A 111,972-nucleotide genomic window follows, 5' to 3' on the forward strand; every position below is an offset into this window, starting at 1 on the left:
CCGATAAGGATTGACAGCAAGCCAACGTAGTGGCTTTGTATGAATTATAATTCTTAAATTCACAGGAGAGGGAAGCGTGGCACGTCCGGGTCCGAGGAGCGGAGCATGACTTACAACGCGGTCTCCTGGCTGCTCGACCGCAACGTCGATGAAGGCCGCGGCGACAAGGTCGTGTTCGACGATACGGTGTCGCAAATCACCTATGGCCAGTTGCAGCAGCAGACCCACCGCGTCGGCAACATGCTGCGCCGGCTCGGCGTCCGCCGCGAGGAGCGGGTCGCCATGATCATGCTGGACACGGTCGATTTCCCGATCGTGTTCCTCGGCGCGATCCGCGCCGGCGTGGTGCCGGTGCCGCTCAACACGCTGCTGACCGCGGAGCAGTATGCCTACATCCTCGGTGATTGCCGCGCCCGCGTGCTGTTCGTGTCGGAAGCGTTGCTGCCGGTCGTGAAGGACATCATCGCGCGGATGCCCGACCTCGAGCATGTCGTGGTCTCCGGCAAGGACGCGCATGGCCACAAGAAGCTGTCGGACGAGATCGTACGCGAGAGCGACGTGTTCGCCACCGCGCCGACCCATGCCGACGAGCCGGCATTCTGGCTCTATTCGTCGGGTTCGACCGGCATGCCGAAGGGCGTGCGCCATCTGCATTCCAATCTCGCGGCGACCGCGGAGACCTACGCGAAGCAGGTGCTCGGCATCCGCGAGGATGATGTCGGCCTGTCGGCGGCAAAGCTGTTCTTCGCCTACGGGCTCGGCAATGCGCTGACCTTCCCGATGTCGGTCGGCGCCACCACGGTGTTGAACTCCGAGCGGCCGACGCCGGCGGTGATGTTCGCGCTGATGAACAAATATCATCCGAGCATCTTCTTCGGCGTGCCGACCCTGTTCGCGGCGATGCTGAACGACGAGGCGACCAAGGCGCAGTCCGGCGGCAACCGTTTGCGCGTCTGCACCTCGGCCGGCGAGGCACTGCCGGAATCGGTCGGCAGTGCGTGGCGCGCACGGTTCGGCGTCGACATCCTCGACGGCGTCGGCTCGACCGAGCTGTTGCACATCTTCCTGTCGAATGCGCCCGGCGACATCAAATACGGCTCGTCCGGCCGTCCGGTGCCCGGCTACAAGGTGCGGCTGGTCAACGAGGCCGGCGCCGACGTCGCGGACGGCGAGGTCGGCGAGCTCCTGGTCGATGCGCCCTCGGCCGGCGAGAGCTACTGGAATCAGCGGGCCAAGAGCCGCGCCACCTTCGAGGGCGCCTGGACCCGCACCGGCGACAAATACACGCGCGATGCCGACGGCCGTTACACCTTCTGTGGCCGCGCCGACGACATGTTCAAGGTCTCCGGCATCTGGGTGTCGCCGTTCGAGGTCGAGAGCGCGCTGATCACCCATCCCGCGGTGCTGGAGGCGGCCGTCGTGCCGGAGGCCGATCCGGAAGGGCTCTTGAAGCCGAAGGCCTACGTGGTGCTGCGGCCCGAGAGCTCGGCCGAAGGTTTGCACGAGGCGCTGAAGGAGCACGTCAAGCAGAAGATCGGCCCGTGGAAATATCCGCGCTGGATCGATGTGGTCGACAATCTGCCGAAGACCGCGACCGGGAAGATCCAGCGCTTCAAATTGCGCGACGGTGCGCAATAGCGTTTTCGCATGTCGTCCCGGCGAAGGCCGGGACCCATACGCCGCGGCCTTTGTTCTAAGAGATGCTGTTCGACGGCTTTTGCGCAACAACTGAAGCCTGTGGTTATGGGTCCCGGCCTTCGCCGGGACGACGATGAGGAAGGTCGAGCATGCAGAACCTAAACCCCACAGGCTTCCTCAGCATCGACGGCGCCGAGCTCGAATACCGCATGATCGGTCCCCCGCCGGACGCGGCGCCGACCATCGTGATGCTGCATGAAGGCCTCGGCTCGGTCGGGCTGTGGGGCGACTTCCCCGAGAAGCTGCAGGCGGCGACCGGCGCCGGCGTGTTCGCGTATTCGCGCGCGGGCTATGGCTCCTCGTCGCCGGCGAAGCTGCCGCGTCCGGTCGACTACATGCATCGCGAGGCGCTCGACGTGCTGCCGAAGCTGCTCGATCGGATCGGCTTCCGCCGCGGCCTGCTGCTCGGTCATTCCGACGGCGCGTCGATTGCCGCGATCTATGCCGGCGCGCATCAGGATCATCGCCTGCGCGGCCTGGCGCTGCTGGCGCCGCACTTCGTCGTCGAGGACGTTTCGGTGAAGTCGATCGCCGAGATCAAGACGGCATACGAGACCACCAACCTGAAGGAGAAGCTGGCGCGCTGGCACAAGGACGTCGACAATGCCTTTTATGGCTGGAACGGCGCCTGGCTCGATCCGGCATTCCGCGACTGGGATATCTCCGACTATCTCGCCTATATCCGCGTCCCGGTGTTGATCGTGCAGGGCGCGGCCGACCAGTACGGCACGATGCGGCAGGTCGAGATCGCCCAGGAGGAGTGCTACTGCCCGGTCGATGTCACGGCCATCGATGGCGCCGGCCATTCGCCGCATCGCGAGGCGCCCGCGGTCACGCTCGAGGCGGTCGCCGAATTCGCCAAAGCGGCGCTGCGCGATGACCCGGCGCTGGCGGCCTGACCTTTGGTGCCGGTGCCAGGTCATTGGCCGAGCGAGTGAATTTCCCGAACATGAAACAAAATGCAGATTATAACCTTGACAAAGCAGACCGCCACCCGTAGTAATTCCGCCTGCTGGAATTATATCCAGATGGCGCGCCCGAGGTTGCGGTTTAGTTGCCTATGAGAGACGATGCCCGTCATGCGGGCACGGGAACTGATCGTTAAGAAGAAGACTATTATCAAGGCGGGGGAGTGGAAGTCGGGGCAAACGATGCCCAAAACGGCGTTCCCGCTTTCGCCGACGCGCAGCTACCGGCTTGGCCCAAGGTGGACGTGGCGAGTTGATGTGCTCGAATGTGCAGGCATTGAATGCCGTCTCGTCACCGCCTTTGAACCGATGAAACAGACTTGCGTGGCGTGGCTGTCTTGCAAGCGAGGTTCTGGCGGAGCGTATGCCTTGGTGGCGGCCTTGGAATTTCATGGCGATCATCCCGGTTGGCACTGCCACAGTGTTTGCGGAAAGATAGCCGATATTAAGATTGGTCCGACGCGACCACCGGGTAGCGTTCGTCTTCCAAAGGTCGGCGCGCATCACCGCAAGATGAATATTGTTTTCAATGAGAGAGAGGCTTTGGAGAAGGCGTTTTCTTTCTATAGAGTAGAGAGTGGCACGCCAGGAACGCTGTTATGAAGGAAGAGCTTTGCAGGGCGTTTTGCGACGACATCCGCATCCGTGAGGTGCCCGCTGGGTTGGCGGTCAGCACTGTGTTCGGTGCTGGCGACGGTGACCGCATCGGATTTTTCGTCGTGAAGAACGGCGCCAAGTTCCGCATTGAAGATGATGGATTGACGCTTCCTTCGCTTGAAGCGAGTGGCGTTGACTTCAAGTCCGGCACCAGAGCGCAAGCCTTAGATGAACTCAAATCCTCATACGGCGTAGCTATCGATCAAGAGAATCATGAGTTCTTCATTGATGGACTGGCGGAGGACGATCTTCCCGCAGCCGCACTGAGGTTTGTAGCCTTCTCACTGCGCGTTCGCGATTTCATGCTTATGGCTGAGCATCGCGTCGCAAGCACGTTTCGCGAGGATGCATCTAAGCTCATTCACGATGTTGTAGGCGCTCGCGCGGCCGTTGAAGAGAACGCGGTCATTCTGCCGGAATTGTCGGATTTCCCCGCAGACTTCGTGCTCCGTGCACCCGGAAGGCCGCCCGTTGGCGTTTACCTTGGCTACTCAGATCAGCGCGTGCTTGAGGCTATCTTCGTACACATGAGGGCAAGGTACGAGACTCACGAAAATTGTTCGATTGTGGCCTTGGTCGAAAGCGCTAAGGCGATCTCAGCTAAGGTAAGGCAGCAAGCCGCTAATAGGCTCGACGCCGTGCCAGAGTTTCGCGGAGCCGAAGTGGCTGCAATCGAACGAATTGCAGAAGAAGCGTTCGGTCCATCCGCGAGCCTGCACTGATGACTAAGCAGAAAGAGATTGAATTGCATCCCGATGCGATGGAGCGCTTTGAGCGGGCCGTCAATGTCGTGGCAAAAAGCCCGCCGCAGCATCGGGTGGCAGCCAAGGAAAAGAAGATCGCTAAAAAGGTGAAGAAGAAGACCGGGAAGTGAAACCGTTTAGGACGGCTTCTTCTTACTTGTTGGTTGGTCCAGCGCCTCTAAGGACTTGTGCAATTCGGCGATTAGATCGGTCGCCACTTGTCTGGTCATCACAAGAGGCAGGTGAAATCCAAGACACGTCACCACTACAGCACAATCGCCCATCATCGGTTCAAGCGAGTGAGCCTCAGAAATAGTTAGAGCCTGTCCAACTACAGTTGTCTCACTTGCTGACTTATCGAGCTTTTGAACCGCCTTGTGCAATAATAGCGAAAGAGCCGGGACATTGGCTGGCTGGAATCGGACGTATAAATCCTTCTCTTCTTCGTTCGGGTCGCCTTGAAAGCCAATCAAAATATCTCGACGCCTATCATCGGTTAGGACATCGATGACCGCTATCGACTCATATTCCATCGCTTGCCTTGTACTCATCGTTGCCCCTACGGTTTCGCTTCGAACGCCAGCGCAAAAAGCGCTTCGCCCTAAGCTTGAACGTTTTTGCTGTTAGGCCGTCGGTAGGTCAGTCGTTTGCCAACGATGCCCTTGGCGAGTTCGGTGGCGCGGTCCTTATCGTCTATGCCAAGAGCAACGCGGTTGTTATGGCGGAAATCGAATTCCGCGAGATAGCGATGTAAATGCTTCTCGCTGCAATGCTGATACGTGCCGAGCATGCCGCGCTTGAACACGCTGAAATAGCTTTCGATGGTGTTGGTGGTTATGACAGTGGTTTTGACAACCGGCTTGCCATCGGGGCGCTTTTCGTCGGTCACTTCGTTCCAATAGCGAACGTACTGATCCTCTTGATGGTTGACCGTATCGTGCTGCGCAAACTCGGCGCCAAGCTTCTGATAAATCTTCGCTTGGTCTGTCATAAGATGCGCCTCTTTGGAAATGTTGGCGCGAACGATGGGCGCAACCTCGTCAACGGTCGCAGTCGCAACATGGAAGCTGCGGACCTTGCCCGTGTCGCGATCAAGCAACGAGAGAACGGTATTCTTATGAGCGCCACCAGCGCGGGCTTTCTTAACGCCCTTGATGCGGCCAAAGTAGGTTTCGTCAACTTCCACCGCGCCGCCATTGCCGCCCATGTCGGGAAGCAGGCCGCCATCGCGCATCGCTTCACGCAGGCGGTGCATCAGGAACCAAGTCGATTTGTAGCTGATGCCCAGCATGCGGTGGACCTGATGCGCACTGATGCCCTTCTTGGAAGCGGTCATCAGGAACAGAGCGGCAAGCCACTTGGTCAGCGGGATTTTGGAGCGCTCGAAAACGGTGTTCACGGTGACGGTGAACTGCTGGCGGCATTGGGGCTCGTTGCACTGGTACACACCGGGACGGTGCGCCTTGCCCTCAAGCTTGGTGATCTTCTCCTGATCGGCATTGCCGCAATGCGGGCAGGTCCGCCCGTTCGCCCAGACGCGCGCCTCAAGCCATTCACGGGCTGCGGTTTCGTCAAGGAAGATCGGGTTTTTGAGAAGGTCGGTCATAGGGTTGCTCCAATGATGGAACTCTACCTATGGCGGTCTGCTTTGTCAAGGTTATAATCTGCAACAAAATGCATGTTTTTGCGTTTTGAACTAGACCAGATCGAAAACATGCATTATTGTGCATGAAGACCTCGACGACGAACCTTCGAACGAACAACGGCAAGACAACAGATAAGGGTGGCCCATGGCTGGTGACGATCGCGTCCTTGCAGGCGGGGCGAAGTACATCGACTTCCAGACCGACCCGTCGCGCTACCGGCACTGGAAGCTCGACGTCGCGGGCGACGTCGCGACGCTGACCATGGACGTCGACGAGAACGCCGGCCTGTTCGAGGGCTACCAGCTCAAGCTCAATTCCTACGACCTCGGCGTCGACATCGAGCTTGCGGACGCCGTGCAGCGGCTGCGCTTCGAACATCCAGAGGTCAAGGTCGTGGTGATGCGCTCGGGCAAGAACCGGGTGTTCTGCGCCGGCGCCAACATCCGCATGCTGGCGGGCTCGACCCACGCTCACAAGGTCAACTTCTGCAAGTTCACCAACGAGACCCGCAACGGCCTGGAAGACTCGAGCGAGAATTCCGGCCAGAGCTTCATCACCGTCGTCAACGGCACCGCGGCCGGCGGCGGCTATGAGCTGGCGCTCGCGACGGATCACATCATGATGGCCGACGACGGCGCCGCCGCCGTCGCGCTGCCGGAAGTGCCGCTGCTCGCGGTGCTGCCGGGCACCGGCGGGCTTACGCGCGTCGTCGACAAGCGCAAGGTGCGCCGCGACCATGCCGATTTCTTCTGCACCATCGAGGAAGGCATCAAGGGCAAGCGTGCCGTCTCCTGGCGCCTGGTCGACGAGATCGCGCCGAACTCCAAGCTCGAGGGCAAGCTGGCTGAGCGCGTCAAGGAGTTCGCCGCGAAGTCGAAGCGCAACGGTGCCGGCAAAGGCATCGCGCTGGCGCCGCTGACGCGCACCATCGACGACAGCGCCATCCGCTACGGCTTCGTCAGCGTCGACATCGATCGCGCGGCGCGCATCGCCACCATCTCGATCAAGGCGCCGGAAACCACGGCGCCCGCCGATATCGACGGCATGATCGCGCAGGGCGCTGCGTTCTGGCCGCTGCAGGTCGCCCGCGAGCTCGACGACGCGATCCTGCATCTGCGCATCAACGAGCTCGAGATCGCGATGCTGGTGTTCAAGAGCCACGGCGACCGCGCCAATGTCGTGTCCTATGACGCGTTCCTGGAGGCCAACAAGGCGCACTGGCTGGTCAACGAGGTCAGGCATTACTGGAAGCGCGTGCTCAAGCGCATCGACGTCACATCACGCACGCTGGTGACGCTGGTCGAGCCCGGCTCCTGCTTTGTCGGCACGCTGGCCGAGCTCGTGTTCGCCGCCGACCGCTCCTACATGCTGATCGGCCAGAAGCAGGGCGACAACCGCCCGCCGCCGGCGATCGAGCTGACGGCGATGAATTTCGGGCCCTATCCGATGAGCCACGGCCTGACCCGGCTGCAATCGCGCTTCCAGGCCGATCCGTCGGATATCGAGCGCGCGCAAGGCTCGATCGGCAAGGCGCTCGACGCGGAGGAGGCCGAAGAGCTCGGCCTCGTCACCTTCGCGCTCGACGACATCGACTGGGACGACGAGGTCCGCGTGTTCTTCGAGGAGCGCACCTCGTTCTCGCCCGACGGCCTCACCGGTATGGAAGCCAATCTTCGCTTCGTCGGTCCCGAGACCATGGAATCGAAGATCTTCTCCCGCCTCACGGCGTGGCAGAACTGGATCTTCCAGCGGCCGAACGCGGTCGGTGAGGACGGCGCGCTGCGCCGCTACGGCACCGGCCAGAAGGCGCAATTCGACATGACGCGAGTTTAAGGGAGCACGGCCATGAACATGAACATCATGAACGTCGATTACTCGACCAAGATTCCGAACAACGTGAATCTCGCCGAGGACCGCCAGGTGCTCAAGGCGCTGGAGGGCTGGCACCCCGGCTACATGGACTGGTGGAGCGACATGGGGCCAGACGGCTTCCAGGAATCGCTGGTCTATCTGCGCACCGCCTATTCGGTCGATCCGCGCGGCTGGGCCAAGTTCGACTACGTGCGGATGCCCGAATATCGCTGGGGCATCCTGCTCGCGCCGCAGGAAGAGAACCGCGTCATCCCGTTCGGCGAGGACTATGGCAAGCCGGCCTGGCAGGAAGTCCCCGGCGAGCATCGCGCGATGCTGCGCCGCCTGATCGTGATCCAGGGCGACACCGAGCCGGCCTCGGTCGAGCAGCAGCGCCATCTCGGCAAGACCGCGCCGTCGCTCTACGACATGCGCAACCTGTTCCAGGTCAATGTCGAGGAAGGCCGCCATCTCTGGGCGATGGTCTATCTGCTGCAGAAATATTTCGGCCGCGACGGCCGCGAGGAGGCGGACGATTTGTTGCGCCGCCGCTCGGGGGATGCGGATTCTCCGCGCATGCTCGGCGCCTTCAACGAAGCGACGCCAGACTGGCTGTCGTTCTTCATGTTCACCTACTTCACCGACCGCGACGGCAAGATGCAGCTGCACTCGCTGGCGCAGTCGGGCTTCGATCCGCTGTCGCGCACCTGCCGCTTCATGCTGACCGAGGAAGCCCACCACATGTTCGTCGGCGAGACCGGCATCACCCGCGTCGTGCAGCGCACCTGCGATGCGATGAAGGAAGCCGGCATCACCGATCCGAACGACATCGCCAGGATCCGCGCGCTTGGCGTGATCGACCTGCCGACCATCCAGAAGAAGCTGAACCTGCACTATTCGCTGTCGCTCGACCTGTTCGGCTCGGAAGTGTCGACCAACGCGGCCAATGCCTTCAATGCCGGCATCAAGGGCCGCTACAAGGAAACCACGATCGACGACGACCACCAGCTCAAGAGCTCGACCTATCCAGTCATGAAGATGGTGGACGGCCAGATCAAGATGGTCGACGAGCCGGCGCTGACCGCGCTCAACATGAGGCTGCGCGACGACTACACGCAGGATTGCGTCAAGGGCATGCTGCGCTGGAACAAGGTGATCTCGACCGCCGGCATCGACTACAAGCTAGCGGTGCCGAACACCGCCTTCCACCGCCAGATCGGCGAGTTCAAGGACGTCCATGCGACGCCCGATGGCCTCCTGATCGACGACGCCACCTGGGCCAAGCGCAAGAACGACTGGCTGCCGTCGACCGCGGACGGCGACTTCATCGCCTCGCTGATGAAGCCGGTGACAGAACCCGGCCAGTTCGCCTCCTGGATCTCGCCGCCCAAGGTCGGCATCGACAACAAGCCGGGCGACTTCGAGTATGTGAGGATTGAGAGCTGAGGGCGAGCTAGCAGTTCCTCTCCTCCCGGAGGGGCCGAAAAGGGGTAAGCCGAGAAGGTCCTGGCTTGCCCCTTTTCTTTTGCGTCGTGCGCTCATTCCGTCATCACCCGCGAAAGCGGTGATTCAGTATTCCAGAGACAGCAGAGCAGGATTGAGAGGCCGGCGTACTGGATGCCCCGGTCGAGCCGGGGCATGACAGCGATAGAATGGCGCCCAAAGTCGATCGTCGCGATACCGTGCTAGCCCGCAATCTCCAGCCCCGCGGTCGCATAGACCACGCCGCCGTCGACCGCGATGGTGTTGCCCACGACATAGTCGCCGGCGCGCGAGGCGAGATAGATCGCGGTACCCGCCATATCCTCGTCGCTGCCGACGCGCTTCGCCGGCACGCGCTTGGCGACCTCGTCGGCGTGGTCGCGCGCGGCGCGGTTCATGTCCGACTTGAAGGCGCCCGGTGCGATCGCGGTGACGTTGATGTTGTCCTTGATCAGCCGTGTCGCCATCCGGCGCGTCAGGTGGATCACCGCAGCCTTGCTGGCGGCATAGGAATAGGTCTCCATCGGGTTGACGAAGATGCCGTCGATCGAGGCGATGTTAATCACCTTGCCCGGCTTGTCGTGCGTCGCCGCCGCGCGCAGCGGCTTGGCCAGCGCCTTGGTCAGGAAGAAGATCGACTTGACGTTGAGGTTCATCACCTTGTCCCAGCCGCTCTCCGGAAATTCGTCGAAATCCGCGCCCCAGGCCGCGCCGGCATTGTTGACGAGGATGTCGAGCTTCGGCTCGCGCTTGATGATCTCGCCCGCGAGCTTGTCGCAGCCCTCGACGGTCGAGATGTCGATCGGCAGCGCGATGCATTCGCCGTCATAGGCGGCGGAAAGCTCCTGCGCGGTCGCCTCGCAGGGACCGGCCTTGCGCGCCGTGATGTAGACCCTGGCGGCACCCTGCGCGAGGAAGCCGGCCGCGATCATCTTGCCGATGCCGCGCGATCCCCCGGTCACCAATGCGACGCGGCCCTTCAGCGAAAACAGATCCTTGAACATGCGCTCCTCCATTGCGTTGCCACTGGTTCTGGGCGCGGCCGGGGAACGAGTCAAGGAGAGCTCGAAGGCGCAAGTGGGAGCATGGCTGCCACCTCCCCTTGAAAAGGGGAGGTGGCTTTGCTCGCAGAGCAAGGCGGGTGGGGATCTGCTGTCTCCACAGACGCCGTCGTCTGTGGCCGGACCCCCATCCCGACCTTCCCCCTTTCAGGGGGAAGGAGAAAACTGAAAATCCGCGGCGGTATCCTCCGCGCGCATCACGCCGCGTCGATGCGGCGAAAGCCGTTCCACACCGCGGTGGCGGCGCCTGATGTCAGCACCGGTAAGAGGCGCGCGTCCTGGTAATTGCCGTTCAGCGAGACCCGCTGCAAGGCGGTCAAATGGTCGGCGCTTTCGGGAAACAGCATGCCCGGCCGCGTCGTCACCGCGGTCCGAAAGCCGATCGACCGGGCGAGGGCGAATTCACGCTGCCCGGCGGCGATCCGGTCGCCATAGGGATAAGCGAGATGCAATGCCGGCCGCTGCAACGCATCCTCGATCCGCGCCCGGCTGGTCGCGAGCTCGAACGACGCGATGGTCTCGCTCTGCTTGGCGAGATTGCAATGGGTGATGGTGTGCGCGCCGATCGTCACCAGCGGGTCGTCGGCGAAGCCGCGCAACTCGTCCCATGACATGCAGAGCTCGCGCGCGATGCCGGTCTCGTCGACGCCGTGACGGGCGCACAGCGCTGATATCTCGGTCTGCATCTCCTGCTCGCCGGGCAGTGAACGCAGCCAGTTGTGGATGCGGCCGAAGGCAGTACGCTTGGCCTGCGGTGTCGCGGTGTCGATCCGCGTCATGGTGCCGTCGATCGGCACCTCGATCGCGGACGCCGCCGCGATCACCCGCTCCAGCGCGATCCACCACAATCTGCCGCAGCCCTCGGCGAAATCGCTCGCGACATAGACCGTGAACGGGGCGTCGAACTCGCGCATCACAGGCAGCGCGAAATCGCGGTTGTCGCGATAACCGTCGTCGAAGGTAAAGCAGGCGAAGCGCCGTGCGAAATTCCGTTCGGCGAGACGGCGATGCGCCTCGTCGATGCTGATCACGTCGACGTCGAGCGCGCGCAGATGCGTCAGCATCGCGCGCAGGAAGTCCGGCGTGACCTCGAGATGATGGTTCGGCTGGAACGCGTCGCCGCGCCGCGGGCGGACGTGGTGCAGCATGAAGATGGCGCCGACACCGGCGAAGATCGGCCGCAGCAGGATGTGCGCACCCGAGAAATACAACGCCTCCATGCCGGCACGGATCACGGTATTGCGGAGTTGTTTCATGAGGGCGCGGGCCGGCCGATTTGCATTCCGCGGCAAACTTAGCGAAAGACCACTGAAGAAACTGTTATCCCGGTCCGACATGGCGCCCCCGCCATGGCGCGTCATTTGGGGTTTGACAGTCAGCCAAGGGTTTGATTTCTCTCTGGTTCCCGACCCGCAGGACGCTGAATGCACGGACTTTTCAAGTGGAGTAGCAAGTGGTGGCCGGGGGTGATTCCACTGGTCGTGCTTTGGGGTCTTGCGGCCTGGACCAGCACTGCAACGGTCGAAGCGGACCTTGCCGCGCGCTCTAATGCCGCACTCAAGGATACCGTCCTCGACAAGCGCCGCATCAGCGTCGACGGCCGCGATGTGACGTTCGCGGCCAACGCCTTCTCCGAAGACGGCCGCCTCAGCGCGGTGGCGTCGGTCGAAGCCGTGCCCGGCGTGCGGCTGGTGAACGACGAGACCCGCCTTGTTCCCGAAGCCAAGCCCTTTGTCTGGTCCGCCGAACGCGACGTGGTGCGGGTCACGCTTGGTGGCAATGCGCCGCTGCCGTCGAGCAAGGGCAAGTTGACTGAGGCCGCGAAGGCCGGTCTCGGCGGCGTCGAGGTGGTGGATCAGATGGTGCTCGCCCGCGGCGCGCCGCTGCGGTTCGACGCGGCGGCGCTGCTGTTGCTCGACCAGATCGGCAAGCTGAAGGAAGGCAAGATCACGCTGACCGACAGCAAGGTCAATCTCGCCGGCATGGCGCGCGAGCTCGGCGGACGCGAAGCGGTCGCCGCGGCGCTGAAGAACCTACCGGAAGGCTATTCGATCGCCGCCAATGACATCAAGGCGCCGCCTTACGTGTTCCAGGCCTACAAGGACCCGGTCGCGGTGACGCTGACGCTGACCGGCTACGTCCCCGACAACAACGTGCACGCCGCGCTGGTCGCCGCCGCCGGCCGCAAGTTCTTCAGCGAGAAGGTGGTCGACAATCTCAAGGCCAGCATCGGCGCGCCGTCGGGTTTCGCGGCCGCGGTGGTGCCCGCGCTCGGCGCGCTGTCGCGGCTGTCGACCGGAACGCTGGTGGTATCGGACCGCGAGGTGAAGCTGTCGGGCGATGCGCTCTACGATGCCGCCGCCGGCCAGATCCGCGACGGGCTCGGCAAGGATTTTCCGCAGGGCTGGCAGTACAAGGCCGAGGTCACGGTCAAGCCGGCGGCTGCCCCGGTCGATCCCACGGTGTGCCAGCAGCTGTTTTCCGAAATTCTCTCGAAGGGCAAGATCCGCTTCGAGTCGGGGAAGGCCGACATCGTGCCGGATTCCGCGGGCCTGCTCGACCGCCTGATCGAGACCGCGTTGCGCTGCCCCAATGCGACGATCGAGATCGCCGGCCATACCGACAGCGACGGCGAGGAGGCCGCCAACCAGGCGCTGTCGGAGCGGCGCGCGCAGGCCGTGGTGGATTACCTCGTGCGCGCCGGGCTGCCCGCCAACCGCTTCACGCCGATCGGCTATGGCAGCACGCAGCCGCTCGCCGGCAACGAGAGTGAAGACGGCAAGGCGCAGAACCGCCGCATCGAATTCGTGGTGAAGTAGCGATGACCGTGCTCGCGACATTCTTCTGGGGTTGGCTGCTCGGCGCGGCGCTGCTCGGCTTTTGCATGGGCTGGATCGCGGTGGTGCATCGGGCGCAGGGCGTCTCGAAGGTCTGGATGCGCTGGCTGGCGCTGCTCGCCGCCGCGCTGGTGGCGACGTCGTTCGCGCGGATCGTGCCCGGCCGGTTCGGCTACTGGCTCGACCTCTTCCTGGTCATGTTCGCGCTCTATCTCGTCGGCTGCGCGATCGGCTCCTGGCTGCGCGACTGGGTGGTTTCGCGCAGCAAGCCCGCGAGCTGACCTCAACCTCTTGATCCGGCAGGCCTGAGCGGCGTCGCCAAGCGCAAGGGCGAGCCGCATTCGTCTTAGGGCTTGACATTAATACGTACGTACGTATTAAGTCACGGTCATGCCAAAACCCTCTCTCCGCGATGCCATCCTCGACGCCGGCCTGAAGGAAATGTTCCGGACCGGCTATCACGGCACCAGCGTGCGCGACGTCACCGCCGCCGCCGGCGCGCCGCAGGGCTCCTTCACCAACCATTTCCGCTCGAAGGAGCTGTTCGCGTCCGAGGTGCTGGACCGCTACTTCCTTTATGTGCGCGGCCTCGTCGCCGAGGCGCTGGGCGACCTGACGCTGACGCCGCGCGAAAGGCTGAGAAGCTATCTCGATCTGATCACCGGCAAGCTCGCGCATGACGGTTTCACCCGCGGTTGCCTGATCGGCGATTTCAGCCTCGAGGCGTCGGGCTCGAGCGAGGTGCTGCGCGAGCAGCTCGACGACATCTTCCGGGAATGGCGCGCGCCGTTTGCGGCCTGCATCGCCGAGGCTCAGGCCACAGGCGAGATCGCCTCCGACTTCGATCCCGATCAATTGGCCGATTTTCTGCTCGCATCCTGGCAGGGCGCGATGCTGCGCATGAAGGTCGAACGCAGCGAAGCTGCGCTGACGCGTTTCAAGACGATCGCATTCCAAACCGTGTTCAAGGAGTTGCCATGATCATATCCGCCGATATCAGCCTGCATCATCGCGCTGTGCTCGAGAGCACGATGACCTATCGCGAGACCCGCCGCAGTGACGCGCCGCATGTGCTGTTCCTGCACGGCAATCCGACGTCATCCTACATCTGGCGCAACATCATGCCGCTGGTCGCCCCCGTCGGGCACTGCATCGCGCCCGACCTGATCGGCTACGGCCAGTCCGGCAAGCCCGACATCGGCTATCGCTTCTTCGACCAGGCGGACTATCTCGACGCGCTGATCGACGAGCTCGGCATCGCCTCGGCCTATCTCGTCGCCCAGGATTGGGGCACGGCGCTCGCCTTCCACCTCGCGGCACGCCGTCCGCAACTGGTGCGCGGGCTCGCCTTCATGGAGTTCATCCGCCCAATGCGCGATTGGTCGGACTTCCACCAGCACGACGCCGCGCGGGAGACGTTCCGGAAATTCCGCACGCCGGGCGAGGGCGAAGCGATGATCCTCGACAACAATGCGTTTGTCGAACGCGTGCTGCCCGGCTCGATCCTGCGCACGCTCAGCGAGGAGGAGATGGCCGCCTACCGCGCGCCGTTTGCGACGCGAGAAAGCCGCAAGCCGACCTTGATGCTGCCGCGCGAGCTGCCGATCGCCGGCGAGCCGGCCGATGTCGCGGAGGCGCTCACGGTGGCGCATGCGGCGCTCGCGACATCGACCTATCCGAAGCTGCTGTTTGCGGGGTCGCCCGGGGCACTGGTGTCACCGGCCTTTGCCGCCGAATTCGCCAGGACGCTCAAGCATTGCGCGGTCATTCAACTCGGCGCGGGCGCGCACTATCTGCAGGAGGATCATCCGGAGGCGATCGGCCGTTCTGTGGCCGGCTGGATCGCCGGCGTCGAGGCCGCCTCCGCGCAGCGCCACGCCGCATGAGTGCACGGAGGGCGTGACATGAGGAATGTCTCGATCACCTATTGCCGGCCGTGCGGCTATGAGAAGCGTGCCAAAGAGGCCGCGGCGCTGTTGCGCGAGCGCCTTGGCGTCGATGCGACGCTGATCCCCGGCAAGGGCGGCATCTTCGAGGTCAAGCTTGGCGACGAGGTTGTCGCCAGGCGCGCCAAGGGACATTTTCCCGATGCCGCCGAGATCGTCGCCGCGGTCACGGCCGCGCGGGATTGCTGATCAGCGGAGCGCCTCTCGGCGGGTACGGAAGATCATTCTCTATTCGGCCGTGCCGGTACTTCACCGTAGTTTTCCGGATGGCCTTGCGGGCTGTTCGGCGGGCTAACTGCCGCACGCGCATGTCAAGTCTTGTCGAAGGCGGCGGGAAACGCGCATATTTGTGCATCCGCTGTCATGAATCATCCCTAATATCTTGAAGATGCGCGTTTTATTGTCTTTTGACGAATTCCACTCCGGTTTAAAACGCGCTACACGGGCCAGGGCACAGCGAAGCGCCGGCGAAGTTCGCCCGGGAGCCGTCGTCGCGGGATCGCAATTCGAGGTCTAGATGCTGGAAGCAATACGCAGGGCGATGGCGTTTCTGCGCCAGAAGCAAATCCTGCATCGGCTGGGTGTTGTCATCAGCATCGCCGTCATCGGCATCGCCTGCTACGTCCTGTATCACATGCTGCGCGGCATCGACACCAACGAGGTGCTCGAGGCCATCAAGAGCACCGAGCCGCGGCAGATTGCCTTGGCGGGACTGTTCGTCGCGGCGGGCTACTTCACGTTGACCTTCTACGATCTGTTCGCGGTGCGCGCGATCGGCCACGCCCATGTGCCCTATCGCATCAACGCGCTCGCGGCCTTCACCTCCTATTCGATCGGCCACAATGTCGGCGCCAGCGTGTTCACCGGCGGCGCGGTGCGCTACCGGATTTATTCGGCGTGGGGGTTGAACGCGATCGACGTCGCCAAGATCTGCTTTCTCGCCGGGCTCACCTTCTGGCTCGGCAATGCCGCGGTGCTCGGGCTCGGCATCGCCTACCACCCCGAGGCCGCCGCCAACATCGACCAGTTGCCGCCCTGGCTCAACCGGGCGCTGGCATTCGCGATCATCACCGCGCTGGTCGCCTATGTGGTCTGGGTCTGGACCCAGCCGCGGGTGGTCGGCCGCGGCCCCTGGACGGTGACGCTGCCGGGCGGCCCGCTGACGCTGCTGCAGATCGCGATCGGCATCCTCGACCTCGGCTTCTGCGCGCTGGCGATGTACGTGCTGGTGCCGGACGAGCCAAATCTCGGCTTCGTCGTGGTCGCGGTCATCTTCGTGTCGGCGACCCTGCTCGGCTTCGCCAGCCACTCCCCCGGCGGCCTCGGGGTGTTCGACGCCGCCATGCTGGTCGGCCTCTGGCAGATGGACCGCGAAGACCTGCTCGGCGGTATGCTGCTGTTCCGGCTCCTCTACTATATTGCGCCCTTCGTCATATCTGTAATCTTGCTGACGTTTCGGGAGGTTATCGTCGGCGCCCGACTCAAACGGCTGCCGCAGGCTGATTCGGGTCCCCGCGCCGAGCCGCACCATGAGGCGGTTCTGGTTCGCAAGCGCGGTGACTCCGGGGTCTGATGAAGCGGCCCGATGCCTCCCGAGGGAAGGTCGATGTGACCGCGCCTGGGCGAGACATGAACCGACGGGATGAAAGCCGCCGCGATGGCAATTGACGATTCGCATTCCTCCATCTTCTCGCCCTGGCCCGACCGGTTGCGCCATTCCGCGCTGATCCTGCTTGCCGCAGCGCTGGCCTTAAGCGTGGTGGTCGCGCTCGGCGAATTGTCGCTGGTGCGCGCCTGCGCGGTGTTCGTCTGCATCGCGGCCGCGGCGCTGGTGCCATGGCGGCTGCATGATGCCGGAACCTCGCGCGAGGATGTCCGCGGCGTCAATCCGGTCGAGGCCGCCGCCGTCAGCGCGGTCGTCGCCGGCATGCCGGATCCGGCCGTGCTGCTCGATCGCGCCGGCCGCGTCATTCATCTCAACGCCGCCGCGGCGCAGCTCGCGCCGGCGCTGCGCAAGAACGAACTGGCGCAATTTGCCCTGCGTTCGCCGGAGATCATCACCGCGCTGCGCGAGGCGATCGCGACCACCGAGCCGCGCCGCGCCACCTACACCGACCACGTTCCGGTCGATCGCTGGATGGAACTGGTGATCACGCCGGTGCCGGTGCCGACCCAGTTCGGCGGCACCGAGAAGTGCATGCTGATGACCTTCCACGACCTGACGCCTCTGCGCCGGGTCGAGGAGATGCGCGCCGACTTCGTCGCCAATGCCAGCCACGAGCTGCGCACGCCGCTCGCCGCCTTGTCCGGCTTCATCGACACGCTGCAGGGACCGGCGCGCGAGGACGCGCGGGCGCGCGAGCGCTTCCTCGGCATCATGCACACCCAGGCGACCCGCATGGCGCGGCTGATCGACGATTTGCTGTCGCTGTCGCGGGTCGAGCTGTCGGCCCATGTGCGGCCCGAGGCCTCGATCGACATCGTGCCGATCATCCGCCAGGTCGCCGACGGGCTCGAGGCACTGGCCAGCGAGCGCCAGGTCGAGATCGAGGTCGACCTGCCTCAGGCCCCGGTCATGATCGCCGGCGACCGCGAGGAACTGCTCCGCCTGTTCGAGAACCTGATCGAGAACGCCCTCAAATACGGCGCCTCCGGGGGCCGCGTCATAGTGTCGCTGAATCAGGCCGTTTCGGGCGCATCGGGCGAGGGGGCCCCCGAAATCCGTGTCATGGTACGGGATTTCGGCCCCGGCATCGCCCCGGAGCACCTGCCGCGGCTGACCGAGCGCTTCTACCGGGTCGACGTCGGCGACAGCCGCAACCAGGGCGGAACGGGCCTCGGATTATCGCTGGTGAAACATATTCTTAACCGTCATCGCGGGCGTCTTTTGATCGAGAGCGTGCCGAGGAACGGCGCCACTTTTACCGCGTGTTTTCCCCGGCCGAAGACCCCGTTACCAACTCAAAGCTAAGCGTTTTCAGAAGCTTAGCGCTGTCATCCAACTGTCATCCAACCTTCGTAAAAGCAGCACCGACCGCTCCTAGATGGACCGGCGTGAGCGCGATCGGGCGCATTCGGCGCTTCGCTCACAGGATGGAGACCACCCATGAATTTCATCAAAGCAATCGTCGCAGCCGGCATGATCGCCGCTTCGACGTCGGCCTTCGCTGCCGATATTACCGGCGCGGGCGCGACGTTTCCGTTCCCGATCTATTCGAAGTGGGCTGACGCATACAAGAAGGAGACCGGCAACGGTCTGAACTACCAGTCGATCGGCTCCGGCGCCGGCATCAAGCAGATCCAGGCCAAGACCGTGACCTTCGGCGCCACCGACGCGCCGCTCAAGCACGAGCAGCTCGAGAAGGACGGTCTCGTGCAGTGGCCGATGGTAATGGGCGCGATAGTCCCGGTCGTGAACCTCGAAGGCATCAAACCGGGTGACCTGGTCCTGTCGGGCGAAGTGCTCGGCGACATCTATCTCGGCAAGATCACCAAGTGGAATGACGCGGCGATCGCCAAGCTCAATCCGAAGCTGACCCTGCCGGGCGACGCGATCACCGTCGTGCGCCGTTCGGATGGTTCGGGCACCACCTTCAACTTCACCGACTATCTCTCAAAGTCGAACGCCGACTGGAAGTCCAAGGTCGGTTCCGGCACCGCGGTCGAGTGGCCGGTCGGCGTCGGCGCCAAGGGCAACGAAGGCGTCGCCGGCAACATCAGCCAGACCAAGAACGCGATCGGCTATGTCGAGTATGCCTACGCCAAGCAGAACAAGCTGACCTACACCGGGCTGGTCAACAAGGCCGGCAAGACCGTGCAGCCGACCATGGCTGCCTTCCAGGCTGCCGCCTCGAATGCCGACTGGGCCAAGGCTCCCGGCTACTACGTGATCCTCACCGACCAGCCGGGCGAGGCCTCCTGGCCGATCACCGCGGCGACCTTCATCCTGATGCACAAGGACTCGACCGACAAGGCGGCCTCGCAGGAAGCGCTCAAGTTCTTCAAATACGCCTTCGAGAAGGGTGACAAGGCGGCCGAAGAGCTCGACTACATCCCGATGCCGGACTCGGTCGTCAAGCTGATCGAGAAGACCTGGTCGTCGGACATCAAGAGCTAAGTCCGACGCTGCGACAGGACCTGTGCCGACTCGATCGCGGCACAGGTCGAGCGACCAAGACCCGGTCTCCATCACCGCGGCAACAAGCGCGGGATCGAGGCCGGGGTTCGCGCCTCAAGGGGCGTGGCTGGAACGACGACGCCCGGCCAAATGCGTCAATGAAGATCGCTTCGGGGCGTAGCGGTTTGCGTGGCTTTTGCATACTAAAGAGGGGATTGGCGTGGCAGACATGGCTGTTCAGAGCGATGTGATGGAAGCCGCGGGACCTTACGATCGCGCCAAGGCCCTCAGCGCCTTTAAGCTCGGTGACCTCACCTTCTATTGGATCACCCGCATCTCGGCGATTTCGGTTCTGTTGATCCTCGGCGGCATCATCCTGTCGCTGATCGTCGGCGCCTGGCCGGCGATGAAGGAATACGGCTTCGCCTTCCTCTGGACGCAGCGCTGGGCACCCTCGGCCGATCCGCCGGTGCTCGGCGCGCTCGGCCCGATCTACGGCACGCTGATCACCTCGGTCATCGCGATGCTGATCGCCATTCCGGTCGGCATCGGCATCGCCGTGTTCCTCACCGAGCTCTGCCCGCAAGTGCTGCGCCGCCCGATCGGCATCGCGATCGAGCTGCTCGCCGGCATTCCCTCGATCATCTACGGCATGTGGGGCTTCTTCGTGCTCGGCCCGTTCCTGGCCAACACGTTCCAGCCTTTCATGATCCGGATCTTCGAGGGCGTCCCGGTGCTGGGCGCGGTGTTCGCCGGCCCGCCGTCCTATCTCAGCCTGTTCAACGCCGCGCTGATCCTTGCGATCATGGTGCTGCCCTTCATCACCGCGATCTCGGTCGACGTGTTCAAGACCGTGCCGCCGGTGCTGAAGGAGGCCGCCTACGGCATGGGCTGCACAACCTGGGAGGTCGTCCGCAGCGTCGTGATCCCCTACACCCGCGTCGGCGTGATCGGCGGCATCATGCTGGCGCTCGGCCGCGCCCTCGGCGAGACCATGGCGGTGACCTTCATCATAGGCAACTCGTTCCGCATCTCGTCGTCGATCTTCGCGCCTGGCACCACGATCTCGGCGGCGATCGCCAGCGAATTCGCCGAGAGCGACGGCCTGCACCAGTCCGGCCTGATCCTGCTCGGCTTGCTGCTGTTTGTGCTGACCTTCTTCGTGCTCGCCGGCGCGCGGCTGATGCTGATGCGGCTTGAAAAGAAGGCGGGGAAGTAACGCCATGAACCCGATCTACAAATCCCGCCGCCGCAGCGACATCGTCATCCGCGCACTCTGCGTCGGCGCCGCGCTGTTCGGCGTCACCTGGCTGGCGCTGATTCTGATCACGCTGCTCTATAACGGCCTTGCCGGCCTCAGCGTGCAGCTGTTCACCCAGAACACGCCGCCGCCCGGCTCGACCGAAGGCGGCCTGCTCAACGCCATCGTCGGCTCGGTCATCATGACCGTGATCGGCGTCGGCATCGGCGCGCCGCTTGGCCTGTTCGCCGGCACCTACCTCGCCGAATACGGCAAGCACGACAAGCTGACCTCGGTGATCCGCTTCATCAACGACATCCTGCTCAGCGCGCCCTCGATCATCATCGGCCTGTTCATCTATGGTGCGGTGGTGGTGCCGATGCGCGGCTTCTCGGCGATCGCAGGCAGCCTCGCGCTCGCGGTGATCGTGATCCCGGTCGTGCTGCGCACCACCGAGGACATGCTGCTCTTGGTGCCCAATCCGCTGCGCGAGGCCGCCTCCGCGCTCGGCCTGCCGCGTTCGCTGGTGATCAAGCGGATCGCTTATCGTGCTGCGCGATCGGGTCTGATCACCGGCGTGCTGCTGGCGACCGCCCGCGTCGCTGGCGAGACCGCGCCGCTGCTGTTCACCGCGCTGTCGAACCAGTTCTTCAGCCTGGATCTGACCAAGACGATGGCCAACCTGCCGGTAACCATCAACAACTTCGTGCAGAGCCCCTACGCCTACTGGAAAGAGCTGGCGTGGAGCGGTGCGCTGCTCATCACATTCACCGTGCTCGCGTTGAATATCGGCGCGCGTATCCTTGGTGCCGAAAGGGCCGCAAAATGACCGAGCTTTCCGTCTCCACGACTGCCGCAGGCCACGTTCCCCAGGTTCCGCTGCCGGAAGCGCCGCCGAAGGTCACGGTGCGAAACCTCAACTTCTATTACGGCGAGCACCACGCGCTGAAGAACATCAACCTTACGCTCGGCACCAACCGCGTCACGGCGTTCATCGGCCCGTCCGGCTGCGGCAAGTCGACCCTGCTGCGCATCTTCAACCGGATGTACGACCTGTATCCGGGCCAGCGCGCGGTCGGCCAGCTGATGCTGGACCAGACCAACATTCTCGACCCCAAGCTCGATCTTAATTTGTTACGCGCGCGGGTCGGCATGGTGTTCCAGAAGCCGACGCCGTTCCCGATGACGATCTACGAGAACATCGCCTTCGGCATCCGCCTCTACGAGAAGATTTCGAAGTCCGAGATGGACGACCGGGTCGAGAAGGCGCTGCGCGGCGGCGCGCTGTGGAACGAGGTCAAGGACAAGCTGAACGCCTCCGGCCTGTCGCTCTCCGGCGGCCAGCAGCAGCGGCTGTGCATCGCGCGCACCGTGGCGGTGCGTCCCGAGGTGATCCTGTTCGACGAGCCGTGCTCGGCGCTCGACCCGATCTCGACCGCCAAGGTCGAGGAACTGATCCAGGAGCTCTCCGAGGACTACACGATCGCGATCGTCACCCACAACATGCAGCAGGCGGCGCGCGTCTCCGACAAGACCGCCTTCATGTATCTCGGCGAGCTGATCGAGTTCGACGACACCAACAAGATCTTCACCTCACCGAGCGATCGGCGCACCCAGGACTACATCACCGGCCGGTTCGGTTGACCGGCGCATGATCCGGAAAAGTGGCAACCGGTTTTCCGATCAGGTCATGCTAAAATTCAGGACACGAAACCATGATCCCCGGGACCATGGTTGAGGGAGACAAGCGATGGCTTCTGAACATACCGCCAAGGCATTCGACAGCGACCTGCAGGAGTTGACCCGCCTGGTCGCCGAGATGGGCGGCCTGGTCGAACGGATGATTACCGAGTCGGTCGACGCGCTGATCCGTCGCGACGTCGCGCTCGGCAAGCGCGTGGTCGCCGCCGACATCGAGATCGACAATCTGCAGCGCAACATCGAAGAGCGCGCGGTGCTGACGATCGCGCGCCGCCAGCCGATGGCGATCGACCTGCGTGAGATCGTCAGCGCGATGCGCGTCGCCACCGACCTCGAGCGGATCGGCGACCTCGCCAAGAACATGGGCAAGCGCGTCGCGGCGCTGGAGAGCGATTTCCAGCCGCTGAAGCTGATCCGCGGCCTCGAGCACATGACCGACCTCGTGCTGTCGCAGGTCAAGTCGGTGCTCGACGCCTATGCCGCGCACGACCTGCCGGCGGCGATGAACGTCTGGAAGGGCGACGAGGAGGTCGATGCGATCTGCACCTCGCTGTTCCGCGAACTGCTCACCTACATGATGGAAGATCCGCGCAACATCTCGTTCTGCATCCATCTGATGTTCTGCGCCAAGAACATCGAGCGGATCGGCGATCACGCCACCAATATCGCCGAGACCGTATTCTACATGATCGAGGGCCAGCAGATCACCGACAAGCGCCCGAAGGGCGACATGACCACTTTTGCCACCACGGTGCCGGGCAGCTGAGGCTTGATCGGCAAGCGCGGAACCGGATTGTCCTTCGACAACTCGTTTCCGCGGGGACTATGCTCAAGGAAGTAAGCGTTTCGGTTTGCGTCTGGGCAACGGATCACCACAGAGAAAGAACTTAAACCGATGAGCGCACGCATTCTGGTAGTCGAAGACGAGGAAGCGCTGACGACGCTGTTGCGCTACAATCTCGATGCGGAAGGCTACGATGTCGAGACGGTCGGGCGCGGCGACGATGCCGACACCCGCCTGAAGGAGCGCGTTCCCGACCTCGTGGTGCTGGACTGGATGCTGCCGGGCCTGTCCGGCATCGAGCTGTGCCGCCGCCTGCGGGCGCGGCCCGAGACCAAGCAACTTCCGATCATCATGCTGACCGCGCGCGGCGAGGAAAGCGAGCGCGTACGCGGGCTTGCCACCGGCGCCGACGATTACATCGTCAAGCCGTTCTCGGTGCCGGAGCTGCTGGCGCGGGTGAAGGGCCTCTTGCGCCGCGCCAGCCCGGAGCGGCTTGCGACCGTGTTGACCTACGGCGACATCGAGCTCGACCGCGAGAAGCGCCGCGTGGCGCGCTCGGGCCGTCCGATCGATCTCGGGCCGACCGAGTATCGCCTGCTCGAATTCTTTCTCGAGCATCCCGGCCGCGTCTTCAGCCGCGAGCAACTGCTCGACAGCGTCTGGGGCCGCGACATCTACATCGATGAGCGCACCGTCGACGTGCATATCGGCCGTCTGCGTAAGCTCCTCAATCCCGGCCGCGAGCAGGACCCGATCCGCACCGTGCGCGGCGCCGGCTACGCGCTCGATGACCGCTTTGCCAAGGCCGAGCCGCAGCCGTAACGGCCAAGCGGCATTCATAAACCGCAACACGGCGAAAGCCGGGATCAATAGCCACCAATGGGCGTTGTTAGAAAGCCGTCTGGCCGCTTGCCGATTGCGCCGGCCGCGGCGTATGGGTCCCGGCATGCACCGGGACGACGCTGGTGATATAGCCGGGCTGCGTCACACAAAAAAATCCCCGCTTTCGCGGGGATTTGTTTTTGAGGTCTTCCGACGTTTTCCCGAGTGCTCACTTGATCTGCGGTTTCGCCGACGGCCGGCGGCGATCGGCGGCGGGCTGGTAGGCGACGCGCGAGTGATGCGCGCAATAGGGCAGGCCGGCGAGCGCCTTGCCGCCGCAGAAGAAGAATTCCGGGCTCGAGGGATCGCCGACCGGCCAATGACAGGTGGCCTCGTTCAGCTCGAGCAGCGAGAGCCGCTGGCTCATTGGCACCACATTGTCGTAGGAGATCGGATCGGGCTCCATTTCGACCTCGAAGGCGTGCGCCAGCGCGGTGTTGCCGCGCGAGACCGGTCGCGCCACCCGCATCATGTGCTGGGCGGGGCGAGCCTTGCGCTGCCGCGGCGCGGCCGTGGAGGGCGCCTTGGCGCGGCCGGAGAGGCCGAGCCGATGCACTTTGCCGATCACGGCGTTTCGCGTCACATTGCCAAGTTCCGCCGCGATCTGGCTGGCCGACAGGCCGGACTCCCAGAGCTTCTTCAGCTGCTCGACGCGATCGTCGGACCAGGTCAATACAGTCATCGCATTCTTCCCTTCGCGTAGCGCCGGCCAATCGTTGGAGCGGCGCTGCGAGCCAATCTGGACAAATATCCCTGCGGCCAGAATCCCTTAGCCCTCGCCGGGCACGGTGTTGCGCCCGAACGTTTACGCGAGACACGAAGGCTACTTAGAGGGTCCAGTACCGCCGCACGAGATGTCGTACCCGACAGGCCAAACGCTACAATATGGCGTGACTCAGGCGCAAGAGTCCGCGGCCGTGCGTCCACATGTTCCCACACAGTTAAGCATTTCGATGAGGCTTTTCCACCGCACCGGAATGCTCCGGATTGCGCTCGTTTCGCATTGCAGGAAGGCCACTTCGTGGCGATTGACACTTACTGACCGCAGCATAGAATGCCCGCCACGTGCCGCCCGCAAAGGCGGCCGTTTTGTTTTCCGAAGCTGGCCGTTGCTGCGCTGGCGTCAAGGCGCGCGGCAATTGTCGGCTTCAAACCGTCAGTGATCGCCATGACCAACGCTGCCACGTCGCATCTGCTCCCCGTCTTCGCCAGGGTCGATCTCGGCTTCGAGCGCGGTGAGGGCGCCTGGCTGATCGCAACCAACGGCGACCGCTATCTCGATTTCACCTCGGGCGTCGCGGTCAACGCGCTCGGGCATGCGCATCCGCATCTGGTCAAGGCGCTGCAGGAGCAGGCGACCAAACTCTGGCACATGTCGAACCTGTTCAAGAGCCCGGACGGCGAGGCGCTTGCCGCGCGGCTGTGCGAGCAGAGCTTTGCCGACTTCGTGTTCTTCTGCAATTCCGGCGCGGAAGCGATGGAGGGCGTGATCAAGCTGGTCCGCCACTATCACTTCTCCAAGGGCCACGGCGAGCGCTACCGCATCATCACCTTCGAGGGCGCCTTCCACGGCCGCACGCTGGGCACGCTGGCGGCGACCGGCTCGGCGAAATATCTCGAGGGCTTCGGGCCGCCGATGGACGGCTTCGACCAGGTGCCGCATGGCGACATCGAGGCGGTGAAGAAGGCGATCGGTCCGCACACCGCCGGCATCCTGATCGAGCCGGTGCAGGGCGAGGGCGGCGTGCGCTCGGCGCCGCAGGCGTTCTTCAAGGCGCTGCGCGCGCTCTGCGACGAGCACGGCCTGCTGCTTGCCTTCGACGAGGTGCAGACCGGCATGGGCCGCACCGGCGAGCTGTTCGCCTACAAGCGCACGGGCGTCACGCCGGATGTGATGTCGCTGGCCAAGGCGCTCGGCGGCGGTTTCCCGATCGGCGCAGTGCTGGCGACCGCGCAGGCTGCGGCCGGCATGGCGCCCGGCTCGCACGGCTCGACCTTCGGCGGCAATCCGCTCGCGGTCGCCGCCGCCAATGCCGTGCTCGACGTCATGCTGAAACCCGGCTTCTTCGAGCATGTGCAGAAGATGTCGCTGCTGCTCAAGCAGAAGCTCGCTTCCGTCGTCGACCGCTATCCCGGTGTGCTGTCGGAGGTGCGCGGCGAGGGGCTGTTGATCGGCGTCAAGGCCGTGGTGCCGTCGGGCGACCTGATCGCCGCGCTGCGCAGCGAGAAGCTGCTCACCGTCGGCGCCGGCGACAATGTGGTGCGGTTCCTGGCGCCGCTGATCGTGACCGAGGCCGAGATCGATACGTCGATCACCGCGCTTGAGCGCGCCTGCGCGACATTATCGGCGGCGCAGCCGAAGAAGGCGGCTGGATGATGAGCAAGCCGGTCCGCCACTTCCTTGATATCAACGAGCTGCCGCTCGGCGAGCTGCGCAACATGCTGTCCGCCGGAGCCGCCATGAAGGCGAAGCTGAAGGCGCATGAGAAGGGCAGGAAGCCGCTCGAAGGCAAGACGCTGGCGATGATCTTCGAGCGCCCGTCGACCCGCACAAGGGTGTCGTTCGACGTCGGCATGCGCCAGCTCGGCGGTGAATCCATCATGCTGACCGGCGCCGAGATGCAGCTCGGCCGCGGCGAGACCATCGCGGACACCGCGCGCGTGCTGTCGCGCTATGTCGATGCGATCATGATCCGCATCCTCAACCATGACGCGCTGCTCGAGCTCGCGGCGCACGCCACCGTGCCCGTCATCAACGGCCTGACCCGGCGTTCGCATCCCTGCCAGGTGATGGCCGACCTCATGACCTATGAGGAAAACCGCGGCTCGATCGAGGGCAAGACCGTGGCCTGGACCGGCGACGATAACAACGTGCTGGCCTCCTGGGCGCATGCCGCCGAACGATTCAAGTTCCAGCTCAATGTCGCGACCCCGCCCGAGCTCTCGCCGAAAAAGCCTATGCGCGACTGGATCAAGGCGACCGGCGCGCCGATTGTGCTCGGCACCGATCCGGAAGCCGCCGTGCGCGGCGCCGACTGCGTCGTCACCGACACCTGGGTGTCGATGGGCGACAAGGAGGGCGAGCACCGCCACAACGTGCTGCGGCCCTATCAGGTCAATGCCAAGCTGATGTCGCTCGCCAAGCCGGACGCACTGTTCATGCACTGCCTGCCCGCGCATCGCGGCGAGGAGGTCACCGACGAGGTGATCGACGGGCCGCAATCCGTGGTGTTCGACGAGGCGGAAAACCGCCTGCATGCGCAGAAGGGCATCCTGGCCTGGTGTTTCGACGCGGTCGCGTAGCGCCCATTCAATGCTGTCGTCCCGGCGAAAGCAGGGATCCATAACCACCGATGTAAATTTTGCGAAAGCTGGAGCCCCAGCTGAATGCAGCAACTCACATTGGTGGTTATGGATCCCTGCTTTCGCAGGGACGACGGATAGATCCGTTCTGCTGAACCCCTTTCGTTTTGCGGTCCGAGACCCCAGATAGAGCGCCATGGTTTCACAATCCCCCGACATCAAAATCACGCCCGAGGCGCCGGTTCGCGCGCCCTCAGCGGTTCCTGTCGACGATGCCGTGCTGGCCTTCGAGGTCGGCGCGCTGGATCTGCGTGGCCGGCTGACCCGGCTCGGACCCGCGCTCGACGAGATCCTGCACAAGCACGACTATCCGTCCGCGGTCGGCAAGCTGCTCGGCGAGGCGATCGTGCTCACCACGCTGCTCGGGTCGTCGGTCAAGTTCGAGGGCCGCTTCATCCTGCAGACCCGGACCGACGGTCCGGTCTCGCTCCTGATCGTCGATTTCCAGGCGCCCGACCGGCTGCGCGCCTATGCGCGCTACGACGCATCGCGTCTCAAGAATGGCCAGAGCTCGGGCGAGCTGCTCGGCAAGGGCCACCTTGCGATGACCATCGATCAGGGCTCCAACACCAGCCGCTACCAGGGACTGGTCGCGCTCGACGGCGGCGGCCTGGAAGAGGCGGCCCACGAATATTTCCTGCGCTCGGAGCAGATCCCGACGCGGGTGCGGCTTGCGGTCGGCGAGGAGATGCGCGGCGGCGAGGGCGGCAAGCTGCACTGGCGCGCCGGCGGCATCCTGCTGCAATTCCTGCCCAAGGCGCCCGAGCGCGCCAAGCAGGCCGATCTGCATCCCGGCGACGCGCCGGAAGGCACGACCACGCATAGCGTGCCGGACGACGACGCCTGGGTCGAGGGCCAGTCGTTGATCTCGACCGTCGAGGATGTCGAGCTGATCGATCCCGATCTGTCCGGCGAGCGGCTGCTCTATCGCCTGTTCCACGAACGCGGCGTTCGCGTTTTCAATCCGCAAACGCTGCGCGCGCAGTGCTCCTGCTCGCGCGATGCGGTGTCGTCGATGCTGAAGAGCTTTGCGCCGAACGATCGCGCCGAGATGGTCAAGGACGGCAAGGTCGTCGTGACCTGCGAGTTCTGCTCGTCGGTGTATGAGTTCACGCCGCAGGAAGCCGGCGTCGAGTAGGCGCGTTCGTCATCGTAGCCCGGATGAAGCGCAGCGAAATCCGGGGTCGCTCCAACCGCGGATGCACCTGCCCCGGATTGCACTTAGCTCCATCCGGGCTACGCAGGCGTCAGTTCAGCACCCTTTTCCCGCCCGGGCTCGGGCTGTCCAGCGAGAATGTCGGCACGTCGATGTCGAAGCGCTCGCCGGCTTCGGTGACCATCTGATAGCTGCCGGTCATGAAGCCGGAGGCGGTCGGCAGCGGCACGCCGCTCGTGTATTCGAAGCGCTCGCCGGGGGCGAGCACCGGCTGCTCGCCGACTACGCCCTCGCCGCGCACCTCCTGGCGGCGGCCGGTGGCGTCGGTGATGATCCAGTGCCGCGTCCGCAGCTGCACCGTTTCCGGGCCCGAATTGACGATCACGATCTTGTACGACCAGAAATATTCGCGCCGGTCGACCGACGAGCGCTCCGGCATGAAGTTCGGCTCGACGGTGACTTCGATCTGGCGGGTAACGGCGCGGTACATGCGGCTCAATCCGATGGTCCTGGCGCATGCTCCGTTTTCGACCGGATCATGCTCAAACAGGGCGCTATCATAGCCAATTGAACCGCCGGAACCAATCGCCTGCCGGGCTGTGAAAAGGCGGGCTTGGAAAGCGGGACTTGGAAAGCCGGATTTGGGGCGGTCCGTTCATCGCGGTTTCAACATAGTTCCGCTCTAAAGCGCGGCCGCATGCCGCCGCACTCCGTGCTTTGTCGGCAACTCGCGGACCGATATTATCTTTTCAGCACGGCGTGCGGGGCGTCCGCAGCCGACACGGTGTTTGATGAGCTCGATTGCCGACCCCATAGCCGGTTCGCCGGCGGCCGACGCCAAGACCGAAGTAGAGGCTGAGGCCGAGGCGAAGGTTGCTGCGCCCGCGATCACGCTGCCGGCGACCGGCGAGCGCGAGCTCCGCCTCGATCTGTTCCGCGGGCTCGCGCTGTGGCTGATCTTCATCGATCATCTGCCGACCAATCTTCTGACCTGGCTGACGATCCGCAATTACGGCTTCTCCGACGCCACCGAGATCTTCATCTTCATCTCCGGCTACACCGCGGCGTTCGTCTATGGCCGCGCGATGCTGGAGGGCGGTGTCGTGATCGCGACCGCGCGCATCCTGCGCCGGGTCTGGCAGATCTATGTCGCGCACGTCTTCCTGTTCACGATCTTCCTCGCCGAGATCTCCTATGTCGCGACCTCGTTCGAGAACCCGCTCTACTCGGAAGAAATGGGGATCATGGACTTCCTCAAGCAGCCCGACGTCACCATCGTCCAGGCGCTGCTGCTGCGCTTCCGTCCGGTCAACATGGACGTGCTGCCGCTCTACATCGTGCTGATGCTGTTCCTGCCGCTGATCCTGTGGCTGATGAAATGGAAGCCCGATGTCACGCTCGGCCTCTCGGTCGTGCTCTACGCGCTGACCTGGCAGTTCGACCTTTATCTGTCGGCTTATCCGAACGGGTTCTGGGCGTTCAATCCGTTCGCCTGGCAATTGCTGTTCGTGTTCGGCGCCTGGTGCGCGCTCGGCGGCGCGCGGCGGATGTCGCGCATCCTGTCGTCGAACATCACGATGTGGATCTGCATCGTCTATCTGGTCGCGGCGTTCTTCGTGACACTGACCTGGTACGTGCCGCAGCTCGGCCACATCATGCCGAAGGTGATCGAGCAATGGATGTATCCGATCAACAAGACCGACCTGGACGTGTTGCGGTTCGCGCACTTCCTGGCGCTCGCCGCGCTCACCGTGCGCTTCCTGCCCAGGGATTGGCCGGGCCTAAAATCGCCCTGGCTGCGACCTTTGATCCTGTGTGGCCAGCATTCGCTTGAGATATTCTGCCTCGGGGTCTTCCTCGCCTTCGCCGGTCACTTCGTGCTTGCCGAAGTCTCTGGCGGTGCCGCACTGCACGCCTTGATCAGCGTCTGCGGCATCCTCATCATGTGCGGCATGGCGTGGATCATTTCGTGGTACAAGCACTCCGCCGACAAAGGCGCCTCGAAAAAAGGCGCCGCCGGCAACGCCGATCTGGCGGGAGGGGGAGCATGAAGTCCGCGCGGACGATGCTGGGCCTGACGCTGCTCGCAGCCTGCCTGACGGCCGGTTTGGCGGCGGCGCCCGCGCGCGCCGGCGACACCGCGGAGCCGCCCCCGCCGCCGCCCTGCGACGTGCCCGCCTATCTGCTTACGAGCGAGAGCTCGCTGCCCAAGGTCACCGACGCCATCAAGTCCAACCGGCCGCTCAACGTGCTGGTGGTCGGCAGCCGCTCCTCGACCATCCAGGGCAACGAGGCGAGCGCCTATCCGGCCACACTGCAGGCGGCGCTGAAGGAAGCGTTGCCGTCGTCGACGATCGATCTATCCGTAGAACTACAGGGTAAGAGCACCGCCGAGGAGACCGCGGGAACTCTTGTTAAGCTTGTTGAAGCAAAAAAGCCTACTTTGGTTATCTGGCAGACCGGAACCGTCGATGCTATGCGAGCGGTCGATCCCGACGATTTCCGTACCGCCATCAACGAAGGCGTTGTTGCGTTGCGGGACGCCGGGACCGACGTGGTGCTGGTCAATCTGCAATACAGCCCGCGTACGGAGACGATGATCTCTGCGCCGCCCTATCTCGACAACATGAAGGTGGTGGCGCAGCAGCACGACGTTCCGCTGTTCGACCGGTTCGCGATTATGAAGCAGTGGAGCGACGCCGGATATTTTGACCTGTTCAGCACCTCGCATGGTGTCGATCTGGCCAAGAAGGTTCATGCCTGTCTCGGCCGCGCACTGGCGAAATTCGTGATCGATGCGGCCCATCTGGGCCCGGTGCAGCAGAATTAAGGAAGCAGAGTAAATGCGTTTTGCCTTCCCTTTTCGCGCTTCCGCAGGGCGAGGTCTCCGCGCCGTTGCGGTGCTGACGCTGCTCGCGGTCGTGCCGTCGCGCGCGCAGACCGACCAGCATGCGGCGCTTTCGTCCGACGGCAAGACCGAGGCTGCAAAGCCTGATGCGACGCTGCCGGCTGCGACGACCGATGCGACCAATCCGCCGCAACCCGGCGTCGCCGCGAAGGCGCTCGACAGGGTGAAGCAGGCCGCGAAATCCGCCAGCGACATCTTCCACCGCGTGCCCTGTCATCAGCCCAAGGGCGTGCCGAACAGTACCGGCTCGCTGCCGCATGTCGCGGCCAAGCTCGCCGCCGGCAAGCCGGTCGTCATCATCGCGTTCGGCTCGTCCTCGACCCAGGGTTATGGATCGTCGGCGCCGGAATTCACCTATCCGAACCGGCTGGCCGGACAGTTGCGGCGGCAGTATCCGTCCGCCGACATCACCGTGCTCAATCGCGGCAAGGGCGGCGAGGACGCGCCCGAGATGATGGCGCGGCTGCAAACCGAGGTCATCGACGTCCATCCCGACATGGTGATCTGGCAGGTCGGCACCAACGCGGTGCTGCGCAACCTCGATCCCGCCGAGACCGCCAAGCAGGTCGAGGACGGCGTGGCGCGCCTTCAGGCGTCCGGCGCCGACGTCGTGCTGGTCGATCCGCAATATTCGCCGCGCGTCACCGAGCGCCCCGAAAGCGCGCGCGGCATGGTGAAGCTGCTCGGCCGCATCGCAGCGCTGCGCCATGTCGGCATCTTCCCGCGCTTCGAGGTGATGCGCGACTGGCACGAGAAACAGGCGATCCCGATCAACGATTTCGTCATCGCCGACGGCCTGCACATGAACGACTGGGGCTATGCCTGCTTCGCCCAGCTGCTCGGCGACGACATCATCCGCTCGGTCGGCGCGATCAAGATCGGCGTCAACGTCCCCGCCGACGTCAGGACCTACCGGCCGATGTGATCGGACTCTCTCTTCGCGGACCCGTTGGCGCGCGTCAGAGAATGTAGGTGCATGAATCACCAGCGGCACCAAGCATTCAATGTTGTCCCGGCCTAGTGCGCAATTGCGCACTAGGCCGGGACGACAGCGGAGCGTGTGGCGCCACTCGCGCCTTAGGACCACGGGTCGCTCACCACCACCTCCCCAAGCTTGACCTTGCCACGGTAATCCGCTCCTTTGGCCTTGACGCATTCTCCTAAGCGCCAAAGGAAACGCTCATGTCTTTCGTGCTGGCCATCGATCAGGGCACCACATCGTCGCGCGCCATGGTGTTTCGCGGCGACATCTCCATCGCCGCCGTCGCGCAGCAAGAGTTTCCGCAGCATTTCCCCGCCTCCGGCTGGGTCGAGCACGAGCCGGAGGATATCTGGACCTCGACCGTGATGGTGTGCCGCGAGGCGCTGGAGAAGGCCGGCCTCAAGGCGAAGGACATCGCCGCGATCGGCATCACCAACCAGCGCGAGACCACCGTGGTGTGGGACCGCGCCACAGGACAGGCCGTGCACCGCGCCATCGTCTGGCAGGACCGCCGCACCGCCGACATCTGCGCCAGGCTCAAGGCCGAGGGCCATGAGCCGGCGATCTCGGCCAAGACCGGCCTGATCATCGATCCTTATTTCTCCGGCACAAAAGTGGCCTGGATCCTCGATCACGTGCCGGGCGCGCGCGAGCGCGCCGAGCGCGGCGAGCTGCTGTTCGGCACCGTCGACTGCTATTTGCTGTGGCGGCTCACCGGTGGAAGAGTCCACGCCACCGACGCCACCAATGCCTCGCGCACGCTGCTGTTCAACATCCACACCGGCGCCTGGGACGACGACCTCGTCAACCTCTTGCGCGTGCCGCGCTCGATGCTTCCCGAGGTGAAGGATTCCTCCGCCCGGTTCGGCGAGAGCACCGCCGATTTGTTCGGTGGGCCGATCGCGATCTCCGGGATTGCCGGCGACCAGCAGGCCGCGACCATCGGCCAGGCCTGCTTCGAGCCCGGCATGATGAAGTCGACCTACGGCACCGGCTGCTTCGCGCTGCTCAACACCGGCACCACGCCGGTGGCCTCGAAGAACAAACTGCTCACCACCATCGCCTACCAGCTCGGCGGCCAGCGCACCTACGCGCTCGAGGGCTCGATCTTCGTCGCCGGCAGCGCGGTGCAGTGGCTGCGCGACGGGCTCGGCATCATCAAGCACGCCGCCGAGACCGGGCCGCTCGCCGATAAATCGGACAGCATGCAGAGCGTCTATTTGGTGCCCGCCTTCGTCGGTATGGGCGCGCCGTACTGGAATCCGCGCGTGCGCGGCGCGCTGTTCGGGCTGACCCGCAACACCGGCCCGGCCGAGCTCGCGCATGCGACGCTGGAGAGCGTCTGCTACCAGACCTTCGATCTGTGGGCCGCGATGCGCACCGACTGGCCGGAGGCCAACGCCGCCAACACCGTGCTGCGCGTCGACGGCGGCATGACCGCCTCCGACTGGACCATGCAGCGGCTCGCCGATCTGCTCAACGCCCCGGTCGATCGCCCGATGATCCAGGAGACCACGGCTCTGGGAGCCGCCTATCTCGCCGGCCTCGATGCCGGCGTCTATCCGGAGCCGACAAAATTCGCCGACAACTGGCGGCTCGAGCACCGCTTCAGGCCGGCGATGAGCCAGGCGACGCGCGAGCGCAAGCTCGCCGGCTGGGCCCGCGCCGTGAAGGGCGTGCTGGCGAGCGACGAGGGGGAGTGATGAACTGATGTTGCGGCAAGCTCGCTGCACCTCTCCCGCTTGCGGGGTCGAGACGAGCGAAGCTCACTCTTAGGTCGTAGCGCATCGTCGGATGCACTACGGATCGGGGGCTCTCTCCTCACCAAGAGTGTCGCAAGCGGCGAAACTCCCACCCTGACCCTCTCAGCGCGAGCTTTGCCCGTCGCGACCCGCAAGCGGGAGAGGGGGCGAAGCTTCGCTGCGGCTGCTGTTCAATCTCGCCAAGTGTGCACAACAATCAATAACAACCATCGGAGAACAACATGAACACGGATCTCAACCGCGTCGCCAAGCTACTCACTGCCGCACTCTGCGCCGCAATACTTGCTGCACCCACCACCGCGCGTGAGAAGCCGAGCCCGCTCGTCGCGGCGCGCGAGGTCAAGACCGACGTCGCCGGGCTGAAGGCGCCGGGGCAGATCCTGGTCGATGTCTGGGGCATCCCGCACATCTATGCCGGCAACGAGCACGACCTGTTCTTCCTGCAGGGCTTCAATGCCGCGCGCGATCGGCTCTGGCAGATCGATCTCTGGCGCAAGCGCGGGCTCGGCCTCCTGGCGAAGGACTTTGGCCCCGCTTATGCCGAGCAGGACAAGGCGCTGCGTCTGTTCCTCTATCGCGGCGACATGAATGCGGAATGGGCCGCCTATGGCCCGAAGGCGAAATCCTATGCAGAGGCGTTCGTCGCCGGCGTCAACGCCTATGTCGCCGACGTCCAGGCGGGCAAGCGCGCGCTGCCGATCGAGTTCAGGATCGCAGGCACGATGCCGGACCTGTGGTCGGCGGAGGATGTCGTGCGCGTCCGCAGCCATGGTCTCACGCGCAACGTCGCCTCCGAGGTGAAGCGTTCGCGGGTCGCCTGCGCCGCCGGCCTCGATGCCGATCGCTTCCGCGTCAAGCTGGAGCCCGCCTGGACCACCAGGATCCCCGACGGGCTCGATCCCTGCAGCGTGCCGAAGGCGGTGCTCGCCGCCTACGATCTTGCCACGCGGCCGGTGAAGTTCGCCGCGCCGAAGGACCAGAAGGCGGCGCTGGCGCATGATCCCGACACGTACCTCGCCGAGGCCGACCAGCAGCGCGACACCATCGGCTCCAACAACTGGGTGATCGCGGCAACGCGCACCGCGACCGGACGTCCGATCCTCGCCAACGATCCGCATCGCGAGCACTCGGTGCCGTCGCTGCGCTACATCGTCGGCCTCAACGCGCCCGGCATCTCCGTGATCGGCGCCGGCGAGCCGGCGCTGCCGGGCATCTCGATCGGCCACAACGACACCATCGCGTTCGGGCTGACCATCTTCAACGTCGACCAGGAAGACCTCTACGTCTACGAGCTCAACCCCGACAATCCGAACCAGTACCGCTATGGCAGCGGCTGGGAGGACATGCGGATCGTGCATGAGAAGGAAGTGGTGAAGGGCGAGGCCGACCGCGACCTCGAGCTGAAGTTCACCCGCCACGGCCCGGTGATCTTCGTCGACGCCGACAACAAGCATGCCTTCGCGGTGCGCTCGATCTGGTTCGAGCCAGGCACCTCGGCCTATTTCGGCTCGTCCGACTACATGACGGCGAAGAACTGGAACGGCTTCCTCGGCGCGATGCGGCGCTGGGGCGCGCCGTCGGAGAACCAGGTCTATGCCGACACGTCAGGCAACATCGGCTGGGTCGCCGCCGGCAAGACGCCGCGCCGCACCAGTTTCGACGGCCTGATGCCGGTGCCCGGCGACGGCCGCTACGAGTGGCAGGGCTTTCTGTCGCTCGACGAGTTGCCGAAGCTGTATCAGCCGAAGCAGGGCTTTATCGCCACCGCCAACCAGATGAATCTGCCGGCGGATTATCCGGTGGGTGAGCGCAGGGTCGGATTCGAATGGGCCGACAGCGCGCGCTGGCAGCGCATCACCGAGGTGCTGCAGGCCAACAGCAAGGTGACGCTGGCGGACGCGATGGCGCTGCAGAACGACGACACCGGCATGCTCGCGCGGCGCCTCGTCGCGCTGCTGAAGCCGCTCACGTCGGATGACGCGAACGTCAGGAAGGGCCTCGATCTGCTCAAGGCGTGGGATGCGCGTGATGCGGCCGATAGCGCGGCCGCCGCGGTCTACGAGGTGTGGATCGCAAACCATCTCGGCCCGGTGCTGCTCAAGACCACCGCGCCGAAGGCGGCCGAACTGATCGCGCCGGAGGCCTCCAGCATCTCCGCCATTGTCGGCTATCTCGAAAAGCCGGACGTGGCGCTCGGCAGCGATCCGGCAGCGGAGCGCGACCGCGTGCTGCGCGACAGTCTCGGCGAGGCGGTCGCCGATGTCACCGACAAGCTCGGGAGCGATGCGTCGACCTGGCGCTGGGGCCGGCTGCATGTCGCGCAATTCAATCACGCGCTGATGCCGCTCGCCGACAAGGCGACCGCGGCGCAGATGCAGGTCGGCCCGCTCGCCTTTGGCGGCGCCGCCAACGTGCCGCGCGCCGCCACCTATCGCCGCTCCGACTATCATCTGATCTCCGGCGCTTCATTCCGCATGGTGCTCGATGTCGGCAATTGGGATGCGAGCCGCGCCGTCAACACGCCCGGCCAATCCGGCGATCCCTTCAGCGGCCACTACCGCGACCTCGCGCCGCTATGGGCGACGGGCCAGTATGTGCCGCTGCTCTACAGCCGCAGCGCCGTCGAAGCCGCAACCGCGGAAGCGATCACGCTGACGCCAAGGTGAGCAGGGCGGTCGCCCAAAACTCCACTGTCGTCCCGGGCAAGCGAAGCGCGACCCGGGACCCATAACCACGAATGCTGATTGTCTTGCGATGTTGAGGCCGCAGCTTGCCTTATCAACTCAACCCTGTGGTAATGGGTCCCAGCTCCCGTGCGCAATTGCGCACTAGGCCGGGACGACACCGAGTGTTCAGCACCGCTGTAGCCGCAACCGCGGAGGCGATCACGCTGACGCCGAGGTGAGGGGGCGAGTACGTCTCACTGGCTGCGCCACAAACTCCGCCGTCGTCCCGGCGAAGGCCGGGACCCATAACCACGAATGCCAATTGTCTGGCGATGTCGAGGCCACAGCGTCGTTCAACAACGTAGTCCTGTGGTAGTGGTCCCGGCTCCCGTGCGCAATTGCGCACTAGGCCAGGACGACGTCAAACGTGTGGCGAGCACCGCGCTCACTTTTCCTGCTTCTCCTGAAGGCGGAAGCGCGACCCGGGATTCATCCATGCGAATGCCGACGCGGACTGCGGCGGTCAGCCACTATTCACTTTGTGCCATCAACGTGGCGGCGCATCGGGATCACTACAAGTTGACGTTTGCGATTTGCGCATGGACTTCCCGCGACGCTGTGCGCGGGGGTCCAAGAAGCGTCGGCCTCTGCCTGCTAGTCTGACCGATCGTGATCGCCGCCGGCCTGTGACGGTTTTCACATCCGGCGCGAGCACGTATTTTCTGGAAGCGATTGAAAGCTCAGCTGGTTACTTCACAGGAGCTGACCATGACGAAAATCATTCTTGTTTCGATCGCAGTTGCTTCTCTGTCCACGGCGGCACTCGCCGATGCACGCACGGCGCAAAACAGGGCCCACCAGCGTCTCGTGATGGGTACCACACTAAGTCCTGCCGTGCTCAATGCCAACGCCAGTCTCAATGGCGACGTCAGCGACCGCGCGATGCGTATGCGGAGTCTTCGCGAGTCCGGCTACAACCCGAAGAACGATTTCGACGCCAACGGCAACGTATGGGTCGGCAACTAACCGAGTACGGGAGGGCTTGGGGAGCCCTCCCTCAAAGCGCGTTCAAACTGATTTATCCCGCTCGTTGGACCTGGCCGCTCGAATGAGCAGCAGCGGATGCGGCGGATTACCTCGTCTGATTCTCCTGACCAGGCATTGCGCGCAGCGTTGCATTGCATCCGCGGCGACGTGCGGTTATGTCCCGCCGACAGCCTGCAACAGAGGTCGCGTGATGCTGCTGCCCGACGGTTACTCCGACATCCCCCACGGCAAGATCGCTGCCGTCGTCACCCATCTGGAAATGACCGCGCGTCCGCCGCTGCGCGATGATCCGCCCGGCGCGTGGCGCCTGTGCAAGGTCGATCCGCCCGCGCTCGACTGGTATCGCGATATCTATCGCCGGGTCGGCGAGGAGTGGCTGTGGTTCACCCGCACCGGGCTCGATGACGCTGATCTCGCCTCGAGGATCCACGGCCCCGGCAACGAGCTCTACGGGTTGGCCGTCGACGGCCAGGATGAGGGCCTGCTCGAACTTGATTTCAGCGTGGCCGACGAATGCCAGCTGCTGTATTTCGGCGTCACCGCAAGATTCATCGGTACCGGCGCCGCGCGCTTCCTGATGAACCGCGCGCTCGAGATCGCCTGGTCGCGCGACATCAGCCGCGTCTGGGTACACACCTGCACCTTCGACCATCCCTCGGCCGTTGCGTTCTACCAGCGCTCCGGCTTCCGCCCGTTCAAGCGGCAGATCGAGGTGGCGGATGATCCGAGGCTCGACGGGACGCTACCGCGCGATGCGGCGAGGCACGTGCCGGTGATCGGGTAGCTGCTGCCACAAACTCCGCCGTCGTCCCGCGCAAGCGCAAGCGCGACCCGGGACCCATAACCACCGAAGTGAGTTGGTTTGCGTCGCTGGGGCTCCAGCCTTTACCACAACGGGGGCAGGTGGTTATGGTCCCTGCTTTCGCAGGGACGACACTGAATATGAGGGTCAATTGCCGGCATGCGTCACTGGAATGACTCAGTGTCTTGCAACGCCGCGCAGCCCATCTAGGATGGTGCAAAGCGCAACCCTTGACCCGGCTCGGCCGCACGCTTCGAAAGCCCTGCTTTCGCGGCAGCGGCCTGCCGCGGCGTGACCGACGAGATGACAGATGTTTTTGATCGGCCAGTACGACTCGCCCTTTGTCCGCCGCACCGCGATCGCGCTGCGACTCTATGGATTGCCGTTCGAGCACAAGCCGTGGTCGACCTTCGGCGATGCGGAGGAGGTCGCGGCCTACAATCCGCTGCGACGGGTGCCGACGCTGGTGCTCGACGATGGCGAGGCGCTGATCGAGAGCGGTGCGATCCTGGATTATCTCGACGAACTGGTCGGGCCGGACAAGGCGATGATCGCGCGCTCGGGCGAGGGGCGGCGCAAGCATCTGCGCGTTACGGCGCTGGCGACCGGGCTTGCCGACAAGGCGGTGAGCCTTGTCTATGAGCGGGTGCTACGCAAGGAGCAGTTGAAACTCTGGGTCGAGCGCTGCGAGGCGCAGATCGCGGGCGTGCTCGCGGTGCTGGAGCAGGAGCGCGCGGCGGTGCAGACGCCTTATTGGTTGGGCGATCGCATCGGCCATGCCGACATCGCGGTGGCCTGCGCGCTGCGCTTCACCGGCGAGGCGCATCCGCACCTGTTCGACGCGCGCTATCCGGCGCTCAAGGCCCACGCCGCGCGCTGCGAGGCGCTGCCGCCGTTCCAGGAGATCGTGCAGCCGCTGGCGCCGCCGAAGGGGTAGGGGGGGCGCGTCTTCCTCCGTCGTCATTCCTCGGTGCGCAATCGCGCACCTGAGGGCGTGCGGAGCATGAATCCATTTGGCCCGATGGATTCCGGGTTCTCGCTTCGCGAGCCCCGGAATGACGAAGAAATGCCGTGCAGCAAACTCCTCGTCGTCCTGGCGAAAGCCAGGACCCATTACCCCAAATCTTAATTGCTGCGCGATGCTGGGGCCGCCATCCCGTTCATCACCGAGTGCGGTGGTTATGGGTCCTGGCTTTCGCCAGGACGACGGCGGTGAATGCGGAGCCGGTGATGGTCAGTCGCGGGCAACACCACCCCCCGCGTCTGGGCGACCCCGCAGCGCTTCGGGCTACCCATTGCCGGTCCGATCTTCTATGGTGAACCGTTCGGGTCGCACGAGGCGAACTCGATAATTCCATGATATCAAAGGCTTAAGGCTCGGATCGAAGCCTTTGGAGGGCGGTTTGACGCGGTATATTTCGACCAGGGGCGAGGCCCCGGTGCTCGGCTTCTGCGATGTGATGCTGACCGGGCTTGCCCGTGACGGCGGGCTCTACGTGCCCGAGACCTGGCCGCAACTGTCGCCCGAGACCATCGCCACCTTCTTCGGCCGTCCCTATTGGGAGGTCGCGGTCGAGATCATCCGTCCGTTTGTCGCCGGCGAGATTTCCGACGCCGAGCTCGGCCGCATGGCCAACGAGGCCTATGCCACGTTCCGCCATCCCGCGGTGGTGCCGCTCGACCAGGCCGGGCCGAACCAGTTCCTGCTCGAGCTGTTCCACGGGCCGACCCTGGCGTTCAAGGACGTCGCGATGCAGCTGATCTCGCGGCTGATGGATCACGTGCTGGCCAAGCGCGCGCAGCGCACCACCATCGTGGTCGCGACGTCGGGCGATACCGGCGGCGCCGCGGTCGAGGCTTTTGCCAATCTCGACAATGTCGACCTCGTGGTGCTGTTCCCGAACGGGCGCATCTCCGAGGTGCAGCGCCGCATGATGACGACGACCGGCGCCGCCAACGTCCACGCGCTCGCGATCGAAGGCACCTTCGACGATTGCCAGGCGCTGGTGAAGGCGATGTTCAACAACCATCGCTTCCGCGACCAGGTGGCGCTGTCGGGCGTCAACTCGATCAACTGGGCGCGCATCGTCGCGCAGGTGGTCTATTACTTCACCTCGGCGGTCGCGCTCGGCTCGCCGCAGCGCACCGTCGACTTCACGGTGCCGACCGGCAATTTCGGCGACATCTTCGCGGGCTATGTCGCCAAGCGGATGGGGCTGCCGATCCGGAACTTGCGCATCGCCGCCAACGTCAACGACATCCTGGCGCGCACGCTGAAGACCGGCATCTACGAGGTGCGCGAGGTGCACGCCACGACGTCGCCGTCGATGGACATCCAGGTGTCCTCGAACTTTGAGCGGCTGCTGTTCGAGGCGAGCGGCCGCGACGCCGATCAGGTTCGCCGCCTGATGGCCTCGCTGAAGCAGTCCGGCCGCTTCGTGCTGCCGGATGCGACGCTGGCCGCCGTGCGCCGTGATTTCGACGCCGGCCGCGCCGACGAGACCGAGACGGCGGCCGCGATCCGCGCCGCCTGGCGCGAGGCGGGCGATCTGGTCGATCCCCACACCGCCGTGGCGCTCGCGGTCGCCGACCGCGACACCTCGGATTCCAAGATCCCGAACATCGTGCTGTCGACCGCGCACGCGGCCAAATTCCCCGACGCGGTGGAAGCCGCCTGCGGGGTGCGTCCGCAGCTGCCGGTCTGGCTCGGAGGCCTGATGAGCAAATTCGAACATATCACGGTCATGAAGAATGATTCCGCCGAGGTCGAGCGCTTCGTGCTGTCGGTCAGCCGTGCTGCCAAGCAGGGAGTTGCCTGATGGGCGTTGAAATCACCAAGCTGCCGAGCGGCTTGACGATCGTCACCGACACCATGCCGCACCTGGAAACCGCGGCGCTCGGGGTCTGGGCCGGCGTCGGCGGGCGCGACGAGAAGCCGAACGAGCACGGCATCTCGCATCTGCTCGAACACATGGCGTTCAAGGGCACGGCGCGGCGCTCCTCGCGCGAGATCGTCGAGGAGATCGAGGCGGTCGGTGGCGACCTCAATGCCGGGACCTCGACCGAGACCACGGCCTATTATGCGCGGATGATGAAGGCGGATGTGCCGCTGGCGCTCGACGTGCTCTCCGACATCCTCGCCAACCCCACCTTCGTGCCGGATGAGCTGGAGCGCGAGAAGAGCGTCATCGTGCAGGAGATCGGCGCGGCGCAGGATACCCCCGACGACGTCGTGTTCGAGCATCTCAACGAGCTCTGCTATCCGGAGCAGCCGATGGGCCGCTCGCTGCTCGGCACCGCCAAGACGCTGAAGGCCTTCGACCGCGACATGCTGCGCGGCTATCTCTCGACGCATTACCGCGCCCCCGACATGGTGGTCGCGGCCGCCGGCGCGGTCGATCACACGCGGATCGTCGAGGACGTCACGCAGAAGTTTGCAAGCTTCGACGCCACGCCGGCGCCGCAGCCGCAGGCCGCGATGTTCGGCACGGGCGGCTCGCGGGTGGTGCATCGCGATCTCGAGCAGGCGCATCTGACGCTGGCGCTCGAAGGCGTGCCGCAGACCGACCCCTCGCTGTTCTCGCTGCAGGTCTTCACCAACACGCTCGGCGGCGGGATGTCGTCGCGGCTGTTCCAGGAGGTGCGGGAGAAGCGCGGACTGTGCTACTCGATCTACACCTTCCACGCGCCCTACACCGACACCGGCTTCTTCGGCCTCTACACCGGGACCGATCCGGCGGATGCGCCGGAAATGATGGAAGTCATCGTCGACGTCATCAACGACGCGGTCGAAACCCTGACCGAGGCCGAGGTCGCCCGCGCCAAGGCGCAGATGAAGGCCGGCCTGTTGATGGCGCTGGAAAGCTGTTCATCGCGGGCCGAACAATTGGCACGCCATGTGCTAGCCTATGGTCGGCCGCAGACGGTGGAAGAACTGGTGGCCCGGATCGACGCGGTCAGCGTCGAATCGAGCCGCAACGCCGCCCGTGCCCTGCTGGCGCGCAGCCGGCCCGCCGTTGTTGCGCTCGGCAGCGGCAGGGGTCTGGACACGGCGGTGGCTTTTGCGGAAGGATTGACGAAGTCGAAGGCAAAGACGCTGCTGCATTGAGAGTTCTGCTTACCTCGCCCCGCGCGTGCGGGGAGAGCATAGGCCGCCTATCGGCGGCCGTTGACGGACATACACCGAGGCGAGCCTCGGCTATGGCCGAAGGCTTCGGGTGAGGGGTAGAGCCGCAAAACCGAATCTGCGGTAAGACCCCCCACCCCGACCCTCTCCCCGCAAGGGCGGGGCGAGGGAGAAGTGGCGGGGAGTGTTGGGCCATGGCCCTGTTTCGTTTGCCGTCCAATGGACCCGCTGCACTGATGCCGCGCGGTCACGGGCTGTTGCTGCGCGCGCCGCAGATGTCGGATTTCCCGCAATGGGCGCAATTGCGCGAATTCAGCCGCGCCTATCTCACGCCGTGGGAACCGATCTGGCCCTCCGACGACCTGACCCGCGCCGGCTTCCGCCGGAGGCTGCGCCGCTACACCGAGGATATCGCCGCCGACCGCTCCTATCCGTTCATCATCTTCCGCGAATCGGACGGGGTGATGATCGGCGGCATCACGCTCGCCAATGTCCGCCGCGGCATCGTGCAGGCCGGCACGATCGGCTATTGGGTCGGGCTGCCGCATGCCCATCGCGGCTACATGACGACGGCGCTGCGGGTACTGCTGCCCTCGCTGTTCGGCGAGCTCAACCTGCACCGCATCGAGGCGGCCTGCATTCCCTCCAATGCCTCGTCGATCCGCGTGCTGGAGAAGTGCGGCTTCACCCGCGAGGGCCTGGCGCGACGCTATCTCTGCATCAACGGGATCTGGCAGGACCACCTGCTGTTCGGCCTGCTGCACGAGGATTTCCGCGGCTGATCCGTAAGCCTTTTTGCGGAGGGCGGTGCCGCCCTCGATGCCTTGGGTTCGCCGCCATTGCCTTGCTATAACGGCCGCGAAACAGGGAACCCGGTTGGGAAATTTGAGGATATTGATGGGTGAAAGGGTGATCAGGTTCGCGCTCGCAGCGGCGGTATCGATCGGTCTCGGTGCCACGCTGCTGCCTTCGGCAGCTTCCGCGCAGTCGCTGAGCGACCGCTTCAAGAGCCTGTTCGGCGGCGGTTCGTCCGACCAGGACAAGCCGGCGACGCCCGCGGCGCCGCAGCAGCTCAACGATGCCGACGCTGAACTGACCTGCCCGCCGGTACAGATTCGCTCCGGGGCCTCGACCTATTCGGTGGCCGCGAACGGCAAGGAAGCGGTCGGCAACGACGTCAAGTTCCTGGCCTCGATCACGCGCACGGCGCGGCAATGCAATCTGAACAGCGGTCAGATCACGGCCAAGATCGGTATCCAGGGGCGGATCATCGTCGGACCCCAGGGCGCGCCACCGAGCATTCAGGTGCCGCTGCGCGTCGCCGTGGTGCAGGGCGGCGTCGGCGAGAAGACCATCATGACCAAGGCCTACACCACCACGGTGCAGATGGACGAAAGCGGCAGCGTGCCATTCAGCCTGGTTGCCGAGGACGTCGTCTATCCGGCGCCGTCGCCGGCCGACAACGACAATTACATCTTCTATATCGGCTTCGACCCGCAGGCCCTGAAGCCGGAGCCCAAGGCCCGCGCGCCGCACAAGAAGAAGTAACAGAACGTTTTCGAGCGAAGTGGACAACCGGTTCGCGTGAAGAAAGCGCGTCAAACGGACGAATTTGGACAAAGGAAAAGGCCGGCGCGATGAGCTCGCGCCGGCCTTTTTTAAGGAGTTGAGATCGCGTCAGTTCAGCTTGGAGCGGACTTCCGCGATGCCCTTGCCGACGAGGTCGTCGGCAACCGAGCCCTTGACCGACTGCGACAGGATGGTCGAGGCGGCGGTCACGGCGGCGTTGGCCGCGGCGGCGCGGACATCGGCCACGGCCTGGGCCTCGGCCTGGGCGATCTTGCTCTCGGCGGTCTTGGTCCGCCGCGCGACAAAATCTTCCATCTTGGTCTTGGCTTCGGCCGCGATCCGCTCGGCTTCGGCCTTGGCGCTGGAGATGATCTCCTCGGCCTCGCGCTCCGCGCTGGCGCGGCGCGCCTTGTACTCGCCGAGCAGCTTATTGGCCTCGTCCTTCAGGCGGCGGGCGTCTTCCAGCTCGGCCTTGATGCGCTCGGCGCGGTGGTCGAGCGCCGTCAGCAGGGTGCGATGGACGCCGAGATAGCCGAACACGACCAGCAGAATGACGAAGGCGATCGCAACCCAGGTTTCCGGTTCGTAAAACATCGTCTATCCCTTCAGCGACGCGTCGACGGCGCTGTTGACCGCATTGGCGTCCGGCGTGACGCCGGCAAGTTGCTGGACGATGGCGCCGGCCGCATCCGCCGCGATGCCGCGGACGTTGCTCATGGCGTTGGTCCTCGTCGTTGCGATCTGCTTCTCGGCGTCGGCGAGCTTTGCCGCCAGCTTCGCTTCCAGCGCCTTGCGCTCGGCTTCCGAGGCCGCGTTCAGCTTCTCGCGGGTCTCGTTGCCGATCGCCTGCGCGTTGGCGCGCGCATTCGCCAGCTCGGTCTCGTAGGCCTTCAGCGCCGCGTCGGACTCGTCCTTCAGCTTCTGCGCCTCGGCCAGATCGCCCTCGATCTTGTTCTGACGTGCATCGATCGTCCCGCCGACGCGCGGCAGGGCGATTCGCGACACGATCAGGTAGAGCGCGACAAATGCAATCGCCAGCGACACCAACTGCGAGGCGAAATTGGACGAATCGAACGGCGGAAAGGCTCCGCCGTGATGTCCGCCATCGGTCTCGGTGTGGGCGCCGGCTTTCTGGCCTTTTGCCTCGCCATGACTCTCAGCCATGGTGTTCTCCTGTTGCTGTCATGCGCGCCGCCCTTGGAACGACCCTTGGGCGGCGCGAAGGGGTTACCGCAAAGCGGAACCGGGTTACCGCAGAGCGGAACCGGGGTGCCGCTCAGAGCGGAACGAACAGCAGGAGCAGCGCGATCAGCAGCGAGAAGATGCCGAGCGCTTCGGTCACGGCGAAGCCGAAGATCAGGTTGCCGAACTGGCCCTGAGCGGCCGACGGGTTACGCACCGCAGCGGCGAGGTAGTTGCCGAAGATGATGCCCACGCCGACGCCCGCGCCGCCCATGCCGATGCACGCGATGCCCGCGCCGATAAGTTTTGCTGCTGCCGGTTCCATATGTAGCTCCTTGAGAAAGATAGACAGATTGGTGGGTGGAGATTCCCCGGACCGCTTAGTGTCCCGGATGAATGGCGTCGTTGAGGTAGATGCAGGTCAGGATCGCGAACACGTAGGCCTGCAGGAACGCGACCAGCAGTTCGAGCGCGTACAGCGCAATGGTGAGCGCCAGCGGCAGCACGCCGCCGACCCAGCCGAGCGCGCCCAGCGAGAAGCCGAGCATCGCGACGAAGCCCGCGAACACCTTCAATGCGATGTGGCCGGCCAGCATGTTGGCGAACAGACGAACGCTGTGCGAGACCGGCCGCAGGAAGAACGACAGGATCTCGATGAACATGACCAGCGGCAGGATGTAGATCGGAACGCCGTGGGGGACGAAGATGCTGAAGAATTTCAGGCCGTTCTTGTAGACGCCGTAGATCAGGACGGTGAAGAACACCAAAAGCGCGAGCGCCGCGGTGACGATCAGGTGGCTCGCGATCGTGAAGGTGTAGGGGATGACGCCGACCAGGTTCGAGACGCAGAGGAACATGAAGAGCGAGAAGATCAGCGGGAAGAACTTCATGCCTTCCGCGCCGGCCGTGCTGCGAATCGTGGTGGCGACGAACTCGTAGGAGATTTCGGCGACCGACTGCAGCCGTCCCGGAACCAGTTCCCGGCCGCTCGCCAGCATCAGCAGCGCAATCAGCAGCACTGCGATGAGCATGAAGAGCGAGGAATTGGTGAAGGCGATCGTGTGATTGCCGATGTGGCCGAGCGTGAAGAGGGGCTCGATATTGAACTGGTGAATCGGGTCGATTTTCATCCGCGCGGCTCTTGGTCCACCGGCTATCGTGCCGGTAATCGAATTTCAAATGTCGTGACTTCCCGCCAGCGCTCAGCGCTTGCCCGAGGCCACGCCCGCGGACCTCACCACGTTGACCACCCCGGCGACGAAGCCGAGCAGCGTTAACACGATGAAGCCGAATGGCGACGTCGACAGCAAACGGTCGAACCCCCAGCCAATCGCCGCTCCGACGGCAACGCCCGCGATCAGCTCCGAGGAAAGACGAAAACCGAGCGCCATCGCCGAAGCTCTGGCCGCACTGTCCCCGCCTTCAGTACCGGATTGATCAGTCTTGCTCCTGCGGCTGTCGCGAATTTCTGACAACCGATGATCGAGACTTCCGAGCCTTGCGGAAAGCGCAGCTTCGTCAGGAGGCGATTGATCGCGACTTCCATTTGCGCCGTCGTTGGTGTTCTCAGCCATGCTGGGAACACTAACCGATGCCGCGGATGATGGAAATTGCGCCCGTCCCCGTCAAAAGCCGCGCGGACCATACTTACCGCGTCTAATCAAGTCAAGATTGCGTCGTAACCAGTTATTGCTTTGATTCTGCTGGTTTTATTTGGAGATATTCAAGGTCAGAGTGACGCAGTGATCGCAGTGCAACAGCTTGCGTGGCATTGAGCGATATTGCGTGGCTTTTCCCGCTCTGCTGGGATCGCCGAAAGTCCCGTCCTCTCACGCAGTCAGGTTCCGCATGCCGCGCCAGATCGATTACTACTTCTCGCTGCAATCCCCCTGGGCCTATATCGGCCACAAGCCCTTCGTTCGACTCATAAGCACTTACGATCTCAAGGTAAATTACCGGCCCGTGCTGCTGGTCGATCTGTTCTCGGAGACCGGCGGACTGCCGCTCGCCAAGCGCCATCCGGTGCGGCAGCGCTATCGGATGATCGAGTTGCAGCGCTGGCGCGACAAGCGGGGGCTGAATTTTCATCTGCAGCCGGCCAACTGGCCGTTCAACGGGCGCCTTGCCGACGGCGTGGTGATCGCGATGCTCGAGTCCGGCCTCGACCCCGAGCCGTTCTTGCAACGGGCCTATCCCGCGGTGTGGGAGCAGCAGCTTAATCTTGCTGATCCTGCGACGCTGGTGAAGCTCGCCGACGATGCCGGTTTGCCCGGCCGGCAACTGGTCGAGCGCTCCGGCACTGAAGCGATCAGCGCGGCCTATGAGCAGAATCGCCAGAATGCATTGGACGCCGACGTGTTCGGCTCGCCCGGATACGTGCTCGATGGCGAGGTGTTCTGGGGCCAGGACCGGATCGAATTGCTTGAAGACGCGTTGAAGTCGGGCCGCAAGCCCTATAGCTCTGTGGTCTAGGGCAGGAATCAGGTTGAGGCGGAGCAAGCCATGCCCATCGCGATGTCGCCGTCGAAATTGTCCATCGCAATTGCTGCCATCCTGATCGCAAGCGGCGGCGCGGCGATCGCGCAAACCGCGCCGGACACCGAAAATGGCCGCTACGCATTATCACCCGCCGGCGATGGTTTTCTGCGGCTCGACACGCGCACCGGCGCGGTGTCGACCTGCACCAATTCCAGCGCCGGCTGGGCCTGTTACATGGTGCCGGACGAGCGGGCGGCGCTGGACACCGAGATCGGGCGCCTGCAAGCCGACAACGACAAGCTCAAGGGTGAGCTCGCCGCGCGCGCACCGTCGGCCAAGACCGACGAGGCGTTGCCGAAATCGGATCAGCTGAAGAAGGCGGAGCCCAAGACCGAGCCGAAGGTCGCCGAGGGCGAGCGCAAGATCGAGATCCCGCTGCCGAGCGACCGCGACATGGATCGCATGATGTCGTTCCTGGAACGGGCCTGGCGGCGGCTGATCGAGATGGCCAACCGCGTGCAGCGCGACGTCAATGGCGGCAAGATTTGATTTTGTGCCGACACTGTTACGACAGCGTCGTCCCGGCGAAAGCCGGGACCCATACGCCGCGGCCTCTCGATTTCGATGACTCGGAGTTGATGTCTCGCCGAACTAAAGCATGATCCGGAAAAGTGCGAAGCGGTTTTCCGAAGAGATCATGCTCAAACAAAGAGCTAAGGCGCGATGACGATTCAACCTAATCTCATCGCGCTTTAATGAACATCGGTGGTTATGGGTCCCGGCCTTCGCCGGGACGACATAGTGAGAGTTACAGATGAACTCATCGAGGACCATCACGCACTCGGCGCCATCCTCCGTCGCGGCAACCAGCATCGTGTCGTCGCGCTTGACCGTCGAAACGTCGAGCGCCGGCTTCACCGACATCACGCGCGAGGTCGCCAAATTCCTGCGCGAGGCGCGCGCCGGCGAGGGTGCGGTCACGCTGTTCATCCGCCACACCTCGGCCTCGCTGACGATCCAGGAGAATGCCGATCCGACCGTGCTGGTCGATCTGATGACGGCGCTCGACCGTGCGGCGCCCGAAGACGGCGGCTGGCGTCACGACACCGAAGGCCCTGACGACATGCCGGCGCACATCAAGTCCATGCTGACGGCGACCTCGCTGCAGGTCCCCGTGCTCGACGGCGAGATGGCGCTCGGCACCTGGCAGGGCATCTATCTGATCGAGCATCGCGCCCGCCCGCACCGGCGCGAGATCGTACTGCAATTCATCGGCGCTACGCGCTGACGTGCGCGATCCATCTCTTAAGACCTGGCCTCCAAATGACATCGGCCGCGGATCGCTCCGCGGCCGATGCAGTTTGATTTGATCGCGATGTCGACGGTCAGGTCTTGGTGATGTCGACGTCCTTGGTTTCCGGAATGAACAGCGCGCCGACCACGACGGTGATTGCGGCGAAGATGACCGGATACCAGAGACCGGAGTAGATATCGCCGGTCGAGGCGGTGATCGCGAACGCGGTCGCCGGGAGCAGGCCGCCGAACCAGCCGTTGCCGATATGATAGGGCAGCGACATCGAGGTGTAGCGGATGCGGGTCGGGAACAGTTCGACCAGCATGGCGGCGATCGGGCCGTAGACCATGGTGACATAGAGCACCAGGATGAACAGCAGGCCGATGACCGAGGCCACCTGCGGACGGAAGACATCGAACGGGTGCGACATCTTCACGATGCCGGCGTCACCCGGCTTCGGATAGCCCGCCGCCTGTACCGCCGCGAGGATTGCGGGGTTCGATGTCTTGGCGTCCGTATACGGCACTTCCTTGTCGTTGATCAGGATCTTCACCGGCGAGCCGGCCGGGCCCGGCACCGTCGAATATTTCACCGACGATTGGGCAAGGAAGGCGCGGGCGGTGTCGCAAGGCGCCGTGAAGACACGGGTGCCGACCGGGTTGAACAGATCGCCGCAGCCCGCGGGATCGGCAACGACCTGCACCTTGATCGACTCGTAAGCCTTTTCCAGCGCCGGATTGGCGTTGGTCGTGATCATCTTGAAGATCGGGAACAGCGTGAGTGCGCCGATCAGGCAGCCCGCCAGGATGATCGGCTTGCGGCCGATCTTGTCCGACAGCGCGCCGAACACCAGGAAGAAGCCGGTGCCGAGCAACAGAGACCAGGCGATCAAGAGGTTGGCGGTGTAGCCGTCGACCTTCAGGATCGATTGCAGGAAGAACAGTGCGTAGAACTGGCCCGTGTACCAGATCACCGCCTGGCCCATGGTCAGGCCGAGCAGCGCGAGGATCACGATCTTGGCGTTGCTCCAGGTCGCGAAGGCCTCGGTCAGCGGCGCCTTCGAGGTCTTGCCCTCATCCTTCATCCGCTGGAACACCGGCGATTCGTTCAGCCGCAGCCGGATCCAGACCGAGATGCCGAGCAGCAGCACCGACACCAGGAACGGAATTCGCCAGCCCCAGTCCGCGAAGTCCTTCTCACCGGTGATGGTTCGGGTGAACAGGATCACCAGCAGCGACAGGAACAGGCCGAGCGTTGCCGTGGTCTGGATGAACGAGGTGTAGTAACCGCGCTTGCCGGGCGGCGCGTGCTCGGCGACGTAGGTCGCGGCACCACCATACTCGCCGCCGAGCGCGAGGCCCTGCAGCAGGCGCAGCGAGATCAGGATGATCGGCGCCGCGATGCCGATGGTCTTGGCGTTGGGCAGCAGGCCGACGATGAAGGTCGACAGGCCCATGATCAGGATGGTGACGAGGAAGGTGTATTTGCGACCGACGATGTCGCCGACCCGGCCGAACACGATCGCGCCGAACGGGCGCACCAGGAAGCCCGCCGCGAACGCCAGCAACGCGAAGATGTCGCGGGTCGCCGGCGGATAGTCGGAGAAGAACTGCGCGCCGATGATGCCGGCCAGCGAACCGTAGAGATAGAAGTCGTACCACTCGAACACGGTGCCGAGCGACGACGCGAGGATGACGAAGCGCTCATCCTTCGTCATGCCGGCGGGCCGCGCCGAACTTGCAGTCATTGTAGACATCTGGATAGCTCCCCCCGAAATATTGCTGCCATGCTCGCCCCCGGCTGGCGGGTGAGGCCCGAATGGGCCCTCGGCTTGAGATGAAGGTAACATCGCAGTGAAACCCGCCCCAATAAGACTTTTGGCCTTTTCAGGATCGAACCTATCTTCAGAAGGAAGAGCAGGATGGAACGCCTCCGCAGGCGTCTATTGCGGCGCACAAGCTGCGCGGGTTAACTGCGTTGGCATCTGGTATTATCAAGCGCTTGCGTGATACTGCCGCGCGGGCGAAAACCGGGCGACGCGGGTTAAGCCCGCTTGTGGGACTGAGATGACTGCTGCTGCCAATACTCATCTTGTCATCGCCGACGACCATCCGTTGTTCCGCGATGCGTTGCGCCAGGCGGTGTCGAGCGTCGTGACTTCGGCCACGATCAGCGAGGCCGGATCGTTCGAGGACCTGACCGCGCTGTTGGAGCGGGACTCCGAGGTCGACCTGATCCTGCTCGATCTGAGCATGCCGGGGATCAGCGGCTTCTCCGGCTTGATCTATCTGCGGGCGCAGTATCCGGCGATCCCGGTGGTGATTGTCTCCGCCAGCGACGATGCCGGAACCATCCGCCGCTCGCTCGACTTCGGCGCCTCCGGTTTCATTCCCAAGCGCTTCGGCGTCGAGACGCTGCGGGATGCCATCATGAAGGTGATGGAGGGCGACGTCTGGGTGCCGCCGGACACCGATCTGTCGGCGGCTGGCGATCCCGACATGACGCGGCTGCGCGACCGGCTGGTGACGCTGACCCCGCAGCAGGTGCGGGTGCTGATGATGCTGTCCGAGGGGCTGCTCAACAAGCAGATCGCCTATGAGCTCGGCGTCTCCGAAGCGACCATCAAGGCCCATGTCTCGGCGATCCTGCAGAAGCTCGGCGTCGAAAGCCGCACCCAAGCCGTGATCGCCGCCGCCAAGATCGCCGGCGGCCAATGGCGCCAGGGCACGCCGCCGACGTAGTCCCGAGCAACTCCAGCTGTGATTGCCGGGCTCGGGCCACGGCATCGCGAGCCGGCGGGTGGCGCGAATGCGCGCCCGATGGCAGGCTTCCGGCGAAGCCATCCAGATCCTCACTCAAAGTGCGCGTCGGTAGAAAACCGGGTATCCTGTCCGGCATCGGCCCGTGAGAGGCCGCGTGCTTTTGGGGAGAACGCCATGACTTCGGTAACTCGTGTCGCCGGACTATCTCTGGCTGCGGCAATCCTTCTCGGTGCCGGCTTTTTCAATTGCGCTCAGGCCAAGCCGCTGATGATCGTCGGCCTGGATGAGAAGCTGTTATGGGATGACGACGGCAAGCCGGTGTTGTCAGCGCCCGGCAAGGATCAAGTGCTGATCGTCGATCTCGCCGATCCCGAGAACCCGAAGATTGCGGCTTCTCTCCCATTGAAGAACTCGGTGGTCGGTCCCCCGGTCAACGTTGCTATCGATCCGACCGGAGCCGTGGCGCTGGTCGCGGACTCGGTTGACGTGGTGAAGGAAGGCGACGCTCTGAAGCAGGTGCCGGACAACAAGATCTATGTGATCGATCTCAAGACGACCCCGCCCAAGCTGGCCGCGACCATTGCTGGCGGAAAGCAGCCATCAGGATTGAGCTTCAGTCCCGATGGCAAGATGGCGTTGGTCGCCAACCGCGGGGACAATTCGATCAGCGTACTTTCGGTCAACGGCACTGACGTCAAGATCACCGACACGATATCGATGCCTGACAGTGTCGCACATGTCGCGTTCGCGCCAGACGGCAAGCACGCGCTGGTCGCGCGTTTTCCCGCGCACAAGATATCGGTGCTCGATATCGCCGGCGACAAAGTCACCTACACCAAGATAGACCTGCCGGCCGGCCAATGGCCTTACAATGTCGCAGTGACCCCGAACAGCAAGATCGCGTTGACGTCGGACAATGGCAACTCAGGCGCGTCGGACGGCAGCGTCGACACGGCCAGCGTCATCGATCTCGAAGCGAAGCCGCCGCGCATCATCGATCGCGTGGTGGTCGGCGATGGACCGGAGGGGCTTGGCGTCAGTCCGAAGGGGGATCTCGCAGTCTCGGTGATCCTGCGCGGCTCGAACATGAAGAATGCGTTCTTCCATGAGAAGAACGGCAGCGTCTCGGTCCTGAAGATCGACGGCAAGAAAGTGACCAAGACCGGAGATATCGAAGTCGGTGGACTGCCTGAGGCCGCGGTCTTCACGCCTGACGGAAAATACATCCTGGTCGGGAACTACCTCAGCCAGGATTTCTCGATCCTCAAGGTCGACGGAACCAACGTTACCGACACAGGCAAGCGCTTTCAGGTGCCAGGGCACCCGGCGTCGGCCGGAATGGGACCGAACTGAACCGACGCTTGGCGATCTTGCGGAGCATGTGATTTTCGGTTGAGCCGGCCACTCCGCAGGCTCGCTTCACCTCTCGCGCTTACGGGAGGGAGCGCAGTGTCCTTGCGGCGCCTTCATGATGCGATTCGATCCAATTGCATCATGATCCAAAGCGAGATGCGCGCCCGGATTGCGCCGCCGCGCGCTACTCCGCCGCCGCGACCATCTGCTGGGTGCGCCACTGTCCGAGCAGGGCGCGCAGCGAGGCGGGTTTGACCGGCTTGTTCAGCACCGCGATGTTCTCCTCGCGCGCGGCGGCGCGCACCGCCGGACTGCGGTCGGCGGTAATCAGGATCGCCGGAATGCCGTCGCCGAAGCGGCGGCGGATCTCGCGGATCGCGGCGACGCCGTTGCCGCGGTCGAGATGGTAGTCGACCAGGACGCCGGTGACGCGGCCGCCGGCGGCCTCGATCGCGCTGATCGCGCCGTCGGCGTCGAGCACCGCGATCACCTCGGCGTCCCACGCCGTCAGCAGCGTCTTCATGCCGTCGAGGATGGCGGGATCGTTCTCGATGCAGACGATCAGCGAGCCGCTCATCGGCGTCTTCGACAGCGGCGTAGCGGTGGTGACGGCCGCAGTATGGTTGACCGCGGTCGCGACCGGCACGGTGACCGAGAACGCCGAGCCGCCGCTGACATTGGCCGAGATTGCGATGCGGTGGTTGAGCACCCGCGCCAGCCGTTCGACGATCGACAGGCCGAGACCGAGGCCGCGGGCGATCCGGGCGCCCTGCTCGAGGCGGTGGAATTCCTTGAAGATCTCACCGCGCTTCTGCACGGGAATGCCGACGCCGGTGTCGAAGATGCTGATCTGGAGCGTGGTGCCGCGGCGGCGGCAGCCGATCAAGACGCGGCCGCGCGGGGTATATTTGATCGCGTTGGAGATGAAGTTCTGCAGCAGCCTGCGCAGCAGCGAGCGGTCGGATTCGACCGGCAGCGAGCAGGCCACGAAGCGCAGGTCGAGGCCCTTGTCGCGGGCGATCGGCATGAACTCGATCTCCAGCGAGCGCATCAGGTCGGCCATCCGGAAGCTCGTGATCGCCGGCGTCATGGCGCCGGCATCGAGCCTGGAAATGTCGAGCAGCGCGCCCAGAATGTCCTCGATCGCTTCGAGCGAGTCGTCGATGTTCTCGACCAGGCGCGAATCCTCGCCGCCGTTCTGGCGCTCGACCAGGCTCGTGACGTAGAGGCGCGCCGCATTGAGCGGCTGCAGGATGTCGTGGCTGGCGGCCGCCAGGAACCGCGTCTTGGAGGCGTTGGCGTCTTCCGCGATGCCCTTGGCGAGCGCCAGCTCCGAGTTCAGCCGCGTCAGCTCCTCGGTGCGGTCGCGCACCCGCTTTTCCAGCGTCGCGTTGGCGCGCTCCAGCGCCTCTGCCGCCTCGAAGCTCGGCGTGACGTCGGAGAAGGTGATGACGAGCCCGCCGCCCGGCATGCGGTTGGCACGTACCTCGATCACCAGATGGCGGTCGGTGAAGCGTTCCAGATAAGGCTCGCCCTCGGTGGTGTAGGCGCGCAGGCGGGCCTGCAGCAGGCTGTCGGCGTCGCCGGCCGCGGGCGGACTGATCGCGCCCATGAATTCGAGGATCTCGGACAGCGGGATGCCGAGTTGCACCAGATGCTGCGGCAGCCCCAGCAATTCGGAGAACTGGCGGTTGGAACAGATCAGCTGCAGATCGGCGTCGAACACCGCGATGCCCTGGCGCACGTGATTGAGCGCGGTCTGCAGGATCTCGCGGTTGAAGTGCAGGGCGGCGTGGGAGTCGTCGAGCAGTTTCAACGCGGCCTTGGCCGACACCGTGCGCCGCTGCAGCAGCAGCGACATCACGAGGCGCGAGGACGCCGCCCCGATCGAGGAGGCGATCAACCGCTCGGCATGCTGCAGCAGCTCGAAATCGGCCGGCGCCGACGCCAGCAGCACGATGTTGCGGTCGACGGCGAAGGAAGCGAAGGCCTCGCGGGTGCGGTCGGGGCCGAGATATTGCGTCACCGTGCTCTGGATGTCCTCCACCGTCACCGTGGTGCGCCAGCGCCGGAAGCTGGGCGCGATCGGGGCCAGCGCGTTGGGCACGAACACGTCGGCCTGCAACAGCTCGATCGAGGACGGCGCGCGCGCCAGCGAGAACAGCACATAGGTGAGGATGTTGAGCGCAAGGCTCCACAGCACGCCGTGCAGCAGCGGCGGCAGGTCGGCGCCGAACAGCGCCTGCGGCCGCAACGCCTCGATCCCGAACGGCCCGTGCTGCAGCAGCATCAGGCCGGCGGTCGAGTTCTCCAGGAAGCTCGGGATGAACAGCGTGTAGAGCCACGTCGCGAAGCCGACCAGCATGCCCGCCATGGCGCCGCGTGCGGTGGCTCTGCGCCAGAACAGGCCGCCGAAGAACGCCGGCGCCAGCTGGGTGATCGCGGCAAACGACAACAGGCCGATCGCGACCAGCTGGGTGTTGCCGAGCGCGCGATAGTAGAAATACGCCAACACCATGATGGCGAAGATCGAGAAGCGGCGCGCCTTCAGCAGGAAATCGCCAAAGTCCTTCTGGCCGGCGCTGGCGTCGTCGCTGCGCGGCAACACCAGCGGCAGCACGATGTCGTTGGAGACCATGATCGACAGCGCGACGCATTCGACGATCACCATCGCGGTCGCCGCCGACAGCCCGCCGACGAACACGGCGAGGCTGAGCAATTGCGAATTGCCCTCGATCGGCAGCGCCAGCACGAACATGTCGGCATCGACCGCGCCGAACGGGAAGATGACGAGGCCGGCGATCGCGATCGGAATCACGAACAGGTTGATGGCGACAAGGTAGAGCGGGAACAGCCAGCGCGCCCGGGTGACTTCGGCGGGCGTCGAATTCTCCACCACGCTGACATGGAACTGGCGCGGCAGCAGCATGACCGCGCAGAACGACAGCAGCGTCATGATCAGGAAATTGCCGATCGACGGCACATATTCGATCGCGCGCACCGCCTCCGGCGTCTTCAGGGCGCGCTCGTAGAGCTCGACCGGAGAGAACATCCAGAAGGTGACGAAGGCGCCGGCGGCGATGAAGGCGACCAGCTTGACGATGGACTCGGCCGCGATCGCGAGGATCAGGCCGTGCTGGTGCTCGGTCGCGTCGGTGTGGCGGGTGCCAAACAGCACCGCGAACACCGCCATCGCCAGTGTCACCATCAGCGCGATGTCGCCGATCACAGGGATTTTCGAGAACGCCTGGTCCTCGCTCAGGATGGTCTCCAGCGACGCCGCCACCGCCTTCAGCTGCAGCGCGATGTAGGGCACCGAGCCGATGATCGCGATCAGCGCCACGGTCGCCGCCACCGCCTGGCTCTTGCCGTAGCGCGCGGCGATGAAGTCGGCGATCGAGGTGATGTTTTGCGACTTGGCGAGCGCGATCACCCGGCGCAGCAGCGGCGTGCACAGCCCGACCATCACGATCGGGCCGACATAGATCGCCAGGAAGTCGATGCTGGTGCGGGTAGCGAAGCCGACCGAGCCGAAGAAGGTCCAGGAGGTGCAGTAGATCGCCATCGACAGCGGATAGATCCACTGGCTGGCGCGGCCGCGCTCGCCGGGCGACGTGCGATCGCCGCGGCTGGCAATGAAGAACAACAATCCGATGTAGGCGAACGCCGTGGCGATTACGCCCCAGTCGTGCAGCATCGCTGCTCATCTCCTGTCCCGGCCGCTGGGGAAGGGCCGGTTGTCAGGATTATAACGCAAAGGGCCGGCCGCGCGATGCACGGCCGGCCCAAATTAGGGGTCGGAAACGGATAGGGTTACTCGGCGGCCAGCGACTTCTGGTGCAGGGGCAGGCCGAGCCGGTCCCAGACCTGGAGCAGCGCCTCGGCCAGCGCGTCGATCAGGCCGTCGTCATGGTAGGGCGAGGGCGTGATGCGCAGCCGCTCGGTGCCCTTGGCGACCGTCGGATAGTTGATCGGCTGGATGTAGATGCCGTGGTCCTCGAGCAGCAGGTCGGAGGCCCGCTTGCACTTCTCGGGATCGCCGACGAACAGCGGCACGATATGGGTGTCGCTCGACATCACAGGCAGGCCGGCGGCGGTCAGGATCGCCTTGGTGCGGGCAGCCCGGTCCTGGTGGCGCTCGCGCTCCCAGTTCGAGGTCTTCAGGTGCCGGATCGCAGCCGTCGCGGCCGAGCAGATTGCCGGCGGCAGCGCGGTCGTGAAGATGAAGCCCGGCGCATAGGAGCGCACCGCGTCGATGACCTCGGCGCGGCCTGCAATGTAGCCGCCGAGGCAGCCGAAGGCTTTTGCCAGCGTGCCCTCGACGATATCGATCCGGTGCATCACGCCGTCGCGCTCGGCGATGCCGCCGCCGCGCGGGCCGTACATGCCGACCGCATGCACTTCGTCGAGATAGGTCATGGCGCCGTATTTCTCGGCGAGATCGCAGATCTTGCCGAGCGGCGCGACGTCGCCGTCCATCGAATAAAGGCTCTCGCAGACGATCAGCTTCGGCCGGTCGGGACCGGCGGCGATCAAGAGCTCCTCGAGATGCGCGACGTCGTTGTGACGGAAGATCTGGCGTTCGCAGCCGGCCTGGCGCACGCCTTCGATCATCGAATTGTGGTTCAGCGCGTCCGACAGGATCAGGCAGTTCGGGATCAGCTTGGCGAGCGTCGAGATACCGGTCTGGTTCGAGACATAGCCCGAGGTGAACAGCAGCGAGGCTTCCTTGCCGTGGAGGTCGGCGAGTTCCGCCTCGAGCTGCACCAGCGGATGATGGGTGCCCGCGATGTTGCGGGTGCCGCCGGCGCCGGTGCCGACCCGGGTCGCGGTCTCGACCATGGCGCCGACCACCTTGGGGTGCTGGCCCATGCCGAGATAGTCGTTGGAGCACCAGATCACGACGTTGCGGCTGCCCTTCGGCGAATGCCAGGTGGCGTGCGGGAAGCGTCCCGCGATCCGTTCGAGGTCGGCGAACACCCGGTAGCGCCGCTCGTCATGCAGGCGGTTGAGGGCGGTATTGAAGAACTGGCTGTAATCCATCGGCAAACCCAGAAAGCGGAACCTGACCGGAATGACTGCTTCTTCTTAGAGCTTTTCCAGCTCTAATGTCCATGCATTGACCCACATCTGGGCATGCGCCGCAGTTGGGCAAATTGCCCTAGCTGGGGACCGTTCGGCTCGATTTCGGTCATATCGCCGGGCGACGCTTGCCGCCCGGCCGGGGCTCAGGTCGTCTTGAAGCGCAGCATGCCGTCGGCGTGCATCTCGGCCGTCAGGCGGCCCTCGACCAGCATGTAGTTGACATGGGCGACCAGCTCGCCGGCGGCAAAGCCCATCTGGTGCTCGTCCAGCACGTGCTTGTGGAACACCACCGGCACCAGCTCCTTGGAGGTCTGCGGCACCTCGCGGCAGGCCTCGGCGATCAGCCGGCAGCGCTCCTCATGGTGATCGGCGAGCTGCTTGATCCGGGTCTTCAGCCCGTAGAACGGCACGCCGTGGCCCGGCAGCACCATCACGTCGTAGGGCAGGGTGGTGGTCAGGCTCGCCAGCGAGGCCAGATATTCGCCGAGCGAGTTCTGCTCGGGCTCGACCGCCCAGACGCTGACATTGGGCGAGATCTTGCTCAGCACCTGGTCGGCGGACAGGAACAGCTTGTCGGCCGCGCAATACAGCATCACCTGGTCGAGCGCGTGGCCGCCGCCGGTGATCACCTTGAAGCGCCGCGTGCCGATCACGACCTCGTCGCCGTGGGTGAGGCGGTGATAGGACGGCGGCAGCACCGACACGCGCTTCAGGTAATCCTGGCCGCGGCCGAGCAGCTTCTCGGTGAGGTCCTCATCCATGCCGTGGCGGCGGAAGAACAGCCGCTGCGCGTTGCGCCGCTCCTCGGTGCCGCGGTTCTGGTGATAAACCGACTGCAGATATTCCACCTGCGACATGAACAGCGGGCAGCCGAAGCGCTCGGTGATCCAGCCGGCGAGACCGACATGGTCGGGATGCGAATGCGTCACGATCAGGCGGGTGACCTTGACGTGCTTCAGCGGCCCCTCGAACAGCGTGGTCCAGGCCGCGATCGATTCCTCATTGCCGAAGCCGGCATCCACCATGGTCCAGCCGTCGCCGTCGGCGAGCAGATAGACGTTCACATGGTTGAGGCGGAACGGCAGCTTCAGCCGCGCCCACAGCACGCCGGGAGCCACCTCCACGACCTGGTCGTGGCCGGGATGGTTCTCCCAGGGGTATCGCAGTGCCTCCGCCGAGGAGTGCACGGGGTCGGTCTTCTTGTCCATGCTACGGGCTTAGCGGCACATTGCCCGCCGCGCCAGCCGAAAAATCAGATAGTCGTCCGGAGAAAGCGATGGGAAATCGCCGGAATTCCGTAGCCCGGATCAAACGAAGCGTAAGCCGGGTTCTGTCTTCTCCTTCCCCCCTGAAAGGGGGAAGGTTGGGATGGGGGTCAGCCGCAGGCGACGCTGCAAGCCGAGAGAGCGGATCCCCACCCGCTTTGCTCTGAAGAGCAAAGCGACCTCCCCTTTTCAAGGGGAGGTCAGAGCTGCAATTTCGCGCGCAATCTACGCCGCGCGGATGTTCGACAGGAAGCCGTCGATCTCCGAGCGCAGCACGTCGGCCTCGCGGCGCAGTGCGTCGGAGGCGCTCAGCACCTCGCCGGCGGCGGTGCCCGCCTCGGCCGAGGCGGTCGAGACGCCGACGATGTTGCTCGACACCTCGCTGGTGCCGCCCGCCGCATGCTGGATGTTGCGGGCGATCTCGCGGGTCGCCGCACCCTGCTGCTCGACCGCGGCGGCGATCGCGGTGGTGACGTCGTTGATCTCGCCGATCGTGCTCGAGATGTTGCGGATGGCCGAGACGGCCGTCGTCGTCACCTCCTGCATGCTGACGATCTGCTGGCGGATTTCCTCGGTCGCTTTTGCGGTCTGGCTCGCGAGGTTCTTCACCTCGGAGGCGACCACGGCAAAGCCGCGGCCGGCCTCGCCGGCGCGCGCCGCCTCGATGGTGGCGTTGAGCGCGAGCAGATTGGTCTGCGAGGCGATGGTCTGGATCAGGTCGACCACGACGCTGATGCGTGCGGCATTGTCGGCGAGCCCCTGCATCGTGCTGTCGGTGGCGCTGGCTTCCTCCACCGCCTTGCGGGCGATCTCCGCCGAGGTGACGACCTGGCGGCCGATCTCCTGGATCGAGGACGACAGCTCCTCGGTGCCGGCCGACACCGTCTGCACGTTGACCGAGGTTTCCTCGGCGGCCGACGCGACGGCGTTGACCAGCGCGCTCGACTGGTCGGCGGTCGCCGACATGCTCTGCGCGGTCGACTGCATCGAGTTCGCCGCGGTCTGCAGACTGCCGAGCGCGCTGCGGACGTTGGATTCGAACGTGACGATCTGCGCTTCCATGCGCGAGGCGCGCTCCGCCTTGGCGCTGCGGTCCTTGTTCTGGGTTTCCGTGAGCTCGCGGCTCTCGACCATGCTCTCGCGGAACACCTGCAGCGCGTCGGCCATGACGGCGATCTCGTCGCGCTGGCGGCTCTGCGGGATCTCAGTGTCGAGGTCGCCGTCGGACAATAGCTGCATCGAGCGCTGCAGGCCGCGGATGCGGCGCAGGATGTTGCGTCCGACATAGAGCCAGACGAACAGGAACGAGCCGACCAGGGTCAGCGCGCCGAGGCCGATCATCACCATGGTGGCGAGCGAGATCTGATGCCGCGCCTGGAAGGTCGAACTGTCGGTCTCCTTCTGCACCGCGTCGACCAGCTGCTGGACGCTGATGCCGAGCCCGACATTGAGCTTGCGCGTCTCTTCCAGGATGGTCTGGCCGTAGTCGATCGCGTCGAGCTCCTTCTGGCGGATCTTGAACACGCCGGTCTTGCCTTCGCCGAGCACCAGCAGCCGCGAGGCGGTGTCGCGCACCGCCACGATCGAGGGATTGTTCGGGAGGTCCTCGAGGTTGGACTTGATGCGTTCGCGCCCCTTCTTGAATTCGGCCTCGATCGCATCGAGCGTCTCGCTGGAATTGGCCGACAGCGCCGCGGTCATGTCGGCGGCCATCAGATTGCCGGCGGCGAGCACGTTGCTGATCTGGCCGACGGTGCGGGCCGCTTCAGTGGCGTCGTCCGCGGACACCTCGGCCGCGGCGAGGATGGCGTTGAGCCGGGTCTGCGCGTCGAGCATCGCGGGACTGGCGGCGGAGACGAACGCTGCCTGCGCCTTGCGCAGCGCGTTGTACTGCTTGTCGCGCAGCGCGCCGACCTCGAGCCGCTCGCGCGCCGCCGAGATCAGGCTCTTGGTCGCCTCGTCGGTGTTCTTGACGTTCTCCTGCAGCGCGCTGACCACGGATTTGTCGGCGCCGAGCTCGATGATCTCGCCAAGCTTGGCGTTGGTGAGCCGCGCGACGTCCTGCACCTTCCTGGTGCGATCGTTCAGTGCGTCCTCGCTCTGCACGGCGAGCAGGCCGGGGCCTTGCGCCGCCAGCGAAGCGCTTTGCGCGGCCAGTTGCAGGCTGGCGGCAAGCCGCGGAATGTCGCGGCCAGAGAGATCGGTCATGGTGCCGCCGAGCCGATGCAGCACGATGCCGGCGCCTGCGCTGATCACCAGCGCCATGCCTGCGATGACAGCGAATGCCGCGAACAGGCTGCCCCTGACGCCCATCTGCGGCAGATGGATACGCTTGAGATTTGGTTTGCCGAGCTTGAACCGAAACGCCATTGCCCCTGTGCCCCCTGGCCCACTACGCTTGGCCACTACCTTGGCCACTACTCTTGGATGTTTCCCCGGCGCGGGAGTATCGGTGCGGCCGGTTAACAAAATCGGGAAAATTGCGACGATCTGCGGGATTTTTCAGGGCTGCCGCGCAGCAGGCCGTCCTGGTTCGCTGTGCGGAATCGATGCACGGATCGGATGCAAAAAGGCCGGCTTGCGCCGGCCTTTTCCACTTTTGGTTGTGGGGCGTATTCTCAATAGCGTTTTCGAGCGAAGTGGGTACCGGTTCGCGTGAAGAAAACGCGTCAAACAAAGATCCAGAGCCCCCGTTCCGATGCAATCGGAACGGGGATGGCTCTAGTAGCGGCCGTAAGCGGGGCCGCCGAGGTTGCCGAGATTGAAGCGGTAGTTGAGGCCCGCCTTCACCGTGTGCTCGTCGTTGTGGAAGCTGCCGACCGGCACCAGCGCGCCCGGCGCGGTGAAGCGGCTGTCGCCGAAGTCATAGTACTGGTACTCGACCTTGGCCGACCAGTTCGGCGCGAACATGTATTCGGCGCCGCCGCCGATGGTCCAGCCGTTGCTGTGGTTGTCGCTGAGCCTGAAGCCGACCGGCGCGCCGCCCAGCGTCACCGTTTCGTTGTTGTCGGAATAGGCATAACCGCCCTTCACATAGATCAGGCCCGGACCCCAGGTGTAGCCGACGCGGCCGGTGATCGAGCCGATGCCGCGCTGGTTGTTGTTGTAGACGTAGCCGCCCGGGAAGATCGCGTTGAGCTGATGGCCGCCGACCCAGGAATACTGGCCTTCGAGGCCGATCACCCACATCGGCGACAGCTGCCAGTCATAGCCGGCCTGCACGCCGCCCATGAAGCGGGCGTCGGAGTCGGACAGCGCGAGGCCGTTGAAGTTGTTGTTCTGGGAGAACACGCCGCCGAGATGGCCGCCGAGATAGAAGCCGGTCCAGTTGTAGAGCGGAGCGGCGTAAACAGGCGCGGGCGCCTTCTGATAATAGCCACGGTTGAAATCGGCGGCGTTGGCGGTCGCGCCAAAGGCAGCGACGGCCGCCGCGACGGCGGCGGTTGCGAGCAGGAACTTCTTCATAGGGGCAGTCTCCGGACAAGTCATGAGGCGCAGCGTGAATGGCGCCATCCACGGCGATGCGTTAGACCGCATTTGAATAAAATGCAGTCACCGGAACGCTGCTCGGAGCGTTAAGTCGCAGCCTTTGCGGCGAAACGTTTTGTTGTGCCTAACGAACGCTTAAGGTGGAATGAAGCAAGGCTTAACGCGGTGCGCATGAGCCGCCTTTCCTGTTAACCAAGCCGCCGGCTGGAGCATGATCCGGAAAAGTGCGAAGCGGTTTTCCGAAGCGATCATGCTCGAACAAGGAGCTGAAGCGCGCTGACGATTCAACTCAATCTCATCGCGCTTCAGGCCAGTCGTTTGCGCACATCGTCGCGCATCTGCTGGCGGAACGCCTGGCGGCGCGCGGCGCGATCCCTGACCGGAACGTCGTGGCGATCGAACACGTCGAACTTCTCCAGGATCGGATAGTGCTCGCTCGCCATCGCCAGCACGCGCAGCAGGGCGGCAACCTTCGGGGTCGGGCCGCTGACTTCCCATCTGCGCAGCTTCTCGGCGCCGCCGGCGGCCGATAACCCGCACAGCTTGGCCATGTCAGCCGCCGTCAGCTCGCGGCCCAGCGCCTCGCCGAGATGTTCGCGCAGTTTCTTCAGTTCTGGGCCGGTCACGCTTGGTCCGCTCCGCGATGGCAAAATGTGAAGTGAGTCACATGACGTGCTCGAGGCGCGGGTTATACGCCACGCAGTCGACTTCTAGAGCCTTTTCCGTTCCGATTGAATCGGAACGGGGCTCCAGATTCTTGTTTTGACGCGTTTTCTTCACGCGAAGGGGTACCCACTTCGCTCGAAAACGCTTCTGAAAGGAAACCATCATGCACGGCATCATCGAAAGCCTCAGCCCCGAACACGATCAGATCGATTGGAAATGGGTCGGCAGTATGTTCGCGTTCTACGTCGTGCTGACGATCGGCGGGATGGGCGCGCTGCTGGCGCGTTGATCCGCGGAAGCAGTGCGAAGGGCCGATTGCGCGGATAGCGATCATGATAGAGCGGTCACGTGACGGCTCAGGCCCGGCGGTAGCCGCCGCAACCGGATCGCATAATCCTCCCCGAGAGGCGGTAGCCACGTCCTACCGGCGCCTCCGTTCGGCGCCGACAGGGTGTGTTCAGATCATCAGCGTGAAGCGAGAGCGTTGGCCATGCGGGCAGATGTGCCGGGCGGCCTTGTCAAAGACCGTGCAGCGACCGCGGGTGCGGATGGCGTCGCATTGGTCGGCCAGGCACCAGGGAACGGCGGAGCGAAATGGTGCGCCTTCAGAGCGGCGATTTCCCATGAGTTCAGACAGGTTTTCCCGCCATACTCCGTCGAGTTGTAGAAGGCGTGAAATCCGATACCGAGAGCCGAGGCGAAGCGGTCTCCCTTGGTCGCTCCATCCACATAGCTTCTGAGCTTGGCGCAGAACTTGGGCAGATTTGCCGACCAGGGAGAATCAACCGCATTCTGGGCATTGTTGAATTGGCTTTGAAGCTCGCCGTAGCGATCGGAAAAGGCCCTGTCCACTTCGAGCCAGCCGTTTCCGCCGTCAATATCCGGCCCGGTGTCACGCACGATCTTGTCGATCGAGATGACGGTCTTTCGGCCGCTTCTGTAGCTGATGTTGCTGGCGGTTGACCTGATCTCATACTGCCTGGGATCGGGCGATCTGGTTTCCGCAAACGACGCCATGATCGAGTTCACCCCGTTGTTGAGCGTGGTGATGGCGTTGCTGTTCTTCTCCAAATAGGAGACGACAGGAACGATCGCCGATCCAATACCGGTGCCCGTGGCCAAGGAGCCCAACGCGACGGCACTGGTGCCGACCGTCGCAATCCCGCTCACAAACTTCGTCGGGTCGTTGAATCGAATGGTGTCCGACTGCTTGTATTCAAAGTGCAGCCTTACTTTCGCGTTCGCCGGAACGTCGGTGATGATGGTGCCTTCGCAGTTCTGAATTTGAACGTCGCCAAAGTTGGCTTTCGCTATGATCGGCACTTTGACCTGCTTGGTCTGGTCACTCTTGGCGTTCGGGAACGTGACGACGGCCGCAAGGGCGACAGACCGGTCGTGAATATTGAACCCATCCTGGAATATGTTGCCGGTTCGCTTCGCTCCGACCCAGCCCGACGCCACGTTGTTCAGGCTCTGCGCATCATCGCAGAGATTACGGACCTTGAGATCGTATTCGAAGACGTCCCTGGGACTGTCGAAGGCTCTTATGACCGGCGGCGAGCCCGAAGCACGCTCAATATCGACCAACTCAAAGCCCAATGCGGACGAGGATGCCAACAGCGCAAGAGCCGTCGGCAGCAAGGTTTTGATGCGCACGTGAAATCCCCCAATTCCCAATCGTATTGCGGAGTCTTGAAATTCGCCATGTAACTACAGTTACATAGAAGTATAGCTCCGGCCGAAAATCAACCAAAAGTAGATTTTCGTACGGAAGAACGGAGGGCTGTTGAGGGGGTAGTGGGATCAGGGCGGGCGGGGAGGTCTTCGGCTCAGTCGCAGTGCGATGAAGATCCTGGTGCTGCCAGACAGGATTGAACTGTCGACCTCTCCATTACCAATGGAGTGCTCTACCACTGAGCTACGGCAGCATGCCCGGGAAAAATTGAATCGGCCCCGAGGGCCCGTCCAAGCGGGCGGTTCTTGCCACAGGCCTCCCTTTGGCGCAAGCGAAACAGCGCCCCTGTCGCCCTTGAAATCGGCAGAAATCGACGGCCTCGCCGTTGATTCCGGCCAATCCTGGCCGATTTCGGCCGGATTGGGTTCCCGATCGCGCCGAAACTATTCCGATCCGCGCTTGCCGCCGAATCATATCGCCGCAACTGGCCGACCGGGCAGGGTGCGCGGGCATCCGCCATTGGCTATGCTCACCTCGCGCAGGGCGGCGGCGGTTCGAGAGTTTTGCAATGACAGGCGATCAGGACAGAGGCGGCGGGCAGGCCGGAGCCCGCGTGAAGGATTCACGACAGGATCGTCTCAAGCTGGCGCTGCGCGAAAACCTGAAGCGGCGGAAATCGCAGGCGCGCGGTCGTGATGATGCGGCCTCTTCCGAAGCCGCCCATGGTTCGCTAGATGGCGGCCCGGTAGATGACGGCTCGCTGGACGACGATGGCGGAAGCGAGCCTGGCAAAGTGACAGGCTAAAGCCGCGGTTCTGATCCAATGAGAACTTCCGCATGGCGCAAGTGATGAGGGTACGTCGTTCCGGGGCGCGAAGCGAACCCGGAACCTCGAGATTCCGGGTTCGTGCTTCGCACGCCCCGGAATGACGAACGTAGGCAAAGAGAAGCGGGTCGCCGACATGGCTGTAGTAGAAGACACGACAATCAACCGGCTGAGCGCAACCGCCTACGCCTTCCCGCGCCATGAGCAGACCTTTCCGACCCTGACCGCGCAAGAGATCGAGCGGATGCGCCGCTTCGGCGAGCCGCGCGCATACCAGGACGGCGAGGCGCTGTTCGAGACCGGCAAGCCCGGGCCCGGCATGTTCGTGGTGCTGTCGGGCAATGTCTCGATCACCCAGCGCGACGGCCTCGGCCATGTCGCGCCGATCATCGACCAGGGACCGGGCCAGTTCCTCGCCGAGATCGGCCAGCTCTCCGGCCGCCCGGCGCTGGTCGACGGCCATGCCGATGGGGTGGTCGAGACGCTGCTGTTGCCGCCCGACCGGCTGCGCGCGCTTTTGGTTGCGGAGGCCGATCTCGGCGAGCGCATCATGCGAGCGCTGATCCTGCGCCGCGTCAGCCTGATCCAGGGCGGCGCCGGCGGGCCGGTGCTGATCGGCCCCGCCTCGGTCGGCAATATGGCCTCGCTGCAGAATTTTTTGGCGCGCAACGGCCAGCCGCACCACTTGCTCGACCCCGAGACCGACAAGGATGCCGCCGACCTCGTCGCGCGCTATTCGCCGACGCGCGCCGAGCTGCCGCTGGTGGTCTGTCCCAACGGCACGGTGCTGCGCAATCCTTCCGAGACCGCGCTTGCGATGGCGCTCGGCATGATCGGCAACAGCGCGCATGAAAAACTCTACGATGTCGCCGTGGTCGGCAGCGGCCCGGCCGGGCTTGCCACCGCGGTCTATGCGGCATCGGAAGGCCTGTCGGTTGCGGTGTTCGATTCCCGCGCCTTCGGCGGCCAGGCCGGGGCCAGCATGCGCATCGAAAACTATCTGGGCTTTCCGACCGGCATCTCCGGCCAGGCGCTGGCCGGGCGCGCCTTCAACCAGGCGCAGAAATTCGGCGCCGAGATGCTGATCCCGGTCTCGATCAAATCGCTCGACTGCACGAAAGCGTCCGGCGCATTCGTGCTCGACACCGCGTGCGGGCATACGCTGCGCGCGAAATCCGTGGTGGTCGCCAGCGGGGCGCGCTATCGCCGGCCCGAGATCGACAATCTCGATGCCTTTGAAGGCCGCGGCGTCTGGTACTGGGCCTCGCCGATCGAGGCCCGGCTCTGCGCCAACCAGGACGTCGTGTTGGTCGGCGGCGGCAACTCCGCGGGACAGGCGGCGGTGTTCCTGTCGGCGCATGCCCGCAGGGTCAACATGATGATCCGCGGCGGCGGGCTCGGGGCCAGCATGTCGCGCTATTTGATCGAGCGCATCGAGGCGACGCCGAACATCGAATTGATGTTCAACACCGAGGTGATCGGGCTCGACGGCGCGGAGACGCTGCAGCGGGTGCGCTGGCGCAGCCGGCTCGCGCCCGACGAGTTCACCATGGATATCCGCAATCTCTTTTTGTTTGTCGGCGCCGATCCGGCGACCGGCTGGCTCGAGGGCTGCGGCGTGCAGGTCGACCGCGGCGGCTTCGTGATGACCGGCGTGCAGACCGGCGAGGGCGCGCGCGCCGTGCCGCTGCTCGAGACCACGGTGCCCGGCGTGTTCGCGGTCGGCGACGTCCGCTCCGGATCGGTCAAGCGCGTCGGCGGCGCGATCGGCGAGGGTGCGCAAGTCGTCGCCGCGCTGCACGGCTATCTCGCTGACGCGGGCAGTCCGACGCTGTAGGAGGCATGATGTCGAAAGGCTGCATCCATATCGCCGGCATCCAGGATGTCACGCCGAGCGCGCTCGGCTGCGAGGAATGCCTGAAGAGCGGCAGCCGCTGGCTGCATTTGCGCATCTGCCGCACTTGCGGCCATGTCGGCTGCTGCGACGATTCGCCGAACCGGCATGCGACCGCGCATTTCCACGCCACCGGCCATCCCGTGATCGAGGGCTACGATCCGCCGGAAGGCTGGGGCTGGTGCTATGTCGACGAGGTGCTGTTCGACCTGTCGAAGCGCAAGACGCCGCATAACGGACCGATCCCGCGCTATTATCGATGAGGCTTCTTACACGGAGCACGTGCCGCATCGTGTGACATGCGTGCGAAAATTTTCAGCAATTGCCGGCGCCGGCAAAATTTTTCATGAGATGTCGGCCGTCCTGCCATCGAAGCATGTAGCAATTTTCCGTCACGCATCGTAACCTCGCACGTGGGTCTCAACGGGGAGTGCGCCACATGACGACATTGGTGCTCGTGCACGTCATTATCAGCCTGATTGCAATCGTCGCCGGCGTGCTCGTGATGTTCGGGCTGCTCGGCTCGCGCGCGATGCCGGGGCTGACCGCGATCTTCCTCGTGCTCACGATCCTGACCAGCGCCACCGGCTTCGTGATTCCGCCTTTGGTGACCGAGAAGCTGTTGCCGTCGCACATCATCGGCGGGCTTTCGCTGGTGCTGCTCGCGATCGCCTGCATTGCGCTCTATGCGATGCAGCTCAAGGGCGCCTGGCGTCCGATCTATATCGTGACCGCGATGGTCTCGCTCTATCTCAACGTCTTCGTGCTGGTCATCCAGAGCTTCCTCAAGGTGCCGGCGTTGCAGGCGCTGGCGCCGGCCGTGCCGCCGAACCCGCCATCCGGGCCGGTCTTTGCCGTGGTGCAGGGCATCGTGCTGGTGTTCTTCGTCCTGGTGACCATCGGTGCCTGGCGCCGGTTCAGGCCGGTCACGTTCGCCTGATCCGACAAGCCTTCGTCATTCCCCGGTGCGCAATTGCGCACCTGGGGGCGACGCGCAGCGTCGAACCCGGAATCTCGCAATCCAATATCTGGATTCCGGGTTCACGCTGCGCGTGCCCCGGAATGACGAATACAAGAGGAGCAATTCAAATGCCCACCATCACCACCAAAGACGGCGTCGAGATATTCTACAAGGATTGGGGCTCGGGGCAGCCGATCGTGTTCAGCCATGGCTGGCCGCTGTCGTCGGACGACTGGGACGCGCAGATGCTGTTCTTCGTGGGGCACGGCTTTCGCGTCGTCGCCCACGACCGCCGCGGCCACGGCCGCTCCGCCCAGGTCGCCGACGGCCATGACATGGATCACTACGCCGACGACCTCGCTTCCGTCACCGCGCATCTCGATCTGAAGAACGCCGTGCATGTCGGTCATTCCACCGGGGGCGGCGAGGTGGTGCACTATATCGCCCGCCACGGCGAGAGCCGGGTGGCGAAGGCGGCGATCCTGAGCGCGGTGCCGCCGTTGATGGTGCAGACGGCGAACAATCCCGGCGGCCTGCCGAAATCGGTGTTCGACGGCTTGCAGGCCCGGCTCGCCGCCAACCGCTCGCAATTCTACCGCGACCTGCCGGCCGGGCCGTTCTACGGCTACAACCGGCCCGGCGCAAAACCGTCGGAAGCCGTGATCCAGAACTGGTGGCGGCAGGGCATGATGGGCGGCGCCAAGGCGCATTACGACGGCATCGTCGCGTTCTCGCAGACCGACTTCACCGAGGATCTGAAGAAGATCAACGTGCCGGTGCTGGTGATGCATGGCGACGACGACCAGATCGTGCCCTACGCCGACTCAGCCCCGCTCTCGGCCAAGCTTCTGAAGAACGGCACGCTGAAGACCTACAAGGGTTTTCCGCACGGCATGCCGACCACGGAGGCCGAGACCATCAACGCCGACCTGCTGGCGTTCATCAAGGGCTGAGGCGGCCGGCGCTGCGCGTCGTACCGCTTGTCACAACGCCGCGCAGCTTCACCGCCTCCAAAGTGAGGCAGCCACCGACGGTAGGGTTCCCGCCTGGCGGGGGCCATTGTGAGCGAGGGGGCTCGCGATTTCTGAATATTAGAAAATTACCCCTGATTTGCCCGACGTGTCAAGTTGCCTTGTCGAACGCCGCCGCCGTCATCTCCTTTGCATGGGGTTGTTTTCTATATTTTGGCCGTGCGCTCCCCGGTTCCCTTGAGCAGGGTTTCCTTGAGGCCACGTGGTACCTCTTGGTACCTCTTGGGCCGCAAGGCGTTATAACCACCGTCATGTCCCCACCCGCGCCGCTGAAGCTGATCGCCCTCGATGCCGATGACCTCGCGGTCATCTCGGCCCATGTGCAGGACGCCCGCGTCCAGCCCTCCGACATCGTCTGGCGCCAGGACGAGAAGCGGCTCGTGGTCGGCCTGAACCGGCTGGACTGGGAGCAGACCCTGTCGGGGGGCACCTGCTCGCGGCGGCTGATCGCCGCGCTCAGGTTCGACCGGGTGCTGGCATGCAAGTCGCGCAATATCGACCTGGAGGCCCCGGAAGCCACCCTGGAACTGCTCGGGATCGAGTTCTATGCCTCCGACCCGCCGGGCGGCAGCGCGCTCCTGATGTTCGGCCATGGCGGGGCGCTGCGGCTGGATGTCGAGTGCCTGGAGTGCGAACTGACCGATCTTGGCACCGACGATCTCGGCGTGGCGCCGGGGTAGTCACCGTCGCCCCGGCCTTCGCCGGGATGACGACGCACAGGGTTGACGGCCATTATCCGTCGCGCCATTGAGCAGGGACCCGAATTCCTCCTAAGAAAGCCGTCATGCCCGTTCGCCTGGACCGACAGAGCGCCGATTTCGAGCAGCGATTCCGCGATTTCCTGGCGGCCAAGCGCGAGGTGTCGGCCGACGTCGAGCGCGCCACCCGCGCCATCGTCGACGACGTGGCGGCCCGCGGCGATGCGGCGCTGCTCGAGGCGACCAAAAAGTTCGACCGGCTCGATATCGAGGCGGCCGGCCTGCGCATTACCGCAGCCGAGATCGACGCCGCGGTTGCGGCCTGTGACCCCAAGACCGTCGAGGCCCTGAGATTCGCGCGCGACCGGATCGAGACCTTCCACCGCCGCCAGTTGCCGAAGGACGAGCGCTTCACCGATGCCGCCGGCGTCGAACTCGGCTGGCGCTGGAGCGCGGTCGATGCGGTCGGGCTCTATGTGCCCGGCGGCACCGCGGCCTATCCGTCCTCGGTGCTGATGAACGCGGTGCCGGCAAAGGTCGCCGGCGTGCCGCGGGTGGTGATGGTGGTGCCGGCGCCGGACGGCAAGCTCAACCCGCTGGTGCTCGCCGCCGCCCATCTCGGCGGCGTGTCCGAAATCTACCGCGTCGGCGGCGCCCAGGCGGTGGCGGCGCTGGCCTACGGCACCGCGACGATCGCGCCGGTCGCCAAGATCGTCGGCCCCGGCAACGCCTATGTCGCCGCGGCCAAACGGCTGGTGTTCGGCAAGGTCGGCATCGACATGATCGCCGGGCCCTCCGAGGTGCTGGTCATCGCCGACGACACCGGCAATGCCGACTGGATCGCGGCCGATCTCCTGGCGCAGGCTGAGCATGACGTCAGCGCGCAGTCGATCCTGATCACCGACAGTGCACGGCTCGCCGCCGACGTCGAGCGCGCGGTCGAGGCGCAGCTTGCGACGCTGCCGCGCGCCGAGATCGCCCGCACCTCGTGGAACGACTTCGGTGCTGTGATCAAGGTGGCAAAACTCGACGACGCGGTCGAGCTCGCCAATGCGATCGCGGCCGAGCATCTCGAGATCATGACCGCGGACGCCGAGGGCCTGTCGAACAAGGTCCGCAACGCCGGGGCGATCTTCCTCGGGGCCCATACGCCGGAGGCGATCGGCGATTATGTCGGCGGCTCCAACCACGTGCTGCCGACCGCACGATCGGCGCGGTTCTCTTCCGGCCTCGGGGTGCTTGACTTCATGAAGCGAACCTCGATCCTGCGGTGCGGGCCGGATCAGCTCCGTGCGCTCGGGCCCGCCGCGATGACGCTCGGCCAGGCCGAGGGTCTCGATGCCCATTCACGTTCCGTCGGATTGCGCCTCAACCTCTCATGAACAAGCCACCAGACGACGAGGATTCCAACAATCGCATCGTCGCGGTGACGCTCGACGAGGAATCGATCGGCCGTTCCGGGCCCGATATCGAGCATGAGCGGGCGATCGCGATCTACGATCTGATCGAGCAGAACCTGTTCGCGCCCGAGGGCGCCGCCGGGCCGGGGCCTTACACCCTGCATATCGCGATCACCGGCAACCGGCTGATGTTCGATATCCGCAAGGAGGACGGCGCGCCGGTGGTCGCACATCTGTTGTCGCTGACCCCGTTCCGCCGCGTCGTGAAGGACTACTTCATGATCTGCGACAGCTACTATCAGGCGATCCGGACCGCGACGCCGGACAAGATCGAGGCGATCGACATGGGCCGCCGCGGCATCCATGACGAGGGCTCGCGCACGCTGCAGGAACGGCTCAAGGGCAAGGTGCGCGTCGATTTCGAGACCGCGCGGCGGCTGTTCACGCTGATCACCGTGCTGCACTGGAAGGGTGAAGGCGCATGATCCCGACCCGGAGGGCCGCGTTAGCGCAAAGTGGATACCGGTTTTCGGTCGCGACAAACGCGTGTGTTTGCGCGGAGGTCATGCGCCGGAAGACGGGGCGCGTGATCGGTGACGCGATGATTGACGGGGGCGTACCCCGATCGAAAAAAGCCTGATCGCATGCAAGCGCCGCGCGCGCGCCATCCCCAGGCCGTGCTGTTCGCATGCGGCCTGAACAGCGTGCGGTCGCCGATGGCCGAAAGCCTGCTGCAGCAGATGTTTCCGCAAGGCCTCTATGTTCGCTCGGCCGGCGTCAAGAAGGGTGAGCTCGACCCGTTCGCCGTCTCGGTGATGGCCGAACTCGGCCAGGACATTTCCAGCCACAAGCCGCAAACCTTCGAGGAACTCGAGGACTGGGAGGGGCTGAACTTCGATCTCATCATCACGCTGTCGCCGGAGGCGCACCACAGGGCGCTGGATCTCACCCGCACGCTCGCCGCCGATGTCGAATACTGGCCGACGCAGGATCCGACCGGCACCAGCGGCAATCGCGAGCAGAAACTCGCCGCCTACCGCGAAGTCTGCGACGGCCTGTTGCTGCGCATCCGCCGCCGCTTTGCCAAGGCCGGCGCGGCAAACCTGTGAGGCTCGGCGAGGCAAGGGGACCGGCGTGTTCCGATTCGCAGAACCGCCGCTTGTCGCCAGACTGACAAACAGCTGTGCTTATGGGGCCTTGTCTCCAGGCGGGGGCGCGATTCGCGGCCGGTTCCAAGGTTGTGCATCCATGCCCCATCCGATAGGTTCCGCCCGCGTCCGTCCCCCCGATTCAGCCCAAAAGCCCGCATGCTAGGCCGTCCCAAATTCGTTCTTGCTTCCGGTTCGCCGCGGCGGCTGGCCCTGCTCAACCAGGCCGGCATCGAGCCCGATGCGCTGCGCCCGGCCGATGTCGACGAGACCCCGCGGCGGGGCGAGTTGCCGCGCGCCTGCGCCAACCGCCTGGCGCGCGCCAAGGCCGACGCGGCGCTGAAGTCGGTGCATCTTGACGACGACCTGCGCGGCTCCTTCATCATTGCCGCCGACACCGTGGTGGCGGTCGGCCGCCGCATCCTGCCCAAGGCCAATCTGGTCGACGAGGCCGCGCAGTGCCTGCGGCTGCTGTCGGGCCGCAATCACCGCGTCTACACCGCGATCTGCGTGGTGACGCCGCGCGAGGCATTCCGTCAGCGTCTGGTCGAAACGCGCGTGCGCTTCAAGCGGCTCAGCGAGGACGACATCCAGGCCTATATCGGCTCCGGCGAATGGCGCGGCAAAGCCGGCGGCTACGCGGTGCAGGGCATTGCCGGATCGTTCGTGGTCAAGATGGTCGGCTCCTACACCAATGTGGTCGGCCTGCCGCTCTACGAGACCGTGACCTTGCTCGGCGGCGAGGGCTTTCCGATCCGCCACGGCTGGCTTAACTCCGTCGCGGTGTAGCGCTGATCAGACATTCTTCCTGCGCCGCATCGGCTCTGCACCTCTCCCCTTGTGGGAGCGGCCACATCGCATCGCAGATGCGATTCGGGTGAGGGGTCTGTCTCCGCGGACGGAGGGAAGTGACCTGCGGCGAACGTGGAACATGCGACCGCCTCCTCGATTGCCAGTTGATATAGACTCCGTCCCAGCCATGACTGACCAAGCCCGAACGCCCCCGGCCACCCCGCGCGCCTGCCCGATCTGCGGCAAGCCGGTCGAGCAGGCCTTCCGCCCGTTCTGCTCGGCGCGCTGCCGCGACGTCGACCTCAACCGCTGGCTGACCGGCCGCTATGTCGTGCCCGGCCGCGAGGACGACGCGGAGGACCCGGAATAGCCCAGATTTCCCAACAAGTTGGGGAAAGAGTGCCGGGCGGGCCGAGCCCGGCGAAGCGTTTCGCGAAGCCGGGTGGACACGACGCTCCGACCTCTCTATAAACCGCCCGCTCGCTCCGGCCTTTTCGGCCCCGCGGGTATGCCCAGGTAGCTCAGTTGGTAGAGCATGCGACTGAAAATCGCAGTGTCGGTGGTTCGATCCCGCCCCTGGGCACCATTTCCGTTTGACCAGCGCCCGGTGCTCCCCGCTGCGCTTCAACTCGCGTACAAATAGTTCGGCAGCCACAGCGTCATGCCGGGCCAGAGATACATGATCACCATGCACAGGATCACGATCAGCATGTAGGGCATCATGCCGGCGAATATCTGGTTCAGCGTAACGTGCTTCGGGGCGACGCCCTTGAGATAGAACGCCGACATCGCGACCGGCGGCGACAGGAACGCGGCCTGCAAGTTCACGAACACCAGCGTGCCCCAAAGGATCGGATCGATGTTGAAGTGCTTCAGCATCGGCAGGAAGATCGGCACGAAGATGATGATGATCTCGGTCCATTCGAGCGGCCAGCCCAGCAAGAAGATGATCGCCTGCGACAAGATCATGAACTGCACGGGCGTCATGTTGAGCGACAGCACCCAGCTTTCCAGCAGCGCCTGACCGCCGAGAATGGCGAACACCGCCGAGAACAGCGCCGAGCCGACGAACAGCCAGCAGACCATCGCGGTCGTCTTTGCGGTCAGGAACACCGCTTCCTTGGTGCGCTTCCAGTCGAGCGTGCGGGCGTGGAAAGCGAGGATGAAGGCGCCGGCGGCGCCGACGCCGGCGGACTCGGTCGCGGTCGTGATGCCGAACAGGATCACCCCCAGCACCACGACGGTGAGGATGCCGAGCGGCATCACCGACGACGTCAAGAGCTTCAACACTTCGAAGCGTTCGCCGTCCATGCGCAAGTAAGAGCGCGCCGTCCACGCCGCCAGCACGGCGACTGAGATCGCGAACCAGACGTAGAACTGGGTGTCCGGTCCCTTTTCAGCGGGCGACAGCTCCTTCGGCTCGACCGGGCTGCCGAGCTGCTGCAGGCCTTCGACGGCTCCGCTCGCGGCGCCGGCCTGCTGGTGGATCACGACGTACCACCAGACCGTGCCGAGCGCGGCTGCGGTCATCAGGAACGGCACCAGCGAAATGAGGAAGTTCTGCACGATCGCGCCATAGCCCATCGGCTTGCCGTCGATCTGGAGCGTCTTCGCCTTTGCGGGCGAGAGCAGCGCCTGGAACAGGCCGACGAACAGGTTCGGCGAATACAGCGCCGCGAAATTCCTGATCCATTCGGGCACGTTGACGCGGGTCTGCTCCTCCGCCAGCGGCGGGGCGATCTTCGGGTTGATCATCGCCCAGCCCACGACATAGACAAGGTAGAGGAACGCCAGGAAGAAGCCGGGAAGCATCGCCGCCGCATAGAGCTTGACCACGGACTGGCCGGCGACCGCGGCATAGACGATGATCATCACCGAAGGCGGGATCAGGATGCCGAGCGTGCCGCCCGCGGTGATGACGCCGGAGGCGAGCTTCACGTCATAACCGGCGCGCAGCATCGGGTTGAAGGCGATCACGCCCATCAGCACCACCACCGCGCCGACGAGCCCGGAGGCGATGCCCCAGAACGTGCACACGATCAGGGTCGCGACCGCGAGCGAGGCGGGCAGGCGGCGGAAGGCGAGCTGGATCGAATAGAACATCTTGTCGACGAGGGCGCCGCGCTCCATCACATAGCCCATCAGCACGAACAACGGGATGGAGATCAGCACGTCGTTGGTCATCGCGCCGTAGGTGCGCTGGACCATCAGCTCGAAAACCTTGTTGTGCGTCCAGTTCTGCGACGGGTCGTAGAAGGCGATGAAGCCGAAGAACATGCCAAGGCCCATCAGCGTAAACGCCGTGGCAAAGCCCATCATGATGACGACGACGATGAGCGTCAGCATCAACAGGCCGAGCGCGGGATCGCTCATGTGTTCAGGTCCCCGCCCATGCCGCGTTGCCGCGCCATTTCATCGATGCGCGCCGCGCCCTCGATGGCGAGCTTGCGCGATTCCTCGTCCACGAATTCAGAGTGCGCGAGCTGCTCCCCGATGACGTCGGTCTCGGCGACGTCGGCAAGCCGGCTCGGCCATTCGCCGGTCTTCAGGCACACGATGCAGCGGATGATCTCGCCGATCCCCTGCAGCATGATCAGCGCGCCCGCGATCGGGATGACGGTCTTGAAGTGGTAGACCGGCGGGCCGTCCGCCGTGACGTTGGAATGCTCGTTGATGTGCCAGGAATCCGCGGCGTAGAAATAGCCTGCATAGATCAGCGCGGCGATGCCCGGAATGAAGAACACGAAGTAGAGAACGAGATCGAGCGTGGCCTGCGTGCGCGGCCGCATCGAGGAGTACAGGAAGTCGCCGCGGACATGGGCATTCTGCGCCAGCGTATAGGCGCCGCACAGCATGAACAGAGACCCGTACAGCATGTTCTCGGCGTCGAAGATCCATGCCGTCGGCATGTTCGCGGCGTAGCGCTTGAACACTTCGATGCAGACGACGCTCATCAGGACGATCATCAGCCAGGCGGTCGCCTTGCCGACCCAGGTCGAGATGCCGTCGATCTTGTACAGTAAGCTCTGGACGCTCATGTGATACGGTTCGGCATAAAAACGATCCCAACATAGCACAAGGCTCCGTCCGGAGGGTGGTCCGGACGGCGCCCTTGCCGGGTTTATTTCGGCATCAGAGTTTCTTGGCGGCGGCGTTGGGCCCGAAATAGTGGTCGTAGGCCATGCGGCGGTTCACCACCGTGTCCTGCTCCCATTGTGTCGCACGCTTGGCGAACGCGATCTGCGACTGCACGATCTCCTTGAACAGCGGGTTCTCTGCCGCCTTCTTCTGCACCACGCCGTCATAGATCTCGAGCTGCTGCTTCAGGATGGCATCGGGGGTCTTGTAGAACTTGACGTTGTCCTTGGTCTGCAGCTCCACATAGTCCTTAGAATAGCGGTCGATCGCCTTCCAGGACATATCTGCCGAGGCTGCGTCCACCGCGTTGGCGATGATCGCCTTCATCTTGTCCGGCAGCGCGTTGTACTTGTCCTTGTTGAACGTGATCTCGAACTGCTCGGCGTTCTGATGATAGCTCTGCAGCATGCAGACCTTGGAGACATCGGGGAAGCCGAGTACGCGGTCGGAGGTGGCATTGTTGAACTCCGCCGCGTCCAGGAGGCCGCGGTCCATGGCCGCTACGATTTCGCCACCGGGCAGCGCGTTCACAGCAGCGCCCATCCCCGAATACACATCGATCGAGATGCCGACGGTGCGGAATTTCAGACCCTTGATATCCTCGGGCTTGGTGATCGGCTTCTTGAACCAGCCGAACGGCTGGGTCGGCATCGGACCGTACGGGAACGAGACGACATTGGCGCCGATCGATTCATAAAGTTTTGCGAGCAACTCCTTGCCGCCGCCATAGCGGTGCCAGGCCAGCAGCATGTTGGCGTCCATCGCAAAGCCTGGTCCCGAGCCCCACAGCGCCAGCGCGGTCTGCTTGCCGTAGTGATAGACCAGCACGCCGTGGCCGCCGTCGAGCACGCCCTTGGAGACGGCATCGAGCAGGCCGAAGGCGGGCACGACAGCGCCTGCCGGCAGCACTTCGATCTTGAGCTCGCCGCCGGTCATGTCGTTGACCTTCTTGGCGTAGTCGAGGGCGTATTCGTGGAAAATGTCCTTTGACGGCCAGGTGCTTTGCCAGCGCATGCTGATCGGCCCCTGGGCGCTGACGACGCTCGGCGCGGCTACCGTCGCGGCGGCCCCCGCAGCAGCGACCTTGAGAAAGCCGCGGCGGTTCGGAGTGCTGCCCTTGTTTGATTTGGTCATGACTGCCTCCTCCCCTTGGAATAGCGATCCCTTGCGGATCAGCCCCTTTTTTTATTGGAACAAGTCAAAATCTTGCGCAGGGGTTTGGCAAGAATGTTCGGAATGATGCGACGCTACGACGCGGGCTGCGGTGATGACGCGCCGCACGAGGACCAGACCACGATGTTTACGAAAGTCGTTGCTGTTGCGGGTGCGGCGCTGATGCTGGGCGCTTTTGCGGTAACTACCGATGCTTTCGCCCAAGGTGTGGCCAGTAGTTATGGTTATAGAGTATCCCCGTCCGGCAACCTCGTGCTTCGGGGAGCACCAACCCGGTCATCCGGCAACAGCAACCACAGTGGAGCGAGGGTTAATCCGCCGGCCGGCCTGAATAACGGGTCGAACTTTGCTGTAGGTGGCCCGTCCACTGGGGTGCGGGTCATCACTCGTCAGTAGCCAGACGCCTGTTTTGCTGGATAAACGGACCCATCGCCAACGAACCGCGCATGTCCCCCGGCGGAGCCAGCTCCCCGCCAATAACTCCCGCGATTGTGGATTTCACGATGCCGCGAACCTGCGCCACATGTTGTCGTCGATCAGACTAGGCAGTTCGCGCGCACACGATCCTTCAGCCGCGCAGGCGCTGTCGACGCGACCGGCAGGACTGGAGCAGGCGGCCCTTGCAGGCCGCCTGCGTAGATTAGCCTGAGAGCGGACGAGCTCTATTGGCAGGGGTGCTGGAGTCCGTCGGACCCTTTGAAGAAGGTGCCGGGCCTGCAGACGATGCCATTGTGCGAGGCATAGGCGCTCCAGTCGCCGTTCCAGGCGTAGTAGTCGCCATATGCGGCGGGCCGATCGTAGGTGCCGTACGCGGCGTAGGAGTTGCGCCAGCCGCCGAAGGGAGCCGTCGCGATTGCCGCGGCTGTTCCGACGGCAGCGCCGGCCACGCCGGCGGCGGCCCCCACCGGCCCCACGGGTTCGCGATAGGCGGTTCGCCGCTGATAATAGCCCCTCCTGCTGTCGTACGGGCTCCCGGCTCCTCGGTTGAGGCAGTTGGCGCTGGCGAATTGAGATGAACAGGCGGCCGGGTTGGAGAAGACCGCTTGCGCCGATGCGGGGCTCGAAACTGCGGACGCTACTATCACGGCCGCGCCAAGAACTCTTAGACTCATCATGGCTTGCTCCCTGGGTTTGGTTTGCTTGCGAGCCTTGTGAAGCTTGGCATGACCGAATGCCAGGTCCGCAAGTTCCCGTTTTCTCGCACGTAACCAAATGCAACCTCCGGAAGTGGTTCCTGTGCATCTCGTGCGCGGCATCAAATCGACGTGACTTGCTGATCGATTTGGAATGCCGGCTGCAGCAGAGGCCGCTGAATGCGGCAGGGCGTCGAGACGAGCAAGAATATCGCGATCAGTTCCTGAATGACGTGACGGCAATTCCATTCTTCAGGCGACTCTCGCGCGAGAAGCGAGAATGCAAATTGATGAAAGGTTGCATCATCGCGGAACTGCACGATGACCGCGCTAAGTTGCATCGGACGTGCGCGCGATGTTTGGCACAAACTGCATAAGTTGTGTGATGCGAAAGCATCAACTGCAAATGGCAACGCGCGTTTCGGATCGCCACATTCGAGTTGATCTTCGTCCTGATAGTCGGATGATGATTTGCGATCTTGAATTGTAGCCGCTCCTGCTTTTTGCACCGCGACCAAGCAACTCGTTCTTTTCAATTTGACGTTGTTGAGAACGACAGGTTTGGAAGGCGGCGCAAATGAAGTGCTTTACCGGCTCGACTCTCCTTGGATCTTGCGCGCGCAATCGCATGGAACAGGCGTCGACGCGCGCCGCCCTGCAATCATTGGTCCCGTTCTTCAGGAATAAGCCGAGACCATGTGTCGCGGTCTGTCGGACGCAGTTCCGGCTCGCCGCGCTTGCCTTGATCGCATCGGGCGCGCTGGTTGAGACGGCCTCGGCTCAGTCCTGCACGGTGGCGCCCGATTCCACCGTGACCCTCACAATGGGAACTTGCACCATTGCTTCCGGTACGACGCTTACCGGAACACCCGCTGTTCACGCGAGCAACGGCACCACCCAGATCACCACGGGCAACGTCACCATCAATCCCGTCAATGGCGGCAGCGTCGGCGGATTGGCCGATCAGTTTGGCAGCATCATCTTCAGCAACGGATCCAGCATCAACGGCAATTGGAGCACCGCCGCGTCGGCGCAAAGCGGCGGCACCATCGTCTTTCAGTCGGGCTCGACCATCAACCCGGCTTTCGGCGGCGGAGGAACCGCACTGAGCGCCGATGGAACAGGCAGCCTCATCAACGCAACAGGTCTCACCGCGAATCTCAATGGTGCCGGCAACAACGTCGCTGCGAAGGCGACCAATGCCGCTGCGATCGACCTGCTGAACAGCTCAATCACCTATGCAGTGGGTGGCGGTGGCAATACCGGTCTGTGGGCGACCGGCGCCGGCAGCCAGATCACATCGACGGGCACGACCATTTCGATGCCCGGCGGCGGCGGGAACGATGTCGGCGCGCGGGCGGACACGGGCGGGGCGGTCACGCTTCTCCAGAATACCGTGACTGTCGAGGGCAATGGCGGCGGAGAGACCGGCCTGCTGGCGCAATCGGCGGGAAGCACGATCAAGGCAACCGACACGGCGGTCACGGTTGCCGGCGGTGGCGGAGACGTCGGCGCCAAGGCACTCGACAGCGGCGCGATCACATTGAGCGGCGGCAGTGTCTCCGCGACAGGCAGCGGCGGCGGCGAGATCGGCCTCCAGGCGAGCGGCAGCGGCAGCACGATTACGGCGACTAATGTCGCCGTGTCCGTTCCAACCAGCAGTGGCGGGGCGGGCACTCAGGCCGTGTCTTCGGGCTCGATCGTGCTGAATACGAGCAGTGTCAGCACCGGCGGCAGCTCCGCCATCGGGCTCCAGGCGACCGGAGTCGGCAGTTCCATCAGCGGCGGTGCAAACACGATCAACACCAGCGGTGACAATGCCGTCGGTGTTCAGGCGGACAACGCCGGAAGCGTCTCGCTCCAAAACGCAACGGTCAAAACCTCGGGTGCGTCGGCGGCCGGTTTGCTGGCGACTGGGACAAATTCATCGATCAGCGTGATTGGCGGCACCGTAATCACCTCCGGCGCGAACGCTCCTGCCGCATCCGTGACGGGTGGCGGTTCGCTGAATACGACCGCGGATCTGACCGCGAACGGCGCCAATTCAAACGCCCTCGCTGTCAGCGGCGGCACTGCGACCGCTTTCGTATCGATCCTGACCAGTCCGAACGGCGCGTCGGTCGCCGCGACTGGCGGCACAAGCAGCGTGACCTTGAGCGGCGTGCAGGCGGTCGCAAACAACGGCCAGTGGCTGAACGTCAGCGGCGGCTCGACGCTGAGTCTGCTCTCGGACGGCTCGACGGTGCGGGGCGCTGCGCTCACCGACGGCAGCAGCAGGTCCGACGTCACGCTCAGAAACGGCTCGTTCTGGACGATGACCGGCAACTCGAACGTCACGAATCTGACCAACACCTTGAGCGAGATCCAGTTCGCACCGCCCGTTGGCGATCCGACGCTGCTGTCGAGCTACAAGACGCTGACGACGGTGAACTACGTGGGCCACAGCAGCACTATTGGGCTGAATACGTACCTCGGCACGGACGGTTCGCCGTCGGACAGGCTCGTCATCAATGGCGGCACGGCAAGCGGCAACACGTTCCTGAAGATCAGCAACACCACGGGCGCCGGCGCGCTCACCACCGGCAATGGCATTCTCGTGGTCGATGCGATCAATGGCGCGACGACGACGGCTGGTGCCTTCAGCCTGTCTCACCCGGTCTTGGCTGGCCCTTACCAATATTCGCTGTTCCGTTCGAGTGTCGACTCCAGCAACCCGCAAGCCTGGTATTTGCGCGACACCATCGACTGTGTCGCTCATCCCAATCTGCGTGCCTGCGGCGGTGGCGGTCTTATTAACTGCTCCAATCTTCCCAACGTGCCGAGGTGCGGCGGCGGCGGCGGCGGCGGTGGAGGCGGCGGCGGTGGAGGCGGTGGAGGCGGTGGAGGAGGTGGTGGTGGTGGTGATGGCGGCGGAGGCGGAGCCGACGGTGGCGGCGGCGATATTCCCGACTACCGCGAGGAGACTTCGCTCTACGCGGCAATTCCATCGATGACGCTGTTGTACGGACGCAGCCTGCTCGACACGCTGCATGAACGCGTGGGCGAGGAGGAGGACGAACGCTTCCGCGCCAATCCCGAGAACGCCAGGGTCGGATGGGGTCGCGTGCTTGGCGTCAACGGCGTGCACCAGGGCGACAGCTTCGGCGTGTTGGGCGGCGAAGCCGGACCGCACTTCAGCTATGATTTCCTGGCGCTGCAGGCGGGCATGGATGTCTATCGACACGACAGTCTCGACGGTTCGCGTGACCAGGCGGGGGCGTATTTCGCGATCGGCGGCGCGCGCGGGCGGGTCACCCATTTCGATGGCAGCCAGGGTGACAACACCTTCGCCGCATACACGCTCGGTGGCTACTGGACGCATTTCGGGCCGACCGGCTGGTACATCGACTCGATTCTGCAAGGCACGTTCTACGACATCACGAGCAGCGCAAATCGCGGCATTCCGGCGCTCAAGACCGGCGCTCAGGGTGGGGCTGCGTCGGTGGAGGGCGGATATCCCTTCAAGTTCGCCGGCGGCTTCTTCATCGAGCCGCAGGCGCAACTTGTGTATCAGAACATCAACATCAACGACGCCAGCGACATCGCGGCGCAAATCCGCTTTGCGGACGTGGATTCGCTCGCGACCCGGATCGGTGCCCGCTTTGGCCGAACATGGGCGATCGATGACAGTCCGCGCACGCTGACGGCCTGGATCCGTCCGAGCCTGTGGAACGAATTCCTCGGTAATCCGAAAACGTTGTTCTCGTCGGACACCGGCTTCGTTCCATTCCAGGCGAGCCTCGGCGGCCTGTGGGGCGAGATCAATGCCGGCATCAGCGGACAGGTCACGTCGACCACGTCGCTTTATGCCAACGCGTCCTATCAGAGCCGGTTCGACGGTGGCGGCTTCTCCTACAGCGGGAAAGCCGGACTGCGCGTTAACTGGTAAAAGGGGAACGCGAGGGCGTGACGCCGGCCCAGACGGGGTCGGCGAAACGCACTCGCGCGGAGTTCAGACGCAAACTCACCTGCCGATCGACGCGGCGACGGGCTTCGTTGCCGCAGTTCGCGCATACCCGGCCAGATTGGCCGGACGCTCCGTGATCTCGAACGCGGTGGAAATGCAGTCAGTCCGGCATCGGACGAGGCGATGCCTAACAGACCCTCACGCTTTGCTGAACATACGCGTAACCGTTCCACACGTTTCGCGTCTGATAGCAGGAGTTGTAGGCCGTGGCGGCGCCGATGGCGGCGCCAGTCGCCAGGCCGGCTGCGGCAGCTCCGGCGCCCCAACCGCCTCCATAGTAACCGCCACCGCGGTAATAGCGGCCGCCGGCCCAACGCGCGCCGCCGCCGTGCCAGCCACCGGCATGCCATCGCGTGCCGCCGCCATGCCAACCAGGCCGCATTCCTCCGCCGTGGAAGTGCGCCGATCGAGCGCCGGCTCCTCCGCGCCGGGCTTGTGCGTCATAGGGGAGTATCATTGCTGCAGATGCGATGAAGCTGAGAACTAGCAAAGCCTTGGTTGGTCGCATATCCGGACTCCTTGCAAGGGTGTCGCGATCAATCCCGCTGAACGAGCTTCGTTCCGTAGGTTCAACTGCGTGTCATGCTGGCACAAACTGCATGCTTAAAAAGCGCGTCGCGGCTTCGGAGGCAAGCGCGGTTCGCGGCAATTGTTGAGCTCGATCCTCCGGAGCTCGGCTGCGCAAGGCAGGTACGAACGTGTTCGTACCTTGAAGACCTCCCTGCATGAAACAATGCTGATGCTCACGTGCCGGCGCCGCGGGATTGGCAGGCCGGCACGGCAGCTGGTCCACTACAGGGAGGAGACGACCATGTGGAAGACAGGAGTGCTTGGCACGCTGATTTTGCTCGTCGCGGTTCCGGCAAATGCGGCTACGAAGAATAGTGGCAAGAATGTCGATGCAATTCGTGCTGAATGCTTCAGGCAGGCGAATGAAGCCGCCGCCGCCGCCGGCGCGAACATGACAAGTGGGGCGACTGGCGCCCGAAACTCGGCGGGCTATTCCGCCTATCGGGATTGCGCGCGCAAGAACGGTATTCGCCCGTAAGCATCGCTTTGGTTTCCGCTAACCCATGGAAGGCCGCCTTCGGGCGGTCTATTCCATGCGCAGTGAAGAGCGGCGACGGCGGGATGACCGTCGAAAGCTGAAGATGCCGGCTGAGCGGCGCCGAAGCGGCAGGGAAGGTCAGCTTGCGACGAGAGCCTGGGCTTTGCGCAATCCGGTCATGAGGGCGTCGACAACCTGATCCGCCGCTCCATTGCGGCGCAAGAAGCCGGCCGGATCATCGGCCAGCGCTTTGTACCGCGACATCCCTTTCAAGGCCGTTTGCGTTGCATCGCGGCGCCCCAACTCTGTATTCGCTATCGCAATCAATAGTTGGCTGAATCCGGAATCGCGCAACGATGCCGTCTCGGCGACATCGAGCATCTGCTTGTATTCACCCTTCAAATAAAGATCGACTGCAACAAAATGAAAATACCAGCCCGGGGGATGCATCGTGCGCTCGATCGCGCGTTTGAGCATCGGAACTCCTTCCGAGAAGTTCCCGCGGATGGCAAGACGCCAGCCGAACTGGGCAAGTATGTCGGGATCGTTGGGGTTGAGATCGATCGTCAGATGGCTGATGCGATCGCTATCGGCATAACGTCCCGTGAAATGGTAGGCCGAAGCCAGGGCCTTCAGCGCCAGGGGATTGTTCGGCTGCAGGGCGATGGCGCGCGACGTGGCCTCAAGGGCCTTGCCATACTCCGTTTGCGGATTGCCGTCGCTTGAATAGCCCAATCGTCCGGCGTCGAGATGCAGCCATCCAAGCATGGCCCATGCATCGCTGTATTGCGGATCCCGCTGAACGGTTTGCTGAAGGCACTGCATGGCTGGATCGAAGTCGACGCGCCGGAAAGTGCTGCGGTAGGCCTGAGCGCGCAGGACGCAGAGATAGCTTTCCATATTCCTCGGTGGGTCCGCGCGAATGTCGTTTCTGACCACGCCGTAGGATTGGCCGACGACCGTTGCGATTTCGCTTGCGAGCTCGCGCTGGACATTCATGAGCGACTGAGGATCGAACGGTCGAGCATATGTCCGCATCCATACGATCTCGTCGTTCTCGGCGTTGAAGACAGTCGTTGTGACTTGCACTTCTTCGGCGCTTGTTTGAACGCTTCCGCGGACGACGTAGGAAGCACCGAGAGGACGACCAGGTTGGGACGCTTCGTCGCCTTTTGCGGAAGACCCGTTCGGGGGCGACGTGTAGAGCCGGAATCCTCCGAATCGAAACAGGTTGCTGGTCAGTTCCTGTCCCATGCCGATGGCGAAGAGCCGGGTGTTCTCCCCGGGAGTTAGCGGCGTGAATGGCATCACGAGGACCGCGGGTTCGCGTGGCGTCATTGGGGACGGAGGTGGTCTTGCTGCAAGCCATATCCAAGCCGCCACGCCGGCTGCCAGCGCGGCAACGATGGGCGCATAGCGCCTGATGCCAGGCCTGGCCGTCCAATTCGAACGTGTAGCAGCAGCAGTTGTCGAACGATCGTGGAGGTCGAGAGCATGTTCGCGAGGTGAAGCGTCGGCGATATGCATTTTGTGCCACTCAAAATGGGGCACATAGGAGCCTTTTGGAATTGTGATGCGTACCGGATCATCCCGGCCCGAATCCACGTAGTAGCTGTCGAGGTCGCGGCGCAATCGTCGAGCTTCAAGACGGACGACAGGGTCAGCCTGGGGATCGAAGGAATGGTCGCGCCGAAACACGGCCAAGGCAATTGTGTAGCCTTTCAGGCTTTCAGCGCGGCCTGCAAGCGTCTCGTCGACAATGAAACGAAGGAAAGCTTGCCGCCGTTCGCTCGCCTGGAAATGCGGACTCGAGAGGATGCGGTCCAGCTCTTTCGCTACATGCGCCGGCGGCACCGCGCAATCATCACGACGCGGCACCTCGGATGAGCCGCTGACGGCATCGTGAGCGAAGGGTACATCAGGCATCAACCGGCAACCCCAATCGTCGGTCGACGGTAGGCCTTCCCAGTACATGTTGCAACTCGTAAGCGAAGCAAGCAGCTACCGCCGATGCGACAGCTTTCGATCATCAGAACAACGAGTTCCCGACTGCAGCGACAGCTGGTCGCATCAGCCTTGAAGCCATCGCGCCCGAGACGGCACCGCGCCGCGTCACGCCGCGTACGAACATGTTCGTACCTTGAAGTCCCGATGAACCAGCAGCAAAGGTCGCATTGGCCACAAGCGAGTTCGTCATGGAGGAGTTCCGCGCGATTGTGACCCGCTTTCCGCTGCGCGAACTTGACATTCGGCGCTGCTTCAATCGCGACGCGCAGTTTAGAGCGATTTGCGCAGATTATGACGAAGCTGTGAAAGCGCTTCGTCGTTGGCAACAAGCGGCAGAGCAAGGAGACCGCGAAGGAAGTCGGAAGGCCGCGGATTACGAACGGCTGGTTGCCGAACTGGAAGCCGAGGCCCTGGTTCATCTGAACCGGCCGTGATCGAGGGGGCGTTCGCATAACTGGAGCAGTGCGTGAACTGGAGCATTGAGTGAACAACGCGATTTTCGTCAACCTTTCGATATCAGGCGTGCTTGCCGCGGGCATGCTGCGTGCTGCGATCGGTCAGACACAGGACCTGCGCAGGGAGGCCGCCGAACCGACCAGGCACGCAATCGGCCGCAACGAGTAACTGGAGGCAACCTTCTTGAATATTGCCGAGAGACCGGTCGCGAACGTGGACGAAACCGGCGCGTCAGACAGCATCTTCATTCCCGGCGGCACGTTTCGCATGGGATCGGATCGGCATTATCCGGAAGAAGCGCCGTCCCACATGGTGAGCGTCGACGGGTTCTGGATGGACCGCACGCCGGTGACGAACCGGCAATTCAAGCAGTTCGTGCGTGCCACGGGCCACGTCACCTTCGCCGAGGTCGCTCCGGATCCAGCGAACTATCCTGACGCGCTGCCGCATTTGATCTTCGCCGGCTCGCTCGTCTTCACGCCGCCGGATTACCCGGTCGATCTGCGCGACTACAGCCAATGGTGGACGCTGCTCAAAGGTGCGAACTGGCGGCATCCCTATGGTCCGAAAAGCAACATCAAGTCGCTGGACGACCATCCCGTGGTGCATGTCACCCATGCTGACGCACTCGCCTATGCGCGATGGGCCGGCAAGGATCTGCCGACGGAAGCAGAGTGGGAGTTTGCTGCGCGCGGCGGCCTCGATGGTGCTGAATATGCCTGGGGCGATGAATTCGTGCCGGGCGGCGTGCATCAAGCCAATACTTGGCAAGGTCACTTTCCGTTCGAGAACCGGTGCGAGGACGGCCATGCGCGCACTTCGCCCGCGATGACCTATTCGCCGAACGGCTATGGCGTGTTCGACATGATCGGCAACGTCTGGGAGTGGACCAGCGACTGGTGGGCTCCGAAACACCGCGCCGATGCAAAGAAGGCCTGCTGCATTCCCCAGAATCCGCGAGGCGGCTCCGAGCATGACAGCCACGATCCGTCGCTGCCGCTCAGCAGGATACCACGCAAGGTGATCAAAGGCGGTTCGCACCTCTGCGCGCCGAACTATTGCCGGCGCTATCGACCGGCGGCGCGCCATGCCGAGCCGATCGACACGTCGACCAGCCATCTCGGATTTCGCTGCATCACACGTTCAGGGAGAAAGTGATGACTGAGAAGACAACGACAGAGACCTTCAGCCGCCGCAACCTGCTCGCGGCCTCGAGTTCGCTCGCCACCATCGCCGCCTTCTCGGCGATGGCACCCATCCAGACAGCCCAGGCGCAAGGGACCACGCAACCCTCGAGCTCCGCTGGCGGAGCAAAGCCGAACATCATCCTGATCCTGTCGGATGATTTTGGCTACGGCGATTCCGGGCCCTACGGCGGCGGCGAAAATCGCGGCATGCCCACCCCGAGCATCGATCGTCTCGCGAATGAAGGAATGCAATTCATGTCCTTCTACGCGCAGCCGAGCTGCACGCCTGGACGTGCCGCGGTGCAAACCGGCCGGATTCCAAATCGCAGCGGCATGACGACGGTCGCGTTCCAGGGCCAGGGCGGCGGCATGCCGGCGGCGGAATGGACGCTTGCTTCTGTTTTGAAGACCGGCGGTTACAAAACGTTCTTCACGGGCAAATGGCACCTCGGCGAGGCCGACTATGCGTTGCCGAGCGCGCAAGGCTACGACGAGATGAAGTATGCCGGCCTTTATCATCTCAATGCCTACACCTACGCCGATCCGACCTGGTTTCCCGACATGGACCCCGAACTGAGGGCGATGTTCGAGAAGGTCACCAAAGGCGCACTTTCCGGAAATGCCGGGCAGCCGGCGAAGGAAGATTTCAAGATCAACGGCCAGTACGTCAACACGCCGGACAAGGGCGTCGTCGGCATTCCCTTCTTCGACGACTACGTCGAGAAGGCCTCGCTTGAGTATCTGGACCGCAACAAGTCATCGGGCCCGTTCTTCATGAGCATCAACTTCATGAAGGTGCACCAGCCCAACATGCCGGCGCCCGAATTCCAGGGCAAGTCGATGTCCAAGAGCAAGTACGCCGACTCCGTGGTCGAGAACGACACGCGTATCGGCCGTATCATGGACAAGGTGCGGTCCCTGGGCCTCGACAAGAACACCTATGTGTTCTGGACCACGGACAACGGTGCCTGGCAAGACGTCTATCCGGATGCCGGCTACACGCCGTTCCGCGGCACCAAGGGCACGGTTCGCGAGGGCGGCAACCGCGTCCCGTCGATCGCGTGGGGTCCGGGCATCAAGGCCGGCTCGAAGAATTCAGACATCGTCGGCGGCCTCGACTACATGGCGACGTTCGCGAAGCTTGCCGGCGTGAAGCTGCCGGAGAACGATCGCGAGGGTAAGCCTATTATCTTCGACAGCATGGACATGTCGCCGATCCTGTTCGGAACCGGCAAGTCCGAGCGCAAGAACTGGTTCTATTTCACGGAATCCGAGCTCTCGCCTGGCGCAGCCCGTGTCGGCAACTACAAGGCGGTGTTCAATCTGCGGGGCGACAACGGCGCAAAGACAGGCGGTCTGGCGGTCGACAGCAACCTCGGCTGGAAGGGACCGGAGTCCTACGTGGCGACCGTTCCGCAGGTCTTCGATCTCTGGCAGGACCCCCAAGAGCGCTACGACATCTTCATGAACAACTACACGGAGCACACGTGGTCTCTGGTCACCATCAATGCGGCGATCAAGGATCTGATGCAGACCTATGTGAAGTATCCCCCACGGAAGATTCAGAGCGAGACCTACGCGGGACCGATCACCATTCAGCAGTATGAGCGCTTCGCGTTCTTCAGGGATCAACTCGCCAAGGACGGCTTCCAGATCGGCTTGCCCACAGGCAACTAGAGCACGCGCACAGAGCGGCCCCGGAACGCGGGGCCGTTCTGACTTGCTTTATGTGAGAACAGGAAAGGGGGACTCATGACGGGGAATCCGGTCGGTCGTCGTTCGGTCCTTGCAGGTCTTCTGATATCGGCTGCGACAGCGGCCTCGGGCGATCATGCGCTTGCGCAGGAAGATCCCCTGCCGTCCTGGAATGAAGGCCGGTCGAAGAAGTCGATCCTTGACTTCGTCGCCGCGGTGACGCGGGAGGGAACACCGGATTTCGTGCCGGTGCCGGAGCGCATCGCGACATTCGACAATGACGGCACGCTCTGGTGCGAGCAGCCGATGTATGTCCAGCTCGCATTTGCATTGGATCGGGTGAAAGCGTTGTCCGGCAAGCACCCGGAATGGAGACGCAAGCAGCCCTTCCAGGCCGTGCTCGACAACGATCTCGCTTCCCTCGCCAAGGCTGGCGAGAAAGGCCTGGTCGAACTGATCATGGCGACGCATGCCGGCATGACCACGGCAGAGTTCGAAAAAATCGCCAGCGATTGGATCGCGAGCGCGCGTCACCCGAAATTCAATCGGCCATATACGGACCTCGTCTACCAGCCGATGCTGGAACTGCTCGCCTATCTGCGGGCCAATGGCTTCAAGACCTTCATCGTCTCGGGCGGCGGCATTGAGTTCATGCGACCATGGAGCGAGCGGGTCTATGGCATTCCGCCCGAGCAGGTCGTGGGATCGAGCATCAAGACGAAGTTCGAGATCGACAAGGGGAAGCCGTCACTGATCCGCCTGCCTGCGATCGATCTCGTCGACGACGGACCCGGCAAGCCGGTCGGCATCAACTCGCATATCGGCCGCCGGCCGATCGCGGCTTTCGGCAATTCAGACGGCGACTTCCAGATGCTGCAATGGGCGACGCAATCATCGCGGAAACGTTTTGGCCTGATCGTGCATCACACTGACGCCGAACGAGAGTATGCATACGATCGGAAGTCCTCGTTCGGTAAACTCGACAAGGCGCTCGATGCAGCGAACTCCAACGGCTGGATCGTGGTCAGCATGAAAGACGACTGGAAACGCATGTTCCGTTTTGCGTAGGGGCCGGATGACTGCGTAGGCATCGCTGACGCCCGGCGCCGCGGAGCACGCCAGCGCCGCCGGTGACGCAAGCGAGACGAAGAACGAGGAGGCATCATGACAAGACTTCTTCCGGGAACGCGTCGGCTTACCTTCGCGAGCGCAGCGCTGGCGGTTGGCCTGATGCTCGGGGGCCCGGCATACGCGCAGGCACCCGCGGACCAGAAGCCGGCACAGGACCAGGCCGCCGCGCCGGCACCGGCCCTGCCAGCCAGCAAGCTTCCGGAGGGACAGATCGAGCAACTGGTCGCGCCGATCGCGCTTTATCCGGACGCGCTGCTGTCGCAGATCCTGATGGCGTCGACCTATCCGTTGGAAGTCGTCGAGGCGGCGCGCTGGTCGCAAGACAACAAGACCGTCACCGGCAAGGCGCTCGAAGACGCCATGCAGAAGCAGTCGTGGGATCCGAGCGTCAAGGCCCTCGCGGCGGTGCCGCAAGTCCTCCAGATGATGAACGACAAGCTCGACTGGACCCGGCAGCTTGGCGACGCCTTCCTCGCGCAGGAGCAGGACGTGATGAGCGCCGTGCAGACCCTGCGCCAGCGCGCCGAGGCCGCGGGCAATCTCAAGTCGACGCCGCAGCAGAAGGTGACGAGGAGCGCGCCTCCCGCCGGCGTGACCGCGCCCTCCGGCATGCAGCAGGCGATCTCGATCGAGCCGGTCGATCCCGACCAGTATTACGTCCCGGTCTACGATCCCGGTGTCGTCTACGGGGCCTGGGATTATCCCGACTACCAGCCGTTCTATTGGTCTCCGCCGGGCTATGTCGCCGCGGGCGTGATCGGCTTCACCGCCAGCGTGGCCGTCGGCGCTGCGATCTGGGGCGGCTGCAACTGGTGGGGCCGCAGCGTCTATGTCAACGTCAACCGCTATAACCAGTTCAACCGCACCAACATCAGAAACACCAATTGGGCCCACAATCCGGCGCATCGCGGCGGTGTCGCCTATCGCGATGCCGGCGTGGCGAGGCGGTTCGGCAGCGGCAATACCCCCGCCGCGCGCGAGGCGCTGCGCAATCGCACCGGTGCTCCCGGCGGCAGGGTCTCGAATGCGGGTGCCGGCCGGGCCAAGACCGCGGTCTCGCAACGCGCCGGCAATCGCGGTGCAAGCGTATCCCGCAGGGCCAGCAGCCGGAACGTCACCCGCGCCCATACGCGCGCGGGCAATCGCGCTGCGATCTCGCACAGAAGCGTCACGCACACGCGCGCCGGCGGACGCGCCGGTGGCGGCCGGCCGGCCGCGATCCGCGGTGGCGGCATGCGGGCCGGCGTCGGTGGTTTCCATCGCGGCGGTGGCGGCGGCATGCGTGCTGGCGGGGGCTTCCGCGGAGGCGGCTTCCACGGAGGTGGCCGCCGGCGCTGAGTGGCGTGATCATCACAGACCGCGCTCGGCCACACCAGGCCGCGCGAAGGACGATAGAAAGGAAATTCTTGGTTTCTGGCGGCCGGCACCGCCGGATCACGACGTAGTACTTCAGGCTTCAAATCACACTTTGCGATGATGGCTTGGATCAAATGAAATCTTACTTGATACATCGATTTACTCGCCGGCTTGCGGTATCCCTCTCTATCATCGTGACGGTCGGTGCCGCAAACGGTCCCGCGGTCGCAGATCCCAGGGTGCTCGCACTTCCTGCGCTAAAGGTCTGGCAGGGCGACTTCGACGGCATGCTGAAGCGCAAGATGGTGCGTATCCTTTTGCCGACGGACAGGACATCATTCTTCATCGACAAGGGGGAGACGCTCGGCTTCGAGGCAGAACTGGGCGCGGAGTTCGAAAGCTGGTTGAACAAGCGATACGGGAAGAAGAAAGAAAGGATTTATGTCGGCTTCGTCCCGACGCCGCGAGACAGGCTGCTGAGCGATCTGACAGCCGGTAAAGGCGACATCGCCGCCGGTCTGCTTACCGTCACGCCGGAACGAAGCAAGCTGGTCGACTTCGCAGATCCCTGGGCATCCGGTGTTCGCGAGGTGCTCGTGACGGGATCTGCGGCCCCGAGCGTCAGTTCGCTGAACGACCTCGGTGGAAAGACGATCCACGTCAGGGAGTCGAGCAGCTACTTCGAGCATTTGCTCGCGATCAATGCAGATCGGAAAGCCAGGGGGCTGGAGTCCATCATCGTCCAGCCCGCCGACAAGAACCTCGAGGACGAGGACTTGTTGGAGATGGTGAGCACCGGCCTGTTACCCTGGGCCGTCATCGACCGCTTCAAGGCGCAGGCGTGGGCGGGCCTCGTGAAGGGGCTGACGGTACGCGACGATATCTCGTTCAACGAAGGCGGCGACATCGCCTGGGCGATCCGGAAGGACAGTCCGGCGCTTAGGAGGGAGCTCGCTGAATTCGTCAATACTCACAAAATCGGAACCGAATTCGGCAACGACCTGCGCGCACGCTATTTCAAGACGGCGAAGCCGTTGAAGAACGCCCTCGCGCATACCGAGGCGGAGAAGTTCAAGGCGCTGCGCGGATCTTTCGAAAGGTACGGGGTGCAATACTCTATCGACCCCGTGCTGCTCGCTGCACAGGGCTATCAGGAGTCAGAGCTCGACCAGGCCTGCCACAATGCGTCCGGCGCCACCGGCATCATGCAGATCAAGCCCAGCACGGCAAAAGGGAAGCCGATCGAGATCGCCGGCGTCACGGCCAGCGCCGACACCAACATCCACGCGGGCTCCAAGTATCTACGTTACCTGGCGGACACGTATGTCGACGCTTCGGTCATCGATCCGCGCGAGCGTGTCTTCATGGCCTTGGCTGCGTACAATGCAGGTCCGGGAAATCTCAAGCGCTTCCGCGATTACGCGAGCAAGCACGGCCTGGATCCGACCGTCCGGTTCGGCAACGTCGAGAACGGTGCGGCCGCTATCGTCGGGCGGGAGACGGTCCAATACGTTGGTAAAATCTACAAGTACTACATTTCCTACGAGTCGCTTCGTTCGCCCGCTCCGGCGAGCGCAACGGCCGACCCATCACAGAAATGATCGGTATTGCGGTTCAACCACGGGGGTCGAAGACATGGAGACGAACAAGTCCGGTGCGGTGAAGACATCTCTTGCAGGATCGTGCTTGGCCATTCCGTTTCTCTGCTGTTCGCTTTCGGGAACAGCCATGGCACGGAACGAAGCAGCAATGCCGACCGACTTCTCGTCTGTCCATCGCGGGGCGGTGCCCATGCGGCCGGCGCTCGCCCGCATCCGAATGCCAAGCCGCGCAGCGCAGGCAATGTGAAACGCAACACCAGCGTCAACCACCGGGCGGCCAATGTGAAGCGCAGCAACGTCAATGTGCGCAAGGACGTCAACGTCAATATCAACAGGCGTACGACCGTCGTGGCGCGCCGCGTTCGCGGATGGGCTCCGCGCCCGTATTACGGGACGATCGTCGGCGGAATTGCGCTTGGCACCGTCATCGCGGCGACGACAGTCGGTGTGGCGCCCGCGCCGCCGGCGACAAACATGTGCTGGTTCTGGTCCGATTCCGGGATGAGCCAGGGATACTGGGACTATTGCGTCGCGCCTTAGCGCGGCGAGGCGTGTTCTAGGTGTTCGCCGGCTTGGGTGGCGAACCAAAATCAAGAGGAGACTAGATCATGAAATGCAAATCCATCGCGAGCCGGATTGGGCTTGGTCTCGGCGCACTCGTCATCTCGATTGCTTCTGTTCATGCCCAGGTCCCGCTCTCGACCTACATGGATTCGAAAGGGTTCATTGATGTTCAGGCTTTGACCTGCGCGCAACTCGCCAACACTTATCAGGAGGACGCCGACTTTCTCGCAGTTTGGTACAGTGGCTGGTACAACGGCCTCGCGAAGAAGCATTTTGCCCATATTACGCGAACCAAATCTGGCGAGCACGAAGTCATCGTGTATTGCAAGGCCCACCCGGAGCTCAAGGTGATCCAAGCCATCGACGTTCTCTTCAAGAACGAGAAATGATCAGCAGCTCCCGGAGGCAACTGGTGCGACGAGACGAGGGTGTCTCGCCGCATTGCCCGTTCACGTGATCAAGGGGCAGCGGCCGAGATTCTGAGGTTGCGGTCGTGGTTGGCGAAAGGCCTGGTTCAATTGGTGTCTGCAAATGGATGGGCCATGGCAATGAAAGAGTTCTTGAAAACGACGTTGATTGGAGGCGCACTGTTTCTCCTGCCCGTCGCTCTTGTGCTGGCGATTCTTGGCCACGCGATGCGTGTGGCAGTAAAGGCCGCCCTTCCGGTCTCTCACGCTCTTCATTTCGATCAGATCGGAAAAGTTGCAGGCATTGGAATTGTTACAGTCGTGGCCGTGGTCTTGCTGATCCTGGTATCGTTCCTCGCCGGCATCGTCGCGCGAACCAAAGCTGGTTCTCGGATTAGCGCATGGGTCGAAAAATCGTTTCTTGGCGGTCTTCCGCAGTACCAGATGGTTAAGAGCATGGCTCAAGGCCTTGCTCAGGCTGAAAGCGCCAGCGACGAGTTCAAGCCAGTGCTGGTGAACGTCGACGGCGGCTGGCAGCTCGGGTATCTCCTCGAGACACTCGGAAACGATTGGGCGGTTGTCTTCGTCCCGCAGGCGCCCACGCCGCTCGTCGGCAATGTCAGGTACTACCCCGTCGATCGCATTCACCCTCTTAGCATGTCGATGTTGCAAGCGAGGGCAATCGTGACCAATGTCGGCATTGGCTCCGCGGCGGCCCTTCAAGGAGAATATCCGAGCAGGGCGGCAACTTGATTGCGCGGATCCACGCAAGATACTCGCACCGTGAAAAGCGTCAGGCAAGGATGCCACACCAACGCAGCTCGCTCGACCGATGGTCGGCGAATGTCGTTGATCTCGGACCGGATCGGTCAATGTGACGAGGAAATCTGACCGAATCTTCCGTTCCGCTTGTGCGTTGAGCCATATAACTTGCTCACGTGCGGTGGCGCTTCGTACGAGCAATTCCGCGCCTGAAGGAGGCTTCGAACATGGCCGGGAAATTCAAGGTCGGCGATCACGTCAGCTGGAATTCCGAGGCCGGCCGCGTCTCCGGCACCATCATCGCGGTCCACACCAGCGATTTCGACTACAAGGGGCACACCCACCGCGCCTCGGAGGCCGATCCGCAATACGAGATCAAGAGCGACAAGACCGATCACGTCGCGGCCCACAAGGGCAGCGCGCTGCATCATGCCTAGCAAAGACGTGGCACTTCCGTTCTTCACGATCGGTCATTCCACCCGCAGCCTCGAGGATTTCATCGCTCTCCTCGGCGCGGCCAATATCGAGCGTATCGTTGACATCCGAACGGTACCGCGGTCGCGCACCAATCCGCAGTTCAACAAGGATACGCTGCCCAAGCCGCTTCAGGCCGCGGGCATTTCGTATGAGCATCTGGCCGATCTCGGCGGGCTCCGCGGCAAGGCGCGAACTGTGCCGCCGTCCATCAACGGGTTCTGGAGCAACGAGAGTTTTCACAACTACGCCGACTATGCGTGGTCGCCGCAGTTTCACGCGGCGCTCCAGCATCTGCGCGAGGAAGGGCACCGGCAACGCTGCGCGATGATGTGCTCGGAAGCGGTGTGGTGGCGCTGCCACCGCCGCATCGTCGCCGACTATCTCATCGCGTCCGGCGAGACCGTCCTCCACATCATGGGGGAGGGCCGCCTCGAGCCTGCCCGCCTCACCGAAGGCGCCGTCGTCCAGGGCGACGGCACAGTGGTCTATCCGGCGACGGGTGAACTGGACTTATGAAAGGGGTGAGGCTTGCGGCTGCACAGTCGCGCCGCGCCCACTCACTCCACGCTGCGTTTCCAATAGCCGGTGCCGAGCTTGCCGTTGATCACGGCAATGGTGCCACGGACCTCGTAGGAGCCGCCGTCGCGCGCGGCATAGGCGACCAGCACATTGCCGACCAGCACATTGCCGACCAGCACATTGCCGACCGGCTCGATGCGGCCGAGCCCGCTGCCGGCAGTGGCGCGGGTGGCGAGCGAGCGGCTCATCTTCGCCGCGAACGGATTGTTGCGGCAGGCATCGAGGATGACGAGGCCGAGACTTCCGGTGTTCGAGACCTGCAGCATCACGCTTTGCAGGCTGATCGCTTCATTGGCGGCGTCAGTATCGCGCTTCAGCTCGGCATCAACCGGGATCAGCCAGTTGTCGCCGTTGATCTCCATGCCGTGGCCGGCGAAGTACACCGCCGCCATGACGGCGCCGGCGGCATTGCGCCCGAATGCGATCAGCCCGCGCCGCATCTCGTCGAAGCCTGCATTGGTGATGAGCGTCACGGCAAAGCCGAGGCGCTGCAGCGCGGCGGCGATATCGCCGGCATCATTCGGTGGATTGGACAGCGCCGGCACGCTTTTGTAGGCGCCGTTGCCGATCACCAGCGCCAACCGCTTGCCGTCGGACGCAGCCGGCGCGGCGAAGCCCGCCAACGTCGCGGCAACGGCCAGTCCCGAAACAAACGCGCGGCGATTCATGCTGGCCCCGATCGGAGGTGACGGGTGCATGGTAGCGTAGCGGGCGCGACGCGGCCACGGAAATGGAGCGCGATCAGGCCGCCTGCTTCGGCGTCCAGACGCCGGCCGGCACCGGCTCGGCCGGCAACATACTGGCGCCGGCGGCGCCCGCGATCGACATCGTGATCTCGTGGATGTCCTGCACCGACCGCTGCATCGAGAAGCGCGGATAAAGCTCGCGCAAGGTGGTCGCGGCCGCCGCCTGCGCCGCTGACGGATCGGCCAGCACGACCTCGACGGCGGCGGCGATGCTGGTCGTGTCCTGGCCGAAGCTGAAGCGGGCGAGATGCGGCATCTCCGCAGCCGAGAAGCGGTTGGCGTCGAACACCGGCACGGTGCCGGCGCCGAGCGCGAAGAACACCCGGTCATGCACCGACAAGTCGATATTGGGGTTGAGCGAGACCGCGGCAAGGTAGCTGCCGAGGCCTTCGCGCATCGCATCGAAGGTCATCGCGCCGAGCACGCGGGCCGGACGCCCGCTGACGTCGAGATCGCTCCAGCCGCCGCCGACGAAGTCGACCGGATAGTCGGCGAGCACCGCGCCCACCTCGCGGGTGCGCATGCCCCTCGTGTAGTTGTCGAGCCGGGTCAGGATCACGTTGAACAGCTCGCCGCCGGGCTTCAGATAGACCAGATGCTGCTCGGCGACGTCGACGATGATCTTCGGAAACGCGCCACAGGTCTTGCCGCGCGCCTCGGCGATCGCGTCGAACAGCAGCGCGAACAGCTTTGGCGGCATCGTCTTGCGCCAGCCGCGCTCGAGTGCCACCGGATTCCAGCCGGATTTGGCGAAGATCAGCCGGCCGTTGCGCTTCTCCGGCGGCAGGCTGCCGAAGAAGCCGGGATCGGGGATACCCATATGAGTCGCGAACACGGCGCCGTTGGCTCCCAGATGATCGCGGTTGAATGCGGCATGGTCCGGAAACACGTAACCATGCGCGGTGTAGCGGCTCTCGAGCCCGTGACGCCTGGCGAAATAGCAGGGGTGATCGCAGAACCAGGTGAAGACGGGAATCTGGGCGACGTCCCAGAACAATCTGCCGTCCTTGGTGTGGATATCGAGTCCGATGCCGGAGAAGCCGAGCGCCATGGTCTCGGCGCGCCGCGGCAGCAGGGCGTTGAGCCGGGCCGAGAAATCCGGCGCCAGCAGATCGAGCATCTTGACCTCGTGCCCGAGCCGGTCGAGCTCCGCCGCCGCCATCGCCAGGATGCCGCGCAGCGAGTCATAGGTGGTGTTGCTGGAATACAGGACGCAGATCACGGACATGGGACCTCCGCGCTTGATGGTGTGGCTGCTCGCGCGGGCATTTCCGTCGCCTTGCATGCTGTCAGTTGAACGGCCGAGCCGGCCGTTCCGGGCTCGGAATAATCCTGACGGGCGGATTTATTTCGCCGGAAACGGCCGTGTCGTCACGTTGAAGCTCCGTCGGGCGCCGTCGCGATCCGACATGAGGGGCGAGAGCGCATGCAGCTTGATGGCTTCGACGTCGTTGTGGTGGGCGCCGGCTTCTTCGGCGCTGTGATCGCCGAGCAGGTGGCGAGCAGGCTCGGCCGCTCCGTCTGCGTGCTCGACCGCCGTCCGCATATCGGCGGCAACGCCTATTCGGAGCTCGATCCCGACAGCGGCGTCGAGGTGCATCGCTACGGCACGCATATCTTCCATACCAATTCCGAGACCGTCTGGCGCTATCTGCACCGCTTCACCGAGTTCACCGGCTACCGCCATCGCGTCTTCACGGTGGCGAACGGCCGCGTCTATTCGATGCCGATCAACCTTGCGACCGTGTGCGCTGCGTTCGGGCGCGTCATGTCGCCGGACGAGGCCCGCGCCGTGATCGCGGCGGAGGCGGCCGCGCACGGCGCCGCAGGGATCGGCAATCTTGAGGACAAGGCAATCGCCTCGGTCGGCCGCACGCTCTACGATCTCTTGATCCGCGGCTATACGCAGAAGCAATGGCAGACCGATCCGCGTGAGCTTTCGGCCGACATCATCGGCCGCCTGCCGGTCCGCTTCACCTTCGACGATCGCTACTTCGCCGATCGCTATGAGGGCATGCCGCTCGACGGCTACACCGCGATCTTCCGCGGAATGCTCGGTCATCCCAGGATCGCGGTCCACCTCGGTGTCGACTATTTCGACGTCGCCGACCGCATCAATCCGCGGCAGCTCGTGGTCTATACCGGTCCGATCGACCGCTTCTTCGGCTATGCCTGCGGCCATCTCGGCTGGCGTACCGTCGACTTCGCGCGCGAGGTCCACGATGTCGCCGACTACCAGGGCGCCGCGGTCATCAACTATGCCGACGCCGAGGTGCCGTTCACCCGCGTCCACGAATTCAGGCATCTCCATCCGGAGCGCGCGCATGCGCAAGGCCGGACGACGATCTACCGCGAATATTCCCGCTTCGCGGGCCGCAGCGACGAGCCGTATTATCCGATCAACACCGCCGCCGACCGCGCCATGCTCGCCTCCTACCGTGCCATGACGGCGTCGCGGCCGAATGTCATTTTCGGCGGCCGGCTCGGCTCCTACAAATATCTCGACATGCACCAGGCGATCGGCGCCGCGCTGAAGACGTTCGAGCACGAGGTCGAGCCGTTCCTCGCCCGGCAAGGCATGCACCTGCGTGACGCGGCCGCGCGCCGCGAAGTCTTGTCGCCCTTGCCGGCGTGATCTAATCCTGCGAGCTGCGGGCAACGAACGCCATAACAAATCGCCCGCGGTCCCCGGTGAGGAAACAATGAGAAAAATCGTCATTGCCGCGGCTGCCGCCGCCACTAGCTTTGCTTTCAGCATCGCCCGCGCCGCGCCGCTCCCGGAAACGTCGGCGCACCAGGTCGGTTTCTCGGAGCGGGGGCTGGCGCGGCTCGACGACTTCTTCGCGCGCGAGATCGCGGCCAAGCGCGTGCCCGGCGCCGTGGTGGCGATCGCGCGCGACGGCAAGCTCGTGTATTACAAGGCGTATGGCCAGCTCGATCCGGTGAAGGGCACGCCGATGCCGATCGATGCGGTGTTCGCGCTGGCGTCGATGACCAAGCCGATGGCGGCGGTTGCAGGCCTGACGCTGATGGAGCAGGGCAAGCTGCCGCTGCAGGCCAAGGTCGCCAAGTTCTATCCGGCGTTCGCCGACATGAAGGTCGGCGTGCAGCAAGCGGACGGCTCGCTGAAGATGGAGCCGCAGGCGCAGCCGATCTTCATCCACGATCTCTATCGCCACACCTCCGGCCTGATGTATGGCGGCCGGCCCGACAGTTCGAGCGCGCTGGCGCGGCTCTATCCCGACGGCACGGCGCCGGCGGTCGAGGGCGACACGGCGGCCTTCATCGACCGCATCACCCAGCTGCCTCTGGTGCACCAGCCCGGCACCGAGTTCGAATATGGCTTCTCGATCGACGTGCTCGGCGCCGTGGTCGAGAAGGTCTCCGGCCAGCGGCTTGGCGATTATCTCGCGGCCAATGTCTGGAAGCCGCTCGGCATGAAGGATGCGACGTTCCACCCGGCCGATGCGCAGCGCGCGCGGCTGGCGCGCCCGTTCCCCAACGATCCGCTCACCGGCAAGCCGCAAGCCATCAAGCTGCTCGATACGCCGACCAGGTTCGATTGCGGTGGCGCCTGCTCGTTCGCGACCGTCGGCGACTATCTGCGCTTCGGGCAGATGCTGCTCAATGGCGGCGAACTCGACGGCAAGCGCATCCTCAGCCCCAAGACGGTGCATCACATGACGTCGAACCATCTCGGGCCAGAGATCAAGAACAACGTCGCGGCGGTCGAACCGCATCGCGGCGGCTTCGGCTTCGGGCTGTCGGTCGCAGTGCGAACCGGCGAGGGGCTGGCGTCGGTGCCGGGCAATCCCGGCGAGTTCACCTGGAACGGCGCGTACGGCACGCAATTCTTCTGCGATCCGAAGGAGCGCCTTGTCGTCGTTGTGGGAACCGCGGCGCCGGGCGAGCTGCGCAAATATTATCGCGAGAATGTGCAGGACATCGTCTACGGCGCGATGGTGAAGTAACGCCTCAGCGGAAAAGTCGAACCTCACGTACTCACGTTTTGCACAAGTGAGCGTGGAACAGCAAAAAAGCCCGTCGCTCAAGCGAGCGACGGGCCTCAATTTCGCGGGCCTACCAGCGCCTGTACACGCCGGTCAGCGTACCGTTGTTGTTCCCTTCAGGACCTACGTCGCCCTGGGTCGAGCTCGGCGTCGGGTGGTTGGTGCCGTTGAATGAACCGTACCAGCCTGGCTCCGCCGGAGAGTACATCACGTCAGGCTGCACGGCCTGATAGCGGGGGCCGCCATAGTATCTCGGTCCAGGGTTCCCGTAAGGATAATAGCCTTGTGCGAACGCGCCTGCCGTTGTTGCGATCAGGGACGCCGCGGCGAGGGACAATATCTTGGTCTTTCGTTGCATTCACACTCTCCTTGCTGGTGTCCCGACCAACGACCGCCATGGAGCGGCGTTCCTGATCTGCCATGCATCTCGCAAAGGCAAATCTGCGCGAGCGTGGGATCAGGTTCTTGTGAAGGGGCTTGTGCTCCGGGAGGGCACTGCCGGGCAGGATGCATCCGTCGCCGGCCCGTTATGCTTATATGGCTATAACGGCGAATGCGCGAGCGGCGCCTCGAAAACCCGGGGCGATTCGTAAAAGGAAGCCCGCCACTGCGGCGGGCAAGGTCTCAGGGAGGAAAGCGCCCTGACAAGGGAGCGTGCAGCCAGTTTCCCCGATTCGTGCGCGGCTGCGAAGGTCGTATAACTACTGTCATCAGGGCCCGCATTATGCGAATGCTGCTGGGGCCGCGGCCGGCCGGCAAGGCGCGCTAACACCGCGCAAATACAGGGGAAGTTCATGAGCACGTCTGGAGTTTTTGCCCGCGTCGTCGCGGCGATCGGGGCCGGCGCCTTGGCGTGGCGGCGGATGCAGGGCGCGCAGCCCGCGCCGGCCTGGGGTAGCGCGCCAGAAATCCCGCAGGCCAAACCGCAGGGCGCGATCCCGACGCTCAAGATGCCAACGGCGCGGGGCTGGGACAGGGACCAGAAGCCGGTCGCCGCGCCCGGGCTCAAGGTCAACGCCTTTGCGGCCGGGCTCGATCATCCGCGCTGGATCAACGTGCTGCCCAACGGCGACGTGCTGATCGCGGAGGCGACGCAGATCGCAGGAAAGCCGCGCAGCGTCTTCCACTACGCGATGCAGGCGACGATGCGGCGCGCCGCGGCGCTCGGCGTCAGCGCCAATCGCATCACGCTGCTGCGCGACCGCGATGGCGACGGCGTCGCCGAAAGTCGCGGCGCCTTCATGGAGGGGTTGAGCCAGCCGTTCGGCATGGCGCTGGTCGGCGACACCTTCTATGTCGGCAACACCGACGGCGTGGTGGCGTTTCCCTACACCGCGGGCGCCGATCGCATCACCGCGCCGGGACGCAAGCTCGTCAGCTTCAAGCCCGACGGGCACTGGACGCGCAGCCTGCTGCCGAGCGCCGACGGCAAGAAGCTTTATGCCGGTGTCGGCTCGCTCAGCAACATCGCCGAGAACGGCATGAAGGTCGAGGAAGGCCGCGCCGCGATCTACGAGCTCGATCTCGCAGGTGGCACCAGCCGCATCTTCGCCGGCGGCCTGCGCAATCCGGTGGGCATCGCGTGGGAGCCGACCACCAATGTGTTGTGGACCGTCGTCAACGAACGCGACGGCCTCGGCGACGAGACGCCGCCGGACTATCTGACGTCGGTACGCGACGGCGGCTTCTACGGCTGGCCCTATTGCTACTGGGGCAAGACGGTCGACGACCGCGTGCCGCAGGATCCGGCGATGGTCGCCAAGGCGATCCAGCCGGACTACGCGCTCGGCGGCCACACCGCCTCGCTCGGCCTGTGCTGGATGCCGCAGGGCACGCTGCCGGGATTCCCCGACGGCATGGTGATCGGCCAGCACGGCTCGTGGAATCGCTCGACGCTGTCAGGCTACAAGGTGGTGTTCGTGCCGTTCGCGGACGGCCGTCCCGCAGGGCCGCCGCGCGACATCCTCTCCGGCTTCCTCGCGCCCGACGAGAAGGTGTCGTACGGCCGCCCGGTCGGCGTCGCGCTCGGCCCCGACGGCTCGCTGCTGGTGGCCGACGACGTCGGCAACGTGATCTGGCGCGTGACGGGCGCTTAAGCGCCTGCACTTGCGGCAAGACGACTTGAACGGCGCGGCTTCGATCGGAGCAGCGCCGTTTCATTTGGAGCTAACCGTTAGCCTCGACTTACCGTAAGTATGTACCCGCGCAGGGGGCGAAGTGATGACGGCGCGCATCGACACCAGCTCGGGCGACCTCACACCGTCCTGAACTCGCCGCCATCCATGCGCAGCACGGCGCCGGTCATCCAGCGCGCCGGCGGCGACACGGCATAGGCGACGAGGTCGGCGATCTCCTCCGGCGCGCCGAACCGCCTGATGCCGGCCTGCCTGAGGAAGCCGGCCTTGGCGGTGTCGATATCGACCTGCCTGGCCGCCGCGGCCTTCTCCAGCATCGCAAGGCGGCGTCCGGTCATCACGGCGCCCGGCGACACGCAGTTCACCTGCACGCCGTCGTCGATGCCGCGTTCGGCGAAGGCTTTTGCAAGTGCCTCGATCGCAGCGTTGATCGTGCCTACTGCGGCGGCGCCGGTGCGGGGCAGCATGGCGGCATTGCCTGACGTGAAGATGACGGCGCCTCGCGACGCTTTCAGCGCGTTCCAGGCGCGGATCGTCAGCCGCCTGGCGCCGTGAAACTTGAGCGCGAGGCCGGCGTCCCATTGCGCATCGGTCAGCTCGAACAAATCGAGCCCCGCCACTGCGCCGGCGACATTGACCAGCGTGTCGATGCGGCCGAAGCGATCCAGCGTGGCCTTGACGATTTCGTCAGCGGCATCAGGCGCGGCAAGATCGAGCTCGAGCACCAACGGAGTGCTGCCGCGACTTTCGATCTCCTGAGCTGCCTCGCGCAGCCTCTCGCCGCTGCGCGCGACGAGGACGATGGCGGAAAAATCCCGCGCGAGCCGCAGCGCGGTGGCGTGTCCGATGCCGGAGCTGGCGCCGGTCACGATGGCGACGGATGTGGTCATGTGCATTCCCCGATGGATCGGCGCGCTCGAGTCAGCGGCTCAGGAACTCGCGAATGGCTTGCGCGATCTCGGCGGCATGCGTCTCCAGCGCGAAGTGGCCGGTGTCGAGGAATTTGACGACGGCTTTTGGATTGTCGCGCTTGAACGCCTCGGCGCCCGGCGGCAGGAAGAACGGGTCGTTCTTGCCCCACACCGCGAGGAACGGCGGCTGGTGGGTACGGAAGTAAGTCTGGAAGGCCGGGTAGAGCGCGACGTTGCTCTTGTAGTCGCCGAACAGATCGAGCTGCACGTCGTGCGCGCCGGGCCGCGCCATGTAGTAGTTATCGAGGTTCTGCCCGTCCGGCGACACCGTTTGCGGATTTGATGTGCCGTGGGTGTACTGCCAGCGCGTGGTATCCGGCGTCAGGAACGCACGCAAGGCGTCGCGGTTCGCCGGCGAGGGGTCCTGCCAATAGGCCTTGATCGGCGTCCAGCCGTCGCTGAGGCCTTCCTCATAGGCGTTGCCGTTCTGTGAGATGATCGCCGTGATCCGCTCCGGATGCTTGACCGCGATGCGGAAGCCGGTCGGCGCGCCATAATCGAACACATAGACCGCGAAGCGATCGAAGCCGATCACCTCGGTAAAGCGATCGATGACGCCGGCGATGCTGTCGAAGGTGTAGTTGAACTTGTCGCGCGGCGGCATGTCCGACTGGCCGAAGCCGGGCAAATCCGGCGCCACGATGTGGAATTTGTCCGCGAGCTGCGGGATCAGATCGCGGAACATGTGACCCGCACTCGGGAAGCCGTGCAGCAGCAGCAGCTTTGGCGCGCCGGGCGAACCGGCTTCGCGATAGAAGATGTTAAAGCCATCGACATCGACGGTGCGGTATTTGACCTGAGACATCTGTCACTCCTTGTGATCGTGCGTTGGTGAGTTCCGGGACTTAGGATCTGATTTGCTTCGCGAGCCCGCTGATCGCTTCGGGACGCAGATAGAGCAGCAGGGCGCAGCACACGGTGGCAAAGCCCAGCAGCGGCATGAACGGGGCGATGGCGGCGCCGGCCGCGAACACCAGCACGGCGAGCAAGGTGCGGCGCTGCGTCCATGTCCGCACACGCTCGGAGATCAGGCTCTGGTCCGCCTGCGCCAGCACGGCCCGCTCGAAGGCGAGGTAGGCGAGGTCGATCAAGAGGAAGATCACCGCATAGACCACTACCGGCGCGGCGGCCATGTGCGATCGCGCGACCCACGCGGTGGCAAACGGCAGCAGCGAGACCGCGAACAGATGCACGAAGTTCAGCCAGATCAGCCGCGGCGTCGGCTGCCGCACCAGATGCAGCAGATGGTGATGATTGACCCAGATCACCGCGATGAACAGATAGCTTGCGGCGTAGCTGATTGCGGTCGGCCACAGCGGCAACAGGTCGGCGAATCGCGAGCCCTCCGGCGGCTTCAGCTCCAGCACCATCACCGTAATGATGACGGCGATCACCGCATCGGAAAACGCGCCGAGCCGGTCGGCCGAGAGACGTTTCTCCTGCATGGCAGCTCTCCTGTCCGAAATCGTGGGAAGAGGTCAGTGCTCTGTAACGTTCTCGACCGCTTCCCGGATGATGTCGGTGACGAGCTTCGGCGCGGTGACGATGGGGGCGTGATCGACGGGATGTGAACGCACGGTCGCCTGCATCCGCGCCGCCATGCCGCGCTGAGTCTCGGGTGCGATCATCCGGTCGTCCTCGGCGACCAGAAACCAGCTCGGGACGTCCTTCCACAGCGGGCGACCGACCGGCACGGTGATGCAGGCCGGCGAGATCGGCCGCTGCACCGCGGCGAGCACCGCGAGGTCCTCGGACCGCGCGCCTTGCGCGAACGCCGCTGCGAAAGCGGGCTCCGGCAGCCAGATCAGGCCATTGGCGTCGGGCGCGAGCTTCGGCGCGAACGGATGCGGCGGCCGGCGGTAGAATACGTCGGCGACCGTCTCGCCTTCATCCGGCGCCAGCGCCGCGACATAGACCAGCGCCTTGACGCGCGGCGAGCGGGTCTCGGCAATCACGGCGCCGGCATAGGCATGACCAACCAGCACCACCGGGCCCGCGACGCGGTCCAGGGTGCTATTCAGCGCCGCGACGTCGTCGGCGAGCGAGGTGAGGGGCAGCGGCGCCGCCACCGCCATGATGCCCTCTGCATCGAGCGCCGTGATCACCCGCGCCCAGCTCGAGCCATCGGCCCACGCGCCATGCGCAAGCACCACCCTGACATCCTTGTTCGACATTATCCGCTCCCTCGTTTCAGGCCGATTCCGGCTGTAACCGCTAAAATGCATTTGGATAGGTTACTACGCTTGTGATCCAATGTGCGTAACTTGTCAAATGGATTTTATCAGGTTACTACTGGCGCGACTGAGGAAGCCGCCAGGAGGGCGTCACCGTGCAATCCCATCCGCCCGCGATGTTCATCGCAGACAGCCTGGGCCTCGATTTCATCAATTCGATCGCGACCCCGGTCGATACGCCGGTCGACTGGATCGGCGACGGCGACGGCCTGTTGCGCTGGCTCGCGCAGGCGCAGCTGGTGCCGCCCGATGTGCTCGACGAGATCAAGGCGCACGCGACGCCTGGCGAGCTCGACGATGTCGCCGGTCAGGCCCGCGATCTGCGCGAATGGTTCCGCGGCTTCGTGCGCAAGCATATGGGCCGGCCGCTGGCGCCTCGCGCGCTCAAGGAGCTCGAGCCGCTGAACCGGCTGCTGGAAAGCGATCAGGCGTTCAGCAAGATCGTGGCGCATCGCCACAGGGACGGCGATGACGGCCATGACGGTTTCGCGCTGGAGCGGACGCGGCGCTGGCGCTCGGCCGAAACATTGCTGCTGCCGATCGGGGAAACGATGGCCAGGGTCGTCTGCGAGGAAAGCTTTTCCGACATCAAGGCGTGCGAGGGCCCGGCCTGCACGCTGATGTTCGCCGACCACACGCGGGCGCGTGCGCGCCGATGGTGCAGCATGGCGATCTGCGGCAACCGCGCCAAGCAGGCCGCGCACCGCAGCCGGATGAAGGAAAGGGGCTGAGACCAGCAAAAAGACCAACCAACGGAGGCCAACAAAATGGCGGCACTTCCCCTGATCGTGCTTGACGTCAACGAAACCCTGCTCGACCTCGAGACCATGGAGCCGGTGTTCGCGCGCATCTTCAACGACAAGAGCGCGATGCGGCTGTGGTTCGCCAACTTCATCATGTACTCGGCCTCGCTTACCGTCGCGGGGTGCTACGTGCCGTTCACCGATATCGGCGCCGCGGTCATGAAGATGCTGGCCGACACCCGCGGCATCAGGATCGACGATGCCGACAAGCAGGAGCTGACCGAGAAATTCTCCACCATGCCGCCGCACGGCGAAGTGCCCGGCGCGCTGCGCAAGCTGCGCGCCGCGGGTTTCCGTCTGTTCGCGCTGACCGACAATCTGCTCGAAGTACAGACCCGGCAGCTGACCCATGGCGGCATCGTCGATCTGTTCGAGCGGCGCTTCTCCGCCGACGGCGTCAAGCACCACAAGCCGTCACGCCAGGCCTATGGCTATGTCGAGAAGGAGCTCGGGGCAAAGCCCTCGGAGTTCTGCCTGATCGCCTGCCACACCTGGGACACGCTGGGCGCGGTCGCGGCCGGCTGGGAGGCCGCGCTGATCAGGCGTCCCGGCAACGATGTCCTCGGCGTCGGCCCGCAGCCGCAGGTCGTCGGCAATGATCTCGACGATGTCGCCGATCAGCTGATCCGCCGCTACGGCGCCAAAGGGTAACGGCACCTGACGGATTCCCGTGCGGAGGAGAGGGCAAAACGCCCCTCCAGGTCCGATCGCTCGGAAGCGCATAAAACCGGAATGAAATCCATAGCGGTTTTCAACCATGCCCCTTGAGCTTTCCTCAACTTCCGCGGCCGATGCTGCATCCGCCGCAGGGATCGAAGGAGCTCACAGCATGCCGGCCAAGGGACGAGCGACCGCGACCAACGCCACCGCGCAAGGGCGCGAGGACATCCTCAACGCGCGTGCCATCAGCACGCTGGGCGCCGGCGTCGTCAGCGCGATGAGCGCGGTCGGTGCCGCCGTCATCAAGAAGAACAAGCCGGCACTCGGCAAGAACGCGGACTGGTTCTGGCACATGTTCGCGAAATGCGAAGCCAGGGCCGCGCGCATCGCCGAGCAGGCCGCGCGCGAGCCGGAGGCCTGCGGCGATGCCACCTTCATCGAGGTCTATGCCGCGCAATTGCCGATGCTGATGACAGCGGCGCTCGAGAGCCACGAGAAGGCACTCAAGGCGAAGTGATGCCGCATCCGGGAGTTCCGCGACGGTGCTTGTCCCGTTCTCGTTCCTCTTGACCTCTCAGATGCGCCAAGGCGGCAAGTAGCGGCGGCTCTCGCCGATCGGACGGTCTTGCGGATCAGGCGAAGCCGTCACCCGCCATCGCGCTGACCGGCCCTACGGCCCCGATCGGGCAGCCCGCCTGATCCGCGCACCAGCTTTTCTGCGATGGGGCATGGCGATTTGGCGCTTCTTGGCGTAAAGCACCCCAAATCGTCATGCGGCTGTGCCGCTTGCCGGGTACGCAGCTCCAGGTCGTCCCGCTCGACGTTCTGCGCCCGGACCAGTCAAGGTTTCCCATCTCGTGCCCTTTCCGACCACAAGTTCGCCGCTCGCCCGCGCCTTGGCTGAGCGCAACTACGATCAACCGACCCCTGTGCAGCTCGCCGTGCTCGCGGCCGACGCCGTCGACCGTGACCTCCTGGTTTCGGCCCAGACCGGCTCGGGCAAGACCGTTGCCTACGGCCTGGCGATGGCAAAGGACCTGCTCGACGGCGCCGAGCGGTTCGAGCCGGCCGCCGCCCCGCTGGCTCTGATCGTCGCGCCGACCCGCGAGCTCGCCCTGCAGGTCCAGCGCGAGCTTGCTTGGCTTTATGAACACGCCGACGGCCGCGTCGTCTCCTGCGTCGGCGGCATGGATCCGCGCCGCGAGCAGCGCGAGCTTGCCGAGGGCGCCCACATCGTGGTCGGGACGCCCGGCCGGTTGTGCGACCATTTGCGGCGCGGCCGTCTCGACATTTCGGAACTCAAGGTCGTCGTGCTCGACGAGGCCGATGAAATGCTCAATCTCGGTTTCCGCGAGGATATGGAATTCATCCTCGAGACCACGCCGGACACCCGCCGCACCCTGCTGTTCTCGGCGACGTTTCCGCGCGGCATCGTCGCGCTTGCCAGGCAGTATCAGGAGCAGGCGTTCCGGATCGAGGTCGCGGGTGACGAAGGCGGCCATGCCGATATCGAGTATCGCGCCATCCGGGTAGCCGCCGACGATGTCGAGCACGCCGTCGTCAACGTGCTGCGTTTCCATGAGGCGCCGAGCGCGCTGGTGTTTTGCAACACCCGAGAAGCCGTCCGGCATTTGCAGGCGGCGCTGCTCGAGCGCGGATTCTCCGTCGCCGCGCTGTCGGGCGAAATGACCCAGAACGAGCGGACCCAGGCGCTGCAGGCGTTGCGCGACGGACGGTCGCGGGTTTGCGTCGCGACCGACGTCGCGGCGCGCGGCATCGACCTGCCGAGCCTCGATCTCGTCATTCACGCGGATCTGCCGAAAGACCCGGAGGTCATGCAACATCGCTCGGGCCGCACCGGCCGCGCCGGCCGCAAGGGCGTCAGCATCCTGCTGGTGCCCCCGGCACGGCGGCGGCGCGCCGAATTGCTGCTCGATCTCGCCGGCATCGATGTGGTCTGGGGCTCCGCGCCGCAGGCGGAGGAGATCCGCAAGCTCGACCATGATCGCCTGCTGCAGGATGCAGTGTTCTCCGAAGAGGCGACATCAGACGATCTGGCGCTGGCGCAGGCTTTGCTCGCCGAACGCGCGCCCGATGCGATTGCCGCAGCGCTCGCCCGGCTCTACCGCGCGCGGCTGCCTGCGCCCGAAGACATTCTCGATCCCGGCGAGGGACGCGGTCGGGACCGCGACGATCGCCGCGGTGAGCGCGCCTCGCGCCGCGATGATCGTGCCGCCGGGCCGCGATCGAAGACCGGCAAGTCATCCGCGCGTCATGGCATGGAGGAGGCGACCGTCTGGTTCCGCGCCGCGATCGGACGCCGGAAGAATGCCGAGGCCCGCTGGCTGCTGCCGATGATTTGCCGCCGTGGCGGCATCGACAAGCGCGACATCGGCGCGATCAAGATCATGGATACGACCACCGAGTTCGAGATCGCCGCGCGGGTCGCGGATTCCTTCGCGGTCAAGATCAAGCGTCCGGACAAGGAAGACAGCATCCGCATCGAGCCGCTGGCGGGCGCGCCGCAGGGAGAGGTGCGCGAGAAGCCGGCGCGCAAGCCCTGGCGCGACGACGACGGCGTCGCATACAGCGCGCCGCGCGCCGAGGGTGCAGGAAAGCGGCGCGGCACGCCGGACCGCGACGCCAGAGCATTTTCGAGCGAAGGCGCGAGCGGTTCGCGTCAGGAACACGCTTCAAAAAAGGAATCCAGGGACTCGTTCCGATCCGATCGGGACGGAAAAGGCTTCAGGCCGAAATCCGGCGACGAGCCGCGGTTCGGAAAGAAAAAGAAGCATCCAGGCAAGTCCAGCCACGCCGGACACACGCAGTGGCCGGACGTGTCGGCGAAGCCGAAGTTCGGCAAGAAGCCAAAGAAGAAGCGGCGGGGCTGAGGCGGTGTGCGTGTGTATCAGTCTCGCCGCTGCAACAAACTCAGTGTCGTCCCGGGCAAGCGCAGCGCGACCCGGGACCCATAACCACCGATGCTTGCTGCTGCGTAACGCTGGAGCCACAGCTCGTTTCGACAACGAAGCCATGTGATTATGGGTCCCTGCTTTCGCAGGGACGACGATGTGGAGAGAGCTCCGCGTTCAACTCTATTGCGCGTGAAGCCCGGCATTTTGCAGCCGCTTGGCCCCTCACGCCACCAGCGCGATCTTCGGCACGGTTGCGAGCACCGACTGGTTGCGGCCGTTGGCCTTGGCGGCGTAGAGCGCCTTGTCGGCGGCCTCGATCAGATCGGACCATTGCTGGCCCGCGGTCGGCCGCATGCTGGCGACGCCGATGCTGACTGTTGTGATCAGTTCGCCCGCGCACCATTGCTGGACCTTGTGGCGGATGGTCTCGGCCAGGTTGAAGGCCTCGAGCGCGGTCATGTTGGGCAGCAGCACGGCGAATTCCTCGCCGCCGAAGCGCGCCGGGCAATCGCCGGCGCGGCGCACCGCATCCGAAATGCAGATCGCGATCCCGACCAGCACCTGGTCGCCGGCCTGATGCCCATAGGTGTCGTTGTAGGCCTTGAAATGATCGGCATCGATCATCAAGAGCGCGACCGGCTGGCCGTAACGGCCGGCACGGCGCCATTCGCGCTCGATCTCGCCGTCGAACTTGCGCCGATTCTTCAGGCCGGTGAGGGCGTCGGTGGTCGCCATCTCCTCGAGCTTGTCCTCGGCGTCGGCGCGGCGGACGATCTCGCGGGCG

Annotated in this window: 108 protein-coding genes and 2 tRNA genes (2 of these 110 running past the window's edge); 74 read left to right on the forward strand and 36 right to left on the reverse strand. The window is 64.3% G+C overall.

Annotated features, from left to right (window positions below; genetic code table 11):
* A protein-coding gene (locus tag ACVWY5_RS42340) for a helix-turn-helix transcriptional regulator (protein ID WP_321176727.1) crosses the window boundary here: on the reverse strand, nt 1-25 show its 5' end (the start). The gene continues 968 nt to the left of window position 1, outside the view; the window shows 25 of its 993 coding nt (coding positions 1-25); the start codon lies at nt 23-25; its stop codon lies off the left edge, out of view.
* Between the two features lie 80 nt (nt 26-105).
* On the opposite strand from ACVWY5_RS42340, the gene ACVWY5_RS42345 reads away from it, so the two are divergent.
* The 5 genes from ACVWY5_RS42345 (at nt 106) to ACVWY5_RS42365 (ending at nt 4,197) form a co-directional block, all read left to right on the forward strand.
* Nucleotides 106-1,638 carry a benzoate-CoA ligase family protein gene (locus tag ACVWY5_RS42345; protein ID WP_028333767.1) on the forward strand — a complete coding sequence of 511 codons (1,533 nt, stop codon included), beginning with the start codon at nt 106-108 and terminating at the stop codon, nt 1,636-1,638.
* Nucleotides 1,639-1,787: 149 nt separating this feature from the next.
* Nucleotides 1,788-2,597: an alpha/beta fold hydrolase gene (locus tag ACVWY5_RS42350; RefSeq protein ID WP_028333766.1), complete on the forward strand. Its 810-nt coding sequence runs from the start codon at nt 1,788-1,790 to the stop codon at nt 2,595-2,597.
* 171 nt (nt 2,598-2,768) lie between these two features.
* The gene (locus ACVWY5_RS42355) at nt 2,769-3,269 is read left to right on the forward strand and encodes a hypothetical protein (RefSeq protein ID WP_321176728.1); all 501 of its coding nucleotides are present in this window, start codon (nt 2,769-2,771) and stop codon (nt 3,267-3,269) included.
* Nucleotides 3,266-4,045 carry a DUF1828 domain-containing protein gene (locus tag ACVWY5_RS42360; protein ID WP_028333765.1) on the forward strand — a complete coding sequence of 260 codons (780 nt, stop codon included), beginning with the start codon at nt 3,266-3,268 and terminating at the stop codon, nt 4,043-4,045. The genes ACVWY5_RS42355 and ACVWY5_RS42360 overlap by 4 nt, the downstream gene beginning before the upstream one ends.
* Nucleotides 4,045-4,197, forward strand: coding sequence for a hypothetical protein (locus ACVWY5_RS42365; protein WP_321176729.1), 153 nt, complete (start codon nt 4,045-4,047; stop codon nt 4,195-4,197). The genes ACVWY5_RS42360 and ACVWY5_RS42365 overlap by 1 nt, the downstream gene beginning before the upstream one ends.
* Before the next feature lie 6 nt (nt 4,198-4,203).
* Here the strand turns inward: ACVWY5_RS42365 and ACVWY5_RS42370 are convergent, their stop codons facing one another.
* Entirely contained in the window at nt 4,204-4,617 is a 414-nt protein-coding gene (locus ACVWY5_RS42370; protein ID WP_321176730.1) for a hypothetical protein, read from the reverse strand.
* 50 nt (nt 4,618-4,667) lie between these two features.
* Complete coding sequence (locus tag ACVWY5_RS42375; protein WP_028333763.1) at nt 4,668-5,672, reverse strand: IS1595 family transposase; 1,005 nt, start codon at nt 5,670-5,672, stop codon at nt 4,668-4,670.
* Between the two features lie 184 nt (nt 5,673-5,856).
* On the opposite strand from ACVWY5_RS42375, the gene boxC reads away from it, so the two are divergent.
* Both boxC and boxB read left to right on the forward strand, forming a co-directional pair.
* Complete coding sequence (gene boxC, locus ACVWY5_RS42380; RefSeq protein WP_028333762.1) at nt 5,857-7,545, forward strand: 2,3-epoxybenzoyl-CoA dihydrolase; 1,689 nt, start codon at nt 5,857-5,859, stop codon at nt 7,543-7,545.
* A 12-nt stretch (nt 7,546-7,557) separates the two neighbouring features.
* Entirely contained in the window at nt 7,558-9,009 is a 1,452-nt protein-coding gene (gene boxB / locus ACVWY5_RS42385) for a benzoyl-CoA 2,3-epoxidase subunit BoxB (RefSeq protein WP_028333761.1), read from the forward strand.
* A gap of 239 nt (nt 9,010-9,248) precedes the next feature.
* Here the strand turns inward: boxB and ACVWY5_RS42390 are convergent, their stop codons facing one another.
* Nucleotides 9,249-10,049, reverse strand: coding sequence for an SDR family NAD(P)-dependent oxidoreductase (locus tag ACVWY5_RS42390; protein WP_028333760.1), 801 nt, complete (start codon nt 10,047-10,049; stop codon nt 9,249-9,251).
* Nucleotides 10,050-10,303: 254 nt separating this feature from the next.
* On the reverse strand, nt 10,304-11,362 hold the full coding sequence (locus ACVWY5_RS42395) for a polysaccharide deacetylase family protein (RefSeq protein WP_028333759.1): 1,059 nt from the start codon (nt 11,360-11,362) through the stop codon (nt 10,304-10,306).
* A 168-nt stretch (nt 11,363-11,530) separates the two neighbouring features.
* Between ACVWY5_RS42395 and ACVWY5_RS42400 the strand changes: the two genes are divergently transcribed.
* The 13 genes from ACVWY5_RS42400 to phoB all read left to right on the forward strand — a co-directional run bounded on the left by ACVWY5_RS42400 (nt 11,531) and on the right by phoB (nt 23,553).
* Nucleotides 11,531-12,925, forward strand: a complete 1,395-nt coding sequence (locus ACVWY5_RS42400; RefSeq protein ID WP_028333758.1) for an OmpA family protein — start codon at nt 11,531-11,533, stop codon at nt 12,923-12,925.
* A gap of 2 nt (nt 12,926-12,927) precedes the next feature.
* Entirely contained in the window at nt 12,928-13,224 is a 297-nt protein-coding gene (locus ACVWY5_RS42405) for a hypothetical protein (RefSeq protein ID WP_016844056.1), read from the forward strand.
* A gap of 109 nt (nt 13,225-13,333) precedes the next feature.
* Nucleotides 13,334-13,924 (forward strand): TetR/AcrR family transcriptional regulator, encoded by a 591-nt coding sequence (locus ACVWY5_RS42410; protein WP_028333757.1) that lies wholly within the window; start codon nt 13,334-13,336, stop codon nt 13,922-13,924.
* The gene (locus ACVWY5_RS42415; RefSeq protein WP_028333756.1) at nt 13,921-14,829 is read left to right on the forward strand and encodes a haloalkane dehalogenase; all 909 of its coding nucleotides are present in this window, start codon (nt 13,921-13,923) and stop codon (nt 14,827-14,829) included. The genes ACVWY5_RS42410 and ACVWY5_RS42415 overlap by 4 nt, the downstream gene beginning before the upstream one ends.
* Before the next feature lie 18 nt (nt 14,830-14,847).
* Nucleotides 14,848-15,078, forward strand: a complete 231-nt coding sequence (locus ACVWY5_RS42420; RefSeq protein WP_028333755.1) for a SelT/SelW/SelH family protein — start codon at nt 14,848-14,850, stop codon at nt 15,076-15,078.
* A 328-nt stretch (nt 15,079-15,406) separates the two neighbouring features.
* Entirely contained in the window at nt 15,407-16,462 is a 1,056-nt protein-coding gene (locus ACVWY5_RS42425; protein ID WP_026192163.1) for a putative bifunctional lysylphosphatidylglycerol flippase/synthetase, read from the forward strand.
* Between the two features lie 84 nt (nt 16,463-16,546).
* Nucleotides 16,547-17,860 (forward strand): ATP-binding protein, encoded by a 1,314-nt coding sequence (locus ACVWY5_RS42430; protein WP_028333754.1) that lies wholly within the window; start codon nt 16,547-16,549, stop codon nt 17,858-17,860.
* 135 nt (nt 17,861-17,995) lie between these two features.
* Nucleotides 17,996-19,006 (forward strand): phosphate ABC transporter substrate-binding protein PstS, encoded by a 1,011-nt coding sequence (gene pstS / locus ACVWY5_RS42435; protein ID WP_028333753.1) that lies wholly within the window; start codon nt 17,996-17,998, stop codon nt 19,004-19,006.
* Between the two features lie 229 nt (nt 19,007-19,235).
* On the forward strand, nt 19,236-20,225 hold the full coding sequence (pstC, locus tag ACVWY5_RS42440) for a phosphate ABC transporter permease subunit PstC (RefSeq protein WP_016844063.1): 990 nt from the start codon (nt 19,236-19,238) through the stop codon (nt 20,223-20,225).
* Nucleotides 20,226-20,229: 4 nt separating this feature from the next.
* Nucleotides 20,230-21,075, forward strand: a complete 846-nt coding sequence (pstA, locus tag ACVWY5_RS42445; RefSeq protein WP_050386784.1) for a phosphate ABC transporter permease PstA — start codon at nt 20,230-20,232, stop codon at nt 21,073-21,075.
* The gene (pstB, locus tag ACVWY5_RS42450) at nt 21,072-21,890 is read left to right on the forward strand and encodes a phosphate ABC transporter ATP-binding protein PstB (RefSeq protein WP_016844065.1); all 819 of its coding nucleotides are present in this window, start codon (nt 21,072-21,074) and stop codon (nt 21,888-21,890) included. Before pstA ends, pstB begins: the two co-directional genes overlap by 4 nt.
* Before the next feature lie 106 nt (nt 21,891-21,996).
* Nucleotides 21,997-22,713 carry a phosphate signaling complex protein PhoU gene (gene phoU / locus ACVWY5_RS42455; protein WP_028333751.1) on the forward strand — a complete coding sequence of 239 codons (717 nt, stop codon included), beginning with the start codon at nt 21,997-21,999 and terminating at the stop codon, nt 22,711-22,713.
* A gap of 129 nt (nt 22,714-22,842) precedes the next feature.
* Nucleotides 22,843-23,553, forward strand: coding sequence for a phosphate regulon transcriptional regulator PhoB (gene phoB / locus ACVWY5_RS42460; RefSeq protein WP_016844067.1), 711 nt, complete (start codon nt 22,843-22,845; stop codon nt 23,551-23,553).
* Nucleotides 23,554-23,782: 229 nt separating this feature from the next.
* On the opposite strand, the gene ACVWY5_RS42465 is transcribed toward phoB, so the two are convergent.
* Nucleotides 23,783-24,295, reverse strand: coding sequence for a GcrA family cell cycle regulator (locus tag ACVWY5_RS42465; protein WP_018269585.1), 513 nt, complete (start codon nt 24,293-24,295; stop codon nt 23,783-23,785).
* Between the two features lie 486 nt (nt 24,296-24,781).
* Between ACVWY5_RS42465 and ACVWY5_RS42470 the strand changes: the two genes are divergently transcribed.
* The 3 genes from ACVWY5_RS42470 (at nt 24,782) to ACVWY5_RS42480 (ending at nt 28,114) form a co-directional block, all read left to right on the forward strand.
* Nucleotides 24,782-25,990 carry an aspartate aminotransferase family protein gene (locus ACVWY5_RS42470; RefSeq protein ID WP_028333750.1) on the forward strand — a complete coding sequence of 403 codons (1,209 nt, stop codon included), beginning with the start codon at nt 24,782-24,784 and terminating at the stop codon, nt 25,988-25,990.
* Nucleotides 25,990-26,916 (forward strand): ornithine carbamoyltransferase, encoded by a 927-nt coding sequence (argF, locus tag ACVWY5_RS42475; protein ID WP_028333749.1) that lies wholly within the window; start codon nt 25,990-25,992, stop codon nt 26,914-26,916. The genes ACVWY5_RS42470 and argF overlap by 1 nt, the downstream gene beginning before the upstream one ends.
* A 196-nt stretch (nt 26,917-27,112) precedes the next feature.
* Nucleotides 27,113-28,114: an Hsp33 family molecular chaperone gene (locus tag ACVWY5_RS42480; RefSeq protein ID WP_028333748.1), complete on the forward strand. Its 1,002-nt coding sequence runs from the start codon at nt 27,113-27,115 to the stop codon at nt 28,112-28,114.
* A 109-nt stretch (nt 28,115-28,223) separates the two neighbouring features.
* Here the strand turns inward: ACVWY5_RS42480 and apaG are convergent, their stop codons facing one another.
* On the reverse strand, nt 28,224-28,622 hold the full coding sequence (gene apaG, locus ACVWY5_RS42485) for a Co2+/Mg2+ efflux protein ApaG (protein ID WP_028333747.1): 399 nt from the start codon (nt 28,620-28,622) through the stop codon (nt 28,224-28,226).
* Nucleotides 28,623-28,923: 301 nt separating this feature from the next.
* Here apaG and ACVWY5_RS42490 point away from each other — a divergent pair, with 301 nt between their 5' ends.
* The 12 genes from ACVWY5_RS42490 to ACVWY5_RS42545 all read left to right on the forward strand — a co-directional run bounded on the left by ACVWY5_RS42490 (nt 28,924) and on the right by ACVWY5_RS42545 (nt 43,974).
* Nucleotides 28,924-30,183 carry an OpgC domain-containing protein gene (locus ACVWY5_RS42490; protein ID WP_028333746.1) on the forward strand — a complete coding sequence of 420 codons (1,260 nt, stop codon included), beginning with the start codon at nt 28,924-28,926 and terminating at the stop codon, nt 30,181-30,183.
* Nucleotides 30,180-30,962: an SGNH/GDSL hydrolase family protein gene (locus ACVWY5_RS42495; RefSeq protein ID WP_152977610.1), complete on the forward strand. Its 783-nt coding sequence runs from the start codon at nt 30,180-30,182 to the stop codon at nt 30,960-30,962. The genes ACVWY5_RS42490 and ACVWY5_RS42495 overlap by 4 nt, the downstream gene beginning before the upstream one ends.
* 13 nt (nt 30,963-30,975) lie before the next feature.
* Complete coding sequence (locus tag ACVWY5_RS42500) at nt 30,976-31,965, forward strand: SGNH/GDSL hydrolase family protein (RefSeq protein WP_028333744.1); 990 nt, start codon at nt 30,976-30,978, stop codon at nt 31,963-31,965.
* A gap of 257 nt (nt 31,966-32,222) precedes the next feature.
* A complete protein-coding gene (gene glpK / locus ACVWY5_RS42505) occupies nt 32,223-33,725 on the forward strand; it encodes a glycerol kinase GlpK (RefSeq protein WP_028333743.1) in 1,503 nt (500 codons plus the stop codon).
* Nucleotides 33,726-34,006: 281 nt separating this feature from the next.
* The gene (locus ACVWY5_RS42510) at nt 34,007-36,451 is read left to right on the forward strand and encodes a penicillin acylase family protein (protein ID WP_028333742.1); all 2,445 of its coding nucleotides are present in this window, start codon (nt 34,007-34,009) and stop codon (nt 36,449-36,451) included.
* Between the two features lie 768 nt (nt 36,452-37,219).
* Nucleotides 37,220-37,477: a hypothetical protein gene (locus ACVWY5_RS42515; protein ID WP_152977611.1), complete on the forward strand. Its 258-nt coding sequence runs from the start codon at nt 37,220-37,222 to the stop codon at nt 37,475-37,477.
* A gap of 211 nt (nt 37,478-37,688) precedes the next feature.
* On the forward strand, nt 37,689-38,282 hold the full coding sequence (locus tag ACVWY5_RS42520) for a GNAT family N-acetyltransferase (protein ID WP_028333741.1): 594 nt from the start codon (nt 37,689-37,691) through the stop codon (nt 38,280-38,282).
* A gap of 328 nt (nt 38,283-38,610) precedes the next feature.
* A complete protein-coding gene (locus ACVWY5_RS42525) occupies nt 38,611-39,237 on the forward strand; it encodes a glutathione S-transferase family protein (RefSeq protein WP_028333740.1) in 627 nt (208 codons plus the stop codon).
* Nucleotides 39,238-39,703: 466 nt separating this feature from the next.
* Nucleotides 39,704-41,119, forward strand: coding sequence for a threonine synthase (gene thrC, locus ACVWY5_RS42530; protein WP_028333739.1), 1,416 nt, complete (start codon nt 39,704-39,706; stop codon nt 41,117-41,119).
* Nucleotides 41,119-42,408, forward strand: a complete 1,290-nt coding sequence (locus ACVWY5_RS42535) for a M16 family metallopeptidase (protein ID WP_028333738.1) — start codon at nt 41,119-41,121, stop codon at nt 42,406-42,408. The genes thrC and ACVWY5_RS42535 overlap by 1 nt, the downstream gene beginning before the upstream one ends.
* 212 nt (nt 42,409-42,620) lie before the next feature.
* Nucleotides 42,621-43,208: a GNAT family N-acetyltransferase gene (locus ACVWY5_RS42540; protein WP_026191927.1), complete on the forward strand. Its 588-nt coding sequence runs from the start codon at nt 42,621-42,623 to the stop codon at nt 43,206-43,208.
* Nucleotides 43,209-43,323: 115 nt separating this feature from the next.
* Nucleotides 43,324-43,974, forward strand: a complete 651-nt coding sequence (locus ACVWY5_RS42545) for a hypothetical protein (RefSeq protein WP_028333737.1) — start codon at nt 43,324-43,326, stop codon at nt 43,972-43,974.
* Between the two features lie 129 nt (nt 43,975-44,103).
* On the opposite strand, the gene ACVWY5_RS42550 is transcribed toward ACVWY5_RS42545, so the two are convergent.
* From ACVWY5_RS42550 to ACVWY5_RS42570, 5 genes are all read right to left on the reverse strand, one after another.
* Nucleotides 44,104-44,589, reverse strand: a complete 486-nt coding sequence (locus ACVWY5_RS42550; RefSeq protein WP_028333736.1) for a F0F1 ATP synthase subunit B family protein — start codon at nt 44,587-44,589, stop codon at nt 44,104-44,106.
* Nucleotides 44,590-44,592: 3 nt separating this feature from the next.
* Entirely contained in the window at nt 44,593-45,159 is a 567-nt protein-coding gene (locus ACVWY5_RS42555) for a F0F1 ATP synthase subunit B (RefSeq protein WP_028333735.1), read from the reverse strand.
* A gap of 112 nt (nt 45,160-45,271) precedes the next feature.
* Nucleotides 45,272-45,502: a F0F1 ATP synthase subunit C gene (locus ACVWY5_RS42560; protein ID WP_016847054.1), complete on the reverse strand. Its 231-nt coding sequence runs from the start codon at nt 45,500-45,502 to the stop codon at nt 45,272-45,274.
* A 55-nt stretch (nt 45,503-45,557) separates the two neighbouring features.
* On the reverse strand, nt 45,558-46,307 hold the full coding sequence (locus ACVWY5_RS42565) for a F0F1 ATP synthase subunit A (RefSeq protein ID WP_016847053.1): 750 nt from the start codon (nt 46,305-46,307) through the stop codon (nt 45,558-45,560).
* Between the two features lie 72 nt (nt 46,308-46,379).
* Nucleotides 46,380-46,751 carry an AtpZ/AtpI family protein gene (locus ACVWY5_RS42570; RefSeq protein WP_028333733.1) on the reverse strand — a complete coding sequence of 124 codons (372 nt, stop codon included), beginning with the start codon at nt 46,749-46,751 and terminating at the stop codon, nt 46,380-46,382.
* Between the two features lie 274 nt (nt 46,752-47,025).
* On the opposite strand from ACVWY5_RS42570, the gene ACVWY5_RS42575 reads away from it, so the two are divergent.
* The 3 genes from ACVWY5_RS42575 to ACVWY5_RS42585 all read left to right on the forward strand — a co-directional run bounded on the left by ACVWY5_RS42575 (nt 47,026) and on the right by ACVWY5_RS42585 (nt 48,943).
* Complete coding sequence (locus ACVWY5_RS42575; protein WP_028333732.1) at nt 47,026-47,649, forward strand: 2-hydroxychromene-2-carboxylate isomerase; 624 nt, start codon at nt 47,026-47,028, stop codon at nt 47,647-47,649.
* Nucleotides 47,650-47,679: 30 nt separating this feature from the next.
* Nucleotides 47,680-48,204, forward strand: a complete 525-nt coding sequence (locus tag ACVWY5_RS42580) for a hypothetical protein (protein WP_028333731.1) — start codon at nt 47,680-47,682, stop codon at nt 48,202-48,204.
* Nucleotides 48,205-48,469: 265 nt separating this feature from the next.
* Nucleotides 48,470-48,943: a secondary thiamine-phosphate synthase enzyme YjbQ gene (locus ACVWY5_RS42585; RefSeq protein WP_028333730.1), complete on the forward strand. Its 474-nt coding sequence runs from the start codon at nt 48,470-48,472 to the stop codon at nt 48,941-48,943.
* A 97-nt stretch (nt 48,944-49,040) separates the two neighbouring features.
* On the opposite strand, the gene ACVWY5_RS42590 is transcribed toward ACVWY5_RS42585, so the two are convergent.
* Nucleotides 49,041-50,666 (reverse strand): MFS transporter, encoded by a 1,626-nt coding sequence (locus ACVWY5_RS42590; RefSeq protein WP_080667053.1) that lies wholly within the window; start codon nt 50,664-50,666, stop codon nt 49,041-49,043.
* Nucleotides 50,667-51,015: 349 nt separating this feature from the next.
* On the opposite strand from ACVWY5_RS42590, the gene ACVWY5_RS42595 reads away from it, so the two are divergent.
* Together ACVWY5_RS42595 and ACVWY5_RS42600 are read left to right on the forward strand one after the other, a co-directional pair.
* The gene (locus tag ACVWY5_RS42595) at nt 51,016-51,690 is read left to right on the forward strand and encodes a response regulator (RefSeq protein WP_028333728.1); all 675 of its coding nucleotides are present in this window, start codon (nt 51,016-51,018) and stop codon (nt 51,688-51,690) included.
* Nucleotides 51,691-51,768: 78 nt separating this feature from the next.
* Nucleotides 51,769-53,064, forward strand: coding sequence for a lactonase family protein (locus ACVWY5_RS42600; RefSeq protein WP_244978816.1), 1,296 nt, complete (start codon nt 51,769-51,771; stop codon nt 53,062-53,064).
* A 184-nt stretch (nt 53,065-53,248) separates the two neighbouring features.
* On the opposite strand, the gene ACVWY5_RS42605 is transcribed toward ACVWY5_RS42600, so the two are convergent.
* From ACVWY5_RS42605 to ACVWY5_RS42630, 6 genes are all read right to left on the reverse strand, one after another.
* Nucleotides 53,249-56,761 carry a PAS domain-containing hybrid sensor histidine kinase/response regulator gene (locus ACVWY5_RS42605; protein ID WP_028333726.1) on the reverse strand — a complete coding sequence of 1,171 codons (3,513 nt, stop codon included), beginning with the start codon at nt 56,759-56,761 and terminating at the stop codon, nt 53,249-53,251.
* Nucleotides 56,762-56,877: 116 nt separating this feature from the next.
* Nucleotides 56,878-58,107, reverse strand: a complete 1,230-nt coding sequence (gene hemA, locus ACVWY5_RS42610; protein ID WP_028333725.1) for a 5-aminolevulinate synthase — start codon at nt 58,105-58,107, stop codon at nt 56,878-56,880.
* 185 nt (nt 58,108-58,292) lie between these two features.
* A complete protein-coding gene (locus tag ACVWY5_RS42615) occupies nt 58,293-59,357 on the reverse strand; it encodes an MBL fold metallo-hydrolase (protein ID WP_028333724.1) in 1,065 nt (354 codons plus the stop codon).
* Nucleotides 59,358-59,639: 282 nt separating this feature from the next.
* A complete protein-coding gene (locus tag ACVWY5_RS42620; protein ID WP_028333723.1) occupies nt 59,640-61,784 on the reverse strand; it encodes a methyl-accepting chemotaxis protein in 2,145 nt (714 codons plus the stop codon).
* Between the two features lie 351 nt (nt 61,785-62,135).
* Nucleotides 62,136-62,879 carry an outer membrane protein gene (locus ACVWY5_RS42625; RefSeq protein ID WP_028333722.1) on the reverse strand — a complete coding sequence of 248 codons (744 nt, stop codon included), beginning with the start codon at nt 62,877-62,879 and terminating at the stop codon, nt 62,136-62,138.
* A 329-nt stretch (nt 62,880-63,208) separates the two neighbouring features.
* Complete coding sequence (locus tag ACVWY5_RS42630) at nt 63,209-63,529, reverse strand: hypothetical protein (protein ID WP_028333721.1); 321 nt, start codon at nt 63,527-63,529, stop codon at nt 63,209-63,211.
* A gap of 203 nt (nt 63,530-63,732) precedes the next feature.
* Between ACVWY5_RS42630 and ACVWY5_RS42635 the strand changes: the two genes are divergently transcribed.
* Entirely contained in the window at nt 63,733-63,858 is a 126-nt protein-coding gene (locus tag ACVWY5_RS42635; RefSeq protein WP_283089253.1) for a hypothetical protein, read from the forward strand.
* 176 nt (nt 63,859-64,034) lie between these two features.
* Here ACVWY5_RS42635 and ACVWY5_RS42640 read toward each other — a convergent pair whose 3' ends face one another.
* Together ACVWY5_RS42640 and ACVWY5_RS42645 are read right to left on the reverse strand one after the other, a co-directional pair.
* Nucleotides 64,035-65,225, reverse strand: coding sequence for a hypothetical protein (locus ACVWY5_RS42640; RefSeq protein WP_028333720.1), 1,191 nt, complete (start codon nt 65,223-65,225; stop codon nt 64,035-64,037).
* 197 nt (nt 65,226-65,422) lie between these two features.
* A tRNA-Thr gene (locus ACVWY5_RS42645) sits at nt 65,423-65,497 on the reverse strand.
* Nucleotides 65,498-65,812: 315 nt separating this feature from the next.
* Here ACVWY5_RS42645 and ACVWY5_RS42650 point away from each other — a divergent pair.
* From ACVWY5_RS42650 to ACVWY5_RS42705, 12 genes are all read left to right on the forward strand, one after another.
* Nucleotides 65,813-66,049, forward strand: coding sequence for a hypothetical protein (locus ACVWY5_RS42650; RefSeq protein ID WP_283089254.1), 237 nt, complete (start codon nt 65,813-65,815; stop codon nt 66,047-66,049).
* 157 nt (nt 66,050-66,206) lie between these two features.
* The gene (locus ACVWY5_RS42655) at nt 66,207-67,907 is read left to right on the forward strand and encodes an FAD-dependent oxidoreductase (protein WP_051376116.1); all 1,701 of its coding nucleotides are present in this window, start codon (nt 66,207-66,209) and stop codon (nt 67,905-67,907) included.
* Between the two features lie 8 nt (nt 67,908-67,915).
* Nucleotides 67,916-68,227, forward strand: a complete 312-nt coding sequence (locus ACVWY5_RS42660) for a UBP-type zinc finger domain-containing protein (protein WP_028333718.1) — start codon at nt 67,916-67,918, stop codon at nt 68,225-68,227.
* A 176-nt stretch (nt 68,228-68,403) separates the two neighbouring features.
* Nucleotides 68,404-68,904, forward strand: a complete 501-nt coding sequence (locus tag ACVWY5_RS42665) for a hypothetical protein (protein WP_038377410.1) — start codon at nt 68,404-68,406, stop codon at nt 68,902-68,904.
* A 149-nt stretch (nt 68,905-69,053) separates the two neighbouring features.
* Nucleotides 69,054-69,878, forward strand: a complete 825-nt coding sequence (locus tag ACVWY5_RS42670) for an alpha/beta fold hydrolase (RefSeq protein WP_028333716.1) — start codon at nt 69,054-69,056, stop codon at nt 69,876-69,878.
* Nucleotides 69,879-70,207: 329 nt separating this feature from the next.
* Nucleotides 70,208-70,636: a DUF2948 family protein gene (locus tag ACVWY5_RS42675; protein ID WP_028333715.1), complete on the forward strand. Its 429-nt coding sequence runs from the start codon at nt 70,208-70,210 to the stop codon at nt 70,634-70,636.
* Nucleotides 70,637-70,740: 104 nt separating this feature from the next.
* Nucleotides 70,741-72,036, forward strand: a complete 1,296-nt coding sequence (gene hisD / locus ACVWY5_RS42680; RefSeq protein WP_028333714.1) for a histidinol dehydrogenase — start codon at nt 70,741-70,743, stop codon at nt 72,034-72,036.
* A complete protein-coding gene (locus tag ACVWY5_RS42685) occupies nt 72,033-72,539 on the forward strand; it encodes a UPF0262 family protein (RefSeq protein ID WP_016841326.1) in 507 nt (168 codons plus the stop codon). Before hisD ends, ACVWY5_RS42685 begins: the two co-directional genes overlap by 4 nt.
* Nucleotides 72,540-72,698: 159 nt before the next feature.
* Nucleotides 72,699-73,163 carry an arsenate-mycothiol transferase ArsC gene (locus ACVWY5_RS42690; RefSeq protein ID WP_028333713.1) on the forward strand — a complete coding sequence of 155 codons (465 nt, stop codon included), beginning with the start codon at nt 72,699-72,701 and terminating at the stop codon, nt 73,161-73,163.
* A 198-nt stretch (nt 73,164-73,361) separates the two neighbouring features.
* Nucleotides 73,362-73,991, forward strand: a complete 630-nt coding sequence (locus tag ACVWY5_RS42695) for a Maf-like protein (protein ID WP_018269043.1) — start codon at nt 73,362-73,364, stop codon at nt 73,989-73,991.
* Nucleotides 73,992-74,181: 190 nt separating this feature from the next.
* On the forward strand, nt 74,182-74,364 hold the full coding sequence (gene yacG / locus ACVWY5_RS42700; RefSeq protein ID WP_028333712.1) for a DNA gyrase inhibitor YacG: 183 nt from the start codon (nt 74,182-74,184) through the stop codon (nt 74,362-74,364).
* Nucleotides 74,365-74,504: 140 nt separating this feature from the next.
* Nucleotides 74,505-74,580 (forward strand) — tRNA-Phe (locus ACVWY5_RS42705).
* Nucleotides 74,581-74,618: 38 nt separating this feature from the next.
* Here the strand turns inward: ACVWY5_RS42705 and ACVWY5_RS42710 are convergent.
* From ACVWY5_RS42710 to ACVWY5_RS42730, 5 genes are all read right to left on the reverse strand, one after another.
* A complete protein-coding gene (locus ACVWY5_RS42710) occupies nt 74,619-76,367 on the reverse strand; it encodes a TRAP transporter large permease (protein WP_028333711.1) in 1,749 nt (582 codons plus the stop codon).
* Nucleotides 76,364-77,032, reverse strand: coding sequence for a TRAP transporter small permease subunit (locus ACVWY5_RS42715; protein WP_028333710.1), 669 nt, complete (start codon nt 77,030-77,032; stop codon nt 76,364-76,366). The genes ACVWY5_RS42710 and ACVWY5_RS42715 overlap by 4 nt, the downstream gene beginning before the upstream one ends.
* A 94-nt stretch (nt 77,033-77,126) precedes the next feature.
* A complete protein-coding gene (locus tag ACVWY5_RS42720; protein WP_028333709.1) occupies nt 77,127-78,266 on the reverse strand; it encodes a TRAP transporter substrate-binding protein in 1,140 nt (379 codons plus the stop codon).
* A gap of 701 nt (nt 78,267-78,967) precedes the next feature.
* Nucleotides 78,968-79,420, reverse strand: coding sequence for a hypothetical protein (locus tag ACVWY5_RS42725; RefSeq protein ID WP_028333708.1), 453 nt, complete (start codon nt 79,418-79,420; stop codon nt 78,968-78,970).
* Between the two features lie 140 nt (nt 79,421-79,560).
* Nucleotides 79,561-79,956, reverse strand: coding sequence for a hypothetical protein (locus ACVWY5_RS42730; protein ID WP_321176731.1), 396 nt, complete (start codon nt 79,954-79,956; stop codon nt 79,561-79,563).
* A 59-nt stretch (nt 79,957-80,015) separates the two neighbouring features.
* On the opposite strand from ACVWY5_RS42730, the gene ACVWY5_RS42735 reads away from it, so the two are divergent.
* The gene (locus tag ACVWY5_RS42735; RefSeq protein WP_321176732.1) at nt 80,016-83,366 is read left to right on the forward strand and encodes an autotransporter outer membrane beta-barrel domain-containing protein; all 3,351 of its coding nucleotides are present in this window, start codon (nt 80,016-80,018) and stop codon (nt 83,364-83,366) included.
* Nucleotides 83,367-84,255: 889 nt separating this feature from the next.
* Complete coding sequence (locus ACVWY5_RS42740) at nt 84,256-84,492, forward strand: hypothetical protein (RefSeq protein WP_157344177.1); 237 nt, start codon at nt 84,256-84,258, stop codon at nt 84,490-84,492.
* Between the two features lie 138 nt (nt 84,493-84,630).
* Here the strand turns inward: ACVWY5_RS42740 and ACVWY5_RS42745 are convergent, their stop codons facing one another.
* Complete coding sequence (locus tag ACVWY5_RS42745) at nt 84,631-86,466, reverse strand: hypothetical protein (protein ID WP_321176733.1); 1,836 nt, start codon at nt 86,464-86,466, stop codon at nt 84,631-84,633.
* A gap of 221 nt (nt 86,467-86,687) precedes the next feature.
* Between ACVWY5_RS42745 and ACVWY5_RS42750 the strand changes: the two genes are divergently transcribed.
* From ACVWY5_RS42750 to ACVWY5_RS42780, 7 genes are all read left to right on the forward strand, one after another.
* The gene (locus ACVWY5_RS42750) at nt 86,688-86,933 is read left to right on the forward strand and encodes a hypothetical protein (protein WP_244978553.1); all 246 of its coding nucleotides are present in this window, start codon (nt 86,688-86,690) and stop codon (nt 86,931-86,933) included.
* 49 nt (nt 86,934-86,982) lie between these two features.
* Nucleotides 86,983-87,123: a hypothetical protein gene (locus ACVWY5_RS42755; RefSeq protein ID WP_321176734.1), complete on the forward strand. Its 141-nt coding sequence runs from the start codon at nt 86,983-86,985 to the stop codon at nt 87,121-87,123.
* 15 nt (nt 87,124-87,138) lie between these two features.
* Nucleotides 87,139-88,113 carry a formylglycine-generating enzyme family protein gene (locus ACVWY5_RS42760; protein WP_028333701.1) on the forward strand — a complete coding sequence of 325 codons (975 nt, stop codon included), beginning with the start codon at nt 87,139-87,141 and terminating at the stop codon, nt 88,111-88,113.
* Nucleotides 88,113-89,819, forward strand: coding sequence for an arylsulfatase (locus ACVWY5_RS42765; protein ID WP_028333700.1), 1,707 nt, complete (start codon nt 88,113-88,115; stop codon nt 89,817-89,819). The genes ACVWY5_RS42760 and ACVWY5_RS42765 overlap by 1 nt, the downstream gene beginning before the upstream one ends.
* Before the next feature lie 75 nt (nt 89,820-89,894).
* Nucleotides 89,895-90,905 carry an HAD family hydrolase gene (locus tag ACVWY5_RS42770; RefSeq protein ID WP_028333699.1) on the forward strand — a complete coding sequence of 337 codons (1,011 nt, stop codon included), beginning with the start codon at nt 89,895-89,897 and terminating at the stop codon, nt 90,903-90,905.
* A gap of 96 nt (nt 90,906-91,001) precedes the next feature.
* Entirely contained in the window at nt 91,002-92,306 is a 1,305-nt protein-coding gene (locus ACVWY5_RS42775; protein WP_038377389.1) for a DUF3300 domain-containing protein, read from the forward strand.
* A 152-nt stretch (nt 92,307-92,458) separates the two neighbouring features.
* Entirely contained in the window at nt 92,459-93,925 is a 1,467-nt protein-coding gene (locus ACVWY5_RS42780) for a lytic transglycosylase F (RefSeq protein ID WP_028333697.1), read from the forward strand.
* On the opposite strand, the gene ACVWY5_RS42785 is transcribed toward ACVWY5_RS42780, so the two are convergent.
* Nucleotides 93,914-94,117, reverse strand: coding sequence for a hypothetical protein (locus ACVWY5_RS42785; RefSeq protein ID WP_321176735.1), 204 nt, complete (start codon nt 94,115-94,117; stop codon nt 93,914-93,916). The two genes, ACVWY5_RS42780 and ACVWY5_RS42785, sit on opposite strands and share 12 nt — an antisense overlap.
* 51 nt (nt 94,118-94,168) lie before the next feature.
* Between ACVWY5_RS42785 and ACVWY5_RS42790 the strand changes: the two genes are divergently transcribed.
* From ACVWY5_RS42790 to ACVWY5_RS42810, 5 genes are all read left to right on the forward strand, one after another.
* Complete coding sequence (locus ACVWY5_RS42790) at nt 94,169-94,465, forward strand: hypothetical protein (protein ID WP_321176736.1); 297 nt, start codon at nt 94,169-94,171, stop codon at nt 94,463-94,465.
* Nucleotides 94,466-94,533: 68 nt separating this feature from the next.
* Nucleotides 94,534-94,878 (forward strand): HdeA/HdeB family chaperone, encoded by a 345-nt coding sequence (locus ACVWY5_RS42795; RefSeq protein ID WP_038377387.1) that lies wholly within the window; start codon nt 94,534-94,536, stop codon nt 94,876-94,878.
* A 153-nt stretch (nt 94,879-95,031) separates the two neighbouring features.
* Nucleotides 95,032-95,649 (forward strand): DUF502 domain-containing protein, encoded by a 618-nt coding sequence (locus tag ACVWY5_RS42800; RefSeq protein WP_028333695.1) that lies wholly within the window; start codon nt 95,032-95,034, stop codon nt 95,647-95,649.
* A gap of 236 nt (nt 95,650-95,885) precedes the next feature.
* Nucleotides 95,886-96,095, forward strand: coding sequence for a hypervirulence associated TUDOR domain-containing protein (locus ACVWY5_RS42805; RefSeq protein WP_028333694.1), 210 nt, complete (start codon nt 95,886-95,888; stop codon nt 96,093-96,095).
* Nucleotides 96,088-96,651, forward strand: coding sequence for a DUF488 domain-containing protein (locus tag ACVWY5_RS42810; protein WP_080667047.1), 564 nt, complete (start codon nt 96,088-96,090; stop codon nt 96,649-96,651). Before ACVWY5_RS42805 ends, ACVWY5_RS42810 begins: the two co-directional genes overlap by 8 nt.
* Nucleotides 96,652-96,692: 41 nt before the next feature.
* Here ACVWY5_RS42810 and ACVWY5_RS42815 read toward each other — a convergent pair whose 3' ends face one another.
* Together ACVWY5_RS42815 and ACVWY5_RS42820 are read right to left on the reverse strand one after the other, a co-directional pair.
* On the reverse strand, nt 96,693-97,382 hold the full coding sequence (locus tag ACVWY5_RS42815) for a caspase family protein (protein ID WP_028333692.1): 690 nt from the start codon (nt 97,380-97,382) through the stop codon (nt 96,693-96,695).
* 73 nt (nt 97,383-97,455) lie between these two features.
* Nucleotides 97,456-98,688 (reverse strand): hypothetical protein, encoded by a 1,233-nt coding sequence (locus ACVWY5_RS42820; protein ID WP_321176737.1) that lies wholly within the window; start codon nt 98,686-98,688, stop codon nt 97,456-97,458.
* Between the two features lie 198 nt (nt 98,689-98,886).
* On the opposite strand from ACVWY5_RS42820, the gene glf reads away from it, so the two are divergent.
* The gene (glf, locus tag ACVWY5_RS42825) at nt 98,887-100,095 is read left to right on the forward strand and encodes a UDP-galactopyranose mutase (protein ID WP_028333690.1); all 1,209 of its coding nucleotides are present in this window, start codon (nt 98,887-98,889) and stop codon (nt 100,093-100,095) included.
* A gap of 67 nt (nt 100,096-100,162) precedes the next feature.
* Nucleotides 100,163-101,431, forward strand: coding sequence for a serine hydrolase domain-containing protein (locus tag ACVWY5_RS42830; protein ID WP_028333689.1), 1,269 nt, complete (start codon nt 100,163-100,165; stop codon nt 101,429-101,431).
* Nucleotides 101,432-101,540: 109 nt separating this feature from the next.
* Here the strand turns inward: ACVWY5_RS42830 and ACVWY5_RS42835 are convergent, their stop codons facing one another.
* Nucleotides 101,541-101,828: a hypothetical protein gene (locus tag ACVWY5_RS42835; protein WP_075969423.1), complete on the reverse strand. Its 288-nt coding sequence runs from the start codon at nt 101,826-101,828 to the stop codon at nt 101,541-101,543.
* A gap of 436 nt (nt 101,829-102,264) precedes the next feature.
* Here ACVWY5_RS42835 and ACVWY5_RS42840 point away from each other — a divergent pair, with 436 nt between their 5' ends.
* Nucleotides 102,265-103,566, forward strand: a complete 1,302-nt coding sequence (locus ACVWY5_RS42840) for a PQQ-dependent sugar dehydrogenase (protein ID WP_028333688.1) — start codon at nt 102,265-102,267, stop codon at nt 103,564-103,566.
* A 158-nt stretch (nt 103,567-103,724) separates the two neighbouring features.
* Here the strand turns inward: ACVWY5_RS42840 and ACVWY5_RS42845 are convergent, their stop codons facing one another.
* Genes ACVWY5_RS42845 through ACVWY5_RS42860 form a run of 4 tightly spaced genes read right to left on the reverse strand, consistent with a single transcriptional unit; the run spans nt 103,725 to nt 106,750 of the window.
* Complete coding sequence (locus tag ACVWY5_RS42845; RefSeq protein WP_028333687.1) at nt 103,725-104,495, reverse strand: SDR family oxidoreductase; 771 nt, start codon at nt 104,493-104,495, stop codon at nt 103,725-103,727.
* A 31-nt stretch (nt 104,496-104,526) separates the two neighbouring features.
* Nucleotides 104,527-105,381, reverse strand: a complete 855-nt coding sequence (locus ACVWY5_RS42850) for an alpha/beta hydrolase (RefSeq protein ID WP_028333686.1) — start codon at nt 105,379-105,381, stop codon at nt 104,527-104,529.
* Nucleotides 105,382-105,421: 40 nt separating this feature from the next.
* Nucleotides 105,422-106,021 (reverse strand): TMEM175 family protein, encoded by a 600-nt coding sequence (locus tag ACVWY5_RS42855; protein ID WP_028333685.1) that lies wholly within the window; start codon nt 106,019-106,021, stop codon nt 105,422-105,424.
* A 33-nt stretch (nt 106,022-106,054) separates the two neighbouring features.
* On the reverse strand, nt 106,055-106,750 hold the full coding sequence (locus ACVWY5_RS42860) for an alpha/beta hydrolase (RefSeq protein WP_028333684.1): 696 nt from the start codon (nt 106,748-106,750) through the stop codon (nt 106,055-106,057).
* A 176-nt stretch (nt 106,751-106,926) separates the two neighbouring features.
* Here ACVWY5_RS42860 and ACVWY5_RS42865 point away from each other — a divergent pair, with 176 nt between their 5' ends.
* From ACVWY5_RS42865 to ACVWY5_RS42880, 4 genes are all read left to right on the forward strand, one after another.
* Nucleotides 106,927-107,541 carry a CGNR zinc finger domain-containing protein gene (locus ACVWY5_RS42865; RefSeq protein WP_038377385.1) on the forward strand — a complete coding sequence of 205 codons (615 nt, stop codon included), beginning with the start codon at nt 106,927-106,929 and terminating at the stop codon, nt 107,539-107,541.
* 36 nt (nt 107,542-107,577) lie between these two features.
* Entirely contained in the window at nt 107,578-108,264 is a 687-nt protein-coding gene (locus tag ACVWY5_RS42870) for a haloacid dehalogenase type II (protein ID WP_028333682.1), read from the forward strand.
* 178 nt (nt 108,265-108,442) lie between these two features.
* Nucleotides 108,443-108,790, forward strand: a complete 348-nt coding sequence (locus ACVWY5_RS42875; RefSeq protein ID WP_028333681.1) for a hypothetical protein — start codon at nt 108,443-108,445, stop codon at nt 108,788-108,790.
* A 340-nt stretch (nt 108,791-109,130) separates the two neighbouring features.
* Nucleotides 109,131-111,164, forward strand: a complete 2,034-nt coding sequence (locus ACVWY5_RS42880; protein ID WP_028333680.1) for a DEAD/DEAH box helicase — start codon at nt 109,131-109,133, stop codon at nt 111,162-111,164.
* Between the two features lie 246 nt (nt 111,165-111,410).
* Here the strand turns inward: ACVWY5_RS42880 and ACVWY5_RS42885 are convergent, their stop codons facing one another.
* A protein-coding gene (locus ACVWY5_RS42885; RefSeq protein WP_028333679.1) for a GGDEF domain-containing protein crosses the window boundary here: on the reverse strand, nt 111,411-111,972 show its end. 932 nt of this gene lie beyond the right edge of the window; the window shows 562 of its 1,494 coding nt (coding positions 933-1,494); its start codon lies beyond the right edge, outside the window; its stop codon occupies nt 111,411-111,413.

The sequence above is a fragment of the Bradyrhizobium sp. USDA 3256 genome (assembly GCF_054058275.1).

What these genes read in the sequence shown, in the direction of transcription:
- boxB (WP_028333761.1), top strand. Translation starts at nt 7,558, where the DNA reads ATGAACATGAACATCATGAACGTCGATTACTCGACCAAGATTCCGAAC.
- ACVWY5_RS42415 (WP_028333756.1), top strand. Translation starts at nt 13,921, where the DNA reads ATGATCATATCCGCCGATATCAGCCTGCATCATCGCGCTGTGCTCGAG.
- ACVWY5_RS42740 (WP_157344177.1), top strand. Translation starts at nt 84,256, where the DNA reads ATGTGGAAGACAGGAGTGCTTGGCACGCTGATTTTGCTCGTCGCGGTT.
- ACVWY5_RS42605 (WP_028333726.1), bottom strand. Translation starts at nt 56,761, where the DNA reads ATGCTGCACGACTGGGGCGTAATCGCCACGGCGTTCGCCTACATCGGA.
- ACVWY5_RS42635 (WP_283089253.1), top strand. Translation starts at nt 63,733, where the DNA reads ATGCACGGCATCATCGAAAGCCTCAGCCCCGAACACGATCAGATCGAT.
- ACVWY5_RS42695 (WP_018269043.1), top strand. Translation starts at nt 73,362, where the DNA reads ATGCTAGGCCGTCCCAAATTCGTTCTTGCTTCCGGTTCGCCGCGGCGG.
- hemA (WP_028333725.1), bottom strand. Translation starts at nt 58,107, where the DNA reads ATGGATTACAGCCAGTTCTTCAATACCGCCCTCAACCGCCTGCATGAC.
- ACVWY5_RS42720 (WP_028333709.1), bottom strand. Translation starts at nt 78,266, where the DNA reads ATGACCAAATCAAACAAGGGCAGCACTCCGAACCGCCGCGGCTTTCTC.
- ACVWY5_RS42625 (WP_028333722.1), bottom strand. Translation starts at nt 62,879, where the DNA reads ATGAAGAAGTTCCTGCTCGCAACCGCCGCCGTCGCGGCGGCCGTCGCT.
- ACVWY5_RS42685 (WP_016841326.1), top strand. Translation starts at nt 72,033, where the DNA reads ATGAACAAGCCACCAGACGACGAGGATTCCAACAATCGCATCGTCGCG.
- ACVWY5_RS42780 (WP_028333697.1), top strand. Translation starts at nt 92,459, where the DNA reads ATGAAATCTTACTTGATACATCGATTTACTCGCCGGCTTGCGGTATCC.
- glf (WP_028333690.1), top strand. Translation starts at nt 98,887, where the DNA reads ATGCAGCTTGATGGCTTCGACGTCGTTGTGGTGGGCGCCGGCTTCTTC.
- ACVWY5_RS42810 (WP_080667047.1), top strand. Translation starts at nt 96,088, where the DNA reads ATGCCTAGCAAAGACGTGGCACTTCCGTTCTTCACGATCGGTCATTCC.
- ACVWY5_RS42785 (WP_321176735.1), bottom strand. Translation starts at nt 94,117, where the DNA reads ATGGGCACCGCCCCGCGATGGACAGACGAGAAGTCGGTCGGCATTGCT.
- ACVWY5_RS42815 (WP_028333692.1), bottom strand. Translation starts at nt 97,382, where the DNA reads ATGAATCGCCGCGCGTTTGTTTCGGGACTGGCCGTTGCCGCGACGTTG.
- ACVWY5_RS42430 (WP_028333754.1), top strand. Translation starts at nt 16,547, where the DNA reads ATGGCAATTGACGATTCGCATTCCTCCATCTTCTCGCCCTGGCCCGAC.
- pstB (WP_016844065.1), top strand. Translation starts at nt 21,072, where the DNA reads ATGACCGAGCTTTCCGTCTCCACGACTGCCGCAGGCCACGTTCCCCAG.
- ACVWY5_RS42835 (WP_075969423.1), bottom strand. Translation starts at nt 101,828, where the DNA reads ATGCAACGAAAGACCAAGATATTGTCCCTCGCCGCGGCGTCCCTGATC.
- ACVWY5_RS42490 (WP_028333746.1), top strand. Translation starts at nt 28,924, where the DNA reads ATGAGCTCGATTGCCGACCCCATAGCCGGTTCGCCGGCGGCCGACGCC.
- ACVWY5_RS42770 (WP_028333699.1), top strand. Translation starts at nt 89,895, where the DNA reads ATGACGGGGAATCCGGTCGGTCGTCGTTCGGTCCTTGCAGGTCTTCTG.
- hisD (WP_028333714.1), top strand. Translation starts at nt 70,741, where the DNA reads ATGCCCGTTCGCCTGGACCGACAGAGCGCCGATTTCGAGCAGCGATTC.
- ACVWY5_RS42650 (WP_283089254.1), top strand. Translation starts at nt 65,813, where the DNA reads ATGACAGGCGATCAGGACAGAGGCGGCGGGCAGGCCGGAGCCCGCGTG.
- ACVWY5_RS42620 (WP_028333723.1), bottom strand. Translation starts at nt 61,784, where the DNA reads ATGGCGTTTCGGTTCAAGCTCGGCAAACCAAATCTCAAGCGTATCCAT.
- argF (WP_028333749.1), top strand. Translation starts at nt 25,990, where the DNA reads ATGAGCAAGCCGGTCCGCCACTTCCTTGATATCAACGAGCTGCCGCTC.
- yacG (WP_028333712.1), top strand. Translation starts at nt 74,182, where the DNA reads ATGACTGACCAAGCCCGAACGCCCCCGGCCACCCCGCGCGCCTGCCCG.
- ACVWY5_RS42545 (WP_028333737.1), top strand. Translation starts at nt 43,324, where the DNA reads ATGGGTGAAAGGGTGATCAGGTTCGCGCTCGCAGCGGCGGTATCGATC.
- ACVWY5_RS42360 (WP_028333765.1), top strand. Translation starts at nt 3,266, where the DNA reads ATGAAGGAAGAGCTTTGCAGGGCGTTTTGCGACGACATCCGCATCCGT.
- boxC (WP_028333762.1), top strand. Translation starts at nt 5,857, where the DNA reads ATGGCTGGTGACGATCGCGTCCTTGCAGGCGGGGCGAAGTACATCGAC.
- ACVWY5_RS42510 (WP_028333742.1), top strand. Translation starts at nt 34,007, where the DNA reads ATGAACACGGATCTCAACCGCGTCGCCAAGCTACTCACTGCCGCACTC.
- ACVWY5_RS42560 (WP_016847054.1), bottom strand. Translation starts at nt 45,502, where the DNA reads ATGGAACCGGCAGCAGCAAAACTTATCGGCGCGGGCATCGCGTGCATC.
- ACVWY5_RS42765 (WP_028333700.1), top strand. Translation starts at nt 88,113, where the DNA reads ATGACTGAGAAGACAACGACAGAGACCTTCAGCCGCCGCAACCTGCTC.
- ACVWY5_RS42750 (WP_244978553.1), top strand. Translation starts at nt 86,688, where the DNA reads ATGGAGGAGTTCCGCGCGATTGTGACCCGCTTTCCGCTGCGCGAACTT.
- ACVWY5_RS42565 (WP_016847053.1), bottom strand. Translation starts at nt 46,307, where the DNA reads ATGAAAATCGACCCGATTCACCAGTTCAATATCGAGCCCCTCTTCACG.
- ACVWY5_RS42425 (WP_026192163.1), top strand. Translation starts at nt 15,407, where the DNA reads ATGCTGGAAGCAATACGCAGGGCGATGGCGTTTCTGCGCCAGAAGCAA.
- glpK (WP_028333743.1), top strand. Translation starts at nt 32,223, where the DNA reads ATGTCTTTCGTGCTGGCCATCGATCAGGGCACCACATCGTCGCGCGCC.
- ACVWY5_RS42555 (WP_028333735.1), bottom strand. Translation starts at nt 45,159, where the DNA reads ATGGCTGAGAGTCATGGCGAGGCAAAAGGCCAGAAAGCCGGCGCCCAC.
- ACVWY5_RS42515 (WP_152977611.1), top strand. Translation starts at nt 37,220, where the DNA reads ATGACGAAAATCATTCTTGTTTCGATCGCAGTTGCTTCTCTGTCCACG.
- ACVWY5_RS42830 (WP_028333689.1), top strand. Translation starts at nt 100,163, where the DNA reads ATGAGAAAAATCGTCATTGCCGCGGCTGCCGCCGCCACTAGCTTTGCT.
- ACVWY5_RS42795 (WP_038377387.1), top strand. Translation starts at nt 94,534, where the DNA reads ATGAAATGCAAATCCATCGCGAGCCGGATTGGGCTTGGTCTCGGCGCA.
- ACVWY5_RS42675 (WP_028333715.1), top strand. Translation starts at nt 70,208, where the DNA reads ATGTCCCCACCCGCGCCGCTGAAGCTGATCGCCCTCGATGCCGATGAC.
- ACVWY5_RS42365 (WP_321176729.1), top strand. Translation starts at nt 4,045, where the DNA reads ATGACTAAGCAGAAAGAGATTGAATTGCATCCCGATGCGATGGAGCGC.
- ACVWY5_RS42500 (WP_028333744.1), top strand. Translation starts at nt 30,976, where the DNA reads ATGCGTTTTGCCTTCCCTTTTCGCGCTTCCGCAGGGCGAGGTCTCCGC.
- pstA (WP_050386784.1), top strand. Translation starts at nt 20,230, where the DNA reads ATGAACCCGATCTACAAATCCCGCCGCCGCAGCGACATCGTCATCCGC.
- ACVWY5_RS42820 (WP_321176737.1), bottom strand. Translation starts at nt 98,688, where the DNA reads ATGTCCGTGATCTGCGTCCTGTATTCCAGCAACACCACCTATGACTCG.
- ACVWY5_RS42585 (WP_028333730.1), top strand. Translation starts at nt 48,470, where the DNA reads ATGAACTCATCGAGGACCATCACGCACTCGGCGCCATCCTCCGTCGCG.
- ACVWY5_RS42615 (WP_028333724.1), bottom strand. Translation starts at nt 59,357, where the DNA reads ATGGACAAGAAGACCGACCCCGTGCACTCCTCGGCGGAGGCACTGCGA.
- ACVWY5_RS42690 (WP_028333713.1), top strand. Translation starts at nt 72,699, where the DNA reads ATGCAAGCGCCGCGCGCGCGCCATCCCCAGGCCGTGCTGTTCGCATGC.
- ACVWY5_RS42520 (WP_028333741.1), top strand. Translation starts at nt 37,689, where the DNA reads ATGCTGCTGCCCGACGGTTACTCCGACATCCCCCACGGCAAGATCGCT.
- ACVWY5_RS42540 (WP_026191927.1), top strand. Translation starts at nt 42,621, where the DNA reads ATGGCCCTGTTTCGTTTGCCGTCCAATGGACCCGCTGCACTGATGCCG.
- ACVWY5_RS42495 (WP_152977610.1), top strand. Translation starts at nt 30,180, where the DNA reads ATGAAGTCCGCGCGGACGATGCTGGGCCTGACGCTGCTCGCAGCCTGC.
- ACVWY5_RS42480 (WP_028333748.1), top strand. Translation starts at nt 27,113, where the DNA reads ATGGTTTCACAATCCCCCGACATCAAAATCACGCCCGAGGCGCCGGTT.
- ACVWY5_RS42715 (WP_028333710.1), bottom strand. Translation starts at nt 77,032, where the DNA reads ATGAGCGTCCAGAGCTTACTGTACAAGATCGACGGCATCTCGACCTGG.
- ACVWY5_RS42655 (WP_051376116.1), top strand. Translation starts at nt 66,207, where the DNA reads ATGGCTGTAGTAGAAGACACGACAATCAACCGGCTGAGCGCAACCGCC.
- ACVWY5_RS42860 (WP_028333684.1), bottom strand. Translation starts at nt 106,750, where the DNA reads ATGTCGAACAAGGATGTCAGGGTGGTGCTTGCGCATGGCGCGTGGGCC.
- ACVWY5_RS42665 (WP_038377410.1), top strand. Translation starts at nt 68,404, where the DNA reads ATGACGACATTGGTGCTCGTGCACGTCATTATCAGCCTGATTGCAATC.
- ACVWY5_RS42735 (WP_321176732.1), top strand. Translation starts at nt 80,016, where the DNA reads ATGAAGTGCTTTACCGGCTCGACTCTCCTTGGATCTTGCGCGCGCAAT.
- ACVWY5_RS42395 (WP_028333759.1), bottom strand. Translation starts at nt 11,362, where the DNA reads ATGAAACAACTCCGCAATACCGTGATCCGTGCCGGCATGGAGGCGTTG.
- ACVWY5_RS42370 (WP_321176730.1), bottom strand. Translation starts at nt 4,617, where the DNA reads ATGAGTACAAGGCAAGCGATGGAATATGAGTCGATAGCGGTCATCGAT.
- ACVWY5_RS42775 (WP_038377389.1), top strand. Translation starts at nt 91,002, where the DNA reads ATGACAAGACTTCTTCCGGGAACGCGTCGGCTTACCTTCGCGAGCGCA.
- ACVWY5_RS42875 (WP_028333681.1), top strand. Translation starts at nt 108,443, where the DNA reads ATGCCGGCCAAGGGACGAGCGACCGCGACCAACGCCACCGCGCAAGGG.
- ACVWY5_RS42550 (WP_028333736.1), bottom strand. Translation starts at nt 44,589, where the DNA reads ATGTTTTACGAACCGGAAACCTGGGTTGCGATCGCCTTCGTCATTCTG.
- ACVWY5_RS42420 (WP_028333755.1), top strand. Translation starts at nt 14,848, where the DNA reads ATGAGGAATGTCTCGATCACCTATTGCCGGCCGTGCGGCTATGAGAAG.
- ACVWY5_RS42400 (WP_028333758.1), top strand. Translation starts at nt 11,531, where the DNA reads ATGCACGGACTTTTCAAGTGGAGTAGCAAGTGGTGGCCGGGGGTGATT.
- phoB (WP_016844067.1), top strand. Translation starts at nt 22,843, where the DNA reads ATGAGCGCACGCATTCTGGTAGTCGAAGACGAGGAAGCGCTGACGACG.
- ACVWY5_RS42375 (WP_028333763.1), bottom strand. Translation starts at nt 5,672, where the DNA reads ATGACCGACCTTCTCAAAAACCCGATCTTCCTTGACGAAACCGCAGCC.
- ACVWY5_RS42845 (WP_028333687.1), bottom strand. Translation starts at nt 104,495, where the DNA reads ATGACCACATCCGTCGCCATCGTGACCGGCGCCAGCTCCGGCATCGGA.
- pstS (WP_028333753.1), top strand. Translation starts at nt 17,996, where the DNA reads ATGAATTTCATCAAAGCAATCGTCGCAGCCGGCATGATCGCCGCTTCG.
- ACVWY5_RS42390 (WP_028333760.1), bottom strand. Translation starts at nt 10,049, where the DNA reads ATGTTCAAGGATCTGTTTTCGCTGAAGGGCCGCGTCGCATTGGTGACC.
- ACVWY5_RS42805 (WP_028333694.1), top strand. Translation starts at nt 95,886, where the DNA reads ATGGCCGGGAAATTCAAGGTCGGCGATCACGTCAGCTGGAATTCCGAG.
- ACVWY5_RS42710 (WP_028333711.1), bottom strand. Translation starts at nt 76,367, where the DNA reads ATGAGCGATCCCGCGCTCGGCCTGTTGATGCTGACGCTCATCGTCGTC.
- ACVWY5_RS42525 (WP_028333740.1), top strand. Translation starts at nt 38,611, where the DNA reads ATGTTTTTGATCGGCCAGTACGACTCGCCCTTTGTCCGCCGCACCGCG.
- ACVWY5_RS42850 (WP_028333686.1), bottom strand. Translation starts at nt 105,381, where the DNA reads ATGTCTCAGGTCAAATACCGCACCGTCGATGTCGATGGCTTTAACATC.
- ACVWY5_RS42470 (WP_028333750.1), top strand. Translation starts at nt 24,782, where the DNA reads ATGACCAACGCTGCCACGTCGCATCTGCTCCCCGTCTTCGCCAGGGTC.
- ACVWY5_RS42840 (WP_028333688.1), top strand. Translation starts at nt 102,265, where the DNA reads ATGAGCACGTCTGGAGTTTTTGCCCGCGTCGTCGCGGCGATCGGGGCC.
- ACVWY5_RS42600 (WP_244978816.1), top strand. Translation starts at nt 51,769, where the DNA reads ATGGCAGGCTTCCGGCGAAGCCATCCAGATCCTCACTCAAAGTGCGCG.
- ACVWY5_RS42800 (WP_028333695.1), top strand. Translation starts at nt 95,032, where the DNA reads ATGGCAATGAAAGAGTTCTTGAAAACGACGTTGATTGGAGGCGCACTG.
- ACVWY5_RS42745 (WP_321176733.1), bottom strand. Translation starts at nt 86,466, where the DNA reads ATGTACTGGGAAGGCCTACCGTCGACCGACGATTGGGGTTGCCGGTTG.
- ACVWY5_RS42595 (WP_028333728.1), top strand. Translation starts at nt 51,016, where the DNA reads ATGACTGCTGCTGCCAATACTCATCTTGTCATCGCCGACGACCATCCG.
- apaG (WP_028333747.1), bottom strand. Translation starts at nt 28,622, where the DNA reads ATGTACCGCGCCGTTACCCGCCAGATCGAAGTCACCGTCGAGCCGAAC.
- ACVWY5_RS42350 (WP_028333766.1), top strand. Translation starts at nt 1,788, where the DNA reads ATGCAGAACCTAAACCCCACAGGCTTCCTCAGCATCGACGGCGCCGAG.
- phoU (WP_028333751.1), top strand. Translation starts at nt 21,997, where the DNA reads ATGGCTTCTGAACATACCGCCAAGGCATTCGACAGCGACCTGCAGGAG.
- ACVWY5_RS42670 (WP_028333716.1), top strand. Translation starts at nt 69,054, where the DNA reads ATGCCCACCATCACCACCAAAGACGGCGTCGAGATATTCTACAAGGAT.
- ACVWY5_RS42535 (WP_028333738.1), top strand. Translation starts at nt 41,119, where the DNA reads ATGGGCGTTGAAATCACCAAGCTGCCGAGCGGCTTGACGATCGTCACC.
- ACVWY5_RS42575 (WP_028333732.1), top strand. Translation starts at nt 47,026, where the DNA reads ATGCCGCGCCAGATCGATTACTACTTCTCGCTGCAATCCCCCTGGGCC.
- ACVWY5_RS42580 (WP_028333731.1), top strand. Translation starts at nt 47,680, where the DNA reads ATGCCCATCGCGATGTCGCCGTCGAAATTGTCCATCGCAATTGCTGCC.
- ACVWY5_RS42590 (WP_080667053.1), bottom strand. Translation starts at nt 50,666, where the DNA reads ATGACGAAGGATGAGCGCTTCGTCATCCTCGCGTCGTCGCTCGGCACC.
- pstC (WP_016844063.1), top strand. Translation starts at nt 19,236, where the DNA reads ATGGCTGTTCAGAGCGATGTGATGGAAGCCGCGGGACCTTACGATCGC.
- ACVWY5_RS42870 (WP_028333682.1), top strand. Translation starts at nt 107,578, where the DNA reads ATGGCGGCACTTCCCCTGATCGTGCTTGACGTCAACGAAACCCTGCTC.
- ACVWY5_RS42410 (WP_028333757.1), top strand. Translation starts at nt 13,334, where the DNA reads ATGCCAAAACCCTCTCTCCGCGATGCCATCCTCGACGCCGGCCTGAAG.
- ACVWY5_RS42855 (WP_028333685.1), bottom strand. Translation starts at nt 106,021, where the DNA reads ATGCAGGAGAAACGTCTCTCGGCCGACCGGCTCGGCGCGTTTTCCGAT.
- ACVWY5_RS42345 (WP_028333767.1), top strand. Translation starts at nt 106, where the DNA reads ATGACTTACAACGCGGTCTCCTGGCTGCTCGACCGCAACGTCGATGAA.
- ACVWY5_RS42355 (WP_321176728.1), top strand. Translation starts at nt 2,769, where the DNA reads ATGCCCGTCATGCGGGCACGGGAACTGATCGTTAAGAAGAAGACTATT.
- ACVWY5_RS42725 (WP_028333708.1), bottom strand. Translation starts at nt 79,420, where the DNA reads ATGATGAGTCTAAGAGTTCTTGGCGCGGCCGTGATAGTAGCGTCCGCA.
- ACVWY5_RS42465 (WP_018269585.1), bottom strand. Translation starts at nt 24,295, where the DNA reads ATGACTGTATTGACCTGGTCCGACGATCGCGTCGAGCAGCTGAAGAAG.
- ACVWY5_RS42865 (WP_038377385.1), top strand. Translation starts at nt 106,927, where the DNA reads ATGTTCATCGCAGACAGCCTGGGCCTCGATTTCATCAATTCGATCGCG.
- ACVWY5_RS42405 (WP_016844056.1), top strand. Translation starts at nt 12,928, where the DNA reads ATGACCGTGCTCGCGACATTCTTCTGGGGTTGGCTGCTCGGCGCGGCG.
- ACVWY5_RS42660 (WP_028333718.1), top strand. Translation starts at nt 67,916, where the DNA reads ATGTCGAAAGGCTGCATCCATATCGCCGGCATCCAGGATGTCACGCCG.
- ACVWY5_RS42570 (WP_028333733.1), bottom strand. Translation starts at nt 46,751, where the DNA reads ATGGCTGAGAACACCAACGACGGCGCAAATGGAAGTCGCGATCAATCG.